We start from the raw sequence: 115,343 nt of genomic DNA, 5'->3' as shown, positions 1-115,343 counted from the left end.
CGGCCATCGCCAAGGGCGACCTGACCAAGAAGATCGACATCGACGCCCGCGGCGAGATCCTTGAGCTCAAGACGACGATCAACACCATGGTCGACCAGCTGTCGTCCTTCGCCGAGGAGGTCACCCGGGTCGCCCGTGAGGTGGGTACGGAGGGCCAGCTCGGCGGCCAGGCACGCGTGCGTGACGTCGACGGCACCTGGCGCGACCTCACCGAGTCGGTGAACGAGATGGCCGGGAACCTCACCCGGCAGGTGCGTGCCATCGCGCGCGTGGCGACCGCGGTGACCCGCGGCGACCTCAACCTGAAGATCGACGTGGACGCCTCCGGCGAGATCCAGGAGCTTCAGGACTACATCAACAAGATGATCGCCAACCTGCGCGACACCACGATCGCCAACAAGGAACAGGACTGGCTCAAGGGCAACCTTGCCCGTATCTCCGCCCTGATGCAGGGCCGCCGGGACCTCGACGACGTGGCCTCGCTGATCATGAGTGAGCTGACGCCGGTCGTCACCGCACAGCACGGCGCGTTCTTCCTGGCGATGCGGACGGTCGACGGCAAGGACCCGGGAGGCGCCCCGGACAACGCGTACGAGCTGCGCATGCTCGGCTCGTACGGCTACTCCATGGGCTCCATGCCGACCTCCTTCCGGCCCGGTGAGGCGCTGGTCGGGACCGCTGCCGAGGAGAAGCGCACGATCCTCGTGGAGAACGCGCCGAGCGGCTATCTGAAGATCTCCTCCGGGCTCGGCGAGGCGCCGCCCGCGCAGGTGATCGTGCTGCCGCTGCTGTTCGAGGGCAAGGTGCTCGGGGTCATCGAACTGGCGTCGTTCACGCCGTTCACGCAGATCCAGAAGGACTTCCTCAACCAGATCGCCGAGATGATCGCGACCAGTGTCAACACCATCTCCGTCAATACCAAGACGGAGGTGCTGCTGAAGCAGTCGCAGGAGCTGACCGAGCAGTTGAGGGAGCGCTCGGCCGAGCTGGAGAACCGGCAGAAGGCGCTTCAGTCGTCCAACGCGGAGCTGGAGGAGAAGGCCGAGCTGCTGGCCCAGCAGAACCGCGACATCGAGGTCAAGAACACGGAGATCGAGGAGGCGCGGCAGGTCCTGGAGGAGCGCGCCGAGCAGCTCGCCGTGTCGATGCGCTACAAGAGCGAGTTCCTCGCCAACATGTCGCACGAGCTGCGTACGCCGCTCAACTCGCTGCTGATCCTGGCCAAGCTGCTCGCCGACAACGCGGACACCAACCTCACCCCGAAGCAGGTCGAGTTCGCGGAGACGATCCACGGGGCGGGCTCGGACCTGCTCCAGCTGATCAACGACATCCTCGACCTGTCGAAGGTCGAGGCGGGCAAGATGGACGTCTCCCCGACGCGCATCGCGCTCGTGCAGCTCGTCGACTACGTGGAGGCCACCTTCCGTCCGCTGACCGCGGAGAAGCGCCTCGACTTCTCCGTACGGGTCTCGCCGGACCTGCCCGCCACGCTGCACACCGACGAGCAGCGACTGCTCCAGGTGCTGCGCAACCTGCTGTCCAACGCGGTGAAGTTCACCGACTCGGGAGCGGTCGAGCTGGTCATCCGGCCGGCCGGCGCGGAGGTCCCGGTGGCCATCCGGGAGCAGCTGCTGGAGGCGGGCTCGCTGCGGGACGCGGACGCCGACATGATCGCGTTCTCGGTGACCGACACGGGCATCGGAATCGCGGCCAGCAAGATGCGGGTGATCTTCGAGGCGTTCAAGCAGGCGGACGGCACGACCAGCCGCAAGTACGGCGGTACGGGTCTGGGGCTGTCCATCTCGCGGGAGATCGCGCGACTGCTCGGCGGGGAGATCCACGCGCAGAGCGAGCCGGGCCGTGGCTCGACGTTCACGCTGTATTTGCCGCTGCACCCGAGTGAACTGCCCCCGCAGGGCTACGCGCAGCTGGCGCCGTCCCTGGAGGTCGGCGAGCTGCTGGCCTCCGAGGCGGAGCTGGCGGGGGCGGGCATCGAGACGCCGGCCGAGGTGAAGTCGTACCACGAGGCGCAGAACGGGCCCGCCGCGCTCTTCAGGCGGCGCCGCAGGGCTGTGTCGGTGACCGAACTGAACGCGTCCTCCAGGGCCAACGGGCATTGGGCGGCGGCGGAACAGGAGGCTCCGCAGCAGCCGCGCCGCAGCATCCAGTTCGACGGCGAGAAGGTGCTGATCGTCGACGACGACATCCGCAACGTGTTCGCGCTGACGAGCGTCCTGGAGCAGCACGGGCTGTCGGTGCTGTATGCGGAGAACGGCCGGGAAGGCATCGAAGTCCTGGAACAGCACGACGATGTGACAGTCGTACTGATGGACATCATGATGCCGGAGATGGACGGGTACGCGACGACCACGGCGATCCGCAGGATGCCGCAGTTCGCCGGGCTCCCGATCATCGCGCTGACCGCCAAGGCGATGAAGGGCGACCGGGAGAAGGCGATCGAGTCGGGGGCCTCGGACTATGTGACCAAGCCCGTCGATCCCGATCACCTGCTGTCGGTGATGGAGCAGTGGATGCGAGCGGAGTGACGGTTGAGCTGGGTGTTTCCGGCACGCTGACGGGAACCCCCGGTGTTCACGCGGAGTTGCTGACTCAGTGTGGCCGAAGCCGTGTAGAAGTACGGGATTCGGGGAACCTTCTGGTCTCCCGCTACGTTTCTGCTACGTGCACAGTGACATCGCGGTGACAGGGTGTGGCGACGGGCAGGGTGCGGCTACCATGACCGGCACGAGGACGGGCGGCGCAAGGGAGCCGTCCCCTGGGGCGGCGCCGGGCGGTGCTGCCCCAAGTCCTGAGGACAGGGGAGGCCCCAAGCCGGGGCGAGGAGGGCGGGCCATGGTGCAGAAGGCCAAGATCCTCCTGGTCGATGACCGGCCGGAGAATCTGCTGGCGCTGGAGGCCATCCTCTCTGCGTTGGATCAGACACTGGTGCGGGCATCGTCCGGGGAGGAAGCGCTCAAGGCACTTCTGACGGACGACTTCGCGGTCATTCTGCTGGATGTCCAGATGCCGGGCATGGACGGCTTCGAGACGGCCGCTCACATCAAGCGGCGGGAGCGGACCCGGGACATCCCGATCATCTTCCTCACCGCGATCAACCACGGTCCGCATCACACCTTCCGGGGATATGCGGCGGGTGCGGTGGACTACATCTCCAAGCCGTTCGACCCGTGGGTGCTGCGGGCGAAGGTCTCGGTGTTCGTCGAGCTCTATATGAAGAACTGCCAACTCCGGGAGCAGGCGGCCCTGTTGCGGCTGCAGCTGGAGGGCGGTGGCGGCAAGCCCTCGGTCGGTGCGGCCAAGGAACCGGCGGGTCTGCTCGCCGAGCTCTCCGCGCGGCTCGCGGCCGTCGAGGAACAGGCCGAGGCGCTGTCCAAACAGCTCGACGACGAGTCGGCGGACGCGGCCGCGGTGGCCACGGCAGCCCATCTCGAACGCAAACTGACCGGCCTGCGCCGTGCTCTGGACGCGCTCGAACCGGGTACCGGCAGCGGCGCGCCCACGGTGCCGTCGCCGAACTGATCCGCGCACCGGTCGTCACCTCTCGCACAGAACTCACCCGCACATCGAGCGCAGTTGCGCGTGAGCACGTGTCAGTTTCGTGCTCACGCAGGGGCGACACGAACGGGTGAAGCAGTAGGCACACGTGTCTGCCGACGTCTCCCGGTAACCTCACACACATGGCCTCACGTCCTTCCGCAGCCAAGAAGCCGCCCGCGAAGAAGGCAGCCGTGCCCGGGAAGGCTCCGGCGAGGAAGGCCGCGGCGAAAAAAGCCCCCGCGAAGAAGGCACCCGCCAAGAGAGCGGCGGCGAAGAAGGCCGCGCCCCCTCCGGCACCCAGCCCCACCGGGGGCGTCTACCGACTCGTACGCGCCCTGTGGCTCGGCATCGCGCACGCCGTCGGTGCCGTGTTCCGCGGCATAGGGCAGGGTGCGAAGAACCTCGACCCGGCACACCGGAAGGACGGCGTGGCACTGCTGCTGCTCGCCCTCGCGCTGATCGTCGCCGCGGGCACCTGGTCCAACCTGCGCGGACCCGTCGGTGATCTCGTCGAGATGCTGGTGACCGGCGCGTTCGGCCGCCTCGACCTGCTCGTGCCGATACTGCTCGCGGTCATCGCCGTACGGTTCATCAGGCACCCCGAGAAGCCCGACGCCAACGGCCGGATCGTCATCGGCCTGTCGGCGCTCGTCATCGGTGTGCTCGGGCAGGTCCACATCGCGTGCGGTGCCCCCGCGCGCAGCGACGGCATGCAGGCCATAAGGGACGCCGGCGGGCTCATCGGCTGGGGAGCGGCGACTCCGCTGACGTACACCATGGGCGAGGTTCTCGCCGTACCGCTGCTGGTGCTGCTCACCGTCTTCGGGCTGCTCGTCGTCACCGCGACGCCCGTCAACGCGATTCCGCAGCGGCTGCGGCAGCTCGGGATCCGGCTGGGCATCCTCCGCGACCCCGAGGAGGACGGGCTCTCGGGGGACGACGAGCGGTACGACGACCAGTGGCGCGAGTCGCTGCCCGGGCGCCCCCGCGGGTCCGCCCCCGAGGAGTACGACCCGGACAGTGCCGAGCAGGAGGCGCTCTCCAGGCGCCGGAGCCGCCCCCGGCGCTCCGCGGTGCGCCAGCCCGACCTCGGGCGGCCGATGGACGCCGTGGACGTCGCAGCGGCCGCCGCTGCCGCGCTCGACGGGGCCGTCCTGCACGGCATGCCGCCCTCGCCGATCGTCGCCGACCTCACCCAGGGGGTGAGCACGGGCGGCGACCGCGAGGAGACGACCCCGACGCCCACTCCCGTCCCAGGGGCACGCCCCAGGCAGGAGAAGCTCAAGGCGGAACCGGTCAGGACCGGGGTCCCCGACCTCACGAAGGCCCCGCCGGAGACGATGCGCGACCTCCCGCCGCGTGCCGAGCAGCTCCAGCTCTCCGGGGACATCACGTACGCGCTGCCGTCCCTCGACCTGCTGGAGCGCGGCGGCCCCGGCAAGACCCGCAGCGCGGCGAACGACGTGGTGGTGGCCTCCCTCTCGAACGTCTTCATGGAGTTCAAGGTCGACGCCGCGGTCACCGGCTTCACCCGTGGTCCGACGGTCACCCGGTACGAGGTGGAACTGGGCCCCGCGGTGAAGGTCGAGCGGATCACCGCCCTCACCAAGAACATCGCCTACGCCGTCGCCAGCCCCGACGTACGGATCATCAGTCCGATCCCCGGCAAGTCGGCGGTCGGCATCGAGATCCCCAACACCGACCGCGAGATGGTCAATCTGGGGGACGTGCTCAGGCTGGCCGACGCGGCCGAGGACGACCATCCGATGCTGGTCGCGCTCGGCAAGGACGTCGAGGGCGGCTATGTGATGGCCAACCTCGCGAAGATGCCGCACCTGCTCGTCGCAGGTGCGACCGGTTCGGGTAAATCGTCCTGTATCAACTGTCTGATCACATCGGTCATGGTCCGGGCGACCCCTGAGGACGTCCGTATGGTCCTCGTCGACCCCAAGCGCGTCGAGCTGACCGCGTACGAGGGCATCCCGCACCTGATCACGCCGATCATCACCAACCCGAAGCGGGCCGCGGAGGCGCTCCAGTGGGTCGTACGGGAAATGGATCTGCGGTACGACGATCTGGCCGCGTTCGGATACCGGCACATCGACGACTTCAACGAGGCCATCAGGAACGGCAAGGTCAAGCTGCCCGAGGGCAGTGAGCGTGAGCTTCAGCCGTATCCGTATCTGCTGGTGATCGTCGACGAGCTCGCCGACCTGATGATGGTGGCCCCCAGGGACGTCGAGGACGCGATCGTGCGCATCACGCAGCTCGCGCGCGCGGCCGGCATCCACCTGGTCCTCGCCACCCAGCGGCCGTCCGTCGACGTGGTGACCGGGTTGATCAAGGCGAACGTGCCGTCGAGGCTCGCCTTCGCCACCTCCTCCCTGGCCGACTCGCGGGTCATCCTCGACCAGCCCGGCGCCGAGAAGCTGATCGGCAAGGGCGACGGGCTGTTCCTGCCGATGGGGGCCAACAAGCCCACCCGTATGCAGGGTGCCTTCGTGACCGAGGACGAGGTCGCGGTGATCGTCCAGCACTGCAAGGACCAGATGGCACCGGTCTTCCGGGACGACGTCACCGTGGGCACCAAGCAGAAGAAGGAGGTCGACGAGGAGATCGGCGACGACCTCGAACTGCTGTGCGCGGCGGCCGAACTCGTCGTCACCAGCCAGTTCGGGTCCACGTCGATGCTCCAGCGCAAGCTGCGGGTCGGGTTCGCCAAGGCGGGACGGCTGATGGACCTCATGGAGACCCGGGGGATCGTCGGGCCGAGCGAGGGGTCCAAGGCGCGTGACGTTCTTGTGAAGGCTGACGGGCTGGACGAGATGCTCGCGGTGATTCGTGGGCAGGCTGACTCCTAGGGAGTCGTCCGGTGAACGGGTGTCCGTGTGTGCGGCAACCGGGTGGTCGATCGTGACTCACTCGTAAGGGATCATTGAGCAACCGTTTCCCTTCGGCGTACGTCAAGTTGAGGGAAGCGGCAGATCCTTGCCTCTCCATGACCTGGCCACCGGCGTGTCCTGGCCATTCCGATGGCGTACAAAGTCCGTCCGCCCGGTTGCCCCACTCATTCCGAACCCCCCTAAACTGAACTTCCAGCACAGGTGGCTAAACGCTCGAAAGGCGCCCCCGTGTCCATCGGCAACTCTCCACAAGACGAGCGTCCGTTCGAAGAAGACCGCGACGATCTGGAGGAAGCAGCCCGCCCTTCGATCGGTCGTGCCCTCCAGCAGGCGCGCATCGCGGCAGGGCTGACCGTCGACGACGTCAGTTCCGCCACCCGGGTCCGGATCGCCATCGTGCACGCGATCGAACAGGACGACTTCGCCCCCTGCGGCGGAGACGTCTACGCGCGCGGGCACATCCGAACCATCGCCCGTGCCGTCCAGCTCGACCCCGAGCCGCTCCTCGTACAGTTCGCCGACGCCCATGGCGGGCGTCCGGCGCCGACCCCCGCCGCGCCGATGTTCGAGGCGGAACGCATCCGTCCCGAGCGGCGCGGACCGAACTGGACCGCGGCGATGGTGGCCGCGATCGTCGCCGTGATCGGCTTCGTCGGCTTCACGCTGGTCAAGGGCGGTGACGGCGACGAGGGCACGCAGGCGCAGGTCGCCGAGGGCTCCACGCCCACGGCCAGCGCCTCGACCTCGGCCACCCCCAAGAAGGACAAGCCCGCCGACCCGAAGCCGGACCCGTCGGACAGCGCGATCGCGGCGGCGCCGCGCGACAAGGTGACCGTCCAGGTGAGCGCCGCGGACGGGCGCAGCTGGATCTCCGCCAAGGACCACAACGGCCGCCTGCTCTTCGACGGCCTGCTCAAGCAGGGCCAGTCCCAGACCTTCCAGGACAACGAGGAGATCAACCTCGTCCTGGGCGACGCGGGCGCCATCCAGCTGTACGTGAACGGCAAGAAGATCGAGGACGAGTTCCAGCCGGGTGCCGTGGAGCGGCTCACGTACACGAAGGGCGACCCCGAGGTCGGATAAGCGGTACCGCCCTTCGAGGGTTCACAGGTACGGGGTCGGCCGGGATCGGCTGGCCCCGTCGACGTGGGGTGTCAGTGGGACGAAGTAGTCTTGAGCCCATGCCTGAACGCCGTACCGTCGCACTTGTCACTCTTGGCTGCGCCCGTAACGAGGTGGACTCGGAGGAGCTCGCAGGCCGCTTGGAGGCGGACGGCTGGCAACTCGTGGAGGACGCCGAGGACGCGGACGTCGCCGTCGTCAACACCTGTGGCTTCGTCGAGGCCGCCAAGAAGGACTCCGTCGACGCCCTTCTGGAGGCCAACGACCTCAAGGGGCACGGCAGAACCCAGGCCGTCGTGGCGGTGGGCTGCATGGCCGAGCGGTACGGCAAGGAACTCGCCGAGGCCCTCCCCGAGGCGGACGGCGTGCTCGGCTTCGACGACTACGCCGACATCTCCGACCGCCTCCGGACCATCCTGAACGGCGGCATCCACGCCTCGCACACCCCGCGCGACCGCCGCAAGCTGCTGCCGATCAGCCCGGCGGAGCGGCAGGGCGCCGGTGCGGGGATCGCTCTTCCGGGGCACGGTGCCGCCGCGGACTCCGACACCGCCCCGGCCGCCGGTCCGGTGGAACCGGCCGAGGCTCCCGCCGACCTTCCCGAAGGCGTCGCTCCGGTCTCCGGCCCCCGTGCGCCACTGCGCCGGCGGCTCGACGGCGCGCCCGTCGCCTCGGTGAAGCTCGCTTCAGGCTGCGACCGGCGCTGCACGTTCTGCGCCATCCCGTCCTTCCGCGGCTCCTTCATCTCGCGTCGCCCCAGCGACGTACTGAACGAGACCAGGTGGCTCGCCGAGCAGGGCGTCAAGGAGGTCATGCTGGTCTCCGAGAACAACACCTCGTACGGCAAGGACCTGGGTGACATCCGGCTGCTGGAGTCGCTGCTGCCCGAGCTCGCGGGCGTCGACGGCATCGAGCGGGTGCGAGTGAGCTACCTCCAGCCCGCCGAGATGCGCCCGGGCCTCATCGACGTGCTGACCTCGACCCCGAAGGTCGCCCCCTACTTCGACCTCTCCTTCCAGCACTCCGCGCCCGACGTGCTGCGCGCGATGCGGCGCTTCGGTGACACGGACCGCTTTCTGGAGCTGCTCGACACCATTCGGAGCAAGGCGCCGCAGGCCGGCGTGCGGTCCAACTTCATCGTGGGCTTCCCGGGCGAGACCGAGGCCGATCTGGCGGAGCTGGAGCGGTTCCTGACCAACGCGCGTCTGGACGCCATCGGTGTCTTCGGGTATTCCGACGAGGACGGCACCGAAGCGGCGACGTACGAGAACAAGCTGGACGAGGACGTGGTCGAGGCGCGGCTCGCCCGGGTGTCGCGGCTCGCCGAGGAACTGGTCTCGCAGCGTGCGGAGGAGCGCGTCGGTGAGACGGTGCGCGTGCTGGTCGAGTCGGTCGGTGGCGAGGAGGGCGCGTACGGCCGTGGCGCGCACCAGGCGCCGGAGACCGACGGGCAGGTGCTGTTCACCAACTTCGAGGATTTCACGGGCCTCGACAGCGGCGAAGAGCTGAGTGTCGGTCGTATGGTCGAGGCGAAAGTGGTCGGCACGGAAGGTGTCGACCTGCTGGCCGAGCTGCTCCCCGGCTCGATCGGCTCGCTCGCGTGTTCGCATTCAGAGGAGGCAGCCAGATGACCGGAGTCCCGGCATCCGCAGCGGGCGGCTCCTCCAGCGCGCGGAACGCCAAGAGCGTGCCGGGTGCGGTGAGTGTGCCGGGCGTGATGGGTGCCACCGGGGCCGTCGGCCCCTCGGTCGCCCCCGCGCCCTTCGGCGCCACTGCGGGCTCCGGGGTGTCCGGGTCCCCTCCCGACCCCCTGGTTTCCGGTGATCAGGAGGGTGGGAAGGCGGTGCGTGGCGGGAAGCTGGGGGCCGCGGCCGTCAATCAGGCCAGCCTCTGGAACATCGCGAACATTCTTACGATGATCCGCCTGCTGCTTGTCCCGGGTTTCGTCGCGCTGATGCTGGCCGACGGCGGGTACGACCCGGCCTGGCGCTCGCTCGCCTGGGCGGCCTTCGCCGTCGCCATGATCACCGACATCTTCGACGGCCATCTGGCGCGCACGTACGACCTCGTCACCGACTTCGGGAAGATCGCCGACCCCATCGCCGACAAGGCGATCATGGGATCGGCGCTGATCTGTCTCTCCGCGCTCGGTGATCTGCCGTGGTGGGTGACCGGTGTGATCCTCGGTCGCGAGCTCGGGATCACGCTGCTGCGCTTCGTCGTGATCCGTTACGGCGTGATCCCCGCGAGCCGCGGAGGCAAGCTCAAGACGCTCACGCAGGGCGTGGCCGTAGGGATGTACGTGCTGGCTCTGACGGGACCGCTAGCCACCTTGAGGTTCTGGGTGATGGCCGCGGCGGTGGTGCTGACCGTGGTGACCGGGCTGGACTACGTAAGACAGGCCATTGTGCTGCGCAGGCAGGGAATCGCCGACCGCGCGGCCGCGTCCACGGAGGCGGAACGGTGAGTTCCGTCGCCGCCGACGTGGTGAGACTACTCACGGTGAGGGGTGAGACGCTCGCTGTCGCGGAGTCCCTCACCGGTGGTCTGGTCGCGGCGGAGATCACATCGGTGCCCGGCGCCTCCAAGGCGTTCCGGGGCGCGGTGACGGCGTACGCGACCGAACTGAAGCACCAGGTGCTGGGTGTCGACGCCGCGCTGCTGGCCGGCCGGGGAGCGGTGGATCCGCAGGTCGCGGCCCAGATGGCGGCCGGAGCCCGGAGGGTTCTCGGCGCCGACTGGGGTGTCGCGACGACCGGTGTCGCCGGCCCGGAGCCGCAGGACGGGCAGCCCGTCGGGACGGTTTTCGTGGCCGTGGACGGCCCTCGCACAGCGGATTCCCATGGGGAAAGTGGCGGAAAAGTGGCGGCGCTGCGGTTGAACGGCTCCCGGGCGGAAATTCGTATGGAGAGTGTACGGAGCGTACTCGCACTCCTCCTGGAGGAGATCGCGGGCGAACAGACCGGAAACGAGCGGGCACAGGATACGGAACAGAACGGGGGGACCTGATGTTTGCAGCCCTGAGTGAACACGACATCGCTCCCCGCACGGCCGCGGCGCAAGGCGGTACGGTGGGGCGTGAAGGATGCGGCTACACGGTCCGAGGAGGGAGCCACCGATGATTCTGCTCCGTCGCCTGTTGGGTGACGTGCTGCGTCGGCAGCGCCAGCGCCAGGGCCGTACTCTGCGCGAAGTCTCCTCGTCCGCCCGAGTCTCACTCGGCTATCTCTCCGAGGTGGAGCGGGGGCAGAAGGAGGCATCCTCCGAGCTGCTGTCCGCGATCTGCGACGCGCTGGACGTACGGATGTCCGAGCTCATGCGGGAAGTGAGCGACGATCTCGCTCTCGCCGAGCTGGCCCAGTCTGCTGCGGCCAACGAACCTGTGCCCACGCCGGTGCGTCCAAGGCTGGGTTCCGTATCGGTGGCCGGTGTGCCACCGGAACGGGTGACCATCAAGGCGCCCGCAGAAGCGGTGGATGTCGTCGCCGCCTGAGGTGCGCGATCAGTGAGTGTGTGAGAGCCCCGGCCGGGGCTCCTCCGGGCAGACCCGGGGGAGTGCGGTCGGGGTTTTCGCGTTGTGCGCACGCCCCCGGGCGCTCGCAGCGCGCTCGCCGCGCACTCTCGTGGGGGCCGTCCCCTGGTGCGTTTGCCGGTGGGTCGTACGGCGGTCATGGTGGGGAGGAGGCGGGCGCGTGCGGGTTTCCCGGGCGGCGCTCCCTGGGAAAGCGGTGCGCCTCTGTGCCGGTGATGCGCCCTGTGTTCAGGTGGGCGTGGCGTTCTAGCGTGGGGCTGGAGGTGGGCCATGGCGGTGCGGACAGTTCGCCGGGGGGCGCTGCTGGGGCTCGGTGTCGTGTGGTGGTGGGCCGTGCTGCGCCTCGCGCTGGCGCCCGGTGCGGGGGTGCTGGAGGGGACGGTCGCGGCCGGGGGGTGGGGCCTGAGCCTCCTGCCGGTGCACTGTGTGCCGAAGGCTCGGGCGGCGCGGGTCGTGGGGGTCGGGGCAGCGGTGCGGGGGCGCGCCGGTGCGGGAGTCGGTGGCGGTGCAGGGTCTACCGGGGCATCGCTGTCTACCAGGGCATCGCCACGCCGCCGTTCGGGCGGAGGATCTGGCCCGTCGTGAACGCCGACGCGTCGGACGCCAGGTGCAGTACCGCGTGGGCGACCTCCTCCGGTTCGCCGACCCGGCCCAGCGGGGCCATCCGGGACATCAGAGCCTCGGTGCGCGCCTGCGCCTCGCCGTCGTGGCGGTCGGTCATCGGGGTACGGATCCAGCCCGGCGCGACCGCGTTGACGCGGATGCCGTGGCGGCCGATCTCGGCGGCCAGCGTCTTCGTCAGCTGGACCACGGCTGCCTTCGCGACGCCGTAGCAGAGCAGGCCGGGGTTGCCCGTGTCGACGGCGCCCGAGGCCATGGTGACGATGCTGCCCCTGGTGTTCCGGGAGATCATCACGCGGGCCGCCTCCTGGCAGGCGTAGAGCACCCCCTTGAAGTTGATGCCGAGGACCCGGTCGAGATCCTCGTCGCGGGTCTCCAGGACGGGACTGCTGTGCATGATCCCGGCGACCGCCGCCATGACGTCCAGTCGCTCGCACGCGGCCACGGCCTGCCGGACCTGGGCCCGGTCGGTGACGTCCAGGTGATGGGTACGGGCTGTGCCGCCCATGCCCTTGATCAGGGTCGCCGTCTCGTGCAGTCCCTGCGCGTCCCGGTCGGCACAGTGCACCAGGGCGCCCGCCTCGGCGAGCAGTACGGCGGATGCGCGTCCGATGCCGCTGGCGGCCCCGGTGACGAATGCGGTGCGTCCGGTGAGGTCGTACGCCTGTACGGGCATGCTGGGACGGTACGAGGGTTTCTGACGGATCGTCAATTGGTCGTGCGGCTCCGGTCCGAGCGACGGGGGCGTGAGGGCGCGGTGCGATGCCAGCCGTACGGGTGCGGTGTCAGTCGTACGGGAGTGGCTTCCGCTGTGTCCTGGCGGCTCCGGGGGCGGGGGCCGGGCCCAGTTGGCAGGCCGGGCACCAGTAGGTGGGGCGTTCGCGGGAGCCGTCGCCCTGGTTGGCGACGCGGACGGGGGTTCGGCAGCGCAGACAGGGGCGCGGTGCCCGGCCGTACACGAAGAGGTCCTGGCCGCGGCGGCCCGTCGTACTGCGGACCGGGCGGTCCCGGTTGGCTTCGAGGAGCTTCTTCGCGAGGGCGGGCAGCTTCGCGGTGCGGTCGGCGGGCAGGGCGCCGACAGGGAGCCAGGGGGTGGCGCCCAGGAGGAAGCACAGCTCGCTCTTGTAGACGTTGCCGATGCCGGCGAGATTGCGCTGGTCGAGCAGCGCTTCGCCCAGAGAGCGGGCAGGGTCCGCGAGGAGGTTGGCGAGAGCCTGGTCGGGGTCCCAGTCCGGGCCCAGGAGGTCGGGGCCGAGATGGCCGACCGCCCGGTGTTCGTCGGTGGTGCGCAGCAGTTCGAGCACGGGGAGGCGGTAGCCGACGGCGGTGCGGTCCGCGGTGCCGAGGATCGCCCGGATCTGGTGGGACGGGCCGCCGCTCCAGCGTCGGCCGTTCTCGTACACCTTCCAGGCGCCGTCCATCCGCAGATGCGAGTGCAGGGTCAGGCCGCCCTCGACACGGGTGAGGAGGTGTTTGCCGCGCGGGGTGACCTCCAGGACGGCGCGGCCGGTGAGGTCGGCCGTGGCGTACCTGGGCACACGGAGGTCGGAACGGGTCAGTACCGTGCCGGCGAGTGCGTTGTGCAGTCGCTTCGCGGCCTGCCAGACCGTGTCACCTTCGGGCATGCATCCAGGGTGACATGCCGAGGTGGGACGGGGTCTTTAGCGGGGTAGTGGGCGAGCGGGGGAGCAGGCGGCCGGTGATCAGGCGCGGAGGCGTAGTCCGCGGGGGGTCGCGATGAAGCCCGCTCCTTCCAGGAGGGTGCCGAAGGGGGAGGTCAGGGCCGAGGCGCCGTTGACTCGCTCCACCGTGACGGTGCCGAGGGAACCCGCGCGGGCCGCAGTGGAGAGGGCTTCCGACGCCGCGCGCAGACGCGGGTCCTCGGTGGTCCGGCCGTCCGGTTCGGAGGGCCAGGCGAGCAGCGTCTTGCCGCCGCGCTCCATGTAGAGCGTCAGTTCCCCGTCGACCAGTACCACCAGTGAACCCGCCTTGCGGCCCGGTTTGTGGCCGGCGCCGGTCGGGGGTTCGGGCCAGGGCAGCGCACCACCGTACGCGTTCGCCGGATCGGCGGCGGCGAGGACGACGGCACGGCCGGCCTCGGAGGAGGCGGCCCGGGGCAGGGCGCTTCCGGCGAAACCGTGGCTGGAGGCGTGTCCGCTCTGTGCGACGGGGGCGTGGGGGGATTCGGAGCCGAAGTCGAGGTCGAGGCCGAGGTCGAAGTCCTTTGTGAAGCCGTGGTCGGCGGGGGAGGCGGTTTCGTGCGCGCCGGCCGTGCCGGTGCCGAAGGCCGGGGCGGGGTGGGAGTCGCCGCGGTCCCGGGCGTTCGCTGTTGCCCTGAGGCGGTCCACCGCGCCGTCCATGGCGAACTGGGCGGCGCCGAGGCCCTCCACCACGTAGCCGCGACGGGCCTGACCGCTGTCCTCGAAGGCGGAGAGGATGCGGTACACGGCCGAGAAGCCGCCCTCGACGCCCTCCGCGGAAACGGCTCCCCGGGTCACCACCCCGTGGCGGTCCAGCAGGGTGCGGGCCAGGGCGTGGGCGCGGACGGTGGGGTCGGGCTCAGGTCCGGGGAGCAGGGACCAGCGGCCCGCCACGGTCGGCGGACCGCTGCGGGAGGCTGGGCGGGCGGCGGCCGTCAGCGAGCCGTATCTGCCGCGCGGGACGGCGCGTTTCGCCCGGTGTGCCGTCGAGCCTGCCGTACGGCCCGAGCCGAGGAGAGAGCGCATCGGGGCGAGCGTGTCGTTGGTGAGCCGGCCCGACCAGGCCAGGTCCCAGACGGTGTCGGCCAGCTGGGGATCGGTGGCGTCCGGGTGCGTGGTGGCGCGGACCTGGTCGGCGATCTGGCGGAAGAAGAGCCCGTAGCCCCCGGTGAGGGCGTCGAGGACGGACTGGTGGAGTGCGGTGGGTTCCAGGGGGTGGGGCGGTGGCAGGAGGAGCGGGGCCGTGTCCGCCAGGTACAGGGACACCCAGCCGTCCTTGCCGGGGAGGGCGCCCGCCCCGGCCCAGACGATCTCCCCGGCCGCCGTGAGCTCGTCGAGCATCGCGGGGGCGTAGTTCGCCACCCGGGACGGCAGGACCAGCTTCTCCAGGGCCGACGCCGGCACGGAGGCGCCCTGCAACTGCTCGACCGCGCGCACCAGCCCGTCGACGCCGCGCAGACCGTGGCCCTTGCCGACGTGCTGCCACTGCGGCAGGAACTGCGCGAGCGCCGCGGGCGGCACCGGCTCCAGTTCGTGCCGCAGGGCGGCCAGGGAACGGCGCCGGAGGCGGCGCAGAACCGCCGCGTCGCACCACTCCTGGCCGATGCCGGCCGGGTGGAACTCCCCTTGTACGACGCGGCCACTCGCTGCCAGACGATGAAGCGCGCCCTCGGTGACCGCCACGCCCAGGCCGAAACGGGTGGCCGCCGTGGCTGAGGTGAACGGGCCGTGGGTGCGGGCGTGGCGGGCGAGGAGGTCGCCGAGCGGGTCCTTGACCGGCTCGGTGAAGGCCTCCGGGACGCCCACGGGCAACGCCGTGCCGAGCGCGTCGCGCAGACGGCCCGCGTCCTCGATCGCCGCCCAGTGGTCGGCGCCGCCGATGCGGACCCGGATCGCGCGACGCGCGCCTGCCAGCTCCCGGGCCCACTGCGGATCGGCGCCGCGCCCGGCCAGCTCGGCGTCGGTGAGCGGGCCGAGCAGACGCAGCAGGTCCGCGACGCTCTCGGCGTCCTTCGCGCGCCGGTCCTCGGTGAGCCACTGGAGTTCCCGCTCCAGTTCGGCCAGGACCTCGGCGTCGAGCAGTTCGCGCAGCTCCGCCTGGCCCAGCAACTCGGCCAGCAGCCGCGAGTCCAGCGACAGGGCGGCGGCGCGCCGCTCGGCCAGCGGCGAGTCACCCTCGTACAGGAACTGTGCGACGTATCCGAAGAGGAGGGAGCGGGCGAAGGGGGACGGCTCGGGGGTGGTGACCTCGACCAGGCGCACCTTGCGGGACTCGATGTCACCCATCAGTTCCACGAGACCGGGCACGTCGAAGACGTCCTGGAGGCATTCGCGGACCGCTTCGAGAACGATGGGGAACGAGCCGAACTCGCTTGCCACCTGGAGCAGTTGGGAGGCCCGCTGGCGTTGCTGCCACAGCGGGGTGCGTTTGCCGGGGCTGCGGCGCGGGAGCAGTAGGGCGCGCGCGGCGCACTCGCGGAAGCGGGCCGCGAACAGGGCGGAGCCGCCCACCTGGTCGGTGACGATCTGGTTGACCTCGCCCTTGTCGAAGGCGACGTCCGCGGCGCCCACGGGAGCCCTCTCCGCGTCGTACTCCAGGCCGGCCCTCACCGGCTCCTGGTCGAGCAGGTCCAGGCTCATCAGATCGGCGTCCGGGAGACGCAGCACGATGCCGTCGTCGGCGTGCATGACCTGGGCGTCCATGCCGTACCGCTCGGACAGGCGGGCGCTGAGCGCGAGTGCCCACGGGGCGTGGACCTGGGCGCCGAAAGGGGAGTGGACGACGACCCGCCAGTCGCCGAGTTCGTCCCGGAACTGCTCCACGACGATGGTCCGGTCGTCCGGGATGTGCCCGCAGGCCTCGCGCTGTTCGGCCAGGTAGGAGATCACGTTGCCGGCGGCCCAGGTGTCGAGTCCGGCGGCGAGGAGCCGGCGGCGGGCGTCCTCCTCGGGCAGGGAGCCGACCTCGCGCAGGAACGCGCCCACCGCGCGGCCCAGTTCGAGCGGGCGGCCCAGCTGGTCGCCCTTCCAGAAGGGGAGACGGCCGGGGACCCCGGGAGCGGGGGACACCAGGACCCGGTCGCGGGTGATGTCCTCGATGCGCCAGGAGCTCGTACCGAGGGTGAAGACGTCCCCCACGCGGGACTCGTACACCATCTCCTCGTCCAGCTCGCCGACCCGGCCGCCGCCCTTCTTGGGGTCGGCGCCGGCGAGGAAGACCCCGAAGAGCCCGCGGTCGGGAATCGTGCCCCCGGAGGTGACGGCGAGCCGCTGTGCGCCCGGGCGGCCGGTCACCGTGCCGGCGACGCGGTCCCACACCACGCGCGGGCGCAACTCCGCGAACGCGTCGGACGGATAGCGGCCCGCGAGCATGTCGAGGACCGCGGTGAACGCCGACTCCGGGAGGGACGCGAAGGGCGCCGCCCGGCGGACCGTGGCCAGCAGGTCGTCGACCTGCCAGGTGTCCAGCGCCACCATCGCGACGAGCTGCTGGGCGAGGACGTCCAGGGGGTTGGCGGGGACCCGCAGGGACTCGATGGAACCGGTGCGCATGCGCTCGGTGACCACGGCCGCCTGGACGAGGTCACCCCGGTACTTGGGGAAGACGACGCCCGTGGAGACCGCGCCCACCTGGTGCCCGGCACGGCCGACGCGTTGCAGCCCGGAGGCCACGGACGGGGGTGACTCGACCTGGACGACCAGGTCCACTGCGCCCATGTCGATGCCCAGTTCGAGGCTGGAGGTGGCCACCACAGCCGGCAGTCGGCCCGCTTTGAGGTCTTCCTCGACGAGCGCGCGCTGCTCCTTGGAGACCGAGCCGTGGTGGGCCCGGGCGATGACCGGAGGGGCACCCTGGGCCGCGCCCGAGCCGCCCATCAGCTCGGCGGGAGCGTGGTGTTCGGCGAGGGGTTCGCCGGTGGCCCGCTCGTACGCGATCTCGTTGAGCCGGTTGCACAGACGCTCGGCGAGGCGGCGGGAGTTGGCGAACACGATCGTCGAGCGGTGCGCCTGGACGAGATCGGCGATCCGCTCCTCCACGTGCGGCCAGATGGACGGCCGTTCCGCTCCCTCGTTCGCGTCGGCGACCGGGGAGCCGCCCAGTTCGCCCAGGTCCTCGACCGGGACGACGACCGAGAGGTCGAACTCCTTGTCGGACTTGGGCTGGACGATCTCCACCTTTCGCTGGGGGGAGAGGTAACGCGCGATCTCGTCGACCGGGCGGACGGTCGCGGAGAGGCCGATGCGGCGGGCGGGCCTCGGCAACAGCTCGTCCAGCCGCTCCAGGGAGAGCGCGAGATGCGCGCCGCGTTTGGTGCCCGCGACCGCGTGCACCTCGTCCAGGATCACCGTCTCCACGCCGGTCAGCGCGTCGCGCGTGGCCGACGTGAGCATCAGGAACAGCGACTCGGGGGTGGTGATCAGGATGTCCGGCGGGCGGATGGCCAGGGCGCGGCGCTCGGCGGGCGGGGTGTCGCCGGAGCGGATGCCCACCTTGACCTCGGGCTCGGGCAGGCCCAGGCGCACGGATTCCTGGCGGATGCCCGTGAGGGGGCTGCGCAGGTTGCGCTCCACGTCGACCGCGAGGGCCTTGAGCGGTGACACATAGAGCACGCGGCAGCGTTTGCGGGGGTCGGCGGGCGCGGGTGCCGAGGTGAGCTGGTCGAGTGCGGCGAGGAACGCGGCGAGCGTCTTGCCCGAGCCGGTCGGGGCGACCACCAGCACGTCCGAGCCCTCGCCGATGGCCGCCCACGCGCCTGCCTGGGCCGCGGTGGGCGCGGAGAAGGCCCCCGTGAACCAGCCGCGGGTCGCGGGGGAGAAGCCGTCGAGGGCTCGGTGTGCGGAGCTGACCATGCGTCCATCCTGCACCTCGGCACTGACAATTGCCCTGACCTGCGAGTTCGTCTGCGGCGGTGGGGCGGGATGCGGCGAGGCAGGGTGGGATGGGGCCGTGCGGCGGTGAGGCGGCGCGGTTGAGTGCGGGCTGCCGGCCGGTGGTCGTGCGTTCGGCTCCGGCACCTCCCCTTTCCGGCGTCGCGGCTGCGGGTGCGTGGGGGTGCGTCTCGGCGGGCTGAGTCCCCTTCGCGGAGAATGGGGGCATGGCGGGTTCGGGTGAGCGGGCTCGGCACTGGCGGTACGCGGACCTGCCCGGTGTCGACCTTCTGCGTGCGCGGTACATCCACAAGACCTTTGTCCGGCACACCCACGAGAACTTCGTCATCGCCGCCATCACCGAGGGCGCGGAGGTCTTCCACCATGGAGGAACCGATCAGTACGCGGGGCCGGGGGCTCTCGCGCTGGTCAATCCCGATACGCCGCACACAGGGCGCGCGGGGGTTCCCGAGGGGTGGCGGTACGGGGCTGTCTACCCAGCGCCCGAAGTGGTGGCCGAGATCGCCGCGGAGACGACGGCGATCCGGGGGACCCCGGGCTTTGCCGCCCCCGTGTTCGACGATCCGTACTCGGTCACTCTGGTTCACGAAGTGCTGCGTGCGGCCGAGGAGGGCAACGCGTTGGCCGCCGACACGCTGCTGCGGGTCGCGGTGACCCGGCTGCTCCGGCTCAACGGCGGGGCCCTGCCGGACCGGGTCGTGCCCACGGCGGGTGGGCGGATCGCGGCACGCGCGCGTGCCGTGCTGGAGGAGACGATGGCCGGGCCGCCGACCCTGGAGAAACTCGCCAGGGACCTGGGCACCAGCCCCTTCGCGCTGCTGCGGGCCTTCCGTGACACATACGGGTTGCCGCCTCACGCGTGGCTGACGGACGCGCGGGTGCGGCGGGCCCGACGGCTGCTGGACGCGGGGACCGCACCCGCCGACGCGGCCGTCGCCGTCGGCTTCACCGATCAGCCGCACCTCAACCGGCACTTCACCCGGATCGTGGGCGTGCCCCCAGGGGCGTACCAGCGCGAGCGCAAGAACGTACAAGACCCGGCGGAGCACCTGCTCCTACCGTCGGACGGATGGCAGAACAAGCAGCTCTCGCAGACATACGTGCCGACGACGGAGACAAGCCGGACGCCGCCGTCGTCCGAGACGCCCTCGGAGTCGGGATCGCCGTCGGACTGTCCGGTTTCGCCTTCGGGGTGACGTCGGCGAGCAGTGGGCTCACGCTTCCGCAGACCTGTGCGCTCAGCCTTCTGGTGTTCACCGGGGCCTCCCAGTTCGCGCTCGTGGGCGCGCTCGCGGCCGGCGGCAATCCGCTCACCGCGGCAGCGGGCGCGTTCTTCCTGGGGGTGCGCAACGCCTTCTACGGGCTGCGTCTGTCGCAGCTGTTGGCCCTCCCGCGCGCGGTGCGTCCGTTCGCGGCCCAATGGGTCATCGACGAGACCACGGTGGTCGCCCTGGCGCAGCCCACGCGGCGCAGCGCCCGTATCGGTTTCACCGTCACGGGACTCACCCTGTACGTGCTGTGGAACCTCACGACGCTGCTCGGCGGGCTGGGGGCCGAGGCCATCGGGGACACCGACGCCTGGGGCTTGGACGCCGCCGGGCCGGCCGTCTTCCTGGCGCTGCTCGCGCCGATGCTGAAGTCCGGCGTGGAGCGCGCTGCCGCGGGCCTCGCGGTGGTGCTGGGGCTGGGACTGCTGCCCGTACTGCCGGCGGGTGTGCCGGTCCTGGTGGCCGCGCTCGCGGCACCCGCCGTTCTCTGGGCCCAGGGCCGCCGTGCGGCGAGGGACAGGAACCGGGACGGGAGGACGGGCGTGGAGACGGGCCTGAAGAGGGATGCGGAGACGGACGGGAAGGGGGCGGACCGTTGAACGTCTGGATCGCGATCGGTGTGACCGCCCTCGGCTGTTACGTCGTCAAGCTCGTCGGGCTCCTCGTGCCCGCCGGTGTCCTGGAACGTCCGCTCGTCAGACGGCTGGCCGCCCTGCTCCCTGTCGCCCTCCTCGCCGCTCTCACGGCCCAGCAGGCCTTCGCCGACGGGCGGGTGCTCGTCCTGGACGCGAAGGCCGCAGGGCTCGCCGCAGCCGCCGTGGCGCTGGTGCTGCGCGCTCCCTTCCTGGTCGTCGTCGCGGCCGCTGTGGCGGTGACGGCGGGGGTCCGGGCGATGACGGGCTGAGTGCCGCCCGTGCTCGCGCGCGCCCTGCCGTCAGCCGACGGGGCGGCCGTACGCCTTCAGGGTGCGCAGTGCCTCGACCGTCACCATGGGGCGTGCCTCCAGGGCGGAGCCCGGTGCCCACGCGCGCCAGCGGATGGGCCAGCCGCCGTCCTCACGCTGCTCGCTCGCGAGGAAGTCCAGGGAACGTGTCATCTCCTCGTCCGTGAACCACGCGCGCGCGAGTGAGCCCGGTGTCCTCGCGTAGTCGTACGGGAAGTGGTGCTCGCCCGGGGCGTAGCCGGGTGCCACCGGGGAGGCGTCGAGGTGCTCCGGGTCGAGTGCCACGAGCCGGTGCTCGCGTACCAGGCGGCCCAGTCGGTCGGCCGCCGCCTGCGCGCGCGAGCGGTCCGGGACCGAGTCCAGGAAGGCCACGGCGGCCTCCACCTCGTACGGATGGGACTTCTCCAGGGAGTCGACCGCCTGCCAGCAGAAGTCCGTGGCCCGGAACAGCCAGGCGTGCCACACCTCGTTGCGGTGCAGCAGGCCCACCACCGGGCCCGTGGCGAGGAGCTCGCTCGGCGGGTCGGCGACGATCGGCATGAACGGCGCCGCCGGGTAGCCGCGCTGGCTGGGGTGGATCGTCGGCAGCGCGCCGTCCGGTGCGGAGACCGAGGTCAGATAGCGGCACACACGCTCCACCCGCTGCCCGCCGCAGCGCCCGATGGCGTCCAGGACGCGCAGGGCGTGCCCGGTGTGCAGGGGCTGGCTGACGGGGCCGCGCAGATCGGGTTCCAGCGCGTGGCCGTACCCGCCGTCCTCGTTGCGGTAGGCGTCCAGCGCGATCTCCACCTCGTCGGCGCCTCCGTTCAGGAAGTGGTACGCGAAGCGGCGCTGCTCCAGCACGCGCGCGGTGAGCCACACGAAGTGCTCGGCACGGAAGAGCGGGGAACGCGCGTCGGGCGTCGGGGGGAGTGGGGCTGCTCCTGTTTCGGCCATGGGTCAGACCGTAGGGCGCGGAGCGGTCCCGGCAAGCGGTCCCGGCGTCGGCCCACCCTCAGGGGCGGGATACTGACATCATGCGGTTGACGGTCTTCTGGCAGCGGATGGCGGATCACTTCGGTTCGGGGTACGCCGACACCTTCGCGCGCGATCACGTGATGACGGAACTCGGCGGACGGACCGTGCACGAGGCCCTGAACGCCGGCTGGGAGGCGAAGGACGTGTGGCGTGTGGTGTGCGCGGCCATGAACGTTCCGTCGGAGAATCGGTGAAATCGTCCTGAAACGGCGCCGGTCGGCCGCGTAGATCGCAGGGTGGCGACTGATCCTCGGTAGCGTGGGCGAGACTTGCACCGTGGCATCCACAGACGAGACCGGACAGCCCGGACAGCAGGCGTCCCCGTTCGGCGCGACGCCGCCCGAACCCCCGGCCGGGTACACCGCCGGGCAGGGCGCGCGCATGCCCCGCTGGCTGCCCCGCGCCATGATGCTGGCGCTCGCCCTCGTCGGCCTGTTCCAGCTGGGCAGCTGGGCCTTCCACGAGCTCACCGGCCTGTTGATCAACATTCTCATCGCGTTCTTCGCCGCGCTCGCGATCGAACCCGCGGTGAGCCGCATGGCGTCGCGCGGCATGCGCCGGGGGCTGGCCACCTTCCTGGTCTTCATCGGACTGCTCATCGCGGTCGCCGGGTTCATCACCCTGCTCGGCTCCATGCTCGCCGGCCAGATCATCAAGATCGTCGAGGACTTCCCGGCCTATCTCGACTCCGTCATCAACTGGATCAACGCGCACTTCAACACCGACCTGAAGCGGGTGGACGTCCAAGAGGGCCTGCTGCGCTCCGACTGGCTGCGCAGTTACGTACAGAACAGCGCCACCGGCGTCCTGGACGTCTCCGGCCAGGTGCTGGGCGGGCTCTTCCAGCTGCTGACGATCACCCTGTTCGCGTTCTACTTCGCCGCCGACGGGCCGAGACTGCGCCGCGCGCTGTGCTCCGTACTGCCGCCCGCCCGGCAGGCCGAGGTACTGCGCGCGTGGGAGATCGCCGTCGACAAGACCGGCGGCTATCTGTACTCGCGCGGCCTGATGGCGCTCATCTCCGGGGTCGCCCACTACGTCCTGCTGGAGTTCCTGAGAGTGCCGTACGCCCCGGTGCTCGCCGTCTGGGTGGGACTGGTGTCGCAGTTCATCCCGACCATCGGTACGTATCTCGCGGGCGCCCTGCCGATGCTGATCGCCTTCACCGTCGATCCCTGGTACGCGCTGTGGGTGCTCGTCTTCGTCGTGCTCTACCAGCAGTTCGAGAACTACGTGCTGCAGCCCAAGCTGACCGCGAAGACCGTCGACATCCATCCCGCGGTCGCCTTCGGCTCGGTCATCGCCGGCACCGCGCTCCTCGGCGCGGTCGGCGCGCTGATCGCCATCCCGGCGGTCGCCACGCTCCAGGCGTTCCTGGGGGCGTACGTGAAGCGGTACGACGTCACGGACGACCCCCGTGTCCATGGGCACCGCAGCCGGGGCACCAGCATCCTCACGCGGCTACGGGTCCTGCTGGAGGGGCGCCGGGCTGCCGACCCCGAGGACTCGGCGAACTCCGCGGAGGCGCCCGCACCGGAACCGGGGCCGGGTCCGTCGTCGGGGGAAGACTCCACGCCCGCGTGAGCTGAGCCCCGGTCGTAGCCCTGTCGGAGACGGACGCCGCGGGGGAGCCCACAGGGCCGGTGGGCGCCGACCGCGTGACAGAGGTGCCCGGCACCGTCCTGTCCGGTCGTGGACGCCCCGCACCATGTTGCGCGCCGTGTGCCCCTGGGGTGTCGAACCCGACATCCCGGTCCTCGGCGCATCGTGAACCTAGTCTCGGATGTGCCGAGTGTTGCGCTTGACACGAAAATCGAACATCCATTCTGATTGAGGTTCCGGCGAGGCTCTCGACGGGGATTTCGTCAGGGTTTTCATGGAGATGTGCCCGAGTTATCCACAGGCCGGACGGGCGTCGGGGCGCATTGTCAGTGGCAGGCGTTAGCGTCTTTGACGTGAAGCGATCGACTCAAGCAAATCGGGTGGAACCCATGGCAGGAACCGACCGCGAGAAGGCGCTGGACGCCGCGCTCGCACAGATTGAACGGCAGTTCGGCAAGGGCGCGGTGATGCGCCTGGGCGAGCGGCCGAATGAGCCCATCGAGGTCATCCCCACCGGGTCGACCGCGCTCGACGTCGCCCTCGGCGTCGGCGGGCTGCCGCGCGGCCGAGTGGTGGAGGTGTACGGCCCGGAGTCCTCCGGCAAGACGACCCTGACCCTGCACGCGGTGGCGAACGCGCAGAAGGCCGGAGGCCAGGTCGCCTTCGTGGACGCGGAGCACGCCCTCGACCCCGAGTACGCGAAGAAGCTCGGCGTCGACATCGACAACCTGATCCTGTCCCAGCCGGACAACGGCGAGCAGGCCCTGGAGATCGTGGACATGCTGGTCCGCTCCGGTGCCCTCGACCTCATCGTCATCGACTCCGTCGCCGCGCTCGTGCCGCGCGCGGAGATCGAGGGCGAGATGGGTGACTCGCACGTGGGTCTTCAGGCTCGTCTGATGAGCCAGGCGCTCCGCAAGATCACCGGTGCGCTGAGCCAGTCCGGGACCACCGCGATCTTCATCAACCAGCTCCGCGAGAAGATCGGCGTGATGTTCGGCTCGCCGGAGACCACGACCGGCGGCCGGGCGCTCAAGTTCTACGCCTCGGTGCGGCTCGACATCCGTCGTATCGAGACGCTGAAGGACGGCACCGACGCGGTCGGCAACCGCACCCGCGTCAAGGTCGTCAAGAACAAGGTCGCGCCGCCGTTCAAGCAGGCCGAGTTCGACATCCTCTACGGGCACGGCATCAGCCGCGAGGGCGGTCTGATCGACATGGGCGTGGAGCACGGCTTCGTCCGCAAGGCCGGCGCCTGGTACACGTACGAGGGCGACCAGCTCGGCCAGGGCAAGGAGAACGCGCGCAACTTCCTGAAGGACAACCCCGACCTCGCCAACGAGATCGAGAAGAAGATCCTGGAGAAGCTGGGGGTCGGTGTCAGGCCGGAGAAGCCCGCCGCCGAACCCGGCGCGGACGCGGCGGTCACCGTCGCCCCGGACGGAGCGGCGAAGGCGGTTCCTGCTCCCGCGTCGGCGGCCAAGACCACCAAGGCCAAGGCCACGGCCACGGCGGTCAAGAGCTAGCCCGTGACACGACGAACCGACTGGGCCGAGTACGCGTACCCCGGTGCCTCGGAGGACCGGGGCGGCGGGGGCTTTGCCGGGGGCGGTGACAGCGCCTACAGGGATGCCGGGCCATACGGGGGTGGCCGCGGAGCCCGGGAAGGCGACGGGGTGTACGAGGGTGGCGGAGGACCCGGCGCCGGGTCACGCCGCGGTCAGGATTCACCGGGGGACGCCCGGTACCGGGGCGACGGTTCGCCGGGAGGCGGACGGCGCCGCGGCGGCGGTGACCTGGGCGGCGAGAGCGGCCCGTACGACGAAGGCGGCCCACACGGTGAGGGCTCGCGTGGCGGGCGCGGTCGTCGTCGGCGTCGCGGCTTCGGCGAGGCGGGCGGCGACCCACAGGACGGAGGTTCCGTCTCCTCGTCGAGGGCCGAGAAGGCGGAGCCGCCGGCGGACCCGGCTGAGCGGGCGCGGGCGATCTGCCTGCGCCTGCTCACCGGGACCCCGCGTACGCGCAAGCAGCTCGCGGACGCCCTGCGCAAGCGGGAGATCCCGGACGAGGTGGCCGAGGGGGTCCTGTCGCGGTTCGAGGAGGTCGGACTGATCAACGACAGCGCCTTCGCGGACGCCTGGGTCGAGTCCCGGCACCACGGCCGGGGACTGGCCCGGCGGGCGCTCGTACAGGAACTGCGTACCAAGGGCGTGGACTCGACGCTCATCGACGAGGCCGTCGGGCAGCTCGACTCCGAGCAGGAGGAGACGACCGCGCGTGAACTCGTCGCCCGCAAGCTGCGTGCGACCCGCGGACTCGACCGCGACAAACGGCTGCGGCGCCTCGCGGGCATGCTCGCCCGCAAGGGCTACCCCCAGGGCATGGCCCTGCGGGTCGTTCGGCAGGCGCTGGAGGAGGAGGGCGAGGACACCGAGTTTCTCGCGGACGAGGAGTTCTGAACCCGGTGGTGCCGAAGGTTCGGCCGTCCCGAGAGGCAGTTGTCCGCTCGGGAGGCCTGCGTCCCCGGCCCTGAACACGGTGGACGCGCGGGGGCGCCGACCGCGTTCGGGGCCGGGTGGACGGTACGACGGCTTCGGCCGTCAGGCTGCCCGCGACGTCACCGGAAGCCCCGCCGCCCGCCATGCCTGGAACCCTCCGACCAGGTCGGTCGCCCGGTGCAGCCCCAGCCGGTGCAGGGACACGGCAGCGAGGCTCGACGCGTACCCCTCGTTGCAGATCACCACGATCCGCAGGTCATGGCCGGTCGCCTGAGGCGCGCGATGGCTGCCCAGCGGGTCGAGGCGCCACTCCAGTTCGTTGCGCTCGACCACGAGCGCGCCGGGGATCAGGCCGTCGCGCTCACGCAGGGCCGCGTACCGGATGTCCACCAGCAGCGCCTCGCCGGCCTGCGCGGCCTCGTACGTCTCGTGTGCCTCCACGCGCGCGTAGGTCTCGCGCACGCGGTCCAGCAACCCGTCGATGCCGACGGGCTGTTCACTCACTGCCAGTCCTGCGGGCGCTCGACGTGCTCCAGGCGCAGCACCTGTCCGGTACGGCTGTAGCGGCGGATCTGGGGGAGGGGCGGGTAGTAGGCGTGGACCGAGATCGCGTGCTGGTCGCGGGACTCGTTGAAAACCTCGTGCACATGGTGGCGGCCGAAGCTCCGGCCCTGGCCCTCCGACAGCCGTCGCTCCCGGTCGACACCCTCGGTGAGTTCCAGGGTCTTCCAGCCGTCGGTGGGCAGCCGGGCGGCGAGCGAGTTCTCCTTGAGCTCGCCGGCCGCGGTGAGGAAGGCGCCGACCGAGTCGGCGTGGTCGTGCCAGCCGGTGCCGGTGCCGGGCGGCCAGCCGATCAGCCAGGCCTCGCTGCCGCCGGGGCCCTCCAGGCGCACCCAGGTGCGGCCCTCGGGGTCGAGCGGCAGGGAGGCGATCAGTTCGGCGTCGGCTGCCGTACGCCGGACGAAGTCGAGCAGTTCCGCCTGCGTCGGGGTCCTGGGAGTCCCGGAGACCCGGGCGGTTGCGGATACGGAGGGTGACACGGACACGGGTACCGTCCTGGTGAACGTTCGCGGGGAGCGCGCGACAGCGCGGAAGAGCGGCGCGCGCGGGAATAAGGGGATGCGAATTCAGCAGGACGGACGACACACGCAGCCCGCATAGCGGACGAGGTCCATATGGACCCTCCGCCACAGGCGCACATCGGTGTCGGCGTCGGTCACGCTCCGGAGTACAGCATGGCGGTGCTGACCGGTCAACTCGTTGTCATCATGTGGACGCCCGCTGACGGGAGGGGCAGCGGGCGCGGACGGAGGGCAGGTGTCAGCGCGTGCCCGCCGCGGCTTCGGTGTGCGCCTTCGCGTTCGACCTGTCGCCCCTGCCCGTCGTCCCGTCGGCCTTGTCGTCCGTCCTGTCCTGCGGGGGACCGCCCAGCGTCGCCTCGGCCGCCGCGTACAGGTCGGCCGGGCGTACCCCGCTCAGCGCCGTGACGAGGTGCCCGTCCGGGCGGACCAGAAGCACGGTGTGGGCGGCGGCGCCCGGATAGCTCTCGGTGACCAGCAGTTCGGCGGACTGCGGCAGCGCGGCCACCGCCGCCGCCAGCCGGGGCATGATCCCGGCGCTCACCCAGTGCTTGCGCTCCCACACACCCGTACCGGGCGCGACCAGCACCACCAGCAGCGCACCGCGTCCCAGCCGCTCCCGCAGCCGCACGAAGGAACCGTCCTCGGCGGTGACCCGTACGTCCGTCACCTGTCCGCCGGGCGGGGTGTCCACCGAGATCTCCGCCTCGATGTGCTGGGGCGCCAGCGGTGAATGGCCGTACGTCCCCGGCTCGCCCAGGATTCCGCGCCCCAGGTGACCGTCCGTGAGCAGCGAGTCGTGTCCGCGGGCCGACCCGGGGACGTACGACCGCAGCCCCGCGCCGCCGCGCAGCAGCGGCAGCGCCTGGTCGGCGGCGCGCAGCCGGGCGGAGACGGCCGCGCGGCGCTCGGTCTGGTAGCTGTCCAGCAGGGCCTCGTGCGGACCGTGGTGCCAGGCCAGCCCCAGCTTCCAGGCGAGGTTGTCGGCGTCCCGCAGCCCCTCGTCCAGCCCCTGTGTACCGAGCGCGCCGAGCAGATGCGCGGCGTCCCCGGCGAGGAAGACCCGGCCGGCCCGCCAGCGCCGGGCGAGCCGGTGGTGGACGATGTGGACGCCGGTGTCGAGCAGGTCGTACGGCGGTGTGGGGCCGCCGCTCCAGCCCGCGAGGGTCTCCCGGATCCGGGTCACGAGAAGCTCGGGTGTGACCAGGTCCTTGCCCGGCGGCATCAGCCAGTCCAGGCGCCACACACCGTCCGGGAGCGGGCGGGCGGTGATCTCCCCGGCCGAGGGCCCGGAGGTCCGCCACGGAGGCATCCGGTGCAACAACGCCTCACCGGGCCACGGGAGTTCCGTACGCAGCGCGGCCACGGCGTGTCGTTCCACGGCCGTACGTCCGGGGAAGCGGATGTCCTGGAGTTTGCGCACCGTGGAGCGCGGGCCGTCGCAGCCGACCAGGTAACTGCCGCGCCACCAGGTGCCGCCCGGGCCGCGGGTGTGTGCCGTGACGCCGGACGGCTCCTGCTCGACGGAGTCGAGACGGCTGTTGACGGCGAGTTCGACGAGCCGCTCGCGCGCGATGGCGGTCCGCAGGGCGCCGGTCAGCACGTGCTGGGCGATGTGCAGGGGGATGCCGGGTTCCGTGCCGGGTTCCGCCCCGAGTCCCGCTGCGGGTCCCGACCCGAGCCCCGACGGAAGCGCGTCGGTCGGCCCGTCGGATCCCTCGGTCCCGAAAGAGATCTGACGCATCACCTGCTTGCGCCGCATCGACCGCCATCCGGCCCAGTGGAAACCGGCGTCGGCGATCGGCGCACCGGTCAGTCGCTCCAGCAGCGCGGCGGTGTCCTCGCGCAGCACGACCGTGCGAGCGGGGCGCTGGTCGTCCTTGCCCGGCCCCTCGTCGAGGACGACCGAGGGGACCTCCTGGCGCGCCAGCGCAAGCGCCAGCGTGAGCCCGACCGGCCCCGCTCCGACGATGATCACCGGGTCCATGGCGCGGCGCCCCCTGCCCAGAGCGACGTCTTCATCGACACAAGTGAACAGGAAGTTGGAGCGGGGTGCACGATCACAAAACGTATGCAACAGACTCCGCGCCACCCGGTCAAGCTGGACGCACCACAGGCGCCCGCCCCGACCCACTCGGCGTTTCCCCTGGTACGGCATGTGTGCCCGGCGAAGACGGCAGACGACGGAGGCAGTGGCGAACGCGCCACTGCCTCCGTGTCGGTCACACCACTGCCTCCGGGCAGGTCATACGAGTTGAGTGGCCGTCAGATGGAACCGCCCGCGCCGGTCGCCTCCGTGCCGGCCACCGTCGCCGGTCCGAGCACCACACCGGTCGACTTCTTGCCGCGGCGCAGCCTGCCCTCCAGCCAGCTCGCGAAGCTGGTGATGAGGAAATTGATCACGATGAAGATGGCCGCCACCACGATGAAGCTCGCGACGACGTTGGCGTAGTTGGCCGCGAGCGTGCTGCGCGTGTTGAGAAGCTCGGTGAAGTTGAGCATCACGCCGCCCAGCGCGGTGTCCTTCACGATGACGACGAGCTGGCTGACGATCGCCGGCAGCATGGCCGTGACGGCCTGCGGGAGCAGGACGTTCGTCATCGTCTGGCCCTTGCGCAGACCGATCGCGAGGGCGGCCTCCGTCTGTCCCCTGGGGAGGGACAGGATGCCGGCCCGCACGATCTCGGCGAGCACCGAGGCGTTGTAGAGCACCAGGCCGGTGACGACCGCGTAGAGGGGGCGGGACTCGCTGCTGACGTCCGTGGACCTGACGTAGAACTCCATGGCGAACAGCATGAGCAGCAGCACCGGAATCGACCGGAAGAACTCGACCACCACACCGGCGGGGACCCGGACCCACCGGTGGTCGGACATCCGCGCGATACCCAGGACCGCACCCAGGGGAAGGGCGATCACCATGGAGAGCGCCGCGGCCTTCATCGTGTTGGCGAGGCCGGGCAGCAGATAGGTCGTCCAGGCCTGTGACGTGGTGAACGGCTCCCACAGGGCCCACTTCAGCTGGCCCTTGTCGTCCATCGTCCGCCAGATCCACCAGAGGAACAGGGCGAGGAGGACGAAGAAGACGATCGTGAGGACCACGTTGCGCTGTTTGGCGCGGGGGCCCGGCGCGTCGTAGAGGACGGAGGTCATCGCTTCACCGCCAGTCGCTTGCTCAGCCAGCCGAGGGCGAGCCCGGTGGGCAGGGTCAGTACCACGAACCCGAAGGCGAAGACCGCGCCGATGAGTACCAACTGAGCCTCGTTCTCGATCATCGTCTTCATCAGACTCGCGGCCTCGGCCACGCCGATCGCGGCGGCCACGGTGGTGTTCTTGGTCAGCGCGATCAGTACGTTGGCCAGCGGGCCGATGACCGACCGGAACGCCTGCGGCAGTACGACGAGACCCAGCACCTGGCTGAAGCTCAGCCCGATGGCGCGGGCCGCTTCGGCCTGCCCCGGGGGCACGGTGTTGATCCCGGAGCGCAGTGCCTCGCAGACGAAGGCCGCGGTGTAGGCGGTGAGCCCGAGCACCGCCAGCCGGAAGCCCTGGAGCGGGAAGTCGTCGGATGCGCCCATCGTCACGCCGAAGATGTCGGCGAGGCCGAGTGAGGTGAAGACGATGATGACCGTCAGCGGGATGTTGCGGACGATGTTCACGTAGGCGGTGCCGAACCCGCGCATGAGCGGGACCGGGCTGACCCGCATGCCGGCCAGCAGTGTGCCCCAGACCAGGGAGCCGAGGGCGGAGAGGGCGGTGAGTTTCACCGTCATCCAGAACGCCCCGAGGACGTCGTAACCATCAAGAAAGTCGAACACGATCCCCGCGCTTCCGGGTGTGAGGCGTATGTGGCGTACGTGATGTACGTGGCAGACGCGGTGCGCCGCTGCCCTGATCGCGGTGGGCGGCGGCGCACCTGCGGAACTCCGTGCTAGCTGACGATGGTGCCGATCTTCGGAGCCGGCTCGTTCTTGTAGCCGGCCGGACCGAAGTTGTCCTTGACCGCGGTCTCCCAGGCGCCGTCGCTGACCATCTTCTCCAGCGCGGTGTTGATCTTGTCCACGGTCGTGGTGTCGCCCTTCTTGACGCCGATGCCGTAGTTCTCGTTGCTCAGCTTGAGGCCCGCCAGCTTGAACTGACCCTTGTACTTGTCCTGGGCGGCGAAGCCCGCGAGGATCGAGTCGTCCGTGGTCACCGCGTCGACGGCACCGCTCTGCAGGGCGGCGATGCACTCCGAGTAGCCCGAGTTCTCACGCAGGTTGGCCTTCGGGGCGATCGTGTCCTTGACGTTCTGCGCCGAGGTGGAGCCGGTGACGGAGCAGAGGTTCTTGCCGTTGAGGTCCGTGCCCTTGGCGATGTCGGAGTCCGCCTTGACGAGCAGGTCCTGGTGGGCGAGCAGGTAGGGGCCGGCGAAGTCGACCTTCGCCTTGCGCTTGTCGTTGATCGAGTACGAGGCCGCGATGAACTTCACGTCGCCACGGGCGAGGGCGGTCTCGCGGTCGGCGCTCTTGGTCTCGACCCACTCGATCTGGTCGGGCTCGTAGCCGAGCTGCTTGGCGACGTACGTCGCCACGTCCACGTCGAAGCCGGCGAAGGAGCCGTCGGGCTCCTTCAGGCCGATGCCGGGCTGGTCGAACTTGATGCCGACCTTGATCTTGTCGCCGCCGCCGGAGCCGGTGTCGCTCTTGTCGTCGTCGCCGCCACAGGCCGTCGCGGTGAGGGCGAGGACAAGGGCTGCGGCGGTCGCGGCGGTGACCTTGCGGAGCTTCATGGTGAACATCCTTTGACTGAGGGAGAGACGCGGGCCGTCGGTGCCGTGCGGGCCTGACGGACGAAGTTTGTTGGAAACGCGCAGGTCGTCAGTGGTGCAGGATCTTGGACAGGAAGTCCTTCGCGCGGTCGCTGCGAGGGTTGCTGAAGAACTGGTCCGGCACAGCCTCTTCGACGATGCGGCCGTCCGCCATGAACACCACCCGGTTGGCGGCCGAACGGGCGAACCCCATCTCGTGGGTGACGACGATCATGGTCATGCCCTCGCGGGCGAGCTGCTGCATGACCTCCAGGACCTCGTTGATCATCTCGGGGTCGAGCGCCGAGGTCGGCTCGTCGAAGAGCATGACCTTGGGGTCCATGGCCAGGGCTCGCGCGATGGCGACACGCTGCTGCTGGCCGCCGGAGAGCTGTGCGGGGTACTTGTCCGCCTGTGTGGCCACGCCCACCCGGTCGAGCAGGGCGCGGGCCTTCTCCTCGGCCGCGTTCTTGTCCGCCTTGCGGACCTTGATCTGGCCCAGCATCACGTTCTCGAGCACCGTCTTGTGCGCGAACAGGTTGAAGGACTGGAACACCATGCCGACGTCGGCCCGCAGCCGGGCCAGCGCCTTGCCCTCCTGGGGCAGCGGCTTGCCGTCGATCGAGATGTCTCCCGAGTCGATGGTCTCCAGGCGGTTGATGGCGCGGCACAGGGTGGACTTTCCGGACCCGGAGGGTCCGATCACCACGACCACCTCGCCGCGGGTGATGGTCAGGTCGATGTCCTGGAGAACATGCAACGCGCCAAAGTGCTTGTTGACGCTCTTCAGGACGACCAGATCGCCGGTCACGGGCACGTCGTCCTTGGCCACCGATACTTCGGTCATCGCTTACTGGCTCCGTCCACCTCGGTTTCGGAGGACAGTAGTGACCCTGTGAGACCAGCGTCAGCACATCTGAGCGGAACTTGAGGATAACGATCCGATGTCAGGTCAACACGCTTTGTAGCGCCCCCCGAAAGAGGTGTACCGGACGGATAACGGAAGCGGTCCGCAGCCGGAACCAGGCACACGCGTGCGTGTGTCCACATGGTGTACTCCGCTGGGGCACCGCATGTGGTGTACAAGTCGAAACGGCACGGCCGGCGAACCGAAGCACGTGCACCGCAGCCCATGAACCGAAGTCCGTGAACCGAAGCACATGAACCGAAGGGGTCGCGATGAGACTGCTCCTCGTCGAGGACGACAACCATGTCGCCGCCGCGCTCTCCGCGGTCCTGGCCCGGCACGGTTTCGACGTCACGCACGCGCGCAGCGGGGAGGAGGCCCTCCGGGCGCTCGTTCCGGAAGGCAACGGCTTCGGTGTGGTGCTGCTCGACCTGGGCCTGCCCGACCAGGACGGGTACGAGGTGTGCGGCAAGATCCGCAAGCGCACCAACACCCCCGTGATCATGGTCACCGCGCGCTCCGACATCCGCTCCCGCATCCACGGCCTCAACCTCGGCGCCGACGACTACGTCGTGAAGCCGTACGACACCGGGGAGTTGCTCGCCCGGATCCACGCCGTCAGCCGGCGCAGCGTCCACGAGGACGCCGCCGAGGCCGGTGACAACGCGCTGCTCCTGGGCTCGCTGCGGATCGAACTGTCCACCCGGCAGGTTCTCGTGGACAGTTCCGTCGTCCAGCTGACCCGCAAGGAGTTCGATCTGCTCGCCCTCCTCGCTCAGCGTCCCGGAGTGGTGTTCCGCCGAGAACAGATCATCAGCGAGGTCTGGCGCACCAGCTGGGAGGGGACCGGCCGCACCCTGGAGGTGCATGTCGCGTCCCTGCGCGCCAAGTTGAGCATGCCGGCGCTGATCGAGACCGTCCGCGGCGTGGGCTATCGGCTCGTCGCCCCGACGAAGTAGCGGGGACGGGTGCGCACACGTCTCCTTCCCCTGCTCATCGTCCTGATGGCGGCCGTCCTGCTCGCGCTCGGCATCCCGCTCGCCATCAGCGTGGCAGCGGCCCAGCAGCAGACGGTCGTCGTCGACCGGATCGACGACACCGCGCGGTTCGCCGCGCTCGCCCAGTTCGTCACCGACCGGCCCACCGGGTCCCGGGTCAAGGACGCGGACACCGACGAGCGCGGCGAGACCCTCCAACGGGAGCTGGAGAGCTACTACGACGTCTACGGCATCCGTTCCGGCGTCTTTTACCGCAACGGCGTGCCCATGGCCAACGCGCCGACCGACTGGTACCTGCCGGAAACGGGCGAGGTGCGTGAAGCGTTCGCCGAAGCGCTCCTGTCCCGGCGCAGCCACGATCCGCAACAGGTCTGGCCCTGGCAGGAGCACCGGCTCGTCGTCGCGTCGCCGGTGATCCGGGACGGCGATGTCGTGGCCGTCGTGGTCACCGACTCGCCCACCGGGCAGATGCGTTCGCGGACACTGCACGGCTGGATCGTCATCGGCGCCGGCGAGATCGCCGCGATGCTGCTCGCGGTGGGCGCGGCGCTGCGCCTCACCGGCTGGGTGCTCAGGCCCGTACGCGTCCTCGACGCCACCACGCACCGCATCGCGACCGGCAGTCTGAAGTCCCGGGTCGCGGTGGCCGGTGGCCCGCCGGAACTCAGGCGGCTGGCCCGGTCGTTCAACGAGATGGCGGACAACGTCGAGGACGTGCTGGAGCAGCAGCGCGCCTTCGTCGCCGACGCCTCGCACCAGCTGCGCAACCCGCTCTCGGCGCTGCTGCTGCGTATCGAACTGCTCGCGCTCGAACTGCCCGAGGGGAACGAGGAGATCGCCTCGGTGCAGACCGAGGGCAAACGCCTGGCCGAGGTTCTGGACGACCTCCTCGACCTGGCGCTCGCCGAGCACGCCGAGGCGGACCTCGCACTCACCGACATCGGCGCGCTGACGGCCGAGCGCGTCGCCGCCTGGACGCCGCTCGCCGAGGCCAAGGGCGTACGCCTGGTCGGCGACTGCCCGGCCACGACCGCGTGGGCGGACCCGGTCACGCTGTCCAGCGCCCTGGACGCGGTGATCGACAACGCGGTGAAGTTCACCCCGGCGGACGAGTGCGTGCAGGTGTCGGTCGCGTCGAACGGCGAGACCTCGACGGTCGTGGTCACCGACGGCGGCCCGGGCATCACCGACGACGAACTCGTCCGTATCGGCGACCGGTTCTGGCGCAGCGGCCGGCATCAGAACGTCAAGGGTTCGGGCCTCGGCCTGTCCATCTCCCGGATCCTGCTGGCGGCGGGCGGCGGCACGATCTCGTACGACCATCACGAACCGCACGGCCTGAAGGTGACGGTGCGGGTGCCGAGGTCGGGCCCGGCGTCCTGAGGGTCCCGGCCCGCGCCGGGACAAGCCCTACGGCTTGACCGAGCGGTAGTAGCGCCGGGCGCCCTCGTGCAGCGTCAACGGGTCGGTGTAGATGGCGGTCCGCAGGTCCACGAGCTGCGCCGAGTGGACGTGGGCGCCGATGCGGTCCCGGCTGTTGATCACCGACCGGGTCAGCCACTCGGTGAGCCTCGGGTCCACGTCCGCGCGTGTCATGAGCAGGTTGGACACCGCGAGCGTCGCCACGGTCGAGCCGTCCTGGACGGACGGGTAGGCCGACTCGGGCATGTTGGTGGCCCGGTAGTAGCGGGAGGCTCCGCCCTGTTCGTGCAGCTTGGCGACCAGGTCCGCGTCGATCGGGACGAAGCGGAAGGAGAAGTTCTTGGCCAGCTGCACCAGACCGTTCGTGGGCAGCCCGCCCGACCAGAAGAAGGCGTCGATCTGGTTCCTCCGGAGCCGCCCGGGCCCGGTGTCGATGCCGTCGGCGAAGGGCTTGATGTCCTTGCCCGGGTCGAGACCGGCGGCGTCCAGCACCCGGTTCGCAATCAGCCGTACGCCGGAGTTCTCCAGCCCGATGGCCACCCGCTTGCCCCGCAGGTCCTGGACGGTCGAGATCTTGGAGTCGCGCGGCACGACCAGTTGCACATAGTCGTCGTACAGGCGTGCGACCCCGCGCAGTTTGTCGGCGCCCGGCAGCTTCCTCAGTCTGTACGTCTCCACCGCGTCGGCCGCCGCGATGGTGAAGTCGGCGTCGCCGGTGGCCACGCGCTCGACGTTCGCCTGCGATCCCTGGCTGTTCATCAGCTTTACATCCAGGTTCGGCATGTCCTTGGCGAAGGCCGTCCTGAGCCCCGAGCCGTACTGCTGGTAGACGCCGGCGGGGGACCCGGTGCTGAACGTGATCGTCCCGGCCGGAGGGTCCTCGTCCAGGGGGACAAGCCACCACAGCAGCAGCCCGAAAACCACGAAGGCGGCGGCCGACCCCATGAGGGCCTGTCGCCTGCGGATCCGGGGGAGCACCTTGCGCATGCGCGAGATCCTGCCAGTACGGCCCCGGTGCTGGCCAGGGGAGGAAGGGAGGGAAGGGGGCGGGCGAGGGGAGGGCTGCGGTGCGACGATCGGATCGGCACCCGGAGAGCCGCCGCGACATCGCCAGGTTCATGCGAGGTCTCGCCGAACCGCGTGGCGCACGAGCCGGCCGACGTCGTTCACGTCGCGTACGGCACGGCTCTGGTGCACGGGGCCGGCCTCACGAGGTGATCGCGGAGATCCACCGCGCCGCCAGGGCCGGAACGCGGCCGGGCGGTAACCCGTACGGCCCTGCTCCACGCACCGCCTACCCTTGTCGCATGAGCAGCAGTGACCGGATCCAGGCCGTGGACGTCAAGACATACGAAGTGCGCACCTACGGGTGCCAGATGAACGTCCACGATTCCGAGCGATTGTCCGGACTGCTGGAAGACGCCGGTTATGTGCGCGCGCCCAAGGAAGCGGACGGTGACGCGGACGTCGTCGTCTTCAACACCTGCGCCGTGCGCGAGAACGCCGACAACAAGCTGTACGGCAACCTCGGCCGACTCGCCCCGATGAAGACGAAGCGTCCCGGGATGCAGATCGCCGTGGGCGGCTGCCTCGCGCAGAAGGACCGCGACACCATCGTGAAGCGCGCGCCCTGGGTGGACGTCGTCTTCGGTACGCACAACATCGGCAAGCTGCCCGTCCTGCTCGAACGCGCGCGCGTGCAGGAGGAGGCGCAGGTCGAGATCGCCGAGTCGCTGGAGGCGTTCCCGTCCACGCTGCCCACACGGCGCGAGAGCGCGTACGCGGCCTGGGTGTCGATCTCCGTCGGCTGCAACAACACGTGCACCTTCTGCATCGTCCCGGCCCTGCGCGGCAAGGAGAAGGACCGCCGCACCGGCGACATCCTCGCCGAGATCGAGGCGCTGGTCGGCGAGGGCGTCTCCGAGATCACCCTGCTCGGCCAGAACGTCAACGCGTACGGCTCCGACATCGGTGACCGCGAGGCCTTCAGCAAGCTGCTGCGGGCCTGCGGGAGGATCGACGGCCTGGAGCGCGTCCGCTTCACCTCCCCGCACCCGCGCGACTTCACCGACGACGTCATCGCCGCGATGGCCGAGACACCGAACGTGATGCCGCAGCTCCACATGCCCATGCAGTCCGGCTCGGACACGATCCTGAAGGCCATGCGCCGCTCGTACCGCCAGGAGCGCTACCTGGGGATCATCGAGAAGGTGCGGGCCGCCATCCCGCACGCGGCGATCACCTCCGACATCATCGTGGGCTTCCCCGGGGAGACCGAGGAGGACTTCGAGCAGACGATGCACGCGGTGCGCGAGGCGCGGTTCGCGCAGGCGTTCACCTTCCAGTACTCGAAGCGGCCCGGTACCCCTGCCGCCACGATGGAGAACCAGATCCCCAAGGAGGTCGTCCAGGAGCGTTACCTGCGTCTCGCCGCCCTCCAGGAGGAGATCTCCTGGGACGAGAACAAGAAGCAGATCGGCCGCACCCTGGAGCTGATGGTCGCCGAGGGCGAGGGCCGCAAGGACGGCGCCACCCACCGCCTCTCCGGCCGCGCCCCCGACAACCGGCTGGTCCACTTCACCAAACCGGACACCGTGGTGCGCCCCGGGGACGTGGTCACGGTCGAGATCACGTACGCCGCCCCGCACCACCTCCTCGCCGAGGGCGCCGCCCTGAGCGTGCGTCCCACGCGCGCGGGTGACGCCTGGGAGAAGCGCAACACCGCGGAGGCCGCGAAGCCGGCGGGCGTGATGCTGGGCCTGCCGGGAATCGGGGCGCCTGCTCCGCTGCCGGCGGCTGCGGGGAGCGGCTGCGGCTGCGACTGACGTCCTGCCACAATGCGGGTGGAAAGCGGGTGGAAAGGAGCATCACATGTTGCCGTACAGAGTCGCGTTCACCGAAGAGGCCGCCCAGGTACGCGACAGCCTGTCCACCGACCGGCGTGACGTGCTGGAGCGGGGCCTGGCCATACTGGTGACCGACCCGCGGCACAAGCTCTCCCACTCCGTCCGCGGTGACGAGACGACGCGTGAGATCGCGCTCTCCCGCAACCTCTTCATCGAGTACGTGATCAGCGACGGCAAGCTGGTCGTGCTCCTCCTCACGGTCATCGACCTGACCGACGTGCTCATCGAGGACTGACACACCGTCGTCCTCCGGGGTTACCCTGCCGATCATGCTTGTCGCCGCCGCCGTCTGCCCCTGTCCGCCGCTCCTCGTGCCCGAGGTCGCCGCGGGCGCCGCACCCGAGCTGGACGCCGCGCGCGCCGCCTGCACGGACGCGCTGGGCGTGCTCGCGGCCTCCCGTCCCGACCGTCTGGTGGTCGTCGGGCCCGCCGAGGAGGGCGGGCGCGGACCGCACCCGGAGGGCACGCGGGGCTCGTTCCGCGGCTTCGGGGTGGACCTCGACGTACACCTGGGTGCCGGGAACGCCGGACCGGCAGCGCCGGGACGGGAGCTGCCGGCGGCGCTCGCCGTCGCCGCCTGGCTGCTGGAGCGGACCGGCTGGTCCCAGGCGCCCGTGGAAGGCCTGGGCGTGGGGGAGCCGCTGGCGGCCGAGCGGTGCATCGAGGCCGGGAGGGACATCGGCGGGCGGCCGGAGAGGGTGGCGCTGCTGGTGATGGGCGACGCCAGCGCGTGCCGCACGCTCAAGGCGCCCGGATACCTCGACGACCGGGCGCCTGGGTTCGACGCGGACGTCGCACGGGCGCTCGGGACGGCGGACGTGGCGGCGCTCAAGGCGCTGGACGCGGACCTGGCGTACGAACTGAAGGTCTCGGGCCGGGCGCCCTGGCAGGTCCTGGCGGGCGCGGCCGAGAACGCCGGCCTCGCGGGCACACCGCTGTACGACGACGCGCCGTACGGCGTGGGGTACGTGGTCGCGGCCTGGTCGTAGCCGTAGCCGTAGCCGTAGCCGTTCCTGTTCCTGCTCTTGTCGCCGTGGCACGGCGGACGGCCGGGAGCGTGGGCTCCACGGCCGTCCGCCGATGTGTCGTGCCGATGCGCGCGCCGGTCAGGAAGCCGGTGGCGGCGTGTCCGGCGGTGGCGTGAACGTGTCGTCCGGGGTGCCACCGTCCTTGTGCGCGAGTCGGTCCACGGCGCCCTTCGCCTTGCCGGTGCCCGTATGGATCTTGTCGCTGTACTTGCCCCGGGTCTTCTCGTCGACCACCTTCGCGGCCTTGTCGAGACCCCGCTCGATCTGGTCCTCGTGCTGGTGTGCGAAGTCCGCGACCTTCTCCTTGGCCGGGGCGAGCTTTGCCTTCAAATTGTCCAGCAGACCCATTTTTCGCCTTCCCTCGCGGGCGGTTACCTGCGGGCGCCCTCACCGGCCCCGCTGTCGGCGGCCTCCTCGGCGGACTGCTGCTTGGGGATCTCGACGCCCTCGGTGGCGGAGACGGTCACGGCCTCCGTCTTCTCCGCCGTGATGTCCGTCTCGGCCCCGCTGTCGGCCTCGGGCGATCCCTTCACCGCTTCCGTCTCCTCCGCCGTCGGCTCGTCCGTCACGGCGACGGCCTGCTCGTCGGCGGTCGACGCCTCCTCCGTGGTCTTCGACCGTCCGAGAAGCCGTGCAAAAACGCCCATATCCACTCCATACGTTACTCGTGCGGGCGAAATCCCGCGTCGCCCGGTGCGTCCGTTTGCGTCGCCCCCGTCACCGCCTCCCGAATCCGGCGGCGCGAACCTCGCAACTGGCAACGACCCCGGATCCCCGCCGTCACGTCGCTCGTTCGGGGAGGGGCCCGAGGTTTGCGAGACTGTGGCGGTGAGCAGCGCAGCCCCCACCCCACGAGTCATCGCCGTCGTCGGCCCCACTGCGGCCGGAAAGTCCGATCTGGGCGTCTTTCTCGCCCAGCGTCTCGGCGGCGAGGTCGTCAACGCCGACTCGATGCAGCTCTACCGGGGGATGGACATCGGCACCGCCAAGTTGACGCCCGGGGAGCGCGGCGGAGTCCCGCACCACCTCCTGGACATCTGGGACGTGACCGTCGCGGCGAGCGTCGCCGAGTACCAGCGCCTCGCCCGCGAACGGATCGACGCGCTGCTCGCCGAGGGACGCTGGCCCGTCCTGGTCGGCGGCTCCGGTCTGTACGTCCGGGGAGCCGTCGACAAAATGGAGTTCCCCGGCACCGATCCCGAGGTCAGGGCCCGGCTGGAGGAGGAGCTCGCCCTGCGCGGCTCCGGGGCCCTGCACGCCCGGCTGGCCGCCGCCGACCCCGAGGCCGCCCAGGCGATCCTGCCCAGCAACGGTCGCCGTATCGTCCGCGCCCTTGAGGTCATCGAGATCACCGGCAAGCCCTTCACCGCCAACCTGCCCGGCCACGACTCCGTGTACGACACCGTGCAGATCGGCGTCGACGTGTCCCGCCCCGAGCTGGACGAGCGCATCGCCCGCCGGGTCGACCGGATGTGGGCGGCGGGGCTCGTGGACGAGGTGCGCGCGCTGGAGGCGCACGGCCTGCGCGAGGGGCTCACGGCATCACGCGCGCTGGGCTACCAGCAGGTGCTCGCGGCGCTCGCCGGGGAGTGCGGTGAGGACGACGCGCGTGCCGAGACCGTGCGCGCCACCAAGCGCTTCGCGCGCCGTCAGGATTCGTGGTTCAGGCGCGATCCCCGGGTGCACTGGTTGAGTGGGGCTGCGGCGGATCTCACAGAACTTCCGCACCTCGCACTGGCGTTGGTCGAACGACCGGTCACAGCCTGATCACGTCATGGCATCGGGACGCTCAGGCCGTCATCCAGGCATCCGGTGCCGTGCCATCATCGAGCTTCGATCGACCAAGTGGAGTCCGAGTTGGGAGGGCGCGTGGCGATGGAGGCCGGCCCTCGCGACACCGCACAAGGCGTGGGACACGCCACAGGTGACGGTGGCGAAACGGAACGGGACGAGGATCGTCTGAGCCCCGACGGGCCCGACGAGACACAGGGCGGTGTGACCGCCGACGGGCCCGAACCGGACGAGATGTTCCTCGGACCCGAGGTCGAGGTCGAGCTCCGGCCGCAGCGCCGTCTGCGCATCTGGCAGCTCGCCCCGATCGTGGTCCTGGCGGCGCTCGGTTCCCTGATGTTCGCCTTCCCGCTGGCGTTCGACTTCGGTGACAGCGGAGCCGTGATCGCCATGCTGGGGCTGCTCATCTGCTCCTGCGCGGCGGGTTGGGGCATGATGGCCGCCCGCCGGGTCGGCTACACGGCTCCTGGGCTCGGTGAGGGCCGCCGGGACTGGCGGATCGTGCCGGCGTACGTACTGATGGTGGTCGTGGTCATCGGGCTCGCCGTGTGGAGAGTCGCCCGACTGCGTTAGCGTCGGCGCCGGACGTGCGGGGTGCACCCCGCACGGCCTGCGAACCAATGGCAGCTCACCGTGTCGTACCCACCCCGTACGATCGAGGAATGAGCACGCGGATCGCCTTCCTCAAGGGGCACGGGACCGAGAACGACTTCGTGATCGTCCCCGACGCCGACAACGTCATCGATCTCCCTCCGGCCACCGTCGCTGTTCTGTGCGACCGGCGGGCGGGCATCGGGGGTGACGGACTGCTGCACGTCGTGCGGTCCGCCGCGCACCCCGAGGCCAAGGGCATGGCGGCCGAGGCGGAGTGGTTCATGGACTACCGCAACGCCGACGGCTCGATCGCGGAGATGTGCGGCAACGGCGTGCGGGTCTTCGCGCGCTACCTCCAGCGGGCCGGACACGTGGCCGAAGGGGACCTCAGGGTCGCCACGCGCGGAGGCGTGAAGAGCGTGCACATCGCCAAGGAGGGCGACGTCACCGTCGGCATGGGCAAGGCACTCCTCCCCGAAGGGGAGGTCACCGTGCGGGTCGAGGAGCGCAGCTGGCCCGCGCGGAACGTGAACATGGGCAACCCGCACGCGGTCGCCTTCGTGGACGACCTCGGGCACGCGGGGAACCTCCTCGCCGCGCCGCCGGTCAGCCCGGCCTCCGTCTACCCCGACGGGGTCAACGTCGAGTTCGTGGTCGACCGGGGCCCGCGGCACGTGGCGCTGCGCGTGCACGAGCGCGGGTCCGGTGAGACCCGCTCGTGCGGCACGGGCGCGTGTGCCGTCGCCGTGGCCGCCGCCCGGCGCGACGGCGCCGACCCGGCCGTGACCGGGACGCCGGTGACGTACACCGTCGATGTGCCCGGCGGGCGCCTGGTGATCACCGAGAGGGCCGACGGCGAGATCGAGATGACGGGGCCCGCGGTGATCGTCGCCGAGGGGGAGATCGACACGGAGTGGCTGGAATCCGCAGCCAGCTGAAGCGATCTTTTGCTTGATATCGCAGGCTTTGGGCCGCTTGGTCTGTGGAAGTGAAGACCCTGAGGTCCGACGTGGCTCGAATCCGAGGTTGGTGCCGCCTTCGGTGGCGCGGAGGCGCAGGCATCTGAGCCATCGCTCGAATGGGTGATCCGTTTCACGCTCGACGAGAGGTGGTCAGTCGCGCGTGGTGGGCTCGGTAGCATCAAGCACCGGCCCGGACGGGGGAACAACGCCATCCCCTGAGCCGTCGTCCGCCATGGGGCATCCCGTCCGCCGGTCCAGGTAGCCGGAGGTGCCCATGAGTGCGGAGGCCACGAATCCCGCGAGCCCAGGTGCTGTGACGTCCTCGCCCAAGCTCGCGGCCTCGCTGGAACAGGACGGGGCCGCGTCGCCCCGCCGACGGACCCGCCCCAGGATCGACCTGCGCCGACTGGGCAGGGCGGCCTTCCTCGGCTCCGCGACCCGCGACCGCCTGCCCGACGCCATCGGCCATGTCGCCGAGGCGCACCGGGCCCACCACCCCGACGCCGACCTGGAGCCGCTGCGCCGGGCCTACGTCCTGGCCGAGTCCTCGCACCGCGGTCAGATGCGCAAGAGCGGCGAGCCGTACATCACCCACCCGCTCGCCGTGACCCTGATCCTCGCCGAACTCGGCGCGGAGACAACGACCTTGACGGCGTCTCTGCTCCACGACACCGTCGAGGACACGGATGTGACCCTCGATCAGGTCGGCGAGGAGTTCGGCGCCGAGGTCCGCTTCATCGTCGACGGCGTGACGAAGCTGGAGAAGGTCGACTACGGCGCCGCCGCCGAGCCCGAGACCTTCCGCAAGATGCTGGTCGCCACCGGGAACGACGTCCGCGTGATGTCGATCAAACTCGCCGACCGGCTGCACAACATGCGCACCCTGGGCGTCATGCGCCCCGAGAAGCAGGAACGCATCGCCAAGGTCACCCGGGACGTACTCATCCCGCTCGCCGAACGGCTCGGCGTCCAGGCGCTCAAGACCGAACTGGAAGACCTGGTCTTCGCGATCCTGCACCCCGAGGAGTACCAGCACACCCGGGAGCTGATCGTCGACAACGCCTCCCGCGCGGACGACCCGCTCGCCGAGATCGCCGACGAGGTACGCGCGGTACTGCGCGACTCGGGTATCCAGGCCGAAGTCCTCATCCGGCCACGGCACTTCGTGTCCCTGCACCGCGCGTCGCGCAAGCGCGGCCAGCTGCGCGGCTCCGACTTCGGACGGGTCCTGGTGCTCGTCAACGAGGACGCCGACTGCTACGGCGTACTGGGCGAGCTGCACACCTGTATGACGCCCGTCGTCTCGGAGTTCAAGGACTTCATCGCCGTCCCCAAGTTCAACCTCTACCAGTCGCTGCACACCGCCGTCGCCCGCGCGGACGGTCAGGTCGCCGAAGTCCTCATCCGCACCCACCAGATGCACAAGGCCGCCGAGGCGGGCGTCATCGCGCTCGGCAATCCCTACGCTCCTCCTTCGGAGGAGCAGACCGACGGCGACGGCGCGCGCGCCGACCTCGACGCCGACGGCGAGCGCATCGACCCCACCCGGCCCGGCTGGCTGTCCCGTCTCCTCGACTGGCAGGAGGCAGCGCCCGACCCCGACACCTTCTGGTCGACCCTGCGCGAGGACCTCGCCCAGGACCGTGAGATCACCGTCTTCCGGGCCGACGGGGGTTCGCTGGGGCTGCCCGAGGGCGCGAGTTGCGTGGACGCCGCGTACGCGCTGTACGGCGAGGACGCGCACGCCTGCATCGGCGCCCGGGTCAACGGCCGGCTGGCGACGCTGAGCACCGTCCTGCGGGACGGCGACACGGTCCAGCTCCTCATGGGGCAGGACCCGGCCTCCGAACCCTCCAGGGAGTGGCTGGACCACGCGCACACGCCCGTCGCCAGGATCGCCATCCAGCGCTGGCTGTCCGCCCACCCGGCGCACAACGATCCGGCGGACGTGCCGCCGAGGTCCTCCGGCGACCCCTCGGAGGCCGAGGAGGCCACCGCCGAGGCCGCCCGGGCGGCCGTCGACGCCCGCTCGGCCCAGGACGGCGCCGAGTCCGCCGACCCCGCCGCGACCGCCGTCGTCGACCAGCCCGGCGCGACCGTACGGCTCGCCGGCTGCTGTACGCCCGTGCCGCCCGACGAGGTCACCGGCTTCGCCGTGCGCGGGGGAGTGGTGACCGTCCACCGGGTGGAGTGCGCCGGGGTGGCCCACATGAAGAGCACGGGGCGCGCGGAGATCGGCGTGCACTGGGGGGACACCACCGAGGCCCGGGTCACCCTGGTCGCCGAATCGTTCGGGCGGCCCCATCTGCTGGCCGACCTCACCGAGGCCATCGCCCTGGAGGGCGTCGCGATCGTCTCGGCGACCGTCGAACCCCCCAGCCAGCAGCGCGTACGCCACACGTACACGCTCCAACTCCCGGACGCGGCGCACCTTCCGGCCCTCATGCGGGCCATGCGCAACGTCCCGGGCGTCTACGACGTGAGCCGGGCCCAGCATCACGTGGCGGTTCCCTGAGGCACCCGTTCGGGTGGGCCCGGCGCGAGTCGCCGCCCTCCGGCGGACGGGCGCTGGTAGCGGTGGTGCATGCTGCTCAACCCCCGTACCCGGTTCACGTCGGCGCTGCTCGCCTCCGCCGTCTCCGTCTGCCTCGTCGCCGCGAGTGCCCCCGCGGCACCCCTGGGCGTCGGCGACCGCCTCTTCCCGCACCTGGGCAACCCCGGGTACGACGTGGCGTCGTACGACCTCGCCCTCAGCTACTCCGGAACCAACACCAAGCCGCTGTCCGCCGTCACGACCATCGACGCCTGGACGACCACCGAGCTGGAACAGGTCAACCTCGACTTCTCCCACGGGAAGGTCGAGTCGGTCGAGGTCGACGGTGAGCCGGCCTCGTTCACCAGCGCGGGCGAGGACCTGGTGGTGACGCCCCGGGCGCCGCTGCCCGCCGGGAGCTGGACGCGGATCACCGTGCGGCACACCAGCGACCCCGTGTCCGCGCCGGGCCGGGACGGCGGCTGGGTGCGCACGAACGACGGGCTCGCGATGGCCAACCAGGCCGATGTCGCGCACCTGGTGTTCCCGTGCAACGACCACCCCTCCGACAAGGCGATGTTCACCATCAGGGTCACCGCCCCGAACGGCTACACGGCCGTGGCCAACGGCCTGCCGACGGGCGTCGACCGGGTCGGTACGGCCACCACCTGGACGTACCGCACCCAGCACCCCATGGCCACCGAACTGGCCCAGGTGTCCATCGGCCGCTCCACCGTCGTGCACCGCGCCGGGCCGCACGGACTGCCCCTGCGCGATGTCGTCCCCACCAAGGACCGCGCGCTGCTGGAACCGTGGCTGAAGAAGACGCCCGCGCAGATCGAGTGGATGGAGAGCAAGGTCGGCCGCTACCCGTTCGAGACGTACGGGCTGCTCATGGCCGAGGCGTCGACCGGCTTCGAGCTGGAGACCCAGACACTCTCCCTCTTCGAGAAAGACCTGTTCACCGAGCCCGCGTACCCCGAGTGGTACGTCGACTCGATCATGGTGCACGAACTGGCCCACCAGTGGTTCGGCGACAGCGTCAGCCCGCGTACCTGGTCCGACCTGTGGCTCAACGAAGGACACGCCACCTGGTACGAGGCCCTGTACGCGGAGGAGAAGGCGGGCCGGAAGCTGGTGGACCGCATGAAGGCGGCCTACGGCGCCTCCGACCGCTGGCGGGCGGCAGGCGGACCACCGGCCGCCCCCAAGCCGCCGAAGCCCGGCCAGAAGATCGGCATCTTCCGCCCGAACGTCTACGACGGGGCCGCCCTCGCCCTCTACGCCCTGCGTCAGGAGATCGGCCGCCCCGCGTTCGAGCGGGTCGAGGAGGCCTGGGTCGGCCTCCACAAGGACGGCGTCGCCGGCACCGCCGACTTCGAGCACCTCGCCTCCGGCATCGCCGGGCGGGACCTGAGCGCGTTCTTCCAGGCATGGCTGTACGCGGAGAAGACGCCGCCGATGCCCGGGCACCCCGACTGGAAGTCCGTCGCGCCCACGGCATAGCGCCACGGAATAACACCGTGACGAGACGGGGCGTGCCGTGCGACCATCTTCAGGTCGGCGGCGCCGCCCCGGCCTCACGGGACGGCCTCCGGGAATCTCCCGGTCCGCTCGCGCGTTGTGACAGGTGACGGGGTTCGCTCCGTCGCCGCACACGGAAACCTCATCGACGTAAGGATCCAATGACCTCCTCTTCTTCCCCTTCCCAGGACACTGAGCGCCTCGCGCACACCTACCCCGAAGGTCTTCGGGCCGATGCCCTGATGGAAGAGGACGTCGCCTGGAGCCACGAGATCGACGGAGAGCGGGACGGCGACCAGTTCGACCGCTCCGAGCGCGCGGCCCTGCGCCGCGTGGCGGGCCTCTCCACGGAGCTCGAGGACGTCACCGAGGTCGAGTACCGCCAGCTCCGCCTGGAGCGGGTCGTGCTCGTCGGCGTCTGGACCACGGGGACCGTCCGGGACGCGGACAACTCGCTCGCCGAGCTCGCCGCCCTCGCGGAGACCGCGGGCGCGCTCGTGCTCGACGGCGTCGTCCAGCGCCGCGACAAGCCCGACGCGGCCACCTACATCGGCTCCGGCAAGGCCAACGAGCTGCGGGACATCGTCATCGAAACGGGCGCGGACACCGTCATCTGCGACGGTGAGCTGAGCCCGGGCCAGCTGATCCACCTCGAAGACGTCGTCAAGGTCAAGGTCATCGACCGTACGGCCCTGATCCTCGACATCTTCGCCCAGCACGCCAAGTCCCGTGAGGGCAAGGCGCAGGTCGCGCTCGCGCAGATGCAGTACATGCTGCCGAGGCTCCGCGGCTGGGGTCAGTCGCTGTCCCGTCAGATGGGCGGCGGCAAGGGCGGCGGCCTCGCCACCCGTGGTCCCGGTGAGACCAAGATCGAGACGGACCGGCGCCGGATCCGCGAGAAGATGGCGAAGATGCGCCGGGAGATCGCGGAGATGAAGACCGGCCGCGAGATCAAGCGCCAGGAGCGCCGCCGCAACAAGGTGCCCTCGGTCGCCATCGCCGGTTACACCAACGCCGGCAAGTCCTCGCTGCTCAACCGCCTCACGGGCGCGGGCGTGCTGGTCGAGAACTCCCTGTTCGCGACGCTCGACCCGACCGTGCGCCGGGCCGAGACGCCGAGCGGACGGCTGCACACGCTGACCGACACCGTCGGTTTCGTCCGGCACCTGCCGCACCACCTGGTCGAGGCGTTCCGCTCCACCATGGAGGAGGTCGGCGACGCCGACCTGATCCTGCACGTGGTCGACGGTTCGCACCCGGCCCCGGAGGAGCAGCTGGCCGCCGTGCGCGAGGTCATCAGGGACGTCGGCGCCACCGGCGTACCCGAGATCGTCGTGATCAACAAGGCGGACGCGGCCGACCCGCTGACGCTCCAGCGGCTGATGCGGATGGAGACGCGTTCGATCGCGGTGTCCGCCCGCACCGGCCAGGGCATCGACGAACTGCTCGCGCTGATCGACAACGAGCTGCCCCGGCCCTCGGTCGAGATCGAGGCGCTCGTGCCGTACACCCACGGCAAGCTGATCGCCCGTGCCCACAGTGAGGGCGAGGTGATCTCCGAGGAGCACACCGCGGAGGGCACGCTGCTCAAGGCGCGGGTGCACGAGGAACTCGCGGCGGAACTGGCGCCGTACGTTCCGGTGGCGGCTGCGCTTTAGGCTCCGCCGGGCGGGTGCGTTTTCGTCTGCGGGTTCGTTGTGGCTGGTCGCGCCCACGCGGCGGAGCCGCAAATGTCAGAGCCCCGCGCCCCTCGATGGGCCCCCACGCCTTTGGTGTGGGGGCCCATCGCGTCACTGGGCGGCGAACTTGCCGCTCACCTCGTCGTACACGCCCTTCGCGACCTTGCCGAGTCGTGGGCCCGCCAGCCAGCCCGAACTGACCGGGCCGATCGAGGTGTTGGAGACCAGGGCCGGGTTGCCGTCCGAGCCTGTGGTGACCCAGCCGCCGCCGGAGGAACCGCCGGTCATGGTGCATCCGATCCGGTACATCGTCGGATCCGACCTGACGATCGACAGTCGGCCCGGCTCGTCCCGGCACTGGTACATCGTCTCGCCGTCGAAAGGTGCCGCCGCCGGATAGCCGGTCGCCGTGATGCTCCCCACCTGTGACACGGCAGGCGCGTCGAAGTCCACCGGGAGGGCCGAACCGACCGTCTCCTCCAGCGACTTGCCGCTGCCGCCCTTCTCGGGCGTCACATGGATGACCGCGAAGTCGTACGGTGCCCCGTCGCCGCCCGTCGAGCCGCCCTGCGCGATCCACTGGTCCGAGGTCTGTGTCCAGTCACCCCACCACACGCCGTAGGGAGCGACCTCCGCGCGAGCGGCGTTCTTCAGCTCGGCGCTCGACCTGCCCGCGTCGTTGTACGACGGGACGAAGGCGATGTTGCGGTACCAGCCGCCCTTCTTGCCCGCGTGCACGCAGTGGCCCGCGGTCCAGACGAGGTTCGACTTCCCGGGGTGGGCGGGGTCCTCCACCACGGTCGCCGAGCAGACCATCGTGCCCTCGGGGGCGTCGAAGAACACCTTGCCCGCCTCGGGCGCGTTGGAGTGGTAGGCGGGCGGCACGGCCGTGGCCCTCACCGCCCGCGGCGTCGGGTCGGTGACGCCCTGGTCGCCGGTGAGGTCGTTCGTGTCGACGCTCTTCTCCGGGTCGTCGGCGTCCCGCATCCGGTCCGCGTCCCAGAGGCCCTCGATGATCGGGTTGACGTAGTCCTCGGCCTCGCGCAGCCAGTCGTCCTTGTCCCAGTTCTTCCAGGCGCCGTTCTTCCACTTGTCGATGTCGATCCCGTGCTCTTTGAGCTTGTCCCTGAGCCCGTCCGGGATCGTGATCTTTCCCGCACCGTCGTCGGTCGCGGAGGCGGAGGACTGTCCGCCCGCGTCGGAACCCCCGGAGTCGGAGCCGGAGCCGCAGGCGGTGGCCGTCAGCGCGAGTGCCAGGGCGAGGCCGGCGACGGCTGTCACGGGGGAGGTTCCGCGGTGTGCGCCCTTCCCGTCCCGGGCGATGAAGGGTGGGCGTATGGGTCGCATGATCTGTCTCCCCCTGGCGTGCTCGAACCGTGTGCTGTCCCCGTTCGGCAACACACACTATGCGGTCGCTGTGGGGCTCATCCGCTGGAACGGCAACGGTTTCGCTACGGGCGGTCCGGTCTCCTGATCGTCCGTCGGGCCGCCGGTGTGACGCCTTGGTACGGCTGTTTCCGGAGTGCTGTCTCCGGAGTACGGAGGCGACGGCGCCGTCCCGGCAAGGATCTTGAGGCGACCCGTGACTCCTGCGGTGCGCAGGGTGTTGGTAACGGGAGGGGTGTATCGGCGAGTTGGTGCTCGGCGAGGCGGCGGAGCATGGGAACAGCGGGGAGTTGGGGCATTGGGGCTGCGGGAGTCCATGGGTACGGGGGCGCACGAGGTGGCGCGGCAATCCCGGGCGTCGGAGGAAGCGGACGCGGACGTCGATACGTGCGCGGGCGCGCGCGGGGCGCACGAGGGGATTCTGCGGCGCCAGTCGGCGCGTGAGTCATCGGCACGCACCTACGCGCGCGCCCTGCCGATCGTCCCCGTACGGGCCCGCGGGCTGACGATCGAGGGCGCCGACGGCCGCCGCTACCTCGACTGTCTCTCGGGCGCGGGGACGCTGGCCCTGGGCCACAACCACCCCGTCGTGCTGGAGGCGATCCGCAAGGTCCTCGACTCGGGGGCGCCACTGCACGTCCTCGACCTGGCGACCCCCGTCAAGGACGCCTTCATCACCGAACTGTTCCGCACCCTGCCGCCCGGACTCGCCGACCACGCGCGCGTGCAGTTCTGCGGACCGGCCGGGACGGACGCGGTGGAGGCCGCGTTCAAGCTCGTGCGCGCCGCGACCGGCCGCACCGGCGTGCTCGCCTTCACGGGCGCCTATCACGGCATGACCGCCGGGTCGCTCAGTGCTTCCGGCCACGCGACCGACGTACGGGTCGCCCGGCTGCCCTTCCCCCAGGACTACCGCTGCCCCTTCGGGATGGGCGGCGACCAGGGTGCCGAACTCGCCGCCCGCTGGACCGAGTCCGTCCTCGACGACACCAAGTCGGGCGTGCCGTTGCCCGCCGGGATGATCCTCGAACCCGTCCAGGGCGAGGGCGGGGTGATTCCCGCGCCGGACGCCTGGTTGCGGCGGATGCGCCGGATCACCGAGTCCCGCTCGATCCCGCTGATCGCCGACGAGATCCAGACGGGGGTCGGCCGCACCGGCACCTTCTGGGCGGTGGAGCACAGCGGGGTCACCCCCGACGTGATGGTGCTGTCCAAGGCGATCGGCGGCAGCCTGCCACTGGCCGTCGTGGTCTACCGCGACGACCTCGACGTCTGGGAACCCGGCGCCCACGCGGGCACGTTCCGCGGCAACCAGCTCGCCATGGCCGCCGGGACGGCCACCCTGAAGTACGTCAGCGAACACGGACTCGCCGAACGCGCGGCCACCCTGGGCGCTCGGATGCTCAGCCAACTCCGCCAGCTGGCGGCGGAGTTCCCGATCGTCGGTGATGTACGCGGACGGGGACTGATGATCGGGGTCGAACTCGTCGAACCGGGGGCGGAGCGGAGCACGGGCCCTGCCGCGGACTCCGCCGACGGCGACCGGGACACCGATCCGGAGGTCTTCCCCCGCCCGGCCGACGGCGGACCGTGTCCCGCAGCGCCCGAACTGGCCGCCGCCGTACAGCAGGAGTGCCTGCGCCGGGGACTGATCGTCGAACTCGGCGGACGCCGGGCCGGCGTCGTCCGTCTGCTGCCGCCGCTGACCATCAGCGACGAACAGGCCGCGGCGGTCCTCGACCGGCTCGCAGACGCCGTGGCGGCGGTGGCACGCGGCCGCACCGACTCCGGCATCCCGCACGCCAGGCACTCCGCCCACGCCGAGCGAGCGGGGTAGCCGGACCCAACGCCCGCCCGTACCAACCCGGTTCGCCTGCCCCGCCCCGTACGCGCACTCGCACAACCTCACGAGGAACGGTCTTGAACAGCACCCCCGTACCCGAAGGCCGTTCCCACCTCACCCCCGCGCGAGGTTCGGCGCCCGAGAGGGACACAGTGCCCCGTCAGAAGGGAACAGCCGACGGCGGCGGGTGGGCGCGCGGAGCCACGGCCGACCTCCTGGAACACCTCGACCCCCACATCGCGGCCCAGGCCGCCGCCACCGAGAACCTGCTGCGCTGCTGGGTGCGGGAGAAGGACCTCGCCCCTCCCGAGGACGGCACCCTCCGCATCCCCCTCCCCACCAGCGGCACCGCCCTGCTGGCCCCGGTCCACTACTGGTCCCCGACCGGCTGGCACCGCTTCGGCCTGCCCCATCTGGCCGACGCCCCCGCGGGAGCCCCGGCCGCCGACGCGATCACCGTCGCGACCCTGCTCGCCAGGGAGGCGTACGACGGCCCGAAGACGGCCGGAACCGACCCGATGACCGAGGTGCCCCCGGCCGATGTGGACGGCACCCCGACGGTGATCGACGCGCCGGCCCCGCCGACGCCCGGCCCCGCAGTCCTGCCCCCCGACGCGGTGGACCTGGTCGCACGTGTCGCCGACTCCGTCCGCCGGACCGCCACCTTCATCCGTGACCGCCGTGCGCAACCGGCCGACGGGCCCGACCTCTTTCTCGCCGCCGAGCAGGCGCTGCTGCTCGGCCATCCGCTGCATCCGACCCCGAAGAGCCGCGAAGGGCTCGCCGAGGCCGAAGCCCGGCTCTACTCACCGGAGTTGCGCGGCTCCTTCCCGCTGCACTGGCTGGCGGTGGCCCCCTCCGTGCTCGCCACGGACTCCGCCTGGACCGAGCGTGGCCGCCCCGTCCGCGCCGAGCAGCTCACCGCGCAGCTCATCGGCGCCGCGCTGCCGCTGCCCGACGGTTTCGCGGCCCTCCCGCTGCACCCCTGGCAGATCCGCGAGGCCCGTCACCGCCCGCAGATCGCGGCCCTGTTCGAGGCCGGTCTGCTCCGCGACCTCTGCACCCACGGCTCCCCCTGGCACCCCACCTCCTCCGTACGCACCGTCCACCGCTCGGGCGCCTCCGCGATGCTGAAGCTCTCGCTGGGGCTGCGCATCACCAACTCCCGGCGCGAGAACCTCCGCAAGGAACTCCACCGGGGCGTCGAAGTGCACCGGCTGCTGCGCTGCGGACTGGCCAAGCAGTGGCAGTCCGCCCACCCGGACTTCGACATCGTCCGCGACCCGGCCTGGCTCGCCGTCGACGACCCGGACGGCCGCCCCGTCCCCGGCCTCGACGTGGTGATCCGGCACAACCCGTTCCACCCCGCGGACGACGTGTCCTGTATCGCGGGACTCGTCTCGCCCCGCCCCCGCGCCCACCCGGGCAGCACGGCCGGCCCGCGACGGGAGGGCCCGGTCCTGCGGTCCCGGCTCACCGAGGTCGTCACACGGCTCGCCGGACGAACCGGCCGCCCGCGCGGGGCCGTCGCCGCCGAGTGGTTCCTGCGCTACCTGGAGCAGGTCGTACGGCCCGTGCTCTGGCTGGACAGCGAGGCAGGCATCGCCCTGGAGGCCCACCAGCAGAACACCCTGCTTCTGCTGGACGCCGACGGCTGGCCCCGGGGAGGCCGTTACCGCGACAACCAGGGGTACTACTTCCGCGAGTCCCGACGCGCCGAACTCGACGCCCGGCTGCCGGGCATCGGAGAACAGAGCGACACGTTCGTCTCCGACGAGGTCACCGACGAACGCTTCGCCTACTACCTCGGCATCAACAACGTCCTCGGCCTCATCGGCGCGTTCGGCTCCCAGCACCTCGCCGACGAACGGCTGCTGCTGGCAGCCTTCCGCCGCTTCCTCACGGACGTCGCCTCCGGTCCCGCCCGACTGCGTACGTCCCTGCCCGGCCGGCTGCTGGACTCACCCGTCCTGCGCTGCAAGGCCAACCTGCTCACCCGGCTGCACGGACTCGACGAACTCGTCGGCCCGGTCGACACCCAGTCCGTCTACGTCAGCATCGCCAACCCCCTCCTTTCCTGACGCCGTCGACACCTCCCCCCTGACACCACCAACTCCCTTTCACCCCCTGAGGAACACCACCACACACCCCATCTCCTGAGAGGAGCGTCCCGTGCCTCCTACCGACGCGCGCACCCACGCCCGTACCGACTTCCCGACCGCCCCGGCCCCCGAGAACGACGCCGACTTCCGCACCGTCGGCGACAGCGAGGACACGCTGGAGCTGCGCCTGCCCGACGGGTTCCTCACGATGTACGCCGACGGCGGCAGGGCGGCGGACACCGTCCCCCCGGCGCCCGGCGGCGATCCCCTCGACGGCATCGCGGACTGGGGGCCGATCAGCACGCCCGCAGGCTCGTTCCACCTCCTCCCCGTCCGGATCGAGCGCGATCTCCCCCTCATCGGGCGCTGGATGAACGACCCCACCGTCGCCACCTTCTGGGAGCTCGCCGGCACCGAGCGCGTGACCGAGGCCCATCTGCGGTCCCAGCTCGACGGTCACGGACGCAGCGTCCCCTGCCTCGGCGTGCTGGAAGGCACCCCGATGAGCTACTGGGAGATCTACCGCGCCGACCTCGACCCGCTGGCCCGGCACTATCCGGCCCGTCCCCACGACACCGGACTGCACCTCCTGCTCGGCGCAGTCGCCGATCGCGGGCGCGGACTGGGCGGAATCCTGCTCAGAGCGGTCGCCGACCTCGTACTCGACCACCTTCCGCGCTGTGCGCGCGTCGTCGCGGAACCGGACCTGCGCAACACGCCCTGTGTGTCGGCCTTCCTGAGCGCCGGGTTCCGATTCGGCGCCGAGCTCGACCTGCCCGCCAAGCGGGCCGCCCTCATGGTCCGGGACCGGGGCCTGCGCGATGCGCTGTAGACCCCCTGCGCCACTCCTGGTCCCACCGTGCGCTTCCGCCTTGATCACCCGATTGTCAGTGCCGCCCCGTAGGGTGGTCGCGCTATGACGAAGCCCTCACTCCCCGAACTCCTGCATGCTGCCGTCACCGCCGTCGGCGGTACGGAGCGCCCCGGCCAGGTGACCATGGCCGAAGCCGTCGCGGAGGCGATCGACGACGGTTCCCATCTGCTGGTCCAGGCAGGCACCGGCACCGGAAAGTCGCTCGGCTACCTCGTACCCGCGCTCGCGCACGGGGAGCGGGTCGTGGTCGCGACCGCCACCCTCGCGCTCCAGCGCCAGCTCGTGGAGCGCGACCTGCCGCGCACGGTCGACGCGCTGCACCCGGTGCTGCGCCGCCGCCCCGAGTTCGCGATGCTCAAGGGCAGATCGAACTACCTGTGCCTGCACCGCCTTCACGAGGGTGTCCCGCAGGACGAGGACGAGGGCCTCTTCGACCAGTTCGAGGCGGCGGCGCCCACCAGCAAGCTGGGCCAGGACCTGCTGCGCCTGCGCGAATGGTCGGACGAGACCGAGACCGGCGACCGCGACGGTCTCACCCCGGGCGTCTCCGACCGGGCCTGGGCACAGGTCTCCGTCTCCTCCCGTGAGTGCCTGGGCGCCTCGAAGTGCGCGTACGGAGCCGAGTGCTTCGCCGAGATGGCCCGTGAGCGCGCCAAACTCGCCGAGGTGATCGTCACTAACCACGCGCTGCTCGCGATCGACGCCATCGAGGGCGCCCCCGTCCTCCCGCAGCACGAGGTGCTGATCGTCGACGAGGCGCACGAACTGGTCTCACGGGTCACCGGAGTGGCCACCGGCGAGCTCACTCCCGGCCAGGTCAACCGTGCCGTGCGCCGGGCGGCGAAGCTGGTGAACGAGAAGGCCGCAGACCAGCTCCAGACGGCGGCCGAGGGCTTCGAGCGGGTGATGGAACTGGCCCTGCCGGGCCGCCTGGAAGAGGTCCCTGAGGACCTCGGGTACGCGTTGATGGCACTGAGAGACGCGGCCCGCACGGTGATCTCCGCGATCGGCGCGACCCGCGACAAGTCCGTCCAGGACGAGGACGCGGTCCGCAAACAGGCGCTGGCCTCGGTGGAGTCCGTGCACGACGTCGCCGAGCGGATCGCGAACGGCTCCGAGTGGGACGTCGTCTGGTACGAGCGGCACGACCGCTTCGGAGCCTCCCTGCGCGTCGCCCCCATGTCGGTGTCGGGCCTCCTCAGGGAGAAGCTCTTCACGGACCGCTCCGTGGTCCTGACCTCGGCGACACTCAAACTGGGCGGCGACTTCAACGGCGTCGGGGCCTCCCTCGGCCTCGCCCCGGAGGGCACCGCGGGCGACGACCTCCCGCAGTGGAAGGGCGTCGACGTCGGCTCGCCCTTCGACTACCCGAAGCAGGGCATCCTGTACGTCGCCAAGCACCTGTCGCGTCCGGCGCGCGACGGCGACCGCGGCGACATGCTCGACGAGCTCACGGAGCTGATCCAGGCGGCGGGCGGGCGCACCCTCGGCCTGTTCTCCTCGATGCGGGCGGCCCAGCTCGCCGCGGAGGAACTGCGGTCCCGTATCCCCGAGTTCCCGATCCTCCTCCAGGGCGAGGAGACGCTCGGTGAGCTGATCAAGAACTTCGCGGCCGACCCGCGGACCTGTCTGTTCGGCACGTTGTCCCTCTGGCAGGGCGTGGACGTCCCGGGTGCCAGCTGCCAGCTGGTCGTCATGGACAAGATCCCGTTCCCGCGCCCGGACGACCCGCTGATGAGCGCCCGCCAGAAGGCCGTCGAGGACGCCGGGGGCAACGGCTTCATGGCCGTCGCCGCCACCCACGCGGCGCTCCTCATGGCCCAGGGCGCCGGCCGCCTCGTACGGGCGACGGGGGACCGCGGTGTGGTCGCCGTGCTGGACCAGCGTCTCGCCACGGCCCGGTACGGCAGCTACCTCAAGGCGTCCCTGCCGGACTTCTGGTACACCACGGACGGCAATGTGGTCCGGCGGTCGCTGGCCGCGATCGACGCGGCGGCGAAGCAGACGGAGGAAGCCCCGGTGCCCGAGACCGCCGAGGAGTCGGAGCGCGCCGAGGAGACCGGGGAGGCGTAGACACGACTGTGCCGGTCACCGATCTCAGTCGGCGACCGGCACAGTCGCGCACCTGCACACGGGACAACACAGGGCCCCGGAACCGGCGCAGGGGTTCCGGGGCCCGGCCAGGGGCGGGGTCCGTAAGGCCCCGCTTCCCGCAGCTCTCACACGCGGCGGAGGACCGCCACCACCTTGCCGAGGATCGTCGCCTCGTCGCCGGGGATCGGCTGGTACGCGGAGTTGTGCGGGAGGAGCCAGACATGGCCGTCCTCGCGCTTGAAGCGCTTGACGGTGGCTTCGCCGTCCAGCATCGCGGCCACGATGTCGCCGTTCTCGGCGACCGGCTGGCGGCGCACCGTGACCCAGTCGCCGTCGCAGATCGCGGCTTCGATCATCGAGTCACCGACGACCTTCAGGACGAAGAGTTCTCCGTCGCCCACCAGTTGGCGGGGGAGCGGGAACACGTCCTCGACCGATTCCTCGGCGAGGATGGGACCGCCTGCGGCGATGCGTCCCACCAGCGGGACGTACGACGCGGCGGGCTTGCCCGCGGTGTCCGTGGGCTGCACGGAAGCCCCTTGGTCGGAACCGCGTACTTCATAGGCGCGCGGGCGATGCGGATCGCGGCGCAGGAATCCCTTGCGCTCCAGAGCCATGAGCTGATGTGCGACCGATGAAGTACTGGAGAGGCCGACTGCCTGCCCGATCTCGCGCATCGACGGCGGGTAACCGCGTCGTTGCACGGAGTCCCTGATGACCTCGATCACGCGCCGTTGCCGGTCGGTGAGGCCCGAGCTGTCCGCTCGGATTCCTGGAGGTCGTCCAGGTAGGGACCGCTTGGGTCCCTCAGGATTCGTGGCTTCGTTCATCGCATGCACCGGCTCGAGTCGGCTCTGGGAGCGGTCCTGGGCAGTGATGGTGGCACTGTCTGCGGTGGTGGTCACGTCGGCCCCTCTCGATGGTCTCCCGTGCAGTGCAACGGTAGTTGCTTTCGAAAGGTTGCGCCAAACACACGTTCGAGTGAAAAATTGCCGATGGCCTGCCGCGATCAGATGTTTGGGTGTATGACTCACGCCGCGCCGAGCGGACAAAAGGGCCCTTTGTTATACCCTTCACCGCCGAGGCGGCAACCTCCCGGGCCGATGCCCAAGTCTGCCATCCGGAACCCGGTCGACCGGGAATCGACCTCCGCAGCGCGCGGTCCTCACCGTATCTCCGCATGTTCCGGAGCGATACGGCCGGGCCGGATCGGCCCTGCCGCGGCGGTATGGCCGTGCGGCACATGCCAATACTGGTGCGACACGCGCTACGTGATGGATGTACGGGCCAATCCCCACATCTAGTGGTTGGATTGCAGCTGTAGCCCAGAAGTTGTGGTCCCCCGGGTCTTCGGTCCCTCGGGCATCACCTATGCTGGGGGCTGCTTCGAGGGGCTCAAGGGTCCCTACGAGGCTATTGAGTCTGCTGTGAGGGAGGGTTGGAGACCATGCACTGCCCCTTCTGCAGGCATCCCGACAGCCGTGTGGTCGACAGTCGTACGACCGACGACGGCACGTCGATCCGCAGGCGCCGCCAGTGTCCTGACTGCTCCCGTCGGTTCACGACCGTCGAGACGTGCTCGCTCATGGTGGTCAAGCGGTCCGGAGTCACCGAACCGTTCAGTCGTACGAAGGTCATCAACGGCGTGCGCAAGGCATGTCAGGGACGGCCTGTCACCGAGGACGCTCTCGCCCAACTCGGCCAGCGGGTCGAGGAGGCGGTGCGCGCCACCGGAAGCGCCGAGCTGACCACCCACGACGTGGGGCTGGCCATACTCGGTCCGTTGCAGGAACTCGACCTCGTCGCCTACCTGCGCTTTGCGTCCGTCTACCGGGCGTTCGACTCGCTGGACGACTTCGAGGCCGCGATCGCGGAGCTCAGGGAAGTGCCGCGCCGCCCCGCCGTGGACGACGAAGACCCGGACGTGGGGCGCCGGCAGGACGATCGCGGGTCCGGGGGGACTGCTCAGGTCCCCGTGCCCGCCAACGCCACCGACTGACCGGCGGGCCGGACCCGGACCGCGCGTCCGGCCCCGGCCCCGGGTGGCGGCAATCCAAAGACCTGCTGCGGGCGACATCACGAGAACGCCCGCGGCGCAAGAAACCACACCGTGTCATGGGAACAACGTGACACTTCTGGGCGTTTTGCCCGATACTGGGAGGCGGCATGACAGAGACGGCGAGCGGTCCGGCACGGAGTTCCCGCGCCAAGGGCAGCACCAAGGCGAGCAAGGGGCTGCGCATCGAGCGCATCCACACCACCCCCGGCGTGCACCCGTACGACGAGGTCGAGTGGGCGAGCCGTGACGTCGTCATGACCAACTGGCGCGACGGCTCGGTCAACTTCGACCAGCGTGGCGTCGAGTTCCCCGACTTCTGGTCGGTGAACGCGGTCAACATCGTCACCAGCAAGTACTTCCGCGGTGCTGTCGGCACCCCGCAGCGCGAGGTGAGCCTCAAGCAGCTCATCGACCGCATCGTGAAGACGTACACGAAGGCCGGTGAGGACTACAAGTACTTCGCCTCCCCGGCCGACGCCGAGATCTTCGAGCACGAGCTGGCGTACGCCCTCCTGCACCAGATCTTCAGCTTCAACAGCCCCGTCTGGTTCAACGTCGGGACCCCGCAGCCCCAGCAGGTCTCGGCCTGCTTCATCCTGTCCGTCGACGACTCCATGGAGTCGATCCTCGACTGGTACAAGGAAGAGGGCATGATCTTCAAGGGCGGCTCGGGCGCCGGCCTGAACCTCTCCCGGATCCGCTCCTCCAAGGAGCTGCTCTCCTCCGGCGGCAACGCCTCGGGCCCGGTCTCCTTCATGCGCGGCGCGGACGCGTCGGCGGGAACGATCAAGTCGGGCGGCGCCACCCGCCGCGCGGCCAAGATGGTCATCCTCGACGTCGACCACCCCGACATCGAGGGCTTCATCGAGACCAAGGTGAAGGAAGAGGAGAAGATCCGCGCCCTGCGCGACGCGGGCTTCGACATGGACCTGGGCGGCGACGACATCACGTCCGTCCAGTACCAGAACGCCAACAACTCGGTCCGCGTGAACGACACGTTCATGAAGGCCGTCGAGGCGGGCGGCAAGTTCGGGCTCACCTCCCGGATGACCGGCGAGGTCATCGAGGAGGTCGACGCCAAGTTGCTCTTCCGCAAGCTGGCCGAGGCGGCCTGGGCCTGCGCCGACCCCGGCATCCAGTACGACGACACGATCAACCAGTGGCACACGTGCCCGGAGTCCGGCCGTATCAACGGCTCGAACCCGTGCAGCGAGTACATGCACCTGGACAACACGTCCTGCAACCTCGCCTCGCTGAACCTGATGAAGTTCCTGAAGGACGACGGCAAGGGCCGTCAGTCCTTCGAGATCGACCGCTTCGCCAAGGTCGTCGAGCTCGTCATCACCGCGATGGACATCTCCATCTGCTTCGCCGACTTCCCGACCGAGAAGATCGGCGAGAACACGCGGGCGTTCCGCCAGCTCGGCATCGGCTACGCCAACCTCGGCGCCCTGCTGATGGCGACCGGTCACGCGTACGACTCCGTGGGCGGCCGTGCCCTGGCCGGTGCCATCACCTCCCTGATGACCGGCACGTCGTACCGCCGCTCCGCCGAACTCGCGGCGGTCGTCGGCCCGTACGACGGCTACGCCCGCAACGCGCAGCCGCACCTGCGGGTCATGAAGCAGCACGCCGACGCGAACGGCAAGGCCGTCCGTATCGACGACCTGGACACCCCGATCTGGGCCGCCGCCACGGAGGCCTGGCAGGACGTCGTCCGCATCGGCGAGAAGAACGGCTTCCGCAACGCGCAGGCGTCCGTCATCGCCCCGACCGGCACCATCGGTCTCGCGATGTCCTGCGACACCACCGGTCTTGAGCCCGATCTCGCGCTGGTCAAGTTCAAGAAGCTCGTCGGCGGCGGCTCGATGCAGATCGTCAACGGCACGGTCCCGCAGGCCCTGCGCCGCCTGGGCTACCAGGAGGAGCAGATCGAGGCGATCGTCGCCCACATCGCCGAGCACGGCCATGTGATCGACGCCCCGAGCCTCAAGCACGAGCACTACGAGGTGTTCGACTGCGCCATGGGCGAGCGGACCATCTCCGCGATGGGCCATGTCCGCATGATGGCCGCGATCCAGCCCTGGATCTCCGGCGCCCTGTCCAAGACGGTCAACATGCCGGAGACGGCGACCGTCGAGGAGGTCGAGGAGATCTACTTCGAGGCCTGGAAGATGGGCGTCAAGGCGCTCGCGATCTACCGCGACAACTGCAAGGTCGGCCAGCCGCTCTCCGTCAAGAAGAAGGAGAACGAGAAGGCCGAGGTGACCGCGAAGACCGAGGCGACGATCCGTGAGGCCGTCGAGAAGGTCGTCGAGTACCGCCCGGTCCGCAAGCGCCTCCCCAAGGGCCGCCCCGGCATCACCACGTCCTTCACGGTCGGCGGCGCCGAGGGCTACATGACCGCCAACTCCTACCCGGACGACGGTCTCGGCGAGGTCTTCCTGAAGATGTCCAAGCAGGGCTCCACCCTCGCGGGCATGATGGACGCCTTCTCGATCGCCATCTCGGTGGGTCTGCAGTACGGCGTGCCGCTGGAGACGTACGTCTCGAAGTTCACGAACATGCGCTTCGAGCCGGCCGGTATGACGGACGACCCCGATGTCCGGATGGCCCAGTCGATCGTCGACTACATCTTCCGCCGCCTCGCGCTGGACTTCCTCCCCTTCGAGACGCGCTCGGCCCTCGGCATCCACTCCGCCGACGAGCGCCAGCGGCACCTGGAGACGGGGTCCTACGAGCCGACCGAGGAAGAGGTCGGCATCGAGGTCGAGGGTCTGGCCCAGTCGGCGCCCCGCACCCAGGAGCTGAAGGCCGTCGCGGCCCCGAAGGCCGCCGTCGCGGAGACGCCCGAGCCCGCGCTGATGCAGGTCCACACCAGTGCCGAACTGGTGGAGATGCAGCTGGGCATCCAGGCGGACGCCCCGCTGTGCTTCTCCTGCGGTACGAAGATGCAGCGGGCCGGGTCCTGCTACATCTGCGAGGGCTGCGGGTCGACCAGCGGTTGCAGCTGACCTCGACGGCCGGTCGCCGACCGGTGAGTGAGTGAGGGAGGAGGGGTGCCGGCCATGTGCCGGTGCTCCTCCTCCGTCATGTCGTGGGCAGCTAACCTCCCTCCATGGACGGCATGTTGCGGCTTCACGGCGATGACATCGGTGAGCTCTCGGGGGCGGCCAGGGCCGCCGCTCTCGAAGCGCTGGTCGCGGATCTCCGGTCCCCGGACCCCGTGGTGCGGGACGAGCGTGCGTACGGCACGGCCGTCCGCTGGATACCCGGCCTCGACGCGGCCGAGCGGCGGTGGCTCGGGGACCGCGCGGCCGGGCTGTTCGACGACCCCGGCATTCAGGCGCGTGCGTTCGCGCCCCTCGTCCTGGCCCGGATCGCCGATGCGGGGGAGTGGCGGCAGGCGTGGTGGGAGGCGTTCAGCGGGTGGTATCCCGGGGAGACCGATCTGCGCGGGTACGACCCGGTGCTGGGCTGGGTGCATGCCGCCGCGCACGGGGCCGACCTGCTGGCGGCTCTCGCGCGGCGCCCGGAGCAGGATCCCGCACCGCTGTTCGAACTGGCCGTCGCGCGGTTGCTGGCGGACACCGGGCATGTCTTCGACGCCCAGGAGGACGACCGGATCGCCCGTGCGCTGACCCAGGTCCTGTGCCGGCCCGGTCTCGGTGCCGCCGCGTCGGTGGGATGGCTGGACGCCGTCTCGGCGGCCTTCCGGACGGGGGAACCGGGGCCGGTGCCGCCGTGGGCCTCCAACACCATGCGCACGCTGCGCATGCTCTACCTGCTGGTGGACCGCGGACTGCTGACACCGGGAGGGGACGGCCGGCCCGGTGCGGTCCCCCACCGGGAGGCCGTACTCGATGCCCTGGCCGCCACCCTCGCGATCGTCACTCCCTGCCTTCCCTCACCCCCGGGGAGGGATCAGGCCTGACGCGTGCGGCCCATCTCCCTGCTGAACGTCGAGGGGTCGTCCTCGAAGCCCTGGACACCGGAGTGGAAGTCCCACGACCCGGCCTCGTCACGGACGAACTCCGCGACCGTGGCCGCCGTGGATCCCAGAACGCCGCCGAAGTCGTCCTCGGCCAGGACGGTGTAGCCCTCGCGGATGCGCAGGCCGGGCCCCCGGACGCTGACGAACGTCCGGTGTGTGGAACGCTGCTGGATGACGACGCCGACGACCACGCGCGCGTACTGGGCGCCCAGCCGGTCGAACTCCAGCGTCATGACCTCGTCCCAGCCGAAGCCCTTGCCGTCCTTGCTGTCCCGGTTGAGCGTGATCGTGCCGTCCGGAGAGCGGCTGTCGAAGTGCACCACATAGGCGGGATCGCCGTACGGATCGGTCGCCGAGTAGGTCGCGGCGACGATGTCGAGATCGGTGGGCGGCTGACCCGCCGGACTCGGATCCCACTTCAGTGAGACTTCGGCCTTGCGGATCCCCTTGTTGAGGGCCTTCACCAGACTTTCCTTCCCCGTTCGCCGTGTGCTGTCGCGCCAACTGCCGGTACACCGCAGCTGGTTGTCCATCGTGTCACGCGCGCGGGGGCGCTCGCGCGGTCGCACTCCGCCCGAGCGTGACCGGCGCCACGCCACGGGGCCTTACGATGGCGCGGTGCTGGTCAAGTGGATTCGCTGCACCGTGGTGGACCGCCGCGGTTTCGAACGGGGACAGCGAAAGTGGGCGGGACTTCTGGGGGAGCCGGGATTCCGGGGGCAGGGCGGGGGCTGGAGCCGGGGTCGTCCCGGCGTGGCACACGTCTTCGCCTTCTGGGAGAGCCGCGCCTTCTACGACTCCTTCATGGCCCGGTCCCATGACCGGCTGGCCACCGCGCAGTCGGGCACCTTCAAGGACCAGCAGGTCAAGCTGTTCGACCACCGCTTCGACGTGAAGACCGGCTTCGAGCCGCGCTTCACGGACTCCGACCTGGTCCGGGTGGCGCACTGCCGCGTCCACGAGGAGCGCGCCGAGCACTTCGCACTGATGCAGGAGAAGGTCTGGAACCCCGCGATGGCGGGTTCGCCCGGCATGGTGCGGGGGCTGTTCGGCGAGGCGCCGGGGCACGAGTTCCTGATCCTGTCGATGTGGCGGTCGGCCGCCGAGCACGGAAAGTACCGGGCCGAGCGCGTGGAGCGACTGGCGCTGCGGGCCCAGCTCGAGGCGGACGTCGCGGCTCTCGCCGGAGACATCGTCGAACTGGAACCCAGCTGGATAGTCTGAGGTCCGGAGCCTGTGTTCCGGACCCCGCGTTGCCCCTTGTGTGCTCCAGCGCGCACGACATGTGTGACATACGCCGTATAGAGGCTGTGCGAGTGCCCGGTCGGCGCCGACGCGATCTAGGGTTTTGGCATGGTAAGACCACGGCGCATCGTCCTTGTCCGGCACGGCGAGTCAATGGGCAATGCCGATGACACCGTTTACGAGCGCGAGCCGGATCATGCCCTCGCCCTCACCGAACGCGGCTGGCGACAGGCGGAGGAGACCGGCAAGCGGCTGCGCGAGGTGTTCGGGCAGGAGCAGGTGAGCGTCTACGTCTCCCCCTACCGCCGTACGCACGAGACCCTGCGCGCCTTCAGCCTGAACTCCGACCTCGTGCGCGTACGCGAGGAGCCCCGGCTCCGCGAACAGGACTGGGGCAACTGGCAGGACCGGGACGACGTACAGCTCCAGAAGGCCTACCGGGACGCCTACGGGCACTTCTTCTACCGCTTCGCCCAGGGCGAGTCCGGCGCCGACGTGTACGACAGGGTCGGCGGCTTCCTGGAGAGCCTCTACCGCAGCTTCGAGGCCCCGGACCATCCGCCCAACGTGCTGCTGGTCACCCACGGGCTGGCCATGCGGCTGTTCTGCATGCGCTGGTTCCACTGGACCGTCGCCGAATTCGAGTCGCTGTCGAATCCGGGGAACGCGGAGATGCGGATGCTCGTTCTCGGGAGTGACGGCAGATACACCCTTGACCGGCCGTTCGAGCGCTGGCGTGATCCGGAATCGTATGGAATCACCGGATAGGGTGACAGAGCGATGACCGCTGACTCCTCTCCCCAGCCCTCTTCCCCCGAGCGCCTGGAGCGCGCCCTGGCCAGTCTGCGCGGGCTCGCGGTGGGGGACGCGCTCGGGTCGCAGTTCTTCGTGCCCGTGAACCACCCGCTGCCGGGGCTCCGCGAGCTGCCGCCCGGCCCCTGGCAGTGGACCGACGACACCGAGATGGCGTGCTCCGTGGTGGCCGTGCTGGCCGCCCACCGGCGCATCGACCAGGACGCGCTGGCCCTTTCCTTCGCGCGGCACCACGACTTCGACCGCGGGTACGGTCCCGCGGTGAACCGGCTCCTGCGGCTGGTCCGGGAGGGCGGCGACTGGCGCGAGCTGGCGTCCGCCCTGTTCAACGGCCAGGGGTCCTGGGGCAACGGCGCGGCCATGCGGATCGCTCCCCTGGGTGCCTGGTACGCGGACGACCCGGAGCAGGCCACCCACCAGGCGGAGATCTCGGCCTATCCCACGCACCAGCACCGCGAGGCCGTGGTGGGCGCCATGGCCGTCGCCGCCGCAGCCGCCCTGGTGGCCGGGCCGGGCGGCCCGCCGAGCCCCGGCGCGCTTCTCGACGGTGTCGTCGCACTCGTCCCGAGAAGCGCCGTCTCCGCCGGTCTGCGGCGCGCCCGGGACATGCTCGACTACGCGGACGCGGGCACGGTCGCGGCCGTACTGGGGTGTGGCCGGCGTACGACGGCGCACGACACGGTGCCCTTCGCCCTCTGGTCCGCAGCGCGCGCCCTCGGTGACTACGAGAAGGCGTTCTGGACGACGGCCCAGGTGGGCGGCGACGTGGACACGAACTGCGCCATCGTGGGCGGCGTACTCGCCGCGGGGAAGGCGGGGGCACCGCCGCCGGCATGGCTGGAGCGGACGGAACCGCTGCCGGAGTGGGCGCCCGCGGGGGTGTAGCGCGGGCGCCCACTCCGAGGCGGGTCCTCGCGCCCCGCGGGTGCGGTTCCTGCCCAGGTCGCCGGGGTGGGCGGCGCCAGGCACCAGGTCTCGTCCCCTCGGCCGCCCGCCCGCGTGGTCGTGCCGGAGCGCAACCGCTCCGCGTCGCCCCGGCGTGCGCGGCGACGTGCACCGCAGACCTGCTGGCCGCGAATCTGACGGGCAGCGACTGCGGGCCAGGTCCGCCGGAGAACGTCACCGGGCGCCGTAGCCTCGCGCGGTCCCGCAGTCGCCGTACGTCGCTCCGGCGGGCGGAGCGACGTACGGCTGACGGCGTCGGCCGTACAGCCCTCTCGGCGTCGTCCGCGGCCCGCTGCCGGGAGATCAGCCGCCGGCCGGGCCCGCGGTGCTCGCCGTGCCTGCCAGGGCCTCCAGGTCGCTCTTGCGGACGCGGATCACGAACCAGGCGGTGGCGAGGGCCAGCACGGCCATCGCGGCGGCGGGGATGAAGGCCGTGGAGATGCCGTGGGCCAGTACCTCGTGGCTCCAGGGAGCGGGGAGTTGGTTGGTCCTGGCGAACTCCGCCTTCTGCTCCGCCGTGGCCTGGGCGAGGAACTTGGGCACCTGCTTCGCCGCCTCGTCGCGGCTCGCCGACCCGAACACCGTCGTCAGGATGGAGAGGCCGAGCGAACCGCCCACCTGCTGTGTGACGTTGAGCAGCCCGGAAGCGGCGCCGGCCTCGTGCGCGGCGACCCCCGAGACCGCCGTCAGGGTCAGTGTCACGAAGTTCAGGCCCATGCCGAAGCCGAACACCAGCATCGGGCCGAGCACCCCGCCGACGTACGAGCTGTCGGGGGTGATGAAGGCCTGCCAGGCGAGGCCGAGCGTGGCCAGTGCCGAGCCGACCACCATGAACGGCTTGGGCCCCAGGACCGGCAGGAACCGCTGCGAGAGGCCCGCGCCCGTGGCGATCGCGAAGGTCACCGGCAGGAAGGCGAGGCCCGCCTCGATCGGCGTGTACAGCAGGACGTTCTGCACGAAGAGGACGATGAAGAAGAACATGCCGAACATCGCCGCGGCCAGGCTCAGCATGATCACGTACGTGCCCGAGCGGTTGCGGTCGGCGAACATCCGCAGCGGGGTGATCGGTTCCTTGGCGCGCATCTCCACGAGGGCGAAGGCGACCAGCAGGACCACCGCGGTGGCGAAGGACGCGAGCGTCAGACCGTCCCGCCAGCCCTTCTCCGCCGCGCGGATGAAGCCGTAGACGAGGGACGCCATGCCCAGCGTCGAGGTCAGTGCGCCCAGGATGTCGAAGCGGCCCGGGTGGCGTTCGGACTCGCCGATGTAGATCGGCGTGAGCACGGCGATCAGGAGACCGATCGGAACGTTGACGAAGAGCACCCAGCGCCAGTCGAGCCACTCGGTGAGCATGCCGCCGGCGAGCAGACCGACGGCGCCGCCGCCGGCCGAGACCGCGGCGAAGACCCCGAACGCCCGGTTGCGCTCCGGGCCTTCGGCGAACGTGGTGGTGATGAGGGCCAGCGAGGTGGGCGAGGCGATCGCGCCGCCCACGCCCTGGAGGGCCCGCGCGGCCAGCAACTGCCAGGGTTCCTGGGCGAGTCCGCCCAGCAGGGAGGCGGCGATGAACACCAGGATGCCGGTCAGGAAGACCCGGCGGCGGCCGAGGATGTCACCGGCCCGGCCGCCGAGCAGCAGCAGGCCGCCGAAGGTGAGGGTGTAGGCGCTGACCACCCAGGTGAGGTCGGTCGTACTGAACTTGAGGGCGCCTTGAATGTGCGGCAGCGCGATGTTCACAATCGTCGCGTCGAGTACCACCATGAGTTGGCAGGCCGCGATGACGGTGAGCGCTATGCCGGGATGCCCCTCCCGGCGTGCCGCACCTGGTTTCTGGTCCTTCATCAACGAAGAGGTAGTCACTATGGGTCCCCCATAAGAGCACTAGTGAACGCTCGCGTTCACTGTCGCGTCGAACGGTAGTGAGTCCCCGACAGTGAACGCAAGCGTTCACTGAAGCCGTCGTCGTGTCGCGTACCGGTTGCCCGGGTAATCTCGGCGGTTCACCTCGTCGGTGATCACCCGAATGCCGACAATCCTCATAAATACTCGCACTCCCCGCTCCTCCCCGCCCGCTGGAGACGCTCAGATGGTTACTTCGCGCTGGACGGCTGCCCCCGCCCAGGCGGCCTCCCCCCGCCGGCGCGGCGCCGTGCTCGAACGCGCGATTCTCGATGCCGCGCTGGAACAGCTCAGTACGGTCGGCTGGAACGGGCTCACGATGGAGGGTGTCGCCGCCGGCGCCCAGACCGGCAAGGCCGCGGTCTACCGGCGCTGGCCCTCCAAGGAGGACCTCGTCGCGGACGCCCTCCAGGCCGGGCTGCCGCGCTTCGACCGGGCGCCCGACCTCGGGAACGTGCGGGACGACCTTCTCGAACTGTGCCGACAGGTGCGTGAGGCGATGTTCTCGCGCCCGGGATTCGCACTGCGCTCGGTGATTCACGAGTGCGACAGTCCGCAGGCGGAGCGCTTCCAGAGCGTGATCTTCGGAGGGCTCGTCGAGCCGACGGTAAGGCTCCTCCGGGAGATCGTCGACCGGGGAATCGAGCGGGGAGAGGCGCGTTCCGACGCCGTCAACGGCTACGTCCTCGACGCCATTCCAGCGATGATGATGTACCGCTCGAAGATGTGCGGGAGCGAATGGGAGGAGCGGGACATCGAAGAGATGATCGACCAGTTGATGGTTCCGCTGCTGCGGGCGGGCGGTCTCTGAAGTCCGCCCCCGGGGCCGCCCGGACATGTCCCGCGGTGACTCTCAAGTCGCGTGGGGGGACGGGGGTGTCGGGTGGGGTTCCGGGCGGCGTACGCTAAGAGCGCCATGCCGTACGAAGCACCCACCCACACCGTCGAGCGCTCTTTGCGCGCCACGACCGGAGCGAAGGTCATCGCCGGCGTCGACGAGGTGGGGCGGGGCGCGTGGGCCGGCCCCGTCACCGTCTGCGCGGCGGTCACCGGTCTCCGGCGGCCCCCCGAGGGGCTCACCGACTCCAAGCTCCTCGCGGTCAAGCGGCGTACCCAACTCGCGGAGGTACTGCGGGAATGGGTCACGTCGTACGCGCTGGGGCACGCCTCGCCGGACGAGATCGACGACCTGGGGATGACGGCGGCGCTGCGGCTCGCGGCGGAGCGCGCTCTGGAGGCCTTGCCGGTCCGCCCGGACGCGGTCATCCTCGACGGGAAGCACGACTACCTGGGGTCGCCGTGGCAGGTCCGTACGGTGATCAAGGGTGACCAGTCGTGCGTGGCGGTCGCGGCGGCGTCCGTGATCGCCAAGGTTCACCGCGACAAAATGATGGCCGAACTGGGTATCGACCATGCAGACTTCGGTTTTGCGGCCAATGCCGGGTATCCGTCGCCCGTGCACAAGGCCGCGCTGGAGGAGCGGGGTCCCACCCCGTACCACCGGCTGTCGTGGGCGTATCTTGATGCGCTGCCCCAGTGGCGGCACCTCAAGAAGGCCCGCAGTTGGGCGAACGGGAACGCTCCGGAGATCGAGGGCCAGCTCGGCTTCGACTTCTGACGGTTCCGTTCGCACTCATGTGCCACCCGCTGACGCGAGTCGCACCGGCGTTTGATAAATATCAAGTCATGCCTCTCAGTCCCGAGGAGCCTCAGATTCACGAGAGTGCCCAGGGTCCCCGCGTCGCTCCGGCCAGTGGCCACAGCACGCCGACCCCCCGTCCCGTACCCGGCCCGCGCCCCGCGGCTTCGCCGCGTCCCGGCCGTCCGGGTCCCTTCCGGCCCACCGCGCCGGCCCAGCGTGCACCGCACGACGCGCCCGCGGCCGTGGCTTCGACCGCTGCCGCGGTCAAGCCCGGGCCGTCCGCGGCAGCGGCCGCCCCTGTCCCTTCCACCCCTTCCGCGCCTGCCTCCGCGGCCCCGGCGGCCCCGCAGATCCAGCTGATCCCGGCCTCGGCCGAGGGTGCGCTGGACGCGGCCGAGGAGGCCGTCGACCTGCTCCTGGAGTCGGGTCGGGCCCCCGGTGAGGTGCTGGTGATCACCACCGGCGATCCGCACCCGTGGGCGGCGCACGAGCTGTCCTTCGGCGAGGGCCCGTACTGGGCGCAGCACGACGCGGGTGACGACGTCTTCTACGCCGACGCCGCCGCTCTGAGCCGTGCCGCCTCCCGTCCCGTGGTCGTGGTCGCCGTCAACGGCGGCGCCGGCACGACGACCGCAGCTGCCCTTCCACTGGCCTTCGGCCGGGCCGGTGTCCTGCTGATCTGCTGCGGCGACCCGCGGCAGATCAACTCGGCGCTGGGCGCGGGGGTCTGAGCAGCTTCGTCAACCGTCCCGGGTCGGCCGGTCCAGTGACACCGACCGGCTGACGGAGGGCCGCTGAAGCGGTGACCGTACGGCGGGCAGTCCGACGTGCCCCCACGCGGACGCGTCGGGATGCCGGTGACTGCCGTGCGGCGCTGCTCCCTGCCCTGGCCCGGGCGGTGGAACGGGATCGTAGAGGCGAATCGCATGGGCGACGGGTGCACGCGTGCGCGTGCACCCGTTCCTGCGTGCTCGACGCCGTCCGGACGACTCGTGTCGCCCACGTGCTGCCCAGGTGCGTGGTCCTCGTCGGCGTACGTCGTACCGGCGGACGCCGTTGTCCGCGGTGGCCGTTCTTCGTACGGCTCTTCTACGACGTGTACGTCGACCGGTACTGCAACCGGTACTGCGCACTGCCTGGCCGACCGCCGAAGCGGCCGAGGGGCGAGGCGTGCTGGCCGCCGGGCGCCTGTGTCAGCGGGCTGCCGCGCGGCGCAGGATGTCCGAGGCGGTGCCTCCGGTGCGGGGCATCGGCAGCGGCGGCGGTGCCTCGGACATGGCGAACGGCTCCGGAGGCGAATCCGCGTTCGGGCGGCGCCCGCCGCGGCCTTCGCCGAGTACCTGCCAGCCGTCACGGGTCAACGTGATGTACGCGCCGCAGCGCAGCCCGTGCAGGGTGCAGGCGTCACGCAGACCCCACATCCACGCGCCGTCCTCCTCCGTCCAGCGGGCGTCGCCGTCCCGGCAGTAGAGCAGGACGGCGGTGCGCACCGGCGTGCGGCGACGCAGGTCGTGGGGGATGACCCGACGCAGTTGCGCGAGCAGCGAGTTGCGGAACATCCAGCCGTCGGCCGGCGCCGAGCGGCGGGTGAACGAGGCGCTCGCGCGCAGCCGTTCGTCCGCGTCGAGGACGGCCACGATCGCGGTCGCGGGCGCGGGGCGGTGCCGCGCGTGCAGTCCGCTGACGACCTCACGGGGATTGCGCAGTAGGGGGATCCCGGCTGCGGCCCACTCCGCGGGTTCGAGCATGCGGGCTGCTGAGTTGGTGGAAGCGGCGGACAGGTCGGCAGACGTCGACATGGATGCCGCGGGGGACGGAGCGAATCCGAAGGTCACGGTCCTCCCTTCGGCTACGCGCCCACACTGCGGGCGGAGATCGGACTTGGGGGAGCGCACACCGCGGCGGAGCCCTGCCGGACCACGGACACGCCGTGCGGGGAGCGGACTCCAATTCTCGCTGTCGAACTGGGTTGCGGCAACGAGCAAATGGGGCCACCGACCGGCTTCTGGTGATCTGTGGATTATATCCCTGCCAGGTGTGTCATTTGTAGACGGCTGGGGTGGCCGGGAACGTGCCGTTGGTCCGCTTGTTCGGTTTGGTTCACGTTCTCGTCATCGACGATGCGGGGCGAGGACCAGTGGCAACGCTGCTGCGCACCAGTCCCCGTCGCCCCTGGGCCGCCGCAGGGAGGGTCCACCAGGCCGCCGTGAAGTCGTCCGAAAGGAGGACCGGCCCGCCTCCGAGCGGCCGGGGAGAACGCTCTGCGCACTTCCTCACGGCCGTGGATTGGGCCGTTGTCAGTGCTGTGGGGTTGCATGGGGTCATGAGCAACCAGGAGCTACGTGACGAAGCCGACGCCATCCTCGCCGAGCTGGTCGGTGCCCCTGGGGGTTCGGCGCGGTTGCGGGAGGACCAGTGGCAGGCGGTGGCGGCCCTGGTGGAGGAGCACCGGCGTGCCCTGGTGGTGCAGCGCACCGGCTGGGGCAAGTCGGCCGTGTACTTCGTGGCGACCGCTCTGCTGCGGCGGCGTGGCTCCGGCCCGACGGTGATCATCTCACCGCTGTTGGCGTTGATGCGCAACCAGGTCGAGTCGGCGGCACGGGCCGGTATCCGGGCGCGCACGATCAACTCGGCCAACCCGGAGGAGTGGGACACGATCTACGGGGAGGTCGAGCGCGGCGAGACCGACGTTCTCCTCGTGAGTCCGGAACGCCTCAACTCCGTGGATTTCCGCGACCAGGTGCTGCCCAGGCTCGCGGCCACCACCGGCCTGCTGGTGGTCGACGAGGCCCACTGCATCTCCGACTGGGGACACGATTTCCGTCCCGACTACCGCCGGTTGCGCACGATGCTCGCGGAGCTGCCGGCGGGGGTGCCTGTGCTGGCGACGACTGCGACCGCGAACGCGCGGGTGACGGCGGATGTGGCCGAACAGCTGGGCACGGGCGGCGAGGACGCCCTGGTACTGCGGGGGCCGCTCGACCGCGAGAGCCTGCGGCTGGGCGTGCTGGAGCTGCCGAACGCGGCGCACCGGCTGGCGTGGCTGGGCGAGCGGCTGGGCGATCTGCCGGGTTCGGGGATCATCTACACCCTGACGGTGGCGGCGGCCGAGGAGGTCGCGGCGTTCCTGCGGCAGCGCGGCTATCCGGTGGCCTCGTACACGGGGAAGACGGAGAACGCCGACCGGTTGCAGGCGGAGGAGGACCTGCTGGCGAACCGGGTGAAGGCTCTGGTGGCGACCTCGGCACTGGGGATGGGCTTCGACAAGCCGGACCTGGGGTTCGTGGTGCACCTGGGGTCGCCCTCGTCGCCGATCGCCTACTACCAGCAGGTGGGGCGTGCGGGACGCGGTGTGGATCATGCGGATGTGCTGCTGCTGCCGGGGCGGGAGGACGAGGCGATCTGGGCGTACTTCGCCTCGGTGGGATTCCCTCCCGAGGAGCAGGTGCGGCGCACACTGGCGGTTCTCGAGGGGGCGGGTCGTCCGCTGTCGCTGCCCGCGCTGGAGCCGTTGGTGGATCTTCGGCGTTCACGACTGGAGACGATGCTGAAGGTCCTGGACGTGGACGGGGCGGTCAAGCGCGTGAAGGGGGGCTGGACGGCGACAGGGCAGCCATGGGCGTACGACACCGAGCGCTACGCCTGGGTCGCCAAGCAGCGCGCCGCGGAGCAGCAGGCCATGAGGGACTACGTGGCGACCACGGAATGCCGGATGGAGTTCCTGCAGCGGCAGCTGGACGACGAGAAGGCGGTCCCGTGCGGCCGCTGCGACTCCTGTGCCGGGCCCTGGCTCGACCCCTCGGTGTCACCCGGCGCTCTCGCGGGCGCCGCGGGCGAACTGGACCGGCCCGGGGTCGAGGTCGAGCCGCGCAGGATGTGGCCCTCGGGCATGCCGGCGGTCGGGGTCGACCTCAAGGGCCGTATCCCCGTGGGTCAGCAGGCGGCCACCGGGCGGGCCCTGGGCAGGCTGTCGGACATCGGCTGGGGCAACCGCCTGCGTCCGCTGCTGTCGGCGCAGGCCGCGGACGGGCCGCTGCCGGACGACGTACTGGCCGCCGTCGTGACGGTGGTGACCGACTGGGCCCGCTCGCCGGGCGGCTGGGCCGGCGGCAGTCCTGACGCGGCGGCGCGGCCGGTGGGGATCGTCGCCATGCCCTCCCGCACCCGGCCGCAGCTGGTCGCCGCGCTGGCCGGGGGACTGGCCCGGGTCGGCAGGCTTCCCCTGCTGGGCAGCCTGGCCTACACCGAGCAGGCCGACGAGTACGCGGCGCACCGCAGCAACTCCGCACAGCGGCTGCGCGCCCTGGCCGCTTCGTTCGCTGTGCCCGACGAACTCGCCGCCGCCCTGGCCGCCACCCCCGGCCCGGTACTGCTCGTCGACGACTACACCGACTCCGGCTGGACCCTGGCCGTAGGCGCACGCCTGCTGCGCCGGGCCGGAGCCGACGCGGTCCTCCCGCTCACCCTTGCCGTGGCCGGGTGAGGGAGCCTCACCGAGGGGACGGAGAGCATCGGGACGGCGGTACGTGCGCGTGCGCACCGGCAGCCGGCGGCACATGTGCGCGTTCGGTGGTTCGCATTGATCCCCAGCCCAGCTTCGACGGCTCGGGGTGATCGCTGAAACTTCCCGCATGGTCAGCCGCGCAGGAAGTACAGGACGGTCATGATCACGGCGGTGGTCAGAAGGATGCCCCGCAGCGGCCGGGCGGGGAGACGCCGGGCGAGGTGGGCGCCGCCGAAGCCCCCGGCCACCGCGCCGACCAGCATGGAGGCGAGCACAAGCGGCGTGTTCAGGGCGTCCGAGGCGATCAGGAACAGCACGGTCGCGCTGAGATAGATGGCGGCGAGTTGCGCGACGCGCATCGGATTGCTCGCCGCGGCGTCGAGACCGAGGCCGATGCTCCACAGAGCGAGCATCATGATGCCTACGGCCCCGCCGAAGTATCCGCCGTACACGGCGAGGACGAACTGGCCGATCAGGACGGCGCGCGGACTCATGCCGACCGCGCGGCCCAGGGTGGCGTTCAACGCCCGGGACAGGCGGCGACCGCAGGCGAGAATGACCGTGGCGCAGGCGAGCAGCCAGGGCGCCGCGGCGTCGAACGACGAGGCGGGCAGCGCCAGGAGCAGCCCGCCGCCGACTCCGCCGCCGACCACGCTGATCGCGGTCAGCGACCTCATGGACGTCGCCCCGACCGGCACGAGCTCGTGTCGGTACACCCATGCGCCGGCCAGGGCCCCGGGCACGAGGGCGACGCGCGACAACGCGTTCGCCGTCACCGGCGACAGGCCGAGCGCCACGAGAACGGGCAGCGCCACGAAGGTGCCTCCGCCGCCGATGGCGTTCAACGCTCCGGCGGCGGTGCCGGCCAGCAGGACAAGCAGTATCTCGGCCACACGCCGAGCATCCGTCCCTCGGAAGGAGACCCACAATGCGCGATCGACGCACCCAGCCTCAGGCCTGAACATAGGCTGGGTCGATGCGCTACGACTTGGACGACCTGAGGCTCTTCGTCCACATCGTGGCGGAGGGATCGATCACGGCAGGCGCGCACCGGATGCACCTGAGCCTGCCTTCGGCCAGCGCCAGGGTGCGCTCCCTGGAGCGGCACGCCGGGGTGCCACTGCTGATCCGCGGCCGGCGAGGCGTGCGGCCCACACCGGCGGGGACGACCCTGGCCCGGCATGCCCGCGACGTGCTCGCTCGGACGGCTCGGCTCGACAGCGCCGTCGCGAGCTATACGCGGTCTCCGACGGCCCCGCTGACCCTGTTGGGCGGTGGCTCCGCGATGCACGGGCTCGTGCCCCGGGCCCTGGTCTCGTTCCTGCGCGCACACCCGGAGGCCGACGTCACGGTGGCCGAGAGCCGCACCCCGCGGACCTTGCGGATGCTCGCGGACGGAGAGGCGGACCTGGGGGTCGTCCTCGACGACGAGGCCCGCGAGTGCGGCCTGCGGACGGAACCCCTCGGCGACGACTCCCTGGTGGTGATCGGCCAGGCCGGAGGGGTCCTCGCCGGGCGAACCGCGCTGACCTACGGCGAGGTCGCCGAGCACCCCCTCGTCGGGCTCGACGCCGATTCCTCGCTGCGCCGCTGGATCGAGAAACACCTCGGACCGCACGCTCCGGTCGCGCGTCACCGCACCACCGTCGCCAACCTCAACGTCCTCGTCACCCTCGCTGCCGCCGGTGTCGGGCTCGCCGTGGTGCCGCGTCGGGTCGTCGACCCCAGCCGACCACTCGACGTGTGCGAACTGCGGGAACCCTGGGCCTGCCGTCACCATCTGCTGGCCTGGGGTGTCAGGGACCACGCCTCAACGGCAGCCACCGCGGCGCTCGCCGAACACCTGCGCCAAGCGGCAGTGGCCGGACCCTTGTCCCGCAACGGACTCGGAGACCTTGTCGGCCAACTGCCCGTGCCCGGCAGCCAGGAGGCGCCTGGTGCCGAGGACGGTGGTGGCTTGTTCGCGCCGCCACATCTGCCTCCCGCGGACGATCGGAGCTGAGGCCTCCATGTGCGGTATGGCACCGGCCCTTTCCGTTGCCGCCATGCGAGTCTCCGTTCGGGGCGGTGTCCCGCTGCTCGTTCGATGCGGTGTCCCGCTGCTCTGAGCGTGTACGAGGTGGCGGATGAACTCACGCGGCGCCCTTGACGTGTCCCTGGTCGAGGTTATCCACAGGCTCAAGCGGGATCGAGGAAACCGCGAGATCGTCGACGCATGACGAATCACGGCGAAACACACCAGGTCACCCTACGTACCCCGGCCGAACTGGCCGACGCCCTGCCGTATTTGCTCGGCTACCAGCCCGAGGACAGCATCGTCCTGGTCGCGCTCCACGACCGGGACGGCCGAGGCCGGTTCGGAGGCCGCGCCCGGCTCGGAATTCCCGCGAACCCGGACGACTGGCCCGCCGTGGCACAGCAGCTGACACACGGTCTGGTGACCGGAAGCGAACGCAGAGGCGCTCGGCCCGAGAGCATGGTCGTGTATCTCTGCCAGGAACCGGCGGAGGGCGAAGCGCGGCATCAGGTGAGGGAACGTCTGCGCCCGCTCGCCCAGTTGCTGCGCACCGAATGCGGCCGTCTCGACGTACCCGTGGTCGAGGCTCTGTGCATCGCCGGCAACCGCTTCTGGTCCTACTGCTGCGTGACGCCGGAATGCTGTCCGGACGACGGAGTGCCCATGGGCCTGCCCGGCACCTCGGTGCTGGCCGCCGCCGCGACCTACGCCGGTCTGCAAGTGCGAGGCACGCTGAGCGGGTTGCGGGCCAGGTTCCACCCCTGGGAGACCGCTGCGGCGCTGGAACAGGAGCGCGCGCTCGACACCGTGAATGCCCGCATGGTCCCTCGGATCCTCGACGACGCGAGCCGCGCGGACGTGGCCGAGGAAACCCTGCGACGGGCACGGCAGGTCAGCAGCCGATTCGCCGGCGCACCCGCTGTCTCCGGCACGCTTCTGGCAGACCTGCGCGACGACGAACTGCTCGCACACGACGAGGCCGCCATGCTGATTCTGGGCCTGCAGGACCGTACGACCCGCGATCGCGCGGCGGAGTGGATGGAGGGCGACGAGGCAGCACCGGCCCTCCGCCTCTGGCGAGCCCTCGCTCGACGCTGTGTCGGGCCGTACCGCGAGCACGCCGCGGCACCTCTGACGCTCGCGGGCTGGGTCGCCTGGTCGACCGGCGACGAACTGGAGGCCCGGGAAGCCCTGGCCATGGCACTCGGCGCGGACCCCGGATACCTGTTCGCCCGCCTGCTGCACCAGGCCTGCAACGAGGGACTGGACCCGGAGTCGATCCGGCGCTGTCTGCGAGCGGAGCGCGGCGGCCGACCTCGCGTTGCCGCCGGGCCGCCGGGAACCACTCCGGACACCGCGCGGATCGAGGCCGGCGAGGCGTACGAGGACGGGGGCATCAGGTGGGGTGAGCATCAGGACGGGCTTGAGGCCACGGAGGGTTTCGAGGGGACGGAGGGGACCGAGAGGTTCGAGGGAGCGAGCGGTGTCGATTGCGCGGATGCGCTCGTGGATCGGGAAGATCTCGAAGGTCGGGAAGGTCTCGACGATCTCGAAGGTGACGACTGGATCGACGACGCCGAGGCCATGACGCACCTCGACGACGTCACTGGCCCCCCGTCCTGCTCGACGTCCATCAGCGGTGCCACCCGGGCGTTGGAGTCGGCCACGAGGCGTCGACGTCGGGTGGGCGCGCCAGACGACGGCGACACGGGCCCCCGCGCCAGGAGGACGGGCGGAACCCGTCCCCGGCCCGTGGGCAGGCCCGCTGTACGCCGGGGTGGCCCGGGCACCGGGGAGGCCGCTCCTCGCGGTCACCGGACGAAGGGGAGTGAAGCGTGAACCGGGGTGGGGCAGTTCGTGGACGCCCCGGCGGCAGTCGCATGCCGGGCGGACGAGCCGTCAAGCGCGCGACAGCCGAAGGGCGCCCGAACAGCGACAGGGGAGGCTCCCGACGGCCGGGCAGTGCCAGGACGTCCGAGGACCGACTCGTCATCGGGGGCACGACCGACCGGCGTCCGGGCAGCCGCCTGCCGGTCCACGCACGGTTCGGCAACGGCGGAACACGCGACTCGCGATTGAGCAGGCGCAGCGCGTCCCACGTACAACAGACCGGCGCCAGGGCAGCACATGGACACACCACTCTTCCGACCACCGGTGACGGCCGATGCAGTCGTCCCGGCACCGGCCGGACGTATGCTCCGCCTCACCGCCATTCGGTCGGCTCGTCCCGCCGGAGGCGTGACTCGGGGAAGCCCTGGTCCGTTCACCTGAGTGGCGGAACCCGTGGACAGGCCGAGCCGCCGCATCACCCCTGTCCTGCCGAAGCCCCCTACCGGGCGCCGAGCGCGCCCTCGGCGCCCAGAGCGCAGAAGAAGTCGCCCATGTATCCGCCGACCCCGCCCTCGGCCGCCGACGACGGCCGCCGTGCCGCAGGCACACCCACGCCACCCTTGTGGGGAGGTGGCGGCGGAGTACCCGGGAACGCGGGGGACCAGCGAGGGCCGGAGCCTCGTTTCCCGGGGACCGGGCGCCCTTCCGCACCCCCGGCGAGGGGCATGCCGTCATCGCTCGCGCCGTCCCACTCTCCTCGGCCGCCGCTCGCCCCGCCACCCACCGCCCGCCGTCCCGCCCAGATCCCCCCGACCCACACCACCCTGATCTGCGTCGCCCTTCCCGGGCTCGCGATCTCCACGGACCAGGGGCAGCTCACCGGCCGGGGACTGGAGGGCTTCTACCGCGGAGGCAGGCGCGTGCTCGCCCGGTGCCAGGTCCGCGTGGCCGGCCGTGAACCACTCGCGGTACAGGCCCGGATGACCGCCGCCGACCGTGCCCGCTTCGTGGGGACGTTGCGTGTCGCCCCCGACGGCGGGCCCGACCCGGACGTCGTCGTCGAGCGCATCCGCCACGCGGACGGCACGGAGCGGATCACCCTGCACAGTTCGGCGCCGCGCCCGCTGCGCCTGCCGGTCGAGGTGTCACTCGGCACCGACCTGGCGGACCTGGGCACGATCGCCTCCGGCACCGCGGGTCCCGAACTGCCCGCCAGCGTCCACGCCTCCGGCCTGCGCTGGTCCGGTGCCGGCGGCAGCGCCGCCGTCACGGCCGACCCGCCGCCCGCCGACGCGCTGGCCTCCGCCGGCCTCCTGCGCTGGGAGCTCGAACTGCCCCCGGGCGGTTCCATGACCCTGGAGCTGCGGATCCGGCAGGACGGCTCGGGACCCGTCCGAGCCGTGGGTCACGTGGCGACGAGCCCTCTCGCCCCGGCACGGGCCGCCGGAGACGATCCACGCGTCGAGGCACTCCTGCGGACCAGCATCGAAGACCTCCAGGCGCTGCTCCTGCGGGACTCCGCGCATCCCGCCGACACCCACCTCGCGGCAGGCGCGCCATGGCGCTGCGGCATGGCGCCGGCAGAGGCGCTTGCCGCCGCCCGAATGACGCTGCCCCTCGGCACCGGGCTCGCCGCGGGCACGCTGCGTGCCCTCGCCCGCACCCAGCTCCCGGGGCCGGGCCCGAGATCCGGCATGCTTCCCGGCCCGCTCCGCGACGCGGGCCCCCACCTGCCGCCGGGTTGTACGGGCACGGAGGCCACCCTGCTCTTCCCCGTGCTCCTCGCCGAGGCCCGCCGCTGGGGGCTCCCGGAACAGCTGACAGAGGAACTGCTCCCGACCGCCGAACGCTGTCTCACCTGGCTGCGCGCGACAGTGGGCGACGGAACCTACCTGCCCGATCCGCAGCCGGGCGGCCCCCTGCGCTGCGAGACGCAGGCCCACGCGCACCGCGCCGCACTCCTCGGCGCCGATCTCCTCGACGCGTACGGCCGACCGGGCGGTGCCGGGCTGAGGCAGTGGGCTCAGGAGATGCGCACCGCCTTCAGGGACGAATTCTGGGTCGAGGACCGGGGCGGCGGCAGACCGGCGGCCGCCCGTACGCCTGACGGGCGCACCGTGCCGCACCTCGGTGCGATCGCCGCCCACCTCCTCGACACCGGCCTGCTGGGCGGGGGCGAACCGGCCCCCGGGCTGCTCGACAAGGTGCAGACCGGGCAGCTCGCGCGGCTGCTAGGCAGTCCGGCCATGGACTCCGGTTGGGGATTGCGGGGCCTGGGCGTCAAGGAGGCGGGATACAACCCGTTCGGTCACCGGAGCGGTGCCGTGCGGGTCCAGGAGACCGCGGTGGCCGTCGCGGGCCTGGCCACCGCCGGGTACGAGAAGGAGGCGAGTTCGCTGCTGCGCGGCCTCCTGGCGGCCGCCGAGGCCTTCGAGTACCGGCTGCCGGAGATGTACGCGGGGGAGCAGCGCGCGGAAGGAGGAGCTCCCTTGCCCCACCCGGCCGCCTGCCGGCCGGCGGCCACCGCTGCCGCCTCCGGGGTGCTGCTGCTCGCGGCACTGGCCGGAATCCGTCCGGACGCCCCGGCCGGCACGGTCATGCTCCGTCCGGTACGCAGCGTTCCGCTGGGCGAGATCAGCCTGACGGGGCTGCGCGTCGCGGGCGCCCCCTTTTCCGTACGGGTCGGCCGTCTCGGCGTCGCCATGGTCGAGGAGGCCGCCGCGGGACTGCAATTGGGAGCGTGACCTCGTACGACATCTCCCCGGAGGACGGCCTGGGGCCGCCCCTGGGACCCGTGCACGACCACCGTGGACCAGCCATGTGGACGGACGGAGAAGGGACTGTTTATCGTCAGGAAGACGACTATGATCACGGCATGCCCTACGACCCCTCGGCCTTCCCGCCCTTCGCCGTCACCGTGGACCTGGTCGTGCTGACCGTGCGTCGTCATGCCCTGTGCGCGCTGGCGGTACGCAGGGGTGAGCCGCCCTTTCAGGGACGCTGGGCGCTCCCTGGTGGCTTCGTTCGGGCCGACGAGGATCTGTCGCAGGCCGCAGCACGTGAACTGGCCGAGGAGACCGGACTACGCGCCCACGACCCGGACGCCCCGGCCCAGGACAACGGTGCTCACCTGGAACAGCTCGCGACGTACGGCGACCCCAAGCGCGATCCCCGGATGCGGGTGGTCAGCGTCGCCCATCTCGCGCTCGCCCCCGATCTGCCCGCTCCCCGGGCGGGCGGTGACGCCAACAGCGCCCGCTGGGCGCCCGTCGAGGAACTGCTGCAGCAGGGCGGCTACGGCAGAGACGGCGAACAGGCGGCACCACTCGCCTTCGACCACGCCCAGATCCTGTCGGACGGGGTGGAGCGCGCCCGTTCAAAGATCGAGTACTCATCGCTGGCCACGGCGTTCTGCCCGACCGAGTTCACCGTCGGTGAGCTGCGCCGCGTGTACGAGGCGGTGTGGGGCGTCGCCCTCGACCCGCGCAACTTCCACCGCAAGGTCACGGGCACCCCGGGCTTCCTCGTCCCCACCGGAGGTACGACCACCCGCCAGGGCGGTCGTCCGGCCCAGCTCTTCAGGGCGGGCGGCGCCACCCTGCTCAACCCTCCGATGCTGCGTCCCGAGGTCTGACCGCGAACCCGCTGAGGCAACGCCTGCCCGTCAATGGCCCTGCCGCACCCGGGAAAACGGACATAACGCACTATCTTGCTACGGGTGATCCAGGCCTTCGGACTGACCAGCAACCCCCGCAAGGAGCTCCCGCCCGCCGTCGACGACGTCTCCTTCGAGGCACGCGCGGGCTGCGTCACCGCGCTCCTCGGCACCCCAGGCGCCGGCAAGACAACAGTGCTCAGGCTCATGCTCGAACTCCAACAGGGCCGTGGGACCACCTGTTTCAGAGGCCGCCCACTGCACCGCATCGCCCATCCGTCACGTGAGGTCGGCGTGCTCCTGGGTGATGTGCCGGGGCACCCCGCGCGCACCGTCCGGGGTCAACTCCGCATGCTGTGCGCCGCGGCGGGCGTATCGGTCCGCCGTGCCGACGAAGTCCTTGAGGTCGTCGGCCTCGTCAGCCTGCGCGACGAACGCCTGGGCACGCTCTCACGTGGCATGGACCGTCGGCTCGGCCTGGCCTGTGCGCTGCTGGCGGACCCGCACACCCTCGTGCTCGACGCGCTCACGGACGGTCTGTCGGCTCGTGAACGCCATTGGCTGCACGGCATGCTGCGCGCCCACGCGACCCAGGGCGGCACCGTCCTGTGCGCCACCACCGACCCCAAGGAGGCGGCCCGCACCGCCGACCGGATCATCACACTGGAACAGGGACGACTCGTCGCCGACCAGGAAGCCGCAGAGTTCTCCCGCACCCGGCTGCGCCCCCGCGTCGCCGTGCGCAGCCCGCACGCCACCCGTCTCGCCGCCCTGCTCACCAAAGAGGCGCGGACGGCACAGCGCTCCGTTGAAGTCGTACGAGAGGCGGGCAACCGGCTCTCCGTGTACGGCAGTACCTGCGCGGACGTCGGCGAGGCCGCCTTCCGGCACGGCATCCTCGTACACCAACTCGCCGACGAGGTCGGTGACATGGGTCCCGGAGCCGGCTCGACCCGTCAGGGCGGGCCATCGGCAGGCGGTGAGGCCCGCGCGACTGATGGGACAACGGCGCTCGGTGAGGCCGGGGCAGCCGCCATGACCGGAAGCACCGGCGGCGCAACAGGACAGAAGGCCGCCCGCACCACGCCTGATGACGCCGACCGGTCGCCAGGTTCTGCCGCCTTGCCGGGCCCTTCCGTCTTGCACAGCCCTGCCGGGCAGAGCGAGCGCGCGGCTACTGCGGCGTCAACCGCAGCCACCCCGGCAACCCGCCTCCCCGAGCCGAACGAGCCCACCGGCCGCCCGCTGGCAGTCACCCGTGTCTCCGAACCGACAGCCGGACAGGCCGCAGCGACATCCGCGCCCGCACGCCCTCGGAACGCCCGCCCGCGCTCCTCCGCCCCCCTCACCTCCGACAGCCTGCCCCCGCTCCCGCCCCCCATCTCCGTCCGCCCCGCTCCGAGTCCGCTGCGCCCGCTCCGCTACGAACTGCGCCGGGCCGCCGGTGTCGGCACCGGGTTTCTGACCGGGGCCGCCGTGCTCGTCTCGTCCGCGCTCGGTGCCGTACTCCTGGCCCGTGTCGGCCACACCCCACAGCACCGCCTGCTGGCCGCCTGGCCGCAGGAGCTGCCGCTGCCGCCCGCGGCACTCGGCGCCGGGCTGCTGGGCGCCGTCGCCTTCGGGGACGAGTTCCGCCACCCCGCGCTGGCGGTCGACCGAGGCACGGTGCCCCGCCGACTGGGACTGCTCGTCGCCAAGCTCCTCGTCGCCGCGGCCACCGGGCTGCTGCTGGCCTTTCTCACCGTGGGCTGCGACGCCGAAGTGCTCTACCTCGTCTACGGACGGGAGCTGGCGCGAGTTCCCGCGGACTGGCTCGCGCTGACCGCAAGTTGGATCGGCCTCGTGATCGGCTGCGCGTGGGCCGGGGTGCTGGCCGCGGGAATCTTCCGTTCCACCACCGCCGGGCTCGCGGCGGTGGTCGCCGTACCGGTCCTGGTGGTGCCCCTCGTGCAGAAGGCCCTGGAGGGCTCGTCCGTGCGGAGCGCGGCCGGATTCTCCGTGCGCCTTCGGGAACTGCTCCTGTCGCAGTGGCCCTTCGGAGGCGAGCGGTATCTGGCGGCCGGAGCGCGGATGATCGCCCAACCCGTCGCCGGGGCGCTGACGTTGTCGCTGGCTGCTCTGCTCTGTGCGTATCTGCTCACGACCCTGCGAAGCAGGGTCCGATGACGATCGTCCGCGCCCTTCCGGTCCTGCCCTGCGCACAACTCCCCGGGGAACGCCCGTTTCTTTCCGATAAGGCGTCAATTGCGACGGGGTGAGCGATCACCCTTTCGTGTGCTTTTCACCAAAGACCTCAAGGGAGTTGAAGACGGAGCCGACAAAGGATCCGTGAGTACCCTTGCGCACACCATGATGACCGCCGCCCGCTCCGCAGACTCCGGTCTCGTCGGCCCGGGCGGGCTCGACCGTTACCCCTACGCCGAGGCCCCCGGTGCCGACCGGGTGGGAGTCCCCTCCTGGGATGCCGCGGACCCTGAGCTGGGCCGTGTCGGCCGCCGTACCGCGGGTAGCCGTGGCCGCGGACTGCACGGTCAACTCGTCCAGCAGCTGGGCCAGATGATCGTCTCCGGCGACCTGGGCGCGGACCGCCCCCTCGTACCAGAGGAGATCGGCCAGCGTTTCGAGGTCTCCCGCACCGTGGTCCGTGAGTCGCTCCGGGTGCTGGAGGCCAAGGGCCTGGTGAGCGCCCGGCCGAACGTGGGCACGCGCGTGCGTCCCGTCAGCGACTGGAACCTCCTCGACCCCGACATCATCGAGTGGCGCGCCTTCGGACCGCAGCGCGACAACCAGCGCCGCGAGCTCAGCGAGCTGCGCTGGACGATCGAGCCGCTCGCCGCCCGCCTCGCCGCCGGGCACGGGCGCGAGGAGGTCCAGCAGCGGCTCGTCGACATGGTCGAGATCATGGGTCACGCCATGAGCCAGGGTGACGCGCTGACGTTCTCGCGCGCCGACGCCGAGTACCACTCGCTGCTCATCCAGCTCGCCGGCAACCGCATGCTGGAGCACCTCTCCGGGATCGTGTCCGCGGCCCTCCAGGTGTCCGGCGGCCCGATCGCCGGCTGTGACCGGCCCAACGAGGCGTCCTTGGCCCACCATGCCCGGATCGTCGAGGCTCTCGCGGCAGGCGACGGAGCGGGGGCGGAGGCGGCCATGCGGCAGCTCCTCATGGTGCACCCCGAGGTGGAGCGCGTGGTCCCGGCCCCGCGCGAGCACTGACCGCGCGCCGAGAGCGGCGCGATCGGAGACCGTGCCGCCCTCCGGAAGCATCGCCGGGCCCGCGAGCCGTCACCGCTGGGCCCCGTCGGACCCCGAGAGGGCCCGGCGGGGTCCGACGGGGAGACAGGGTGACCGCGCCGTGAGTGGTGCGAGGAAGAGACGGCGGATCGTCCTGAGGGGGCCGTCGAGGCTGTGAATCCCGCCGCCGATGCGGGCGCGGGGTCGGTCGGGACGGCCTGGTCGTCGCCGTGACTGACCACCTCTAGTCACATTTGACCTCTTCTGAGCGCTTACGGGGTGTGACTCGGGCCACGCAGATTGGGCGTAACGCTTGCGGAAGCAGCGCGATGACCTAAGAGGTGACAGCCGCGGAGGGAATACGGACGCCGTTCAAGGCGCTGTGTATCTTCCCGGCCCCCGCCCGCGCCGTCGGCCCATCCCCAGTCGGCGGTCGTCGGTTCCTGTCCGTAGTGGACGGGGCCGGAAGCCGTTTTCCAACGTTCGAGAGGTTGTTCGTGTCGGCCAGCACATCCCGTACGCTCCCGTCGGAGATCGCCGAGTCCGTCTCTGTCATGGCGCTCATCGAGCGGGGAAAGGCTGAGGGGCAGATCGCCGGCGACGACGTGCGTCGGGCCTTCGAAGCTGACCAGATTCCGGCCACTCAGTGGAAGAACGTACTGCGCAGCCTCAACCAGATCCTCGAGGAAGAGGGTGTGACGCTGATGGTCAGTGCCGCGGAGCCCAAGCGCACCCGAAAGAGCGTCGCAGCGAAGAGTCCGGCCAAGCGCACCGCCACCAAGACGGTCGCGGCGAAGACGGTGACCACGAAGAAGGCCACCGCCACCGCCACCCCGGCGGCCCCCTCCGCCGAGCCCTCCGTCGACGACGAGGCGCCTGCGAAGAAGGCCGCCGCCAAGAAGACGACGACTGCCAAGAAGGCGGTCGCGAAGAAGACCGTCGCCAAGAAGGCGACGGCCAAGAAGACGACCGCCGGCAAGGACGACGCCGAGGCCGTCGAGGACGAAGCACTCGAGGACGTCAAGCCCGGCGAAGAGGAAGAGGAAGGGGCCGAGAACAAGGGCTTCGTCCTCTCCGACGACGACGAGGACGATGCGCCGGCCCAGCAGGTCGCCGTCGCGGGTGCCACCGCCGACCCGGTCAAGGACTACCTCAAGCAGATCGGCAAGGTCCCGCTGCTCAACGCCGAGCAGGAGGTGGAACTCGCCAAGCGCATCGAGGCGGGCCTCTTCGCCGAGGACAAGCTGGCCAACGCCGACAAGCTCGCCCCGAAGCTCAAGCGCGAGCTGGAGATCATCGCCGAGGACGGCCGCCGCGCCAAGAACCACCTCCTGGAGGCCAACCTCCGTCTGGTGGTCTCCCTGGCCAAGCGTTACACCGGCCGCGGCATGCTCTTCCTGGACCTCATCCAGGAGGGCAACCTCGGTCTGATCCGCGCGGTCGAGAAGTTCGACTACACCAAGGGCTACAAGTTCTCCACGTACGCCACCTGGTGGATCCGTCAGGCGATCACCCGCGCGATGGCCGACCAGGCCCGCACCATCCGTATCCCGGTGCACATGGTCGAGGTCATCAACAAGCTCGCGCGCGTGCAGCGCCAGATGCTCCAGGACCTGGGCCGTGAGCCCACCCCGGAGGAACTGGCCAAGGAACTCGACATGACCCCGGAGAAGGTCATCGAGGTCCAGAAGTACGGCCGCGAGCCGATCTCCCTCCACACCCCCCTGGGTGAGGACGGGGACAGCGAGTTCGGTGACCTCATCGAGGACTCCGAGGCGGTCGTCCCGGCCGACGCGGTCAGCTTCACGCTCCTCCAGGAGCAGCTGCACTCCGTGCTCGACACCCTCTCCGAGCGTGAGGCGGGCGTCGTCTCGATGCGCTTCGGTCTCACCGACGGTCAGCCGAAGACCCTCGACGAGATCGGCAAGGTGTACGGCGTCACCCGCGAGCGCATTCGCCAGATCGAGTCCAAGACCATGTCGAAGCTGCGCCACCCGTCGCGTTCCCAGGTGCTGCGCGACTACCTGGACTAGGCCGCGGTCGTACGACACGGAAGGCCCGGTTTCCCTCAGGGGAGCCGGGCCTTCGTGCTGAGCTGGTGCGGGTCGTGGCACCGGCGTGCGGGGAGTGCGGCCCGGCGCGTGCGGAGCGAGGTGCTCCAGACCGCGGCGTCCCTCTTTCGTGGACCGAGCGTGCGAGGTGGAGCCCGTTGAATCACTCTGGGTTTCTCGTGATCAACCCAGAGTGAGGAGCGCGCATGCGCCATCCCCTTGTCCGGGCCCTGTCCCGGGCGCTGACCCGGTCGCTGGTCCTGGCGGCCGCGGCGGCCGTGATACCGCTGGCGTCCGCCGGTCCTGTGGCCGCCGACGGCGTCGTCGTCGGCGGGTTCCCGGTCGACGTGTCCGAGGGCCCGTGGACGGTGGCGCTGTCCAGCCGTGACCGGTTCGGAGGTGCGCGCGCCGGACAGTTCTGCGGCGGCGTGGCCGTCGGCCGCACCACCGTACTGACCGCGGCCCACTGCATGGGCGAGGACGTGTTGGGGGCGCCGCCCAACCGCGTGCGGGACCTGAAGGTCATCACGGGGCGCACGGACCTGACATCGGCGCAGGGCAAGGAGATCGCCGTACGGGACACCTGGGTCAATCCGGACTACGACAAGGCCAGCAACGCCGGGGACTTCGCCGTGCTCACCCTCGCCGAAGCGCTTCCGGCGGGCTCGGTCATCGGTATGGCGGCTGCGGGCGACCCGGCCTACCAGCCCGGTACGAGCGCCACGGTCTACGGCTGGGGAGACATCACGGGGGTCGGGGACTACGCGCGCAGTCTGCGGGCCGCGCGGGTGCACGTGCTGTCGGACGCGCTCTGCGAGCAGGCCTACCCGGGCAACGTCGACGGAAGGTACCGGGCCGACACCATGCTCTGCGCGGGGGAGGCTTCAGGGGGGCCGGACGCCTGCCAGGGGGACAGCGGGGGGCCGCTGGTCGCCCAGGGGCGACTGGTCGGGCTCGTGTCCTGGGGGAGTGGCTGTGGACGGCCTGGGAGTCCCGGCGTCTACACGCGGGTCTCGGACGTCGTCCGCACGATGGGGTGGGGTGCCGCCCTGGCGCCCGGCAACGGCGGTTGAGGGCGCGTGGGCGGCGTCTTGGAGGGGTTGTCGAGGTCTGCCCCCGCAGCGGCGCCTGACGGCCGCTGAGCGGCTTGAGTGAAGCGGGCGGCCACTCCTGAGTGCAGGAGTGGCCGCCCGAATCAACCGGCCTGTGCCGGGGCTGGCTCGTCGTCGACGCGCAGTATCAGCGTTCTTCTTCGTTGGAGCTGGCTGGAACGGTCGTCAGTCGCTCCGTCTCGTCCTGTATCTCAGCGGCGATCTTCTTGAGTTCCGGCTCGAACTTGCGACCGTGGTGGGCGCAGAAGAGCAGTTCTCCGCCGCTCGCCAAGACAACGCGAAGGTATGCCTGGGCGCCGCAGCGGTCGCAGCGATCAGCGGCCGTCAGCGGGCTCGCGGGGGTCAGAACAGTAGTCACGTCGCCTCTTCTCTAGCTCGACGAGCTGTCGTACCAGGGTCAACATCCAACCAGGCCGAAAACGTTCCCGCTCGTGGCCCTTCCTCGAAAAAATCTTTTCGAGGTGGCTGTCTGCTTCCGGTTGGCGGCGAATGTGCCGTATTGCGTGTCTATGTGTCTGTACGGGTTCGCGCTGTCTGTCGTCTGTAGGGGTGTTGGTCCTGTCGGCTGGATTGCCGGTTGTTGATGAGGACGTGCCCGGAGCCTAAATGGTTCATGCCTGGAAGGGAACGTGATATGTACTTCACTCCATCGAGGGATCGAACAGGCATGCGACTCTGGATTAGTGTGAGTTTCGCCGAGGGTGGTGTTACATCGGCTCTACCAGGCCTCGGTACCCTCTGAGCGGCGACCGAAGCCAGGCCCTTACCCATCAGGGCCCCATCTGAAATTCAGCGAGGAGCGAACCGCGTGACCGCCGATACGTCCGTGCCGTCCACAGCGCTGCTGGCAGGAGCAGACCGGGACGGTTCCAACTACACCGCGCGGCACCTGCTCGTCCTCGAGGGCCTCGAGGCCGTGCGAAAGCGCCCGGGCATGTACATCGGGTCCACCGACAGCCGTGGCCTGATGCACTGCCTCTGGGAGATCATCGACAACTCCGTGGACGAGGCCCTCGGGGGCTACTGCGACCACATCGACGTCGTCCTGCACGACGACGGCTCCGTCGAGGTGCGGGACAACGGCCGCGGCATCCCCGTGGACGTCGAGCCCAAAACCGGCCTCTCCGGTGTCGAGGTCGTCATGACCAAGCTGCACGCCGGCGGCAAGTTCGGCGGCGGTTCCTACGCGGCCTCCGGCGGCCTGCACGGCGTCGGCGCGTCCGTGGTGAACGCGCTCTCGGCGCGCCTGGACGTCGAGGTCGACCGCGGGGGGAACACCCATGCGATCAGCTTCCGGCGGGGAGTGCCCGGCTCCTTCTCCGACGTCGGCCCGGACGCCACGTTCGAGACGGGGGGCCTGCGCAAGACCAAGCGGATCCCCAAGACCCGCACCGGTACGCGTGTGCGGTACTGGGCCGACCGCCAGATCTTCCTCAAGGACGCCAAGCTCTCCCTGGAGAACCTTCACCAGCGCGCTCGGCAGACCGCGTTCCTGGTACCGGGCCTGACCATCGTCGTCCGCGACGAGGTGGGGCTCGGTGAGGGCGGCAGCAAGGGCGAGGAGTCCTTCCGCTTCGACGGCGGCATCAGCGAGTTCTGCGAGTACCTGGCGACCGACAAGCCGGTCTGCGACGTCCTCCGCTTCTCCGGGCAGGGATCCTTCAAGGAGACGGTCCCGGTCCTCGACGACCACGGCCAGATGACCCCCACCGAGGTCACCCGCGAGCTGGGTGTCGACGTGGCGCTGCGCTGGGGCACGGGTTACGACGTGACTCTCAAGTCCTTCGTGAACATCATCGCCACGCCCAAGGGCGGCACCCACATGGCGGGGTTCGAACAGGCCGTCGCGAAGACGATGAACGAGGTGCTGCGCACCAAGAAGCTGCTGCGCGTGGCCGAGGACGACATCGTCAAGGACGACGCCCTGGAGGGCCTCACGGCGGTCGTCACCGTACGTCTCGCCGAGCCGCAGTTCGAGGGCCAGACCAAGGAGGTGCTCGGTACCTCGGCGGCTCGCCGCATCGTGACGAACGTGGTGTCCAAGGAGCTCAAGGACTTCCTGACCTCCACCAAGCGGGACGCCGCCGCGCAGGCCCGTGTCGTCATGGAGAAGGCTGTGGCTGCCGCGCGTACGCGCATCGCGGCCCGTCAGCACAAGGACGCGCAGCGCCGCAAGACGGCCCTGGAGTCCTCCTCGCTGCCTGCCAAGCTCGCCGACTGCCGCAGTGACGACGTCGAGCGCAGCGAACTGTTCATCGTGGAGGGCGACTCCGCGCTCGGTACGGCCAAGCTCGCCCGGAACTCGGAGTTCCAGGCGCTGCTGCCGATCCGCGGCAAGATCCTCAACGTCCAGAAGTCGTCCGTGACCGACATGCTGAAGAACGCCGAGTGCGGCGCGATCATCCAGGTCATAGGAGCTGGATCCGGTCGTACGTTCGATATCGATGCGGCCCGCTACGGCAAGATCATCATGATGACCGACGCCGACGTCGACGGCTCCCACATCCGCACCCTGCTGCTGACCCTGTTCCACCGCTACATGCGGCCCATGGTCGAAGCGGGCCGGGTGTTCGCCGCGGTGCCGCCGTTGCACCGCATCGAGCTCATCCAGCCGAAGAAGGGCCAGGACAAGTACGTCTACACCTACTCGGACCGTGAGCTGCGCGAGAAGCTTCAGGAGTTCCAGAGCAAGGGCATCCGTCACAAGGACTCGATCCAGCGCTACAAGGGTCTCGGTGAGATGGACGCCGACCAGCTGGCCGAGACCACGATGGATCCGCGCCATCGCACACTGCGCCGGATCAACGTGTCCGACCTGGACTCCGCCGAACAGGTCTTCGACCTTCTGATGGGCAACGACGTCGCTCCTCGCAAGGAGTTCATCTCCAGCTCGGCGGCAACGCTGGACAGGTCACGCATCGACGCGTGACCCGTCTGGGGTCCCGGTGCCGGGGCAGCGCCTTCAGGTGCTGCCCCGGCATCATTTCTCCACCCTGGGGTGGACCGCCGACCCGCAGCGGATCCAGCCTTGATCCACCCCTGCTCCGATCCTGTGACCTGCCGGTTTCCGTAGCGTCGAAGGCGTCGACGGCACCCGCTGCCGACACCTGCTTCCTCTTCGCCTACGGAGGCCTGATGTCCGGGCTCGTTGATGCCATGCTGATCGTCGCCGTCGTCACCCTGGTGGTCGTACGACAGTTCCGCACACGTCGGACGGACGCGGACCGGCGCTGGTGGGTCGTGCCCGTGATCCTGGCCGCCGTGGCGCTGCGCGAGCCCGGCCTCGTCGACATCCACCACCGCACGGAGTCGATCACCCTGCTCGCGGCCGAACTGTTCGTCGGCCTCGCCACCGGAGCCGGCTGGGCCTGGACGACCCGCGTCTGGGCGGAGGCGGACGGCGTGGTGTGGAGCCGGAGCACCAGGGCGAGCGTGGCCGTGTGGATCATGGGGATCGGCCTCCGTGCCGGCCTCTTCGCCCTGGGCGCAGCACTCGGCGTCCACCAGGACACCTCGGCCCTTCTCCTCGCCCTCGCGGCGACCCTCCTGCTCCGCGCCGGAATCCTGCACCGGCGGGCGAAGTCCCTACAACTGACGCGCCCGCACCCGGAGCCCTCGCATCCGTCGTCCACACCCTCGGCGCACCGGCGGACCACGGCCTACGGTGACGGCGTGCGATTGCGGAAGGAGCGCGTGTGACGAAGAACGACTGGTTGTGCTGGCCCTCCCGGGAGGCGCTCGGCCGTGAGGGAATCTCACGCAACCGCCGCCGACTCGCCTGGGCAACCCGGATGCTGCTCCTCGGCATGCTGCTGTGGGGAGCCGTCAGCGGCAATCCGCCCCGGGGCTGGGACTCGGCCCTGGCCGTCGGGGGAGTCCTGACCGCCGCGCTCCTCGCCCGGGCGCTCTACCGCACAACGTTCCAGCACCGGCTGTGGCCCTCCCTGGCCCTCCTGCTGCTGCTTCAGGGCCTCGCCGTCGCGGGCCAGGCCGCGGGCTTCCGGGTGCCGGCTCTCGTCCTGTGGTGCGGGTGCGCGATCACGGCTCTGGAGAGAATGCCCCTCTCAGCCGCTCTGCCCATGAGCACGGTCGCCCTCGGCTCGTACGCCGTGGTCAACGACGACCCCTTGCTCACCACGACCGTCACCAGCATCGGTCTCGCACTCGCCGGATACGTGCTGCGGCTCGACGCCGAAGCACGTGGCAACGCCCAGCGGCTCCTCGCCCAGGAGCGGGCCGCGCGGGCGGCCGAGGCGGAGTCGGCGGCGCTCGCGGAGCGCGCCCGGATAGCGCGGGAGATCCACGACGTGCTGGCACACAGTCTCTCGGCACAGCTCGTGCACCTGGAAGCGGCCCGGCTCCTGATCGAGCGGGGCGCCGACCGGGACCGGATACTCGAACGGGTGGTCGCGGCGCGGGGGATGGCCCGCGACGGTCTGGCCGAGACGAGACAGGCCCTGTCCGCGCTGAGGGGCGAGATGTCCCCACTGGAGGACTACCTGGGTGAACTCGTCGGAGCGACCGACGACGTGGGCGTCACCATTACGGGTGAGCGCAGACCGCTGCCGGCGGAGGCGTCGCAGGCCGTTCGCCGGGTGGCCCAGGAGGCCCTGACGAATGTCCGCAAGCATGCCCCCGGCGCCAAGGTCCAGGTGCGGCTGGACTACAGCGAGCACCAAGTGACGCTGGACGTGCGGGATTCGGGCGGTTCGCCGGGCGAACTCACGGGGATGGGAGGCGGGTACGGTCTGCTGGGCATGCGCGAGCGTGCCGAGCTGCTGGGCGGTTCGCTGGATGCCGGGCCGGGCGAGAAGGGGTTCGTGGTGACGCTGAGGGTGCCGACATGACAGGGGAGGCGGGCCCGAAGACCGCACGGGTCGTGGTCGCGGACGACCAGACCGTCGTACGGGAAGGCATCGTGATGCTGCTCGGCCTGTTGCCCGGGATCGAGGTCGTCGGCGCGGCCGGAGACGGGGACGAGGCGGTGAGACTCGCCGGTGAACTCGCGCCGGACGTGGTGCTGATGGATCTGCGCATGCCGCGGTGCGACGGCGTCGAGGCGACCCGGCGGATCAGGGCGGAGTACCCGGGCACACAGGTCGTGGTGCTCACGACGTTCGCGGACGACGATTCGCTGTTCCGCGCGCTGAAGGCAGGCGCGCGCGGCTATCTCACCAAGGACGCGGACGGTGAGGAGATCGTCCGAGCGGTGCACAGCGTGCTGTCCGGTGACGCGGGGCTGGCGCCGAGCATCCAGCGGCGGCTCCTGGAACGGCTCACGGAGCCGGAGAAGAAGCCTGCCGCGCCCGCCGAGCCGCCCGACGGGCTCACCACGAGGGAGACCGAAGTGCTGGTCCTGATCGCGGACGGCCTCAGCAACCAGGAGATCGCCCACCAACTGCATGTCTCCACCGCGACCGTGAAGACCCACATCAACAACCTCTTCGCCAAGACAGGCATCAAGGACCGTGCGCAGGCGGTGCGTTACGCCTTCGGGAGGGGTTTGGTGCGGCCTCCGACGGGGTGAGTCACCTAATGGGGTGAAGACTGGGGAGAAGAAGAGTCGGGGATCTTCCCGTTCTGTCCATCCTTGGGCATGCAGTCAAGCACCGGTCGCCCCAACAGACGCGTGGGCGGCCCCGAGAGTTCGGCCGAGACCCCCGAAGGTCGTGACACCGTCCCGACCCTCACGGGCGTGGGTGGGGACCCGCGTTTCGACGACCCCTGGTACGACGCGCTCGCGTCCGGCTGGGGCGAGTTGGACGGCACGGGTGCGCCCGCCCCTGTCGTTCCGCCCGCGCGCCGGGAGCGGGAGAGCCGGGGTGGCGGCGCGGCCGACGTCTATCTGGAGGTGCAGCGCAGTGCTGCCTTCCAGGAGGTGCGCAGCCGGTATCGGAGGTTCGTGATCCCAGGCGTCGCCATCTTCTTCTCCTGGTATGTGGGTTACGTGGTGACCGCGACCATGGCACCCGGATTCATGGCGCGGCCCGTGGTGGGCGCGGTGAACGTGGCCATGCTGGCTGGACTCGGACAGTTCCTCACGACGTTCCTGTTCACCTGGGCGTACGCGCGGCACGCACGGCTGCGCAGGGACCGGGCCGCGCTCGATCTGCGCTGGGACACCCAGGAACTGACGCGTGGCCTCAGAGGCGGTGGATCGTGACCGGCAACCATCAGATGCTGGCGCTGGTGCTGTTCAGCGCGTTCGTGGCCGTCACGCTGGCCATCACCACGTGGGTGAGCCGTCACCGGCAGGGCTCGGCGGAGGAGTTCTACGCGGGCGGTCGGCTCTTCTCCCCGATGGAGAATGGTTTTGCCATCGCGGGCGACTACATGTCGGCCGCGTCCTTCCTCGGCATCTCGGGCCTCATCGCGCTCTTCGGCTACGACGGGCTGCTGTACTCGGTGGGCTTCCTGGTGGCCTGGCTCGTCGTGCTGTTCCTCGTCGCCGAACTGGTGCGCAACTGCGGGCGGTTCACGCTGGCCGATGTCGTCGCCTCGCGGATGCGGGAGCGGCCGGTACGGATCGCCGCGGGAACTTCCTCGGTCACGGTGTCCGTTCTGTATTTGGTGGCGCAAATGGTGGGGGCGGGCAGCCTGGTCGCGCTGCTGCTGGGCGGGACGAGCGAGGCGGCGCAGTCCTGGACGGTGATCGCGGTCGGCGCGCTCATGGTGATCTATGTGTCGTTGGGAGGGATGCGGGCCACTACCTGGATCCAGATCGTCAAGGCGGTCCTGCTGATGGGCGGGGCGATCACACTGACCGTGCTGGTGCTGGTGCGGTTCCACGGTGACTTCGACCAGCTGCTGCGCACGGCGGCCGAGCGCAGTGGTCACGGTGACGCGTTCCTCGCCCCCGGTCTGAGGTACGGCGGTGACTGGACCTCGCGCTTCGACTTCATGAGCCTGGGGCTCGCCCTCGTCCTGGGTACGGCCGGGCTGCCGCACATCCTCTCCCGCTTCTACACCGTGCCGACGGCTCGGGCCGCACGCCGATCGGTCGTCTGGTCGATCGGGCTCATCGGCGGCTTCTACCTGATGACGATCGTCCTCGGCTTCGGTGCGGCGGCGATCGTCGGGCCGAAGGCGGTCCGTGGGTCCAACGCGGCCGGGAACACGGCGGTCCCGCTGCTGGCCCTCGATCTGGGCGGCGGAGCGGACTCCACAGGCGGAACGGTTCTGTTCGCGATTGTCGCCGCCATTGCCTTCGCAACGATTCTCGCGGTGGTCGCAGGCATCACCCTCGCGTCGTCGGCGTCCGTGGCCCACGACCTGTACGCGTCGTTGCGGCGCCCGCGCGCCAAGCCGCGCAGCGAGGTCGCCGTGGCCCGCACCGCCGCGGTCGGCATCGGCGTGGTCGCGATCGCCCTCGGCCTGCTGGCCCGTGACCTCAATGTCGCCTTCCTGGTGGGCCTCGCCTTCGCTGTCGCGGCGTCCGCGAACCTCCCGGTGTTGCTCTACTCGCTGTTCTGGGGCGGCTTCACGACCAGGGGGGCGGTGTGGTCGGTGTACGGCGGGCTGATTCCGTCAGTGGTTCTGGTGCTGCTGTCGCCCGTGGTGTCGGGAAGCCCCGAATCACTGTTCCCGGGAGTGGACTTCCAGTACTTCCCGTTGCAGAACCCTGGGCTCGTCTCGATCCCGCTGGGATTCCTCGCCGGCTGGCTCGGCACGGTCACCTCGGCGGAGAACCCGGACGAGGCCAAGCACGCGGAGACCGAGGTGCGGTCGCTCACGGGTGCGGGGGCTGTTTAGCGGGCGGCGATTTCCCTGTCGTAGGGCGCCGCACGACCCGCGATGGGCCGGGCAGCGTTCAGGGGGCCACCCATGCGTACCGGTGTTCGGGGCGGCCCGTGTCGCCGTACTTGAGGGACAGGCGGAGGCGGCCTGCCTGTTCCAGGTGGCGGAGGTAGCGCTGGGCCGTGGAGCGGCTCAGGCCTGTCTCGGCGGCCACCTCGTGAGCCGAGAGCGGGTGGCCGGCGCGGTGGAGGACGCCGCAGATCAGGTCCGTTGTCGGTTCCGAGTGGCCGCTCGGAAGGTCGGGGGACGAGGGGGCGGGCGGTGTGCGCAGGGCGCCGAAGATCCGGTCGACCTGCTCCTGGCCGGTGTGGCTCCGGTCCCCGACGTGCTCGACGGTGCGGCGCAGGGCGGCGTAGGAGTCCAGGCGGGTGCGCAGCGCGGCGAAGGTGAACGGCTTGACCAGGTAGTGCAGCGCGCCCACGCGCATCGCGGCCTGCACGGTCACCACATCGCTCGCCGCCGTGATCATGATGACGTCGGTGCAGTGGCCCTGTTCCCGCATGCGGTGAACGAGTTCGAGCCCTGTCTGGTCGGGCAGGTAGTGGTCGAGCAGCACCAGGTCGATGGGGCCCTGCTGCACGGCTGCCAGCGCCTGCGCGGCGTTGTGCGCGCGGGCGGCGACCCTGAATCCGGGAACCCTGCCCACGTACCTGGCGTTGATCTCTGCGACACGCAAGTCGTCGTCCACTACCAGGACGTCAATCATCGTGCCTCTCCCTCAGGGCCGACGGGCGGTGAGCTCGTGCGGTGAACCCGTGTTGCGGCTCCGCTTCTTCGGTGAGCGGAACGAGCAGAACAGATTTTCGCAAGCAGAAGAACGGCCTGCGCCCCGAATTTCGATGTTGTGGCATGCGCCATGTCTCCCGCCATCGAACAGCGGGGCGTGAGCAAGATCTTCACAACTCCGCCGTGCTCGCTCTCAGGGGCGCGTCGCCCATACATACCGGTGCTCCGGGCGGCCCGCGTCCCCGTACTTGAGGGTCAGTCTGGCCCGTCCCGTGCGCTCCAGCAGCTTCAGATAACGCTGTGCGGTCTGGCGGCTCACCCCGGTCCGCTCGGCGATCTCCTGGGCGGAGAGGGGGCCTTCGGCGTTCACCAGGGCTCGGCGCACGAGTTCCGCGGTGGTGGGGGAGTGGCCCTTGGGCAGTTCGGGCTCGGGCCCGGAGGACAGGGCGCCGAAGATCCGGTCCACCTCGGCCTGTTCGGCCTCGCCGCCGCCGTCCAGGGTCCGGCGCAGCTCCGCGTACGCCTCCAGCTTGGCGCGCAGCCCCGCGAAGGCGAACGGCTTGACCAGATACTGAAGCGCTCCCTGCCGCATCGCCGCCTGTACGGTCGACACGTCCCGGGCCGCCGTCACCATGATCACGTCGGTCTCGTGGCCGCGTCGGCGCATCTCCTGGACGACCGAGAGGCCCGTGCCGTCGGGCAGGTAGTGGTCCATGAGGACGAGGTCGAGATCCGGCAGCGCCGCCAGCTGTCGCAGTGCCTCGGCCGCGCTGTGCGCCGCTCCCGCGACATGGAAGCCGGGCACCTTCTCCACGTAGGCGGCGTTGACGCGCGCCACCCGGATGTCGTCGTCCACGACCAGGACCTCGATCATCTCGACTCCTCCGGTGCGGCGGAGGCGCCGGTGGCCGTGGTGGTGGCCGGCGCCGGGGACGGTTCCGTGTCCGGGACACGCATGTGTTCCGCCTCCGCGATGTGGCTGTGCCGGGATTCCGGCTCGGGGTCCGGCTCCGTGAGTGCCTCCGGCAGCACGACCGTGAACTCCGCGCCCCCGCCCTCGGCCTCGTCCACGCGCGCGCTGCCGCCCTGCCGCTCCGCGAGCCGGCGTACCAGGGGAAGCCCGATCCCGCGCTTGCCGTGCGCCGGGGGCTTCTTCGTGGACCATCCCTCCGTGAAGATCAACTCGCGCTGTTCCGCCGGGATTCCGGGCCCCGTGTCGCGCACCCTGAGAACCGCTGTCCGGCCCTCCGCGCGCAGTTCGACCTCCACGCGCGCGTGCGCGGTGCCGGCGACGGCGTCCAGCGCGTTGTCGACCAGGTTGCCGACGACGGTGACCAGTCCCCTGGGATCGATCAGCCGGTCCGGGAGCAGGGTCCGGTCCGAGACCCACAGGGCGACACCCCGCTCCGCCGCCACGGTGGCCTTGCCGACCAGCAGCGCGGCGAGCAGCGGATCCCGGATCTTCTCGGCCACCTGTTCCGCCGTGGCCCGATGGTCGCCCACCACCTCGCCGATGAACTCCGCGGCGTCGTCGTACATCTCCAGTTCGAGCAGTCCCAGGAGCGTGTGCATGCGGTTGGCGTGTTCGTGGTCCTGGGCGCGCAGTGCGTCGAGCAGACCGTGCGTGGAGTCGAGTTCGCGGCCGAGCTGCTCCAGCTCGGTGCGGTCGCGCAGGGTGGCCACGGCGCCGCCGTCGTCGGTGGGCATGCGGTTGGCGACCAGGACACGCTGGCCGCGCACGGTGAGCAGGTCGGTTCCGGTCACGCGTCCGGCCAGCACATCGGTCGTACGTCCGGCACCGAGCGCCTCGTCCAGGGAATGGCCGACGGCCTCTTCGCCGATGCCCAGCAGGCGCTGTGCCTCGTCGTTGAGGAGCCGGACGCGGCCCGTGCGGTCCAGGGCGACGACACCCTCCCGGATGCCGTGCAGCACGGCCTCGCGCTCCGCGAGCAACGCCGCGATGTCCGAGAAGGCCAGGTCCCGGGTCTGCCGCTGCACCCTCCGGGAGATCACCCAGGCGGCCAGGGCGCCGACGGCCATGGCGCCGCCCGCGTAGGCGAGGAGCCCCGGAATCGCGTGGAACAGCAGGGCGCGCACGCTGTCGTACTCGATGCCGACCGAGACCGCCCCGACGACCCTGCCGGTGGTGTCGCGCAGTGGCACCTTGCCGCGGGCCGAGCGGCCCAGGGTGCCGCTGTCGATCTCCATGACCTCCTTGCCCGCCAGGGCCTGGCGGGGGTCGGTGGAGACGACCCGGCCGATCTCCTTCGGGTCCGTGTGGGACCAGCGCACGCCTCGCATGTCCATCACCACGACGTACTCGGCCCCGCTGGCCTTCCGGATCCGCTCCGCCTCGGTCTGCACCGGCCCGCCGGCCGACGGCCTGGTGTTCTGCAGGTCCTCGGCGATCTGCGGCTGGGCCGCTGTGGTCTGCGCGATCGCCAGCGCCCGGCGCATCGCCTGGTCGTCCAGCTGATCGCTGAGCGGTGCGAGGAACAGCCCGGTCGCGAGCACCGCGACTCCTGCGGCGATCGCCACCTGCATCAGCAGCACCTGCGAGAACATCCGCCGCGGCAGACCGAGGCGCAGGCGGCGTCCAGGGGGAGTGGGGCTCATACCCATGACGGTACGGGGACGAGCGGCCTGTGCCGTAGTGGGGTGTTACGTGGATCTCTTGATCAATGTATGTACATGCGTGCCTGCGCATGTACGGGGTGACCGACGGGTGGACCGCTGGCCGTACGGGATGACGCCGTGCGGTCAGCGCGTCGGAGCCGTGGACTCCAGTTCGCGCACCGCCAGCACGTCCATCCGCGCCGGCGCACCCAACGCCGATCCGCAGCTCTCCGGGCGAGGCGGCAGTGAGGCGCCCTGGGCCACCGCGACGCTCCACCGGCGCCCGTCCGTGTGGGCGACGGTCACCTCCCAGTGCGGCGCCGGGCCGTCAGTCCGTACGACGCTCAGCGCGTCCGCCGCGTACTCGCGCGCCGCCGAGCGGACGGCCAGTTCCGCTGCCTGTCCGGGCCGCTCCCAGGCTGAGCCGCCGCGACAGCCCTCCACGACGACACGCCCTTCGCGCACGCCCTGGAGGATCTCCTTGACGTGCGCGGCCTGGGCGCGGCCGTACGCGTATCCGTACGGCAGGACGAGCAGTGTCGGCGAGAAGCGGTGTCCGCCGAGGTGCGTGACCTCCCAGGCGCCCTCGACCCCGGAGGCGGCCAGTTCGGCGGCGAGGGGGCGGCCCAGCAACGCGCAGCAGCGGTCGCGTTTGCCGTTGGTGCAGACGAGCGCGAGCGGTTCGCCGGTGTGGGGCCGCCCCTGGAGCGCGGCGTCGAAGGACTGCGGGGCGCCCCTGCCGAGCGCGGCGAAGTCGAGGTCGAGCAGCTGTTCGGGGGTTCTGGTGGTGGCGCTGCGCAGCCAGACGTTGCCCGGCGTGGTGTGGGCCGCGTACACCTGGCGTACGGCAGGTTGCCCGAAGTCGGCGTGGCGTCCGGGGCGGCGGATCAGTGCGATCCGTACGCCGGTGCCCTCCGCGGCCTTCTCCAGGGCGCGGCCGAGTCCGGGGTCCAGGTGGCTCATGGTGAGCGCCTGGGCACCCCACGGGCCCGGCTGCTCCAGCAGCAGCCACGTCCTCGCGGTCGCGGCGGTTCCCGCGATGGGCTCGTCGAGGTCCCGGGAGACGGTTGCGCACCTACTCACAGAGGTGAGCCTAACCTGACTTGGAGCGGGGCGACTTCCAGCCGCGCGGAACGGGTGGTTCCGGCGCTGTCGGGTTACTCCGGGAGTGGTTGCGGAGGGCGCTCGCCCACGTAGGTTCCGGACGGGCGCATCCGCAGTGGACGCTCGCCGTACTCCTCCAGGGCGTGTGCGATCCAGCCCGCCGTACGGGCGATGGCGAAGATCGTCTCGCCTGCCGACGCGCCCATGCCGCAGGCGACGGTGAACACGGCCAGGGCGAGATCCACATTGGCGTGCAGAGGCCTGTGACGGGCGGCGGTCGTCACGACGTCCCGCGCCGCGGCGAGGGCGGGCGCGGCCTGGGGCATCTCGTCGAGGAGGGCGAAGAGGGCACGCGCACGTGGGTCCTCGCCGGGGTAGAGCCGGTGACCGAGCCCGGGGACGCGGCGGCCCGCGCGCAGCTCGTCCGCGACGACGGGAGCCGCGTCCCCCTCGTCGAGCACGTCGAGGAGCATCCGGTGCGCCAGGCCGCTGGCGGCGCCGTGGAGCGGGCCTTCCAGGACGCCGAGCCCTGCCGAGACGGCCGCGTAGGGGTGCGCGCGGGCGGACGCGGCGACGCGTACGGCGAGCGTCGAGGCGGCCAGGTCGTGGTCGACGAGGAGCCCGAGTGCCGTGTCCAGGGTGCGCAGCGACGCCTCGTCGGCGATCCGGACGGTGAGCCGGGCCCAGAGGCGGTGGGCCAGTGGTCCGTCGTCACGGTGGCCGGGTGCGCGTGGCGGCAGGGCGGCGACCAGGGTGGGGATGAGGGTGCGTGCGGTGCCCAGGACGGTGCCCTCGGAGAGGTCGAAGCGGAGCGGATCGACTGCTGCCGCGGCGATGGCGGCGACCCGGAGCCGGTCGACCGGGTCGCTGTGCTCCGGCAGGGCGTTGACGGAGCGGCGGGCGGCGGTGACGGAGGCCTTGGGCGCGGTGAAGGAGGCCCCGGGGCGCAGGGTGCCGGTCCACAGCCATTCGGCGACTTCCTCGTAGGAGTGTCGTGTGGCCAGCTCGGCGGCGTCGACACCCCGGAAGTAGTAGCGGTCCTTGTCGATGAGGGTGAGCCGGGTCCGTACGGACAGCTCGCCGCCGGAGGACGAACTCCCGCTGCCCTCCCGTTTGTTGCGGCGGGCGAGCGCCTCCACCTCCGTGGCGTCGAAGGTGCTGCCTCGGCCCCCGGGATCGCGTCGGCTGCTGAGCTGACCGCGACTCACGTACGCGTACACGGTCTCGGGCTTCACGCCGAGCAGTTCGGCGGTCTCCTTGGTGCTCAGCCGGCGGCCAGTGTGGTCGGGGGCGGGTTCCTGATCGCGCATGGGGGTCACCGTATCCGCATGGACTACATATTGATTCAATCAATATTGACATCGTTTCAGTCAATCATGGACAGTCGAATCAAGTTCAGGGAGGAAACATGCCGAACAACCGGGCCGATACAGCCGCAACCACCGTTGTCGACGTACCGCGAGGACTCGCGGGCGTCGTCGTCACCGACACCCGAATTGGTGACGTCAGAGGGCGCGAGGGCTTTTACCACTACCGTCAGTACTCCGCCGTCGAACTCGCGCAGACCCGCGGCTTCGAGGATGTCTGGCATCTCCTGGCCCATGGTGAGCTGCCGGACGCGGGCCGTCTCGCCGCCTTCACCGCGCAGACCGCGGCGCTGCGGCGGCTGCCGGACGAGGTGCGGGCCGCGTTGCCGGCGATCGCGGCGGCGAGTGGCCGGTCCGGGCCGCTGGCCGGCATGCGCACGGCACTGTCCCTGCTCGGTGCGGCGAAGGGCTTCCGTCCCGTGTACGACACCGACGCGGAGGAGCGGCTCGCGGACGCCCTCGTCGCCTCGGCCGCGGTGCCGACCGTACTGACGGCGCTGCACCGGCTGGGCCGGGGTCTCGATCCCGTGGAGCCGCGGGACGACCTCCCGTATGCGGCCAACTACTTGTACATGTTGACGGGATCGGAGCCGGACCCGCTGCACGCCAGGGCGATCGAGCAATACTTGATCTCAACCATTGATCACGGATTCAATGCATCAACCTTCACGGCACGGGTCATCGCGTCGACGGGGGCGGACGTGGCGGCCTGTCTCGTGGGGGCGGTGGGAGCCCTGTCGGGCCCGTTGCACGGCGGCGCCCCGAGCCGCGCGCTGGACACCCTGGACGCGATCGGGACGACGGACCGTATCGACGCCTGGATCCGCGCACGCGTTCTCGCCGGTGACCGCATCATGGGCTTCGGCCACCCGGTCTACCGCACCGAGGACCCCCGCTCCCGCATGCTCCGGGGCATCGCCGGGCAGTTCGGCGGCCCGCTGGTCGATCTGGCGGTCGAGGTCGAACGGAGGGTGGAGGCGATCCTGGCCGAACTCAAGCCGGGCCGCGAACTGCACACGAACGTCGAGTTCTACGCGGGCGTGGTCATGGAACTGTGCGGCCTGCCCCGCGAGATGTTCACCCCGACCTTCGCGGCGGCCCGGGTGGTGGGCTGGAGCGCCAACATCCTGGAGCAGGCGGAGGACTCGAAGATCATTCGGCCGGCCGCGCGGTACGTGGGACCCGTGCCGCCGGTGGCGGTGCCTTTGACGGTCTGACCGGGGCCGGCCGCCGGCCACCGTTCACCCGGTGACGACTCCCCGGCTCGTATCCTGGGGCGGCATTCGTTCCTCGTACGCGCGCGGGGCTGTGAGCCGGTGTGCGCGTCGGCGTGAGAGAGGCCGCAGATTGAGTCAGCCGGGTCCGGGTCAGAGCCCTCGGCAGATCCCTGTCATCGTCCTCGCCGGCTTCCTCGGTTCCGGCAAGACCACCCTCCTCAACCATCTCCTCCACCGCAGCGGTGGCAGTCGTATCGGGGCCATCGTCAATGACTTCGGGGCCATCGAGATCGACGCCATGGCCGTCGCGGGGGCGCTGGGGGACTCCACGGTGTCGCTGGGCAATGGATGTCTGTGCTGCGCTGTTGATGCGAGCGAGCTCGATGTCTATCTTGATCGGCTCACTCAACCCTCGGCCCGGATCGATGTCGTCGTCATCGAGGCCAGCGGGCTCGCCGAGCCGCAGGAGCTCGTCCGGATGGTGCTCGCCAGCGAGAATCCCCGGGTCGTGTACGGGGGACTCGTCGAGGTCGTCGACGCCGTCGAGTTCGACGACACGCGGGTGAAGCACCCCGAGGTCGACCGGCATCTCGCCCTCGCCGATCTCGTCGTCGTCAACAAGGTCGGGCGGGTCGCGGACGGCGGTGAGCGGGTCCTGGAGACCGTCCGCGGGCTGGTCGACCGCGCCGCTGTCGTCCCCGCCGACTACGGGCGTGTGGACCCCGAGTTCCTCTTCGACTGCCGGCCGACCGAAGAGCGCATCGGGCAGCTGTCCTTCGACGACCTGCACCATCACGGGGAGGGCGGGCACGGGGAGACCGAAGGCGGTCATGAGGGCGGTGCGGGGGGCCACTCCGCGCATCTGCACGCCGCCTACGACAGCCTCTCCTTCAGCTCTCCGGTCCCCCTCCATCCGCGTCGGCTGATGGACTTCCTCGACAGCAGGCCCGAAGGGCTCTACCGCATCAAGGGGTACGTCGACTTCGGGCCGCACGACCCGGGCAACCGGTACGCCGTGCATGCCGTCGGGCGGTTCCTGCGGTTCTACCCCGAGCCCTGGGCCGACGGCGAGGAGCGGCTCAGCCGCCTCGTCCTCATCGGGTCCGGCATCCGACCGTCCGCCCTCGGCAAGGACCTTGAGACCTGCACGGACGACGCCCCACACGCCGACGAGCACAGCATGTGGGGCGTCCTGAGGTACGTACGGGAGCAGAGCCCGGAGGGCTCCGGAGAGGCCGGCTGACCTACACCGGGCCCGCCACCACACCCACCGTCTTCGGCAACGACAGGCCCGAGCCGTCGCGGCGCGGGTCCATCTCCGGGAGGTCCGCCGGGGTGCCGTTCTTCTGGGACGCCCGCGCCGGTGCGGGGCCCGCCCAGGCCAGGGACAGACAGTCCTCACCCTTCAGGAACCGCTGGCAGCGGACGCCGCCGGTGGCGCGGCCCTTGCGCGGGTACTGGTCGAAGGGGGTCAGCTTCGCAGTCGTCTGCACCGAGTCGTCCAGCGTGCCCCGCGAGCCCGCGACCGTGAAGACGACCGCGTCGACCGCCGGGTCCACCGCCGTGAACGAGATCACCTTGGCGCCGTCCGTGAGCTTGATGCCGGCCATGCCGCCGGCCGGGCGGCCCTGGGGGCGGACATGGGCGGCCTGGAAGCGCAGCAACTGGGCGTCGTCCGTGATGAAGACCAGGTCCTCCTCGCCGGTGCGCAGCTCTGCGGCGCCGACGATCCGGTCGCCGTCCCTGAGCGTGATGACCTCCAACTCCTCCTTGTTGGAGGGATAGTCGGGGACCACCCGCTTGACGACACCCTGTTCCGTGCCGATCGCGAGGCCCGGGGACGACTCGTCGAGCGTCGTCAGGCAGACCACCGTCTCGCCGTCCTCCAGGGAGAGGAACTCCGACAGCGGGGCGCCGCCGGAGAGGTTGGGCGCCGCCATGGTGTCCGGGAGCCGGGGGAGATCGATGACGTTGATCCGCAGCAGGCGCCCGGCCGACGTCACCGCACCCACCTCGCCCCGTGCCGTCGCGGGCACCGCGGAGACGATCAGGTCGTGCTTCGCGCGCCGACCGTCCTCGTCCGCCGGGAACGGCTCGCCGTTCGCCGTACGCGCCAGCAGGTCCGTGGACGAGAGCAGGACCCGGCACGGGTCGTCGGCCACCTGGAGCGGGACGCCGGCCGCGGGGGCGGCGCCGGCCGACTCCAGCAGTACCGTACGCCGCTCGGTGCCGAACTTCTTGGCCACCGCGGCCAGTTCGGTCGAGACCAGCTTGCGGAGCTCCGCGTCCGACTCCAGGATCCGGGTCAGCTCCGCGATCTCGGCGGCCAGCCGCTCCTTCTCGGACTCCAGCTCGATGCGGTCGAACCGGGTCAGCCGACGCAGCGGGGTGTCCAGGATGTACTGCGTCTGGATCTCGGAGAGGGAGAACCGCTCCATCAGGCGTTCCTTCGCCTGAGCGGAGTTGTCGCTGGAGCGGATCAGCCGGATGACCTCGTCGATGTCCACCAGTGCGGTGAGCAGGCCCTCGACCAGGTGCAGCCGGTCGCGGCGCTTGCCGCGGCGGAACTCCGAACGGCGCCGTACGACCTCGAAGCGGTGGTCGAGATAGACCTCCAGGAGCTCCTTGAGCCCCAGGGTGAGGGGCTGGCCGTCCACCAGCGCCACGTTGTTGATGCCGAAGGACTCCTCCATCGGCGTCAGCTTGTAGAGCTGTTCCAGGACGGCTTCCGGCACGAAGCCGTTCTTGATCTCGATGACCAGGCGCAGGCCGTGACTGCGGTCGGTGAGGTCCTTGACGTCGGCGATGCCCTGGAGCTTCTTCGAGCCGACCAGGTCCTTGATCTTGGCGATCACCTTCTCCGGGCCGACGGTGAACGGCAGTTCGGTGACGACCAGGCCCACCCGGCGCGCCGTCACGTTCTCCACCGACACCGTGGCGCGGATCCGGAACGTGCCGCGGCCCGTCTCGTACGCGTCCCTGATCCCGGCGAGGCCGACGATCCGGCCGCCGGTGGGCAGGTCGGGGCCGGGGACGTGCCGCATCAGGGTGTCGAGATCGGCGGCCGGGTGGCGGATGAGGTGCCGGGCGGCCGAGATGACCTCGCCGAGGTTGTGCGGCGGCATGTTCGTGGCCATGCCGACGGCGATGCCCGACGCGCCGTTCACCAGCAGGTTCGGGAAGGCGGCGGGCAGCGCCACCGGTTCCTGCTCCTGGCCGTCGTAGTTGGGGGCGAAGTCGACCGTGTCCTCTTCGATCGACTCCGTCATCAGGGACGTCGCGTCGGCCATGCGGGCCTCGGTGTACCGCATGGCGGCCGGCGGGTCGTCGTTGCCCAGCGACCCGAAGTTGCCGTGGCCGTCGACCAGCGGCACGCGCATGGAGAACGGCTGGGCGAGACGCACCAGGGCGTCGTAGATCGACGAGTCGCCGTGCGGGTGCAGCTTACCCATGACCTCGCCGACGACGCGGGCGCACTTCACATAGCCGCGGTCGGGGCGCAGGCCCATCTCGTTCATCTGGTACACGATGCGACGGTGTACGGGTTTGAGACCGTCGCGGGCGTCGGGCAGGGCTCGGGAGTAGATGACCGAGTACGCGTACTCGAGGAAGGAGCCCTGCATCTCGTCGACGACGTCGATGTCGAGGATCCGCTCCTCGAAGTCATCGGGCGGCGGGGTCTTCGTGGTGCGGCGGGCCATCGCTGCCGGCTCCTTCTGATTCCTGGTCGTTCGCCTACGGGGTGCCTGTATCGGTGTCGAGAGCCCGATCGTGCTCAGCCCTGCGGGCCTCCGCGCGCTCGCCCTCTCGACACCGACGCGCCCCTGTGGCTCACTCCTGCTGAGACATGAACGGGATCTGACGCGGACCATTGTGGACTGCCGCACTGACAACGCGGACCAAGGCCCGTGCCTGCGGCGGTGTTGGGCCATGGCCGCTGATGCTGAAACGTACCGCCTGGAAGGCGGGGAATCTCGCTGTCGGCGTACGTCCGCCGGGAACTTCGCCAGCACTCCACACGCTTGCATACAGTGGCAGGACCGGCAGGAAAACAGCGGTTGCAACAACCGCATCCGCGATCGAAGGGACGTACATGCCCATGGGTCACACGGCCACAGCCGAGGCAGGCTCCGGCGGCCTGACAGCGACAGAGCACCGCCTCGCCAACGGGCTGCGCGTGGTGCTCTCCGAGGACCACCTGACCCCGGTCGCAGCGGTGTGCCTCTGGTACGACGTCGGGTCGCGCCACGAGGTCAAGGGCCGTACCGGCCTGGCTCACCTCTTCGAGCACCTGATGTTCCAGGGTTCGGGCCAGGTGAAGGGCAACGGCCACTTCGAACTGGTCCAGGGCGCGGGCGGCTCGCTCAACGGGACCACCAGCTTCGAGCGCACCAACTACTTCGAGACCATGCCCACCCACCAACTGGAGCTCGCGCTCTGGCTGGAGGCCGACCGCATGGGCTCGCTGCTCGCGGCCCTCGACGACGAGTCGATGGAGAACCAGCGGGACGTCGTCAAGAACGAGCGGCGGCAGCGCTACGACAACGTCCCGTACGGGACGGCGTTCGAGAAGCTGACCGCCCTCGCCTACCCGGAGGGCCACCCCTACCACCACACGCCGATCGGCTCCATGGCCGATCTGGACGCGGCGACGCTGGAGGACGCGCGCGCGTTCTTCCGCACGTACTACGCGCCCAACAACGCCGTCCTGTCGGTCGTCGGGGACATCGACCCCGTCCAGACGCTCGCCTGGGTCGAGAAGTACTTCGGATCCATCGCCGGGCACGACGGCAAGCCCGCGCCGCGCTCCGGCGCCCTCCCCGACGTCATCGGCGAGGAACTGCGCGAGGTCGTCGAGGAGGAGGTCCCCGCGCGCGCGTTGATGGCCGCCTACCGGCTCCCGGAGGACGGCACGCGCGCGTGCGACGCGGCCGACCTGGCGCTCACCGTCCTCGGCGGCGGCGAGTCCTCCCGGCTCTACAACCGGCTCGTACGGCGGGACCGTACGGCGGTGGCGGCCGGCTTCGGCCTGCTGCGGCTGGCCGGAGCACCCTCCCTGGGGTGGCTGGACGTGAAGACCTCCGCGGACGTCGAGGTGCCGGTCATCGAGGCCGCCGTCGACGAGGAGCTCGCCCGGTTCGCCGCGGAGGGCCCCACGGCCGAGGAAATGGAACGCGCCCAGGCCCAGTTGGAGCGCGAGTGGCTCGACCGGCTCGGCACGGTCTCGGGCCGCGCCGACGAACTGTGCCGTTTCGCGGTGCTGTTCGGCGACCCGCAGCTCGCCCTGACCGCCGTGGAGCGCGTGCTCGACGTCACGGCCGAGGAGGTCCAGCAGGCCGCCAAGGACCGGCTGCGCCCCGACAACCGCGCGGTGCTCGTCTACGAGCCGGTCTCCGGCGAGACCGCCGAGGACGCGGATCCGCCCCAGGACCCCGAGGCCGAGGCCACGATCGAAGCCACCGACACCGACGAGGAGGCGGCCAAGTGACCGAGCTCGCCACGATGGAGTTCCACCCCCAGCCCCAGGCGGGCGAGGCCAGGCCCTGGGCCTTCCCGGCCCCCGGGCGCGGCACCCTCGGCAACGGTCTGACCGTCCTGCGCTGCCACCGCCCCGGCCAGCAGGTCGTCGCCGTCGAGGTACTCGTCGACGCCCCCCTGGAGGCCGAGCCGGCCGGTCTCGACGGAGTGGCCACGATCATGGCCCGGGCCTTCTCCGAAGGCACCGACAAGCACTCCGCCGAGGAGTTCGCCGCCGAGCTGGAGCGCTGCGGCGCCACCCTCGACGCGCACGCCGACCACCCGTGTGTGCGGCTCAGCCTCGAAGTCCCCGTGTCGCGTCTCCCCAAGGCGCTCGGTCTGCTGGCCGACGCACTCAGGGCGCCCGCGTTCTCGGACAGCGAGATCGAGCGGCTGGTGCGCAACCGGCTCGACGAGATCCCGCACGAGACGGCCAACCCGGCCCGCCGCTCGGCCAAGCAGCTGTACAAGGAGCTGTTCCCGGCGTCCTCGCGCATGTCACGTCCGCGCCAGGGCACCGAGGAGACGGTCGCGAAGATCGACGCGGCAGCCGTACGCGCCTTCTACGAGAGGCACGTCCGGCCCGCCACGGCCACCGCCGTGGTCGTCGGCGACCTCACCGGCGTCGACCTGGACGCGCTGCTCGGCGACACCCTGGGGGCCTGGACGGGTTCGACGGCCGAGCCGCGGCCCGTGCCGCCGGTGACCGCCGACGACACCGGCCGTGTCGTCATCGTGGACCGCCCCGGCGCCGTGCAGACCCAGCTGCTCATCGGCCGCATCGGCGCCGACCGGCACGACCGCGTCTGGGCCGCCCAGGTCCTCGGCACGTACTGCCTCGGCGGCACCCTCACCTCCCGCCTGGACCGTGTCCTGCGCGAGGAAAAGGGCTACACCTACGGTGTGCGGGCGTTCGGCCAGGTGCTGCGCTCCGCCCCGGACGGCACGGGCGCCGCGCTGCTCGCCATCAGCGGCTCCTTCGACACGCCGAACACCGGTCCCGCGCTGGCGGACCTCTGGAAGGTGCTGCGCACCCTCGCGGCCGAGGGGCTCACCGACGCCGAGCGCGATGTCGCGGTGCAGAACCTGGTCGGAGTCGCCCCGCTCAAGTACGAGACCGCGGCGGCCGTTGCGAGCACGCTGGCCGACCAGGTCGAGCAGCACCTGCCCGACGACTACCAGGCGACGCTGTACCGGCAGCTCGCCGCGACCGGCACGGTGGAGGCCACCGCGGCGGCCGTCAACGCCTTCCCGGTGGACCGTCTGGTGACGGTGCTCGTCGGGGACGCGGCGACGATCGAGGAGCCCGTCCGGGCCCTCGGTATCGGCGAAGTGACCGTCGTCCCCGCCGAGTAGCGGCACCCGGCGTACACGACAGGAGCCCCGGTGACGAAAGCGTCACCGGGGCTTCTGTGTCCATGTTGATGCGCAAGTTGTCCGTATTGATGGAGAGGTGGACAGTCTGCACTGTGGCATGCGCTACAAAACCCGTGATCGGTTTGTTGATTGAAAGATGTCCCGTTTAGCGTCTGTCCGGCTGTCCGTCATGCACTGCGCCGCAGCCGCGGCACCGGACAGTCATCGCCGAGTCCCCGTACGGCGCGAGCCAGGGGAGCCGGGGACCCACCATGTGCAGTCCCTGGGGTGAATCGGATGCCCGCGTGTACAGCGAGGGTGTCCGTAGGAGACCTTCCTGCTCCGAACCCGTCAGCTAACCCGGTAGGCGAGAAGGAAGGAAAGGACCCACCACTACATGGCGTTCACCCGCGCCACCGGGAAGCACCGTCGTCCCAGCCGCCCCAGTCTTGTCACCCGTACGACCGTCCGCGCGGCCGGCGTCGCCGCCCTCGCGACCACCGGCGTCGTCGGCTCCCTCGCAGCTCCGGCGCTCGCCGCGGAGTCCACCGTCGAGCAGACCGGTCTCACCCCGGTGGTCTCCATCGGTGAGTCGCTCGCCGACGAGATAGACGCGCAGGCCGCCGCCCAGGAACAGGCCGCAGAGAAGGCCGCCGCCGAGAAGCGGGCCGTCGCCGCCGCGAAGAAGGAAGCGGAGGAGCGGGTCAAGGAGGCGCGCGAGGCGAAGGCCCGTGCCGCCCGTGAGGCCGAGCGCAAGCGCCTCACCAGCTACGTCGCCCCGATCGCCGGCTCGTACATCTCCACGGGCTACAAGGCGGGCGGCGCCGTCTGGTCCTCCGGCAGCCACACCGGTGTCGACTTCCACGCCGCGTCCGGCACCACCGTCCAGGCGGTGGGCTCCGGCACCGTCGTCGAGGCCGGCTGGGGAGGGTCCTACGGCAACAACATCGTGATCAAGATGATTGATGGTACGTACACCCAGTACGGTCATCTGTCGTCCATCAATGTGTCCGTCGGCCAGACGGTCACCCCGGGTCAGCAGATAGGCCTCTCCGGAGCCACCGGCAACGTCACCGGGGCGCACCTCCACTTCGAGGCACGTACGACCCCGGAGTACGGCTCGGACATCAACCCCGTCGCCTACCTCCGCTCGCACGGCGTGAACGTCTGACGACCCCGCGCACCACTTGTCGTGGCCCCGGCTCCCCGAGCCGGGGCTTTCGGCGTTTCGGAGGGTGGTGTGTCCAAAAAATATCCATCGATTCCGGCCTGCCGTCGGAAATTCCGGTTCTCTGCAATAGAGTCACTCAACACACGTCAATCGTCGACGTTTCACGGGGATTAAAGCGGAGGTCGGACATGCGTATTCCGGCGCACTCGGTATGCACGGCGATCCGGGACGACATCGTCGCCGGTGTCTACGAGCGCGGCAGCCGGCTCACCGAGGAACTGCTCGCGCGCCGCTACGGCGTCTCGCGCGTCCCCGTCCGCGAGGCCCTGCGCACCCTGGAGGCCGAGGGCTTCGTGGTGACCCGGCGGCACGCGGGCGCGTGCGTCGCGGAACCCACCGAGCAGGAGGCCTCCGACCTGCTGGAGATGCGCATGCTCCTGGAGCCGCTGGGTGCCTCCCGGGCCGCCCAGCGGCGCACCGAGGCCCACCTCAAGGTGCTGCGGGGCCTGGTCAGGCTGGGCCAGGAGCGGGCCAGGAGGGGGAACAGCGAGGATCTGCGCTCCCTGGGGGGCTGGTTCCACGAGACGCTGACCCAGGCCTCCGGAAGCCACACCCTGGCCTCGACACTCACCCAGCTCCGGCACAAGATCGCCTGGATGTACACGGTGGAGGCGCCTGCCAGCCCCGTCGACTCCTGGGCGGAACACGGGGCGATCGTGGACGCGGTGGCGCGCGGCGACAGTGAGCGGGCGCGGGCCATCACGGCGCTGCACACCGAGCGCGCGACCGCCGTGCACCGGCTTCGATTTCCGGGCGCCGGGGACAGGCCGGATCGTGTGAGGACTTCGCAACATCCCGTAAACATGACGGGCCTGCGTCATTAACACGGGAGCCGTATACAAAGAGAGTCGAATTCGCGGGAGGTTATTTCTGCTGCCCGCGATCGGGAATTGTGAAGGGCCCGCCCGATATTCGGGCGGGCCCTTCGCCGTGTGCGGGTGGTTCTTTTGCGGTGGCGACTGTCGCCACCCTCAATCAAGGACTCCGCCGGACTTTTCAGACCGTCTCGGGAAGTTCCTCGAGTCCCTCGGCCACCAGCTTCGCCAGACGGTCGAGCGCGGCGTCCGCGCCCTCCGCCTCGGAGGCGAGGACGATCTCCTCGCCGCCCTGGGCGCCCAGGCCGAGGACCGCCAGCATGGAGGCCGCGTTGACGGGGTTGCCGTCGGCCTTGGCGATCGTCATGGGGACGCCGGCGGCCGTGGCCGCACGGACGAAGATGGAGGCGGGGCGGGCGTGGAGGCCCTCCGCCCAGCCGACGTTGACGCGGCGCTCAGCCATGTGATGCTGCCCTTCACTGTCTCAGGGTTGTCTAGACCATTGTTCCATAGCGTGAAGCGTGCCGGGAGGCGGGCCGAAACCCGTCCCGGAACCGCGTTCGAACCCCGGCCTGGGCCCGACTCCGGTTCCCCACAGACTGCCTCGCGACGTTGTCGGACGCGAGCCGTACTCTGGGGCGCATGCAGAACTCGGCGGACCGGCACGAGTACCCCGCCCACTGGGAGGCGGACGTCGTGCTGCGCGACGGCGGCACCGCCCGTGTCCGGCCCATCACGGCGGACGACGCCGACCGGCTGGTCAGCTTCTACGAACAGGTCTCGGACGAGTCGAAGTACTACCGCTTCTTCGCGCCCTATCCGCGCCTGTCCGCAAAGGACGTCCACCGCTTCACCCACCACGACTTCGTGGACCGGGTGGGGCTCGCGGCCACGGTCGGCGGCGAGTTCATCGCCACCGTACGCTACGACCGCATCGACGCCGAGGGACTGCCCGCCTCCGGTCCCGCCCACGAGGCCGAGGTCGCCTTCCTGGTGCAGGACGCGCACCAGGGCCGGGGCGTGGCCTCCGCCCTCCTCGAACACATCGCCGCTGTCGCCCGCGAGCGCGGCATCCGCCGCTTCGCCGCCGAGGTGCTGCCGGCCAACAGCAAGATGATCAAGGTGTTCACGGACGCCGGGTACACCCAGAAGCGCAGCTTCGAGGACGGCGTCGTACGCCTGGAGTTCGACCTGGAGCCCACGGACCGCTCCCTCGCCGTCCAGCGCGCGCGGGAGCAGCGTGCCGAGGGGCGTTCCGTACGGCGACTGCTCGTCCCGGGCGCCGTGGCCGTCATCGGCGTCGGCCGCGCCCCCGGCGGCGTCGGCCGCAGCATCCTCGACCACATCAGGGACGCCGGTTTCACCGGTGAGCTGTACGCGGTCAACAGCGCCTTCCCGGAAGAGCAGAAGGACATCGACGGAGTGCCGGCCCACCGGTCGGTCGGCGACATCGGGGGCTCCGTCGACCTCGCGGTCGTCGCCGTCCCGGCCGCGTACGTCCCCGATGTCGTCACCGAGTGCGGTGAGCACGGCGTGCAGGGGCTCGTCGTGGTCTCCGCCGGGTACGCCGAGAGCGGCCCCGAGGGACGGGAGCGGCAGCGCGAACTCGTGCGGCACGCGCGCACGTACGGGATGCGCATCATCGGCCCCAACGCCTTCGGCGTCATCAACACGGCGCAGGACGTCCGGCTGAACGCGTCGCTCGCCCCCGAGATGCCGAGGCCCGGGCGGATCGGGCTGTTCGCGCAGTCCGGGGCCATCGGGATCGCGCTGCTGTCCCGGCTGCACCGGCGCGGGGGAGGAGTCACCGGGGTCACCGGGGTGTCGACCTTCGTCTCGTCCGGCAACCGGGCCGACGTGTCGGGCAACGACGTACTCCAGTACTGGTACGACGACCCGGACACCGACGTCGTCCTCATGTACCTCGAATCCATCGGCAACCCGCGCAAGTTCACCCGCCTCGCGCGGCGCACGGCGGCGGCGAAGCCGCTGGTGGTCGTACAGGGGACGCGGCACGGCGGCGCCGCTCCCCAGGGGCATGCCGTACGGGCCACGCGGTTGCCGCACGCGACGGTGTCCGAGCTGCTGCGGCAGGCCGGTGTGATCCGGGTGGACACGATCACCGAGCTGGTCGACGCGGGGCTGCTGCTGGCCCGGCAGCCGCTGCCCGCCGGGCCGCGGGTGGCGATCCTGGGGAACTCGGAGTCGCTGGGGCTGCTGACGTACGACGCGTGCCTCTCCGAGGGGCTCCAGCCGCTGGCGCCGCTGGACCTGACGACGGGGGCGTCGCCCGAGGACTTCCAGCGGGCACTGTCTGCGGCGCTGGCGGACGAGGCGAGCGATGCGGTCGTCGTCACCGCAATCCCCACGGTGGGGGAGGGCACCCCCGGGGACGCCGCGTTGGCCGAGGCCCTGCGGTCGGCCGCGGCGGAGGTACCCGGGAAGCCGGTACTGGTGGTTCATGTGGAGCTCGGGGGACTGGCGGAGGCGCTGTCGGCCGCCGCCAGCACCGCCCCGCAGACAGGTTCACCGGCACCCGGCACCGCAGTGGCGGAACGCCTGCCGACCCCCGGGGCGGAACGGCCGGCCTCCGCGCCGGTTTCGCAGGCCCCGGCGTCCCCGGCCCCGCCCGCCCCCGGTTCCTGCTCCCGTCTCATCCCCGCCTACCCCGCCGCCGAGCGCGCCGTACGGGCCCTCGGGGAAGCCGTGAAGTACGCGCAGTGGCGGCGGGAGGCCGCCGAGCCCGGCAGGGTGCCCGAGTCCATCGACGCGGACATCGACGAGAAGGGGGCCGCCGAGCTGATCGGCGGGCTCCTCGCGCGCGGGCAGGGGCTCACCCTCGGCGCGGACGAGACGTGCGAGCTGCTCGGGACATACGGCATCCCGGTGCGCGGAGCTTTGCCCGCCCCGAACCCCGAGGACGCCGTGGCCGCCGCGCGGACCCTCGGATACCCCGTCGCCCTCAAGGCCACCGCCCCGCACCTGCGGCACCGCGCCGACCTCGGCGGCGTACGCCTGGATCTCGCGGACGAGGAGCAACTGCGGCGGGCGTACGCCGAACTGACCGGCCTCTTCGGGAGCCCTGAGGAGGTGCGGCCGGTGGTGCAGGGGATGGCACCGCGGGGAGTCGACACCGTCGTACGGGCGGTGATCGACCCGGCGGCCGGCGCGGTGCTCTCCTTCGGGCTCGCCGGACCCGCCTCGCAGCTGCTCGGGGACATCGCGCACCGACTGATACCGGTCACCGACCGCGACGCGGCGTCGCTGATCCGGTCCATCCGGACGGCGCCGCTCCTCTTCGGCTGGCGCGGCTCGGCGCCGGTCGACACGGGGGCGCTGGAAGAACTGCTGCTCAGGGTGTCGCGGCTCGTGGACGATCACCCCGAGGTCATCGCCGTGTCGCTGGAGCCGGTGGTCGTCGCACAGCACGGCGTGAGCGTGCTCGGGGCGTCGGTGCGGTTGGCGCCGCCGCCCGCCCGTGACGACCTGGGTCCCAGGACACTTCCTGTGTACTGAGCGGTGCCTCGCAGTCAGTGGGCCCCCGTAGGATGGGCACATGGCCAAGACCAGTACGTCGACCCAGGGGCTGCGAGCGGCGATCGAGCGCAGCGGCTACTACCCGGCCCTCGTGGCCGAGGCGGTGGAGGCCGCGATCGGCGGCGACTCCATCCGGTCGTACCTGGTCCACCAGGAGACGACATTCGACGCGAACGAGGTGCGTCGGCACGTGACCGTGCTCGTCCTCACGGGCAATCGTTTCATCGTCAGCCACACCGACGAGCAGGCCGAGGACACCACGTCCCCGACGCCGTACGCCACCACGTCCACGGAATCCGTGAAGCTGGGCCGTATCTCGTCCGTCGTCGTCAGCAGGGTCGTCGCCAACCCGGAGTCGTACACGCCGGGCACGCTGCCCCGCGAGGTCGTCCTCACCATCGGCTGGGGCGCCGTCTCCCGCATCGACCTGGAGCCCGCCGCCTGCGGCGACCCCAACTGCGAGGCGGACCACGGCTACACCGGCAGCTCGACCGCCGACGACCTGAGCCTGCGTGTCAGCGAGGCCGGTGACGGCCCGGAGACGGTCCGCCAGGCCCTCGTCTTCGCGCAGGCCCTCTCGGAAGCGACCGCGGACGTCACCCGCTGATGGCGCAGCCGACCGCCTGGGACCACCCGGAACCACTCGCCGTATCCTCCGCCCCCGTCCCGCAGTACGGCACGGGTTCGCTCGCCGACCTGCTGCCCACCCTGGCCGCCGGCATGGACGTACCGGGCATGTCCCCGGCGATCCCGGAACTGGCGCCCGCCGACCGGAACTGCGTGTTCCTGATCGACGGACTGGGCTGGGAGCAGCTCCGGGCGCACCCGGACGAGGCCCCCTTCATGAGCTCGCTCATGAGCAGCTCGCGCGGTGGCACGGGCCGCCCGATCACCACCG

General features: G+C 70.8%; 93 protein-coding genes and 1 riboswitch (2 of these 94 running past the window's edge). Of the genes, 64 read left to right on the top strand and 29 right to left on the bottom strand.

Features of this window, described 5'->3' with window-relative positions; all coding sequences use genetic code 11:
* The 9 genes from OG595_RS09945 to OG595_RS09905 form a co-directional block, all read left to right on the top strand.
* On the top strand, positions 1-2,546 hold the final stretch of the coding sequence (locus OG595_RS09945) for a HAMP domain-containing protein (protein WP_329270148.1). 2,926 nt of this gene lie to the left of the window's left edge; 2,546 of the gene's 5,472 nt are visible here — the last part of the coding sequence; its start codon lies beyond the left edge, outside the window; the stop codon is at positions 2,544-2,546.
* Positions 2,547-2,853: 307 nt separating this feature from the next.
* Positions 2,854-3,540 (top strand): response regulator, encoded by a 687-nt coding sequence (locus OG595_RS09940; RefSeq protein ID WP_329270145.1) that lies wholly within the window; start codon positions 2,854-2,856, stop codon positions 3,538-3,540.
* A gap of 158 nt (positions 3,541-3,698) precedes the next feature.
* Positions 3,699-6,419 (top strand): DNA translocase FtsK, encoded by a 2,721-nt coding sequence (locus OG595_RS09935; RefSeq protein WP_443072991.1) that lies wholly within the window; start codon positions 3,699-3,701, stop codon positions 6,417-6,419.
* 270 nt (positions 6,420-6,689) lie between these two features.
* Complete coding sequence (locus OG595_RS09930; RefSeq protein WP_329270142.1) at positions 6,690-7,544, top strand: helix-turn-helix domain-containing protein; 855 nt, start codon at positions 6,690-6,692, stop codon at positions 7,542-7,544.
* Positions 7,545-7,642: 98 nt separating this feature from the next.
* On the top strand, positions 7,643-9,214 hold the full coding sequence (gene rimO / locus OG595_RS09925) for a 30S ribosomal protein S12 methylthiotransferase RimO (protein ID WP_329270140.1): 1,572 nt from the start codon (positions 7,643-7,645) through the stop codon (positions 9,212-9,214).
* The gene (gene pgsA / locus OG595_RS09920; protein WP_329270137.1) at positions 9,211-10,050 is read left to right on the top strand and encodes a CDP-diacylglycerol--glycerol-3-phosphate 3-phosphatidyltransferase; all 840 of its coding nucleotides are present in this window, start codon (positions 9,211-9,213) and stop codon (positions 10,048-10,050) included. Before rimO ends, pgsA begins: the two co-directional genes overlap by 4 nt.
* Positions 10,047-10,592 (top strand): CinA family protein, encoded by a 546-nt coding sequence (locus OG595_RS09915; RefSeq protein ID WP_329270135.1) that lies wholly within the window; start codon positions 10,047-10,049, stop codon positions 10,590-10,592. The genes pgsA and OG595_RS09915 overlap by 4 nt, the downstream gene beginning before the upstream one ends.
* Before the next feature lie 109 nt (positions 10,593-10,701).
* On the top strand, positions 10,702-11,076 hold the full coding sequence (locus OG595_RS09910; protein ID WP_164318274.1) for a helix-turn-helix domain-containing protein: 375 nt from the start codon (positions 10,702-10,704) through the stop codon (positions 11,074-11,076).
* A gap of 309 nt (positions 11,077-11,385) precedes the next feature.
* Positions 11,386-11,700, top strand: coding sequence for a hypothetical protein (locus OG595_RS09905; RefSeq protein WP_329270131.1), 315 nt, complete (start codon positions 11,386-11,388; stop codon positions 11,698-11,700).
* Here the strand turns inward: OG595_RS09905 and OG595_RS09900 are convergent.
* The 3 genes from OG595_RS09900 to OG595_RS09890 form a co-directional block, all read right to left on the bottom strand.
* Positions 11,648-12,412: an SDR family NAD(P)-dependent oxidoreductase gene (locus OG595_RS09900; protein ID WP_329270129.1), complete on the bottom strand. Its 765-nt coding sequence runs from the start codon at positions 12,410-12,412 to the stop codon at positions 11,648-11,650. The genes OG595_RS09905 and OG595_RS09900 overlap by 53 nt on opposite strands.
* Before the next feature lie 109 nt (positions 12,413-12,521).
* Positions 12,522-13,361, bottom strand: a complete 840-nt coding sequence (locus tag OG595_RS09895; protein WP_329270127.1) for a DNA-formamidopyrimidine glycosylase family protein — start codon at positions 13,359-13,361, stop codon at positions 12,522-12,524.
* Between the two features lie 78 nt (positions 13,362-13,439).
* Positions 13,440-18,287, bottom strand: coding sequence for an ATP-dependent helicase (locus tag OG595_RS09890; protein ID WP_329270125.1), 4,848 nt, complete (start codon positions 18,285-18,287; stop codon positions 13,440-13,442).
* Between the two features lie 245 nt (positions 18,288-18,532).
* On the opposite strand from OG595_RS09890, the gene OG595_RS09885 reads away from it, so the two are divergent.
* Genes OG595_RS09885 through OG595_RS09875 form a run of 3 tightly spaced genes read left to right on the top strand, consistent with a single transcriptional unit; the run spans position 18,533 to position 20,498 of the window.
* A complete protein-coding gene (locus OG595_RS09885; RefSeq protein ID WP_329270123.1) occupies positions 18,533-19,522 on the top strand; it encodes an AraC family transcriptional regulator in 990 nt (329 codons plus the stop codon).
* Positions 19,423-20,193 (top strand): AzlC family ABC transporter permease, encoded by a 771-nt coding sequence (locus tag OG595_RS09880; RefSeq protein WP_329282771.1) that lies wholly within the window; start codon positions 19,423-19,425, stop codon positions 20,191-20,193. The genes OG595_RS09885 and OG595_RS09880 overlap by 100 nt, the downstream gene beginning before the upstream one ends.
* Positions 20,190-20,498 carry an AzlD domain-containing protein gene (locus OG595_RS09875; RefSeq protein ID WP_189147509.1) on the top strand — a complete coding sequence of 103 codons (309 nt, stop codon included), beginning with the start codon at positions 20,190-20,192 and terminating at the stop codon, positions 20,496-20,498. The genes OG595_RS09880 and OG595_RS09875 overlap by 4 nt, the downstream gene beginning before the upstream one ends.
* Before the next feature lie 30 nt (positions 20,499-20,528).
* Here OG595_RS09875 and OG595_RS09870 read toward each other — a convergent pair whose 3' ends face one another.
* On the bottom strand, positions 20,529-21,473 hold the full coding sequence (locus OG595_RS09870) for a hypothetical protein (protein ID WP_329270120.1): 945 nt from the start codon (positions 21,471-21,473) through the stop codon (positions 20,529-20,531).
* An 80-nt stretch (positions 21,474-21,553) separates the two neighbouring features.
* Between OG595_RS09870 and OG595_RS09865 the strand changes: the two genes are divergently transcribed.
* The 4 genes from OG595_RS09865 (at position 21,554) to recX (ending at position 25,615) form a co-directional block, all read left to right on the top strand.
* Positions 21,554-21,748: a DUF3046 domain-containing protein gene (locus OG595_RS09865; protein ID WP_329270117.1), complete on the top strand. Its 195-nt coding sequence runs from the start codon at positions 21,554-21,556 to the stop codon at positions 21,746-21,748.
* Between the two features lie 82 nt (positions 21,749-21,830).
* Positions 21,831-23,138 carry an AI-2E family transporter gene (locus tag OG595_RS09860; protein ID WP_329270115.1) on the top strand — a complete coding sequence of 436 codons (1,308 nt, stop codon included), beginning with the start codon at positions 21,831-21,833 and terminating at the stop codon, positions 23,136-23,138.
* Positions 23,139-23,545: 407 nt separating this feature from the next.
* Entirely contained in the window at positions 23,546-24,682 is a 1,137-nt protein-coding gene (gene recA, locus OG595_RS09855) for a recombinase RecA (RefSeq protein ID WP_329270112.1), read from the top strand.
* A 3-nt stretch (positions 24,683-24,685) separates the two neighbouring features.
* Complete coding sequence (recX, locus tag OG595_RS09850) at positions 24,686-25,615, top strand: recombination regulator RecX (protein ID WP_329270110.1); 930 nt, start codon at positions 24,686-24,688, stop codon at positions 25,613-25,615.
* Positions 25,616-25,756: 141 nt separating this feature from the next.
* Here recX and OG595_RS09845 read toward each other — a convergent pair whose 3' ends face one another.
* The 8 genes from OG595_RS09845 to OG595_RS09810 all read right to left on the bottom strand — a co-directional run bounded on the left by OG595_RS09845 (position 25,757) and on the right by OG595_RS09810 (position 32,366).
* The gene (locus tag OG595_RS09845) at positions 25,757-26,164 is read right to left on the bottom strand and encodes a rhodanese-like domain-containing protein (protein WP_329282769.1); all 408 of its coding nucleotides are present in this window, start codon (positions 26,162-26,164) and stop codon (positions 25,757-25,759) included.
* On the bottom strand, positions 26,155-26,700 hold the full coding sequence (locus OG595_RS09840) for a cysteine dioxygenase (protein WP_329270107.1): 546 nt from the start codon (positions 26,698-26,700) through the stop codon (positions 26,155-26,157). Before OG595_RS09840 ends, OG595_RS09845 begins: the two co-directional genes overlap by 10 nt.
* 81 nt (positions 26,701-26,781) lie before the next feature.
* Positions 26,782-26,853, bottom strand: a complete 72-nt coding sequence (locus OG595_RS09835; protein ID WP_309544753.1) for a putative leader peptide — start codon at positions 26,851-26,853, stop codon at positions 26,782-26,784.
* A gap of 121 nt (positions 26,854-26,974) precedes the next feature.
* Positions 26,975-28,720 carry an FAD-dependent monooxygenase gene (locus OG595_RS09830; protein ID WP_329270105.1) on the bottom strand — a complete coding sequence of 582 codons (1,746 nt, stop codon included), beginning with the start codon at positions 28,718-28,720 and terminating at the stop codon, positions 26,975-26,977.
* Positions 28,721-28,998: 278 nt separating this feature from the next.
* Positions 28,999-29,883: an amino acid ABC transporter permease gene (locus OG595_RS09825; protein ID WP_329270102.1), complete on the bottom strand. Its 885-nt coding sequence runs from the start codon at positions 29,881-29,883 to the stop codon at positions 28,999-29,001.
* Positions 29,880-30,503 carry an amino acid ABC transporter permease gene (locus tag OG595_RS09820; RefSeq protein ID WP_443073328.1) on the bottom strand — a complete coding sequence of 208 codons (624 nt, stop codon included), beginning with the start codon at positions 30,501-30,503 and terminating at the stop codon, positions 29,880-29,882. The genes OG595_RS09825 and OG595_RS09820 overlap by 4 nt, the downstream gene beginning before the upstream one ends.
* Before the next feature lie 158 nt (positions 30,504-30,661).
* Positions 30,662-31,501 carry a glutamate ABC transporter substrate-binding protein gene (locus tag OG595_RS09815; protein WP_329270097.1) on the bottom strand — a complete coding sequence of 280 codons (840 nt, stop codon included), beginning with the start codon at positions 31,499-31,501 and terminating at the stop codon, positions 30,662-30,664.
* An 88-nt stretch (positions 31,502-31,589) separates the two neighbouring features.
* Positions 31,590-32,366 carry an amino acid ABC transporter ATP-binding protein gene (locus tag OG595_RS09810; protein WP_329270093.1) on the bottom strand — a complete coding sequence of 259 codons (777 nt, stop codon included), beginning with the start codon at positions 32,364-32,366 and terminating at the stop codon, positions 31,590-31,592.
* A 332-nt stretch (positions 32,367-32,698) separates the two neighbouring features.
* Here OG595_RS09810 and OG595_RS09805 point away from each other — a divergent pair, with 332 nt between their 5' ends.
* Together OG595_RS09805 and OG595_RS09800 are read left to right on the top strand one after the other, a co-directional pair.
* Positions 32,699-33,385 (top strand): response regulator transcription factor, encoded by a 687-nt coding sequence (locus OG595_RS09805; RefSeq protein ID WP_329270091.1) that lies wholly within the window; start codon positions 32,699-32,701, stop codon positions 33,383-33,385.
* Positions 33,386-33,394: 9 nt separating this feature from the next.
* Positions 33,395-34,807, top strand: coding sequence for a sensor histidine kinase (locus tag OG595_RS09800; protein ID WP_329270090.1), 1,413 nt, complete (start codon positions 33,395-33,397; stop codon positions 34,805-34,807).
* A 27-nt stretch (positions 34,808-34,834) separates the two neighbouring features.
* Here OG595_RS09800 and OG595_RS09795 read toward each other — a convergent pair whose 3' ends face one another.
* The gene (locus OG595_RS09795; RefSeq protein WP_329270088.1) at positions 34,835-35,833 is read right to left on the bottom strand and encodes a TAXI family TRAP transporter solute-binding subunit; all 999 of its coding nucleotides are present in this window, start codon (positions 35,831-35,833) and stop codon (positions 34,835-34,837) included.
* A 320-nt stretch (positions 35,834-36,153) separates the two neighbouring features.
* Between OG595_RS09795 and miaB the strand changes: the two genes are divergently transcribed.
* Genes miaB through OG595_RS09780 form a run of 3 tightly spaced genes read left to right on the top strand, consistent with a single transcriptional unit; the run spans position 36,154 to position 38,741 of the window.
* Positions 36,154-37,671, top strand: coding sequence for a tRNA (N6-isopentenyl adenosine(37)-C2)-methylthiotransferase MiaB (gene miaB / locus OG595_RS09790; protein WP_329282767.1), 1,518 nt, complete (start codon positions 36,154-36,156; stop codon positions 37,669-37,671).
* 46 nt (positions 37,672-37,717) lie between these two features.
* Positions 37,718-37,987 (top strand): hypothetical protein, encoded by a 270-nt coding sequence (locus OG595_RS09785; protein ID WP_327698090.1) that lies wholly within the window; start codon positions 37,718-37,720, stop codon positions 37,985-37,987.
* 34 nt (positions 37,988-38,021) lie between these two features.
* Entirely contained in the window at positions 38,022-38,741 is a 720-nt protein-coding gene (locus OG595_RS09780; RefSeq protein WP_329270085.1) for a class III extradiol dioxygenase subunit B-like domain-containing protein, read from the top strand.
* A gap of 117 nt (positions 38,742-38,858) precedes the next feature.
* Here OG595_RS09780 and OG595_RS09775 read toward each other — a convergent pair whose 3' ends face one another.
* Together OG595_RS09775 and OG595_RS09770 are read right to left on the bottom strand one after the other, a co-directional pair.
* A complete protein-coding gene (locus OG595_RS09775) occupies positions 38,859-39,128 on the bottom strand; it encodes an antitoxin (protein ID WP_329270082.1) in 270 nt (89 codons plus the stop codon).
* Between the two features lie 23 nt (positions 39,129-39,151).
* Complete coding sequence (locus OG595_RS09770) at positions 39,152-39,427, bottom strand: hypothetical protein (protein ID WP_329270081.1); 276 nt, start codon at positions 39,425-39,427, stop codon at positions 39,152-39,154.
* A gap of 181 nt (positions 39,428-39,608) precedes the next feature.
* On the opposite strand from OG595_RS09770, the gene miaA reads away from it, so the two are divergent.
* From miaA to hflX, 6 genes are all read left to right on the top strand, one after another.
* Positions 39,609-40,547, top strand: a complete 939-nt coding sequence (miaA, locus tag OG595_RS09765) for a tRNA (adenosine(37)-N6)-dimethylallyltransferase MiaA (protein ID WP_329270079.1) — start codon at positions 39,609-39,611, stop codon at positions 40,545-40,547.
* 108 nt (positions 40,548-40,655) lie between these two features.
* Positions 40,656-41,144 carry a hypothetical protein gene (locus tag OG595_RS09760; protein WP_329282765.1) on the top strand — a complete coding sequence of 163 codons (489 nt, stop codon included), beginning with the start codon at positions 40,656-40,658 and terminating at the stop codon, positions 41,142-41,144.
* Between the two features lie 89 nt (positions 41,145-41,233).
* A complete protein-coding gene (gene dapF / locus OG595_RS09755; RefSeq protein ID WP_329270077.1) occupies positions 41,234-42,103 on the top strand; it encodes a diaminopimelate epimerase in 870 nt (289 codons plus the stop codon).
* 298 nt (positions 42,104-42,401) lie between these two features.
* Positions 42,402-44,642 carry a RelA/SpoT family protein gene (locus OG595_RS09750; protein WP_329270075.1) on the top strand — a complete coding sequence of 747 codons (2,241 nt, stop codon included), beginning with the start codon at positions 42,402-42,404 and terminating at the stop codon, positions 44,640-44,642.
* A gap of 69 nt (positions 44,643-44,711) precedes the next feature.
* Positions 44,712-46,166 carry a M1 family metallopeptidase gene (locus OG595_RS09745; RefSeq protein WP_329270074.1) on the top strand — a complete coding sequence of 485 codons (1,455 nt, stop codon included), beginning with the start codon at positions 44,712-44,714 and terminating at the stop codon, positions 46,164-46,166.
* 179 nt (positions 46,167-46,345) lie between these two features.
* Positions 46,346-47,842 (top strand): GTPase HflX, encoded by a 1,497-nt coding sequence (gene hflX, locus OG595_RS09740; protein WP_329270072.1) that lies wholly within the window; start codon positions 46,346-46,348, stop codon positions 47,840-47,842.
* A 132-nt stretch (positions 47,843-47,974) separates the two neighbouring features.
* Here hflX and OG595_RS09735 read toward each other — a convergent pair whose 3' ends face one another.
* Positions 47,975-49,210 carry a trypsin-like serine peptidase gene (locus tag OG595_RS09735; RefSeq protein ID WP_329270069.1) on the bottom strand — a complete coding sequence of 412 codons (1,236 nt, stop codon included), beginning with the start codon at positions 49,208-49,210 and terminating at the stop codon, positions 47,975-47,977.
* A gap of 355 nt (positions 49,211-49,565) precedes the next feature.
* Here OG595_RS09735 and OG595_RS09730 point away from each other — a divergent pair, with 355 nt between their 5' ends.
* From OG595_RS09730 to OG595_RS09715, 4 genes are all read left to right on the top strand, one after another.
* Positions 49,566-51,086 carry a diaminobutyrate--2-oxoglutarate transaminase family protein gene (locus tag OG595_RS09730; protein WP_329270066.1) on the top strand — a complete coding sequence of 507 codons (1,521 nt, stop codon included), beginning with the start codon at positions 49,566-49,568 and terminating at the stop codon, positions 51,084-51,086.
* Between the two features lie 83 nt (positions 51,087-51,169).
* Complete coding sequence (locus tag OG595_RS09725; protein WP_443072990.1) at positions 51,170-53,173, top strand: IucA/IucC family protein; 2,004 nt, start codon at positions 51,170-51,172, stop codon at positions 53,171-53,173.
* Between the two features lie 91 nt (positions 53,174-53,264).
* On the top strand, positions 53,265-54,026 hold the full coding sequence (locus tag OG595_RS09720) for a GNAT family N-acetyltransferase (RefSeq protein WP_329270064.1): 762 nt from the start codon (positions 53,265-53,267) through the stop codon (positions 54,024-54,026).
* Between the two features lie 84 nt (positions 54,027-54,110).
* Complete coding sequence (locus OG595_RS09715; RefSeq protein WP_329270062.1) at positions 54,111-56,141, top strand: ATP-dependent DNA helicase; 2,031 nt, start codon at positions 54,111-54,113, stop codon at positions 56,139-56,141.
* Positions 56,142-56,287: 146 nt separating this feature from the next.
* Here OG595_RS09715 and lexA read toward each other — a convergent pair whose 3' ends face one another.
* Positions 56,288-57,067 (bottom strand): transcriptional repressor LexA, encoded by a 780-nt coding sequence (lexA, locus tag OG595_RS09710; protein ID WP_329270060.1) that lies wholly within the window; start codon positions 57,065-57,067, stop codon positions 56,288-56,290.
* Positions 57,068-57,609: 542 nt separating this feature from the next.
* On the opposite strand from lexA, the gene nrdR reads away from it, so the two are divergent.
* The 3 genes from nrdR (at position 57,610) to OG595_RS09695 (ending at position 62,155) form a co-directional block, all read left to right on the top strand.
* Entirely contained in the window at positions 57,610-58,161 is a 552-nt protein-coding gene (gene nrdR, locus OG595_RS09705; RefSeq protein WP_329270057.1) for a transcriptional regulator NrdR, read from the top strand.
* Between the two features lie 167 nt (positions 58,162-58,328).
* Positions 58,329-61,235: a vitamin B12-dependent ribonucleotide reductase gene (locus tag OG595_RS09700; protein ID WP_329270055.1), complete on the top strand. Its 2,907-nt coding sequence runs from the start codon at positions 58,329-58,331 to the stop codon at positions 61,233-61,235.
* 104 nt (positions 61,236-61,339) lie between these two features.
* Positions 61,340-62,155, top strand: coding sequence for a DUF2785 domain-containing protein (locus OG595_RS09695; RefSeq protein WP_329270053.1), 816 nt, complete (start codon positions 61,340-61,342; stop codon positions 62,153-62,155).
* Here the strand turns inward: OG595_RS09695 and OG595_RS09690 are convergent.
* The gene (locus OG595_RS09690) at positions 62,146-62,679 is read right to left on the bottom strand and encodes a TerD family protein (RefSeq protein WP_329270051.1); all 534 of its coding nucleotides are present in this window, start codon (positions 62,677-62,679) and stop codon (positions 62,146-62,148) included. The two genes, OG595_RS09695 and OG595_RS09690, sit on opposite strands and share 10 nt — an antisense overlap.
* Before the next feature lie 154 nt (positions 62,680-62,833).
* Here OG595_RS09690 and OG595_RS09685 point away from each other — a divergent pair, with 154 nt between their 5' ends.
* The 3 genes from OG595_RS09685 (at position 62,834) to OG595_RS09675 (ending at position 65,158) form a co-directional block, all read left to right on the top strand.
* Entirely contained in the window at positions 62,834-63,439 is a 606-nt protein-coding gene (locus OG595_RS09685) for a YdbC family protein (RefSeq protein ID WP_044473835.1), read from the top strand.
* Positions 63,440-63,568: 129 nt separating this feature from the next.
* Positions 63,569-64,228 carry a histidine phosphatase family protein gene (locus OG595_RS09680; protein WP_327698108.1) on the top strand — a complete coding sequence of 220 codons (660 nt, stop codon included), beginning with the start codon at positions 63,569-63,571 and terminating at the stop codon, positions 64,226-64,228.
* Positions 64,229-64,240: 12 nt separating this feature from the next.
* Positions 64,241-65,158, top strand: a complete 918-nt coding sequence (locus OG595_RS09675) for an ADP-ribosylglycohydrolase family protein (protein WP_329270046.1) — start codon at positions 64,241-64,243, stop codon at positions 65,156-65,158.
* A gap of 363 nt (positions 65,159-65,521) precedes the next feature.
* Here OG595_RS09675 and OG595_RS09670 read toward each other — a convergent pair whose 3' ends face one another.
* Positions 65,522-67,078: an MFS transporter gene (locus OG595_RS09670; RefSeq protein ID WP_329270044.1), complete on the bottom strand. Its 1,557-nt coding sequence runs from the start codon at positions 67,076-67,078 to the stop codon at positions 65,522-65,524.
* 226 nt (positions 67,079-67,304) lie between these two features.
* On the opposite strand from OG595_RS09670, the gene OG595_RS09665 reads away from it, so the two are divergent.
* The 3 genes from OG595_RS09665 (at position 67,305) to OG595_RS09655 (ending at position 69,490) form a co-directional block, all read left to right on the top strand.
* Entirely contained in the window at positions 67,305-67,928 is a 624-nt protein-coding gene (locus tag OG595_RS09665; RefSeq protein ID WP_329270042.1) for a TetR/AcrR family transcriptional regulator, read from the top strand.
* Between the two features lie 105 nt (positions 67,929-68,033).
* Complete coding sequence (locus OG595_RS09660) at positions 68,034-68,735, top strand: ribonuclease HII (protein WP_329270040.1); 702 nt, start codon at positions 68,034-68,036, stop codon at positions 68,733-68,735.
* A gap of 68 nt (positions 68,736-68,803) precedes the next feature.
* Positions 68,804-69,490, top strand: coding sequence for a hypothetical protein (locus OG595_RS09655; RefSeq protein WP_329270038.1), 687 nt, complete (start codon positions 68,804-68,806; stop codon positions 69,488-69,490).
* A gap of 462 nt (positions 69,491-69,952) precedes the next feature.
* Here OG595_RS09655 and OG595_RS09650 read toward each other — a convergent pair whose 3' ends face one another.
* On the bottom strand, positions 69,953-70,594 hold the full coding sequence (locus OG595_RS09650; RefSeq protein ID WP_329270036.1) for a hypothetical protein: 642 nt from the start codon (positions 70,592-70,594) through the stop codon (positions 69,953-69,955).
* Between the two features lie 488 nt (positions 70,595-71,082).
* On the opposite strand from OG595_RS09650, the gene OG595_RS09645 reads away from it, so the two are divergent.
* Positions 71,083-73,242 carry a RecQ family ATP-dependent DNA helicase gene (locus OG595_RS09645; RefSeq protein WP_329270034.1) on the top strand — a complete coding sequence of 720 codons (2,160 nt, stop codon included), beginning with the start codon at positions 71,083-71,085 and terminating at the stop codon, positions 73,240-73,242.
* A gap of 152 nt (positions 73,243-73,394) precedes the next feature.
* Here OG595_RS09645 and OG595_RS09640 read toward each other — a convergent pair whose 3' ends face one another.
* On the bottom strand, positions 73,395-74,156 hold the full coding sequence (locus tag OG595_RS09640) for a sulfite exporter TauE/SafE family protein (RefSeq protein WP_329270032.1): 762 nt from the start codon (positions 74,154-74,156) through the stop codon (positions 73,395-73,397).
* A gap of 83 nt (positions 74,157-74,239) precedes the next feature.
* Between OG595_RS09640 and OG595_RS09635 the strand changes: the two genes are divergently transcribed.
* From OG595_RS09635 to OG595_RS09600, 8 genes are all read left to right on the top strand, one after another.
* Complete coding sequence (locus OG595_RS09635) at positions 74,240-75,265, top strand: LysR family transcriptional regulator (protein ID WP_329270030.1); 1,026 nt, start codon at positions 74,240-74,242, stop codon at positions 75,263-75,265.
* 213 nt (positions 75,266-75,478) lie between these two features.
* Entirely contained in the window at positions 75,479-77,119 is a 1,641-nt protein-coding gene (locus OG595_RS09630; RefSeq protein ID WP_329270028.1) for a DUF4192 domain-containing protein, read from the top strand.
* 716 nt (positions 77,120-77,835) lie between these two features.
* Positions 77,836-79,854 (top strand): glycogen debranching N-terminal domain-containing protein, encoded by a 2,019-nt coding sequence (locus OG595_RS09625; RefSeq protein WP_329270027.1) that lies wholly within the window; start codon positions 77,836-77,838, stop codon positions 79,852-79,854.
* A 131-nt stretch (positions 79,855-79,985) separates the two neighbouring features.
* On the top strand, positions 79,986-80,744 hold the full coding sequence (locus tag OG595_RS09620; RefSeq protein WP_329270025.1) for an NUDIX hydrolase: 759 nt from the start codon (positions 79,986-79,988) through the stop codon (positions 80,742-80,744).
* Positions 80,745-80,828: 84 nt separating this feature from the next.
* Entirely contained in the window at positions 80,829-82,931 is a 2,103-nt protein-coding gene (locus OG595_RS09615; RefSeq protein WP_329270023.1) for an ATP-binding cassette domain-containing protein, read from the top strand.
* Positions 82,932-83,093: 162 nt separating this feature from the next.
* Entirely contained in the window at positions 83,094-83,981 is an 888-nt protein-coding gene (locus OG595_RS09610; RefSeq protein WP_329270021.1) for a FadR/GntR family transcriptional regulator, read from the top strand.
* 515 nt (positions 83,982-84,496) lie between these two features.
* Positions 84,497-86,032 (top strand): RNA polymerase sigma factor, encoded by a 1,536-nt coding sequence (locus tag OG595_RS09605; RefSeq protein ID WP_329270019.1) that lies wholly within the window; start codon positions 84,497-84,499, stop codon positions 86,030-86,032.
* 224 nt (positions 86,033-86,256) lie between these two features.
* On the top strand, positions 86,257-87,123 hold the full coding sequence (locus OG595_RS09600; protein WP_329270017.1) for a S1 family peptidase: 867 nt from the start codon (positions 86,257-86,259) through the stop codon (positions 87,121-87,123).
* A 166-nt stretch (positions 87,124-87,289) separates the two neighbouring features.
* On the opposite strand, the gene OG595_RS09595 is transcribed toward OG595_RS09600, so the two are convergent.
* A complete protein-coding gene (locus tag OG595_RS09595) occupies positions 87,290-87,520 on the bottom strand; it encodes a DUF7455 domain-containing protein (RefSeq protein WP_055532400.1) in 231 nt (76 codons plus the stop codon).
* A 450-nt stretch (positions 87,521-87,970) separates the two neighbouring features.
* Between OG595_RS09595 and OG595_RS09590 the strand changes: the two genes are divergently transcribed.
* The 6 genes from OG595_RS09590 (at position 87,971) to OG595_RS09565 (ending at position 94,914) form a co-directional block, all read left to right on the top strand.
* Positions 87,971-90,091: a DNA gyrase/topoisomerase IV subunit B gene (locus OG595_RS09590; RefSeq protein WP_329270012.1), complete on the top strand. Its 2,121-nt coding sequence runs from the start codon at positions 87,971-87,973 to the stop codon at positions 90,089-90,091.
* Between the two features lie 206 nt (positions 90,092-90,297).
* Positions 90,298-90,861 (top strand): DUF1453 domain-containing protein, encoded by a 564-nt coding sequence (locus OG595_RS09585; protein ID WP_329270010.1) that lies wholly within the window; start codon positions 90,298-90,300, stop codon positions 90,859-90,861.
* Positions 90,858-92,009 carry a sensor histidine kinase gene (locus tag OG595_RS09580; RefSeq protein WP_329270008.1) on the top strand — a complete coding sequence of 384 codons (1,152 nt, stop codon included), beginning with the start codon at positions 90,858-90,860 and terminating at the stop codon, positions 92,007-92,009. The genes OG595_RS09585 and OG595_RS09580 overlap by 4 nt, the downstream gene beginning before the upstream one ends.
* Positions 92,006-92,689 carry a response regulator transcription factor gene (locus OG595_RS09575; protein WP_329270006.1) on the top strand — a complete coding sequence of 228 codons (684 nt, stop codon included), beginning with the start codon at positions 92,006-92,008 and terminating at the stop codon, positions 92,687-92,689. Before OG595_RS09580 ends, OG595_RS09575 begins: the two co-directional genes overlap by 4 nt.
* A 69-nt stretch (positions 92,690-92,758) precedes the next feature.
* Positions 92,759-93,325, top strand: a complete 567-nt coding sequence (locus tag OG595_RS09570; protein ID WP_329270004.1) for a DUF485 domain-containing protein — start codon at positions 92,759-92,761, stop codon at positions 93,323-93,325.
* Entirely contained in the window at positions 93,322-94,914 is a 1,593-nt protein-coding gene (locus tag OG595_RS09565) for a solute symporter family protein (RefSeq protein ID WP_329270001.1), read from the top strand. Before OG595_RS09570 ends, OG595_RS09565 begins: the two co-directional genes overlap by 4 nt.
* 58 nt (positions 94,915-94,972) lie before the next feature.
* Here the strand turns inward: OG595_RS09565 and OG595_RS09560 are convergent, their stop codons facing one another.
* The 5 genes from OG595_RS09560 to OG595_RS09540 all read right to left on the bottom strand — a co-directional run bounded on the left by OG595_RS09560 (position 94,973) and on the right by OG595_RS09540 (position 100,715).
* On the bottom strand, positions 94,973-95,665 hold the full coding sequence (locus tag OG595_RS09560) for a response regulator (protein ID WP_329269999.1): 693 nt from the start codon (positions 95,663-95,665) through the stop codon (positions 94,973-94,975).
* Positions 95,666-95,878: 213 nt separating this feature from the next.
* Positions 95,879-96,559, bottom strand: a complete 681-nt coding sequence (locus tag OG595_RS09555) for a response regulator (RefSeq protein WP_329269998.1) — start codon at positions 96,557-96,559, stop codon at positions 95,879-95,881.
* Positions 96,556-98,301, bottom strand: coding sequence for a sensor histidine kinase (locus tag OG595_RS09550; RefSeq protein WP_329269997.1), 1,746 nt, complete (start codon positions 98,299-98,301; stop codon positions 96,556-96,558). The genes OG595_RS09555 and OG595_RS09550 overlap by 4 nt, the downstream gene beginning before the upstream one ends.
* Positions 98,302-98,445: 144 nt before the next feature.
* A complete protein-coding gene (locus OG595_RS09545; RefSeq protein ID WP_329269994.1) occupies positions 98,446-99,384 on the bottom strand; it encodes a sucrase ferredoxin in 939 nt (312 codons plus the stop codon).
* 74 nt (positions 99,385-99,458) lie between these two features.
* The gene (locus tag OG595_RS09540; protein WP_329269992.1) at positions 99,459-100,715 is read right to left on the bottom strand and encodes a citrate synthase; all 1,257 of its coding nucleotides are present in this window, start codon (positions 100,713-100,715) and stop codon (positions 99,459-99,461) included.
* 98 nt (positions 100,716-100,813) lie between these two features.
* On the opposite strand from OG595_RS09540, the gene OG595_RS09535 reads away from it, so the two are divergent.
* Both OG595_RS09535 and OG595_RS09530 read left to right on the top strand, forming a co-directional pair.
* On the top strand, positions 100,814-101,989 hold the full coding sequence (locus OG595_RS09535; protein WP_329269989.1) for a citrate synthase/methylcitrate synthase: 1,176 nt from the start codon (positions 100,814-100,816) through the stop codon (positions 101,987-101,989).
* Positions 101,990-102,119: 130 nt separating this feature from the next.
* A complete protein-coding gene (locus OG595_RS09530) occupies positions 102,120-103,232 on the top strand; it encodes a CobW family GTP-binding protein (RefSeq protein ID WP_329269986.1) in 1,113 nt (370 codons plus the stop codon).
* 1 nt (position 103,233) lies between these two features.
* On the opposite strand, the gene OG595_RS09525 is transcribed toward OG595_RS09530, so the two are convergent.
* Positions 103,234-105,690, bottom strand: a complete 2,457-nt coding sequence (locus OG595_RS09525; RefSeq protein ID WP_329269983.1) for a DNA gyrase/topoisomerase IV subunit A — start codon at positions 105,688-105,690, stop codon at positions 103,234-103,236.
* 392 nt (positions 105,691-106,082) lie between these two features.
* On the opposite strand from OG595_RS09525, the gene OG595_RS09520 reads away from it, so the two are divergent.
* The 4 genes from OG595_RS09520 (at position 106,083) to OG595_RS09505 (ending at position 110,917) form a co-directional block, all read left to right on the top strand.
* Complete coding sequence (locus OG595_RS09520) at positions 106,083-107,477, top strand: M16 family metallopeptidase (protein ID WP_329269981.1); 1,395 nt, start codon at positions 106,083-106,085, stop codon at positions 107,475-107,477.
* Positions 107,474-108,862, top strand: coding sequence for a M16 family metallopeptidase (locus tag OG595_RS09515; protein ID WP_329269979.1), 1,389 nt, complete (start codon positions 107,474-107,476; stop codon positions 108,860-108,862). The genes OG595_RS09520 and OG595_RS09515 overlap by 4 nt, the downstream gene beginning before the upstream one ends.
* A gap of 216 nt (positions 108,863-109,078) precedes the next feature.
* Positions 109,079-109,247, top strand: a riboswitch (cyclic di-AMP (ydaO/yuaA leader).
* Between the two features lie 12 nt (positions 109,248-109,259).
* A complete protein-coding gene (locus tag OG595_RS09510; protein WP_329269977.1) occupies positions 109,260-110,033 on the top strand; it encodes a M23 family metallopeptidase in 774 nt (257 codons plus the stop codon).
* Between the two features lie 188 nt (positions 110,034-110,221).
* Entirely contained in the window at positions 110,222-110,917 is a 696-nt protein-coding gene (locus tag OG595_RS09505) for a GntR family transcriptional regulator (RefSeq protein WP_329269974.1), read from the top strand.
* Positions 110,918-111,089: 172 nt separating this feature from the next.
* Here the strand turns inward: OG595_RS09505 and OG595_RS09500 are convergent, their stop codons facing one another.
* Complete coding sequence (locus OG595_RS09500; protein ID WP_006379745.1) at positions 111,090-111,371, bottom strand: HPr family phosphocarrier protein; 282 nt, start codon at positions 111,369-111,371, stop codon at positions 111,090-111,092.
* Positions 111,372-111,550: 179 nt separating this feature from the next.
* Between OG595_RS09500 and OG595_RS09495 the strand changes: the two genes are divergently transcribed.
* The 3 genes in view from OG595_RS09495 to OG595_RS09485 are tightly spaced (at most 40 nt apart) and all read left to right on the top strand, a layout consistent with a single transcriptional unit that may run on beyond the window.
* Positions 111,551-114,424, top strand: a complete 2,874-nt coding sequence (locus tag OG595_RS09495) for a bifunctional acetate--CoA ligase family protein/GNAT family N-acetyltransferase (RefSeq protein WP_329269971.1) — start codon at positions 111,551-111,553, stop codon at positions 114,422-114,424.
* 40 nt (positions 114,425-114,464) lie between these two features.
* The gene (locus OG595_RS09490; RefSeq protein ID WP_006379737.1) at positions 114,465-115,052 is read left to right on the top strand and encodes a DUF5998 family protein; all 588 of its coding nucleotides are present in this window, start codon (positions 114,465-114,467) and stop codon (positions 115,050-115,052) included.
* Positions 115,052-115,343 carry the beginning of an alkaline phosphatase family protein gene (locus tag OG595_RS09485; protein WP_329269966.1) on the top strand. 899 nt of this gene lie beyond the right edge of the window, so 292 of the gene's 1,191 nt are visible here — the first part of the coding sequence; its start codon is at positions 115,052-115,054; the stop codon falls past the right edge of the window. Before OG595_RS09490 ends, OG595_RS09485 begins: the two co-directional genes overlap by 1 nt.

Origin of the sequence: Streptomyces sp. NBC_01451, from assembly GCF_036227485.1 — a bacterium.
Taxonomy (GTDB): Bacteria; Actinomycetota; Actinomycetes; order Streptomycetales; family Streptomycetaceae; genus Streptomyces.
Note: the sequence above shows the minus strand (reverse complement) of the source record. Positions and strands in the feature narration are given on the sequence as shown.

Coding starts and splice junctions, on each gene's coding strand:
- OG595_RS09885 (WP_329270123.1), top strand. CDS start 18,533: ATGGCGGGTTCGGGTGAGCGGGCTCGGCACTGGCGGTACGCGGACCTG.
- OG595_RS09560 (WP_329269999.1), bottom strand. CDS start 95,665: ATGATTGACGTCCTGGTAGTGGACGACGACTTGCGTGTCGCAGAGATC.
- OG595_RS09535 (WP_329269989.1), top strand. CDS start 100,814: ATGCCGAACAACCGGGCCGATACAGCCGCAACCACCGTTGTCGACGTA.
- OG595_RS09865 (WP_329270117.1), top strand. CDS start 21,554: ATGCGGTTGACGGTCTTCTGGCAGCGGATGGCGGATCACTTCGGTTCG.
- OG595_RS09675 (WP_329270046.1), top strand. CDS start 64,241: ATGACCGCTGACTCCTCTCCCCAGCCCTCTTCCCCCGAGCGCCTGGAG.
- OG595_RS09665 (WP_329270042.1), top strand. CDS start 67,305: ATGGTTACTTCGCGCTGGACGGCTGCCCCCGCCCAGGCGGCCTCCCCC.
- rimO (WP_329270140.1), top strand. CDS start 7,643: ATGCCTGAACGCCGTACCGTCGCACTTGTCACTCTTGGCTGCGCCCGT.
- OG595_RS09680 (WP_327698108.1), top strand. CDS start 63,569: ATGGTAAGACCACGGCGCATCGTCCTTGTCCGGCACGGCGAGTCAATG.
- OG595_RS09810 (WP_329270093.1), bottom strand. CDS start 32,366: ATGACCGAAGTATCGGTGGCCAAGGACGACGTGCCCGTGACCGGCGAT.
- OG595_RS09625 (WP_329270027.1), top strand. CDS start 77,836: ATGCCGTCATCGCTCGCGCCGTCCCACTCTCCTCGGCCGCCGCTCGCC.
- recA (WP_329270112.1), top strand. CDS start 23,546: ATGGCAGGAACCGACCGCGAGAAGGCGCTGGACGCCGCGCTCGCACAG.
- OG595_RS09660 (WP_329270040.1), top strand. CDS start 68,034: ATGCCGTACGAAGCACCCACCCACACCGTCGAGCGCTCTTTGCGCGCC.
- OG595_RS09500 (WP_006379745.1), bottom strand. CDS start 111,371: ATGGCTGAGCGCCGCGTCAACGTCGGCTGGGCGGAGGGCCTCCACGCC.
- OG595_RS09655 (WP_329270038.1), top strand. CDS start 68,804: ATGCCTCTCAGTCCCGAGGAGCCTCAGATTCACGAGAGTGCCCAGGGT.
- OG595_RS09750 (WP_329270075.1), top strand. CDS start 42,402: ATGAGTGCGGAGGCCACGAATCCCGCGAGCCCAGGTGCTGTGACGTCC.
- OG595_RS09820 (WP_443073328.1), bottom strand. CDS start 30,503: ATGACGGTGAAACTCACCGCCCTCTCCGCCCTCGGCTCCCTGGTCTGG.
- OG595_RS09815 (WP_329270097.1), bottom strand. CDS start 31,501: ATGAAGCTCCGCAAGGTCACCGCCGCGACCGCCGCAGCCCTTGTCCTC.
- OG595_RS09510 (WP_329269977.1), top strand. CDS start 109,260: ATGGCGTTCACCCGCGCCACCGGGAAGCACCGTCGTCCCAGCCGCCCC.
- OG595_RS09730 (WP_329270066.1), top strand. CDS start 49,566: ATGGGTACGGGGGCGCACGAGGTGGCGCGGCAATCCCGGGCGTCGGAG.
- OG595_RS09645 (WP_329270034.1), top strand. CDS start 71,083: ATGAGCAACCAGGAGCTACGTGACGAAGCCGACGCCATCCTCGCCGAG.
- OG595_RS09505 (WP_329269974.1), top strand. CDS start 110,222: ATGCGTATTCCGGCGCACTCGGTATGCACGGCGATCCGGGACGACATC.
- OG595_RS09735 (WP_329270069.1), bottom strand. CDS start 49,210: ATGCGACCCATACGCCCACCCTTCATCGCCCGGGACGGGAAGGGCGCA.
- OG595_RS09635 (WP_329270030.1), top strand. CDS start 74,240: ATGCGCTACGACTTGGACGACCTGAGGCTCTTCGTCCACATCGTGGCG.
- OG595_RS09780 (WP_329270085.1), top strand. CDS start 38,022: ATGCTTGTCGCCGCCGCCGTCTGCCCCTGTCCGCCGCTCCTCGTGCCC.
- OG595_RS09620 (WP_329270025.1), top strand. CDS start 79,986: ATGCCCTACGACCCCTCGGCCTTCCCGCCCTTCGCCGTCACCGTGGAC.
- OG595_RS09555 (WP_329269998.1), bottom strand. CDS start 96,559: ATGATCGAGGTCCTGGTCGTGGACGACGACATCCGGGTGGCGCGCGTC.
- OG595_RS09895 (WP_329270127.1), bottom strand. CDS start 13,361: ATGCCCGAAGGTGACACGGTCTGGCAGGCCGCGAAGCGACTGCACAAC.
- OG595_RS09490 (WP_006379737.1), top strand. CDS start 114,465: ATGGCCAAGACCAGTACGTCGACCCAGGGGCTGCGAGCGGCGATCGAG.
- OG595_RS09795 (WP_329270088.1), bottom strand. CDS start 35,833: ATGCGCAAGGTGCTCCCCCGGATCCGCAGGCGACAGGCCCTCATGGGG.
- OG595_RS09525 (WP_329269983.1), bottom strand. CDS start 105,690: ATGGCCCGCCGCACCACGAAGACCCCGCCGCCCGATGACTTCGAGGAG.
- dapF (WP_329270077.1), top strand. CDS start 41,234: ATGAGCACGCGGATCGCCTTCCTCAAGGGGCACGGGACCGAGAACGAC.
- OG595_RS09550 (WP_329269997.1), bottom strand. CDS start 98,301: ATGAGCCCCACTCCCCCTGGACGCCGCCTGCGCCTCGGTCTGCCGCGG.
- OG595_RS09695 (WP_329270053.1), top strand. CDS start 61,340: ATGGACGGCATGTTGCGGCTTCACGGCGATGACATCGGTGAGCTCTCG.
- OG595_RS09760 (WP_329282765.1), top strand. CDS start 40,656: ATGGAGGCCGGCCCTCGCGACACCGCACAAGGCGTGGGACACGCCACA.
- OG595_RS09785 (WP_327698090.1), top strand. CDS start 37,718: ATGTTGCCGTACAGAGTCGCGTTCACCGAAGAGGCCGCCCAGGTACGC.
- OG595_RS09630 (WP_329270028.1), top strand. CDS start 75,479: ATGACGAATCACGGCGAAACACACCAGGTCACCCTACGTACCCCGGCC.
- OG595_RS09715 (WP_329270062.1), top strand. CDS start 54,111: ATGACGAAGCCCTCACTCCCCGAACTCCTGCATGCTGCCGTCACCGCC.
- miaB (WP_329282767.1), top strand. CDS start 36,154: ATGAGCAGCAGTGACCGGATCCAGGCCGTGGACGTCAAGACATACGAA.
- OG595_RS09770 (WP_329270081.1), bottom strand. CDS start 39,427: ATGGGCGTTTTTGCACGGCTTCTCGGACGGTCGAAGACCACGGAGGAG.
- nrdR (WP_329270057.1), top strand. CDS start 57,610: ATGCACTGCCCCTTCTGCAGGCATCCCGACAGCCGTGTGGTCGACAGT.
- OG595_RS09775 (WP_329270082.1), bottom strand. CDS start 39,128: ATGGGTCTGCTGGACAATTTGAAGGCAAAGCTCGCCCCGGCCAAGGAG.
- OG595_RS09905 (WP_329270131.1), top strand. CDS start 11,386: ATGGCGGTGCGGACAGTTCGCCGGGGGGCGCTGCTGGGGCTCGGTGTC.
- OG595_RS09575 (WP_329270006.1), top strand. CDS start 92,006: ATGACAGGGGAGGCGGGCCCGAAGACCGCACGGGTCGTGGTCGCGGAC.
- OG595_RS09495 (WP_329269971.1), top strand. CDS start 111,551: ATGCAGAACTCGGCGGACCGGCACGAGTACCCCGCCCACTGGGAGGCG.
- OG595_RS09585 (WP_329270010.1), top strand. CDS start 90,298: ATGTCCGGGCTCGTTGATGCCATGCTGATCGTCGCCGTCGTCACCCTG.
- OG595_RS09890 (WP_329270125.1), bottom strand. CDS start 18,287: ATGGTCAGCTCCGCACACCGAGCCCTCGACGGCTTCTCCCCCGCGACC.
- OG595_RS09520 (WP_329269981.1), top strand. CDS start 106,083: ATGCCCATGGGTCACACGGCCACAGCCGAGGCAGGCTCCGGCGGCCTG.
- OG595_RS09830 (WP_329270105.1), bottom strand. CDS start 28,720: ATGGACCCGGTGATCATCGTCGGAGCGGGGCCGGTCGGGCTCACGCTG.
- OG595_RS09540 (WP_329269992.1), bottom strand. CDS start 100,715: ATGCGCGATCAGGAACCCGCCCCCGACCACACTGGCCGCCGGCTGAGC.
- OG595_RS09910 (WP_164318274.1), top strand. CDS start 10,702: ATGATTCTGCTCCGTCGCCTGTTGGGTGACGTGCTGCGTCGGCAGCGC.
- OG595_RS09570 (WP_329270004.1), top strand. CDS start 92,759: ATGCAGTCAAGCACCGGTCGCCCCAACAGACGCGTGGGCGGCCCCGAG.
- OG595_RS09600 (WP_329270017.1), top strand. CDS start 86,257: ATGCGCCATCCCCTTGTCCGGGCCCTGTCCCGGGCGCTGACCCGGTCG.
- hflX (WP_329270072.1), top strand. CDS start 46,346: ATGACCTCCTCTTCTTCCCCTTCCCAGGACACTGAGCGCCTCGCGCAC.
- OG595_RS09870 (WP_329270120.1), bottom strand. CDS start 21,473: ATGGCCGAAACAGGAGCAGCCCCACTCCCCCCGACGCCCGACGCGCGT.
- pgsA (WP_329270137.1), top strand. CDS start 9,211: ATGACCGGAGTCCCGGCATCCGCAGCGGGCGGCTCCTCCAGCGCGCGG.
- OG595_RS09825 (WP_329270102.1), bottom strand. CDS start 29,883: ATGACCTCCGTCCTCTACGACGCGCCGGGCCCCCGCGCCAAACAGCGC.
- OG595_RS09900 (WP_329270129.1), bottom strand. CDS start 12,412: ATGCCCGTACAGGCGTACGACCTCACCGGACGCACCGCATTCGTCACC.
- OG595_RS09700 (WP_329270055.1), top strand. CDS start 58,329: ATGACAGAGACGGCGAGCGGTCCGGCACGGAGTTCCCGCGCCAAGGGC.
- OG595_RS09745 (WP_329270074.1), top strand. CDS start 44,712: ATGCTGCTCAACCCCCGTACCCGGTTCACGTCGGCGCTGCTCGCCTCC.
- OG595_RS09805 (WP_329270091.1), top strand. CDS start 32,699: ATGAGACTGCTCCTCGTCGAGGACGACAACCATGTCGCCGCCGCGCTC.
- OG595_RS09940 (WP_329270145.1), top strand. CDS start 2,854: ATGGTGCAGAAGGCCAAGATCCTCCTGGTCGATGACCGGCCGGAGAAT.
- OG595_RS09935 (WP_443072991.1), top strand. CDS start 3,699: ATGGCCTCACGTCCTTCCGCAGCCAAGAAGCCGCCCGCGAAGAAGGCA.